Annotated in this window: 86 protein-coding genes (2 of these 86 running past the window's edge); 62 read left to right on the forward strand and 24 right to left on the reverse strand. The window is 59.9% G+C overall.

What is annotated here, in order from left to right:
- From BLQ12_RS04780 to BLQ12_RS04870, 20 genes are all read left to right on the forward strand, one after another.
- On the forward strand, nucleotides 1–787 hold the 3' portion of the coding sequence (locus BLQ12_RS04780) for a polysaccharide biosynthesis tyrosine autokinase (protein ID WP_092208788.1). 83 nt of this gene lie to the left of the window's left edge; the window shows 787 of its 870 coding nt (coding positions 84–870); its start codon lies beyond the left edge, outside the window; the stop codon is at nucleotides 785–787.
- Nucleotides 788–874: 87 nt separating this feature from the next.
- Complete coding sequence (locus tag BLQ12_RS04785; protein ID WP_092208790.1) at nucleotides 875–2,260, forward strand: TIGR03013 family XrtA/PEP-CTERM system glycosyltransferase; 1,386 nt, start codon at nucleotides 875–877, stop codon at nucleotides 2,258–2,260.
- Nucleotides 2,261–2,415: 155 nt separating this feature from the next.
- Entirely contained in the window at nucleotides 2,416–3,018 is a 603-nt protein-coding gene (locus BLQ12_RS04790; protein ID WP_092208792.1) for a polysaccharide biosynthesis/export family protein, read from the forward strand.
- A complete protein-coding gene (locus BLQ12_RS04795; protein ID WP_092208794.1) occupies nucleotides 3,018–4,304 on the forward strand; it encodes an outer membrane beta-barrel protein in 1,287 nt (428 codons plus the stop codon). The genes BLQ12_RS04790 and BLQ12_RS04795 overlap by 1 nt, the downstream gene beginning before the upstream one ends.
- A gap of 58 nt (nucleotides 4,305–4,362) precedes the next feature.
- Nucleotides 4,363–5,304 (forward strand): DUF3473 domain-containing protein, encoded by a 942-nt coding sequence (locus tag BLQ12_RS04800; protein ID WP_092208796.1) that lies wholly within the window; start codon nucleotides 4,363–4,365, stop codon nucleotides 5,302–5,304.
- 251 nt (nucleotides 5,305–5,555) lie between these two features.
- Complete coding sequence (locus tag BLQ12_RS04805; RefSeq protein ID WP_092208798.1) at nucleotides 5,556–6,653, forward strand: FemAB family XrtA/PEP-CTERM system-associated protein; 1,098 nt, start codon at nucleotides 5,556–5,558, stop codon at nucleotides 6,651–6,653.
- A complete protein-coding gene (locus tag BLQ12_RS04810) occupies nucleotides 6,650–7,852 on the forward strand; it encodes a DegT/DnrJ/EryC1/StrS family aminotransferase (protein WP_092208800.1) in 1,203 nt (400 codons plus the stop codon). The genes BLQ12_RS04805 and BLQ12_RS04810 overlap by 4 nt, the downstream gene beginning before the upstream one ends.
- A 237-nt stretch (nucleotides 7,853–8,089) precedes the next feature.
- Nucleotides 8,090–9,226 carry a glycosyltransferase gene (locus BLQ12_RS04815; protein WP_092208802.1) on the forward strand — a complete coding sequence of 379 codons (1,137 nt, stop codon included), beginning with the start codon at nucleotides 8,090–8,092 and terminating at the stop codon, nucleotides 9,224–9,226.
- Entirely contained in the window at nucleotides 9,213–10,709 is a 1,497-nt protein-coding gene (locus BLQ12_RS04820; protein ID WP_092208804.1) for a lipopolysaccharide biosynthesis protein, read from the forward strand. Before BLQ12_RS04815 ends, BLQ12_RS04820 begins: the two co-directional genes overlap by 14 nt.
- A 60-nt stretch (nucleotides 10,710–10,769) precedes the next feature.
- Nucleotides 10,770–11,912 (forward strand): non-hydrolyzing UDP-N-acetylglucosamine 2-epimerase, encoded by a 1,143-nt coding sequence (wecB, locus tag BLQ12_RS04825; protein ID WP_092208806.1) that lies wholly within the window; start codon nucleotides 10,770–10,772, stop codon nucleotides 11,910–11,912.
- Nucleotides 11,902–13,188: a glycosyltransferase gene (locus tag BLQ12_RS04830; protein ID WP_139163844.1), complete on the forward strand. Its 1,287-nt coding sequence runs from the start codon at nucleotides 11,902–11,904 to the stop codon at nucleotides 13,186–13,188. The genes wecB and BLQ12_RS04830 overlap by 11 nt, the downstream gene beginning before the upstream one ends.
- The gene (locus tag BLQ12_RS27305) at nucleotides 13,185–13,334 is read left to right on the forward strand and encodes a hypothetical protein (RefSeq protein WP_175469504.1); all 150 of its coding nucleotides are present in this window, start codon (nucleotides 13,185–13,187) and stop codon (nucleotides 13,332–13,334) included. The genes BLQ12_RS04830 and BLQ12_RS27305 overlap by 4 nt, the downstream gene beginning before the upstream one ends.
- A 308-nt stretch (nucleotides 13,335–13,642) precedes the next feature.
- Nucleotides 13,643–14,776 carry a glycosyltransferase family 4 protein gene (locus BLQ12_RS04835; RefSeq protein WP_175469505.1) on the forward strand — a complete coding sequence of 378 codons (1,134 nt, stop codon included), beginning with the start codon at nucleotides 13,643–13,645 and terminating at the stop codon, nucleotides 14,774–14,776.
- Nucleotides 14,777–14,813: 37 nt separating this feature from the next.
- The gene (locus BLQ12_RS04840) at nucleotides 14,814–15,557 is read left to right on the forward strand and encodes a hypothetical protein (protein WP_092208812.1); all 744 of its coding nucleotides are present in this window, start codon (nucleotides 14,814–14,816) and stop codon (nucleotides 15,555–15,557) included.
- A gap of 74 nt (nucleotides 15,558–15,631) precedes the next feature.
- Nucleotides 15,632–16,909, forward strand: a complete 1,278-nt coding sequence (locus BLQ12_RS04845) for an O-antigen ligase family protein (protein WP_092208814.1) — start codon at nucleotides 15,632–15,634, stop codon at nucleotides 16,907–16,909.
- Nucleotides 16,896–17,936, forward strand: coding sequence for a polysaccharide deacetylase family protein (locus BLQ12_RS04850; RefSeq protein ID WP_092208816.1), 1,041 nt, complete (start codon nucleotides 16,896–16,898; stop codon nucleotides 17,934–17,936). Before BLQ12_RS04845 ends, BLQ12_RS04850 begins: the two co-directional genes overlap by 14 nt.
- A gap of 77 nt (nucleotides 17,937–18,013) precedes the next feature.
- Entirely contained in the window at nucleotides 18,014–20,515 is a 2,502-nt protein-coding gene (locus BLQ12_RS04855; RefSeq protein ID WP_139163845.1) for a right-handed parallel beta-helix repeat-containing protein, read from the forward strand.
- Nucleotides 20,516–20,675: 160 nt separating this feature from the next.
- A complete protein-coding gene (locus tag BLQ12_RS04860) occupies nucleotides 20,676–21,602 on the forward strand; it encodes a glycosyltransferase family 2 protein (RefSeq protein ID WP_092208820.1) in 927 nt (308 codons plus the stop codon).
- A gap of 296 nt (nucleotides 21,603–21,898) precedes the next feature.
- Nucleotides 21,899–23,014, forward strand: a complete 1,116-nt coding sequence (locus tag BLQ12_RS04865; protein ID WP_092208822.1) for a glycosyltransferase family 4 protein — start codon at nucleotides 21,899–21,901, stop codon at nucleotides 23,012–23,014.
- On the forward strand, nucleotides 23,011–24,141 hold the full coding sequence (locus BLQ12_RS04870) for a glycosyltransferase family 2 protein (RefSeq protein ID WP_092208824.1): 1,131 nt from the start codon (nucleotides 23,011–23,013) through the stop codon (nucleotides 24,139–24,141). The genes BLQ12_RS04865 and BLQ12_RS04870 overlap by 4 nt, the downstream gene beginning before the upstream one ends.
- 144 nt (nucleotides 24,142–24,285) lie before the next feature.
- Here BLQ12_RS04870 and BLQ12_RS04875 read toward each other — a convergent pair whose 3' ends face one another.
- Nucleotides 24,286–24,675, reverse strand: coding sequence for a hypothetical protein (locus BLQ12_RS04875; protein WP_139163846.1), 390 nt, complete (start codon nucleotides 24,673–24,675; stop codon nucleotides 24,286–24,288).
- A 502-nt stretch (nucleotides 24,676–25,177) separates the two neighbouring features.
- Between BLQ12_RS04875 and BLQ12_RS04880 the strand changes: the two genes are divergently transcribed.
- From BLQ12_RS04880 to BLQ12_RS04935, 12 genes are all read left to right on the forward strand, one after another.
- Nucleotides 25,178–26,041 (forward strand): ExeA family protein, encoded by an 864-nt coding sequence (locus BLQ12_RS04880; protein ID WP_175469506.1) that lies wholly within the window; start codon nucleotides 25,178–25,180, stop codon nucleotides 26,039–26,041.
- 404 nt (nucleotides 26,042–26,445) lie between these two features.
- Nucleotides 26,446–27,123, forward strand: coding sequence for a YdcF family protein (locus tag BLQ12_RS04885; RefSeq protein WP_139163847.1), 678 nt, complete (start codon nucleotides 26,446–26,448; stop codon nucleotides 27,121–27,123).
- Nucleotides 27,124–27,229: 106 nt separating this feature from the next.
- Nucleotides 27,230–29,203 carry an asparagine synthase (glutamine-hydrolyzing) gene (gene asnB, locus BLQ12_RS04890; RefSeq protein WP_175469507.1) on the forward strand — a complete coding sequence of 658 codons (1,974 nt, stop codon included), beginning with the start codon at nucleotides 27,230–27,232 and terminating at the stop codon, nucleotides 29,201–29,203.
- Nucleotides 29,204–29,299: 96 nt separating this feature from the next.
- Nucleotides 29,300–30,385, forward strand: a complete 1,086-nt coding sequence (locus tag BLQ12_RS04895) for an adenine nucleotide alpha hydrolase family protein (RefSeq protein ID WP_092208834.1) — start codon at nucleotides 29,300–29,302, stop codon at nucleotides 30,383–30,385.
- Nucleotides 30,386–30,387: 2 nt separating this feature from the next.
- Nucleotides 30,388–30,726: an acyl carrier protein gene (locus BLQ12_RS04900; RefSeq protein ID WP_139163848.1), complete on the forward strand. Its 339-nt coding sequence runs from the start codon at nucleotides 30,388–30,390 to the stop codon at nucleotides 30,724–30,726.
- A gap of 14 nt (nucleotides 30,727–30,740) precedes the next feature.
- Nucleotides 30,741–33,950, forward strand: coding sequence for a non-ribosomal peptide synthetase (locus BLQ12_RS04905; protein ID WP_092208836.1), 3,210 nt, complete (start codon nucleotides 30,741–30,743; stop codon nucleotides 33,948–33,950).
- Between the two features lie 41 nt (nucleotides 33,951–33,991).
- Complete coding sequence (locus BLQ12_RS27310; RefSeq protein WP_175469508.1) at nucleotides 33,992–35,266, forward strand: methyltransferase domain-containing protein; 1,275 nt, start codon at nucleotides 33,992–33,994, stop codon at nucleotides 35,264–35,266.
- Nucleotides 35,263–40,572: a non-ribosomal peptide synthetase gene (locus BLQ12_RS04915; RefSeq protein ID WP_092208838.1), complete on the forward strand. Its 5,310-nt coding sequence runs from the start codon at nucleotides 35,263–35,265 to the stop codon at nucleotides 40,570–40,572. Before BLQ12_RS27310 ends, BLQ12_RS04915 begins: the two co-directional genes overlap by 4 nt.
- The gene (locus BLQ12_RS04920) at nucleotides 40,569–46,943 is read left to right on the forward strand and encodes a hybrid non-ribosomal peptide synthetase/type I polyketide synthase (RefSeq protein ID WP_092208840.1); all 6,375 of its coding nucleotides are present in this window, start codon (nucleotides 40,569–40,571) and stop codon (nucleotides 46,941–46,943) included. Before BLQ12_RS04915 ends, BLQ12_RS04920 begins: the two co-directional genes overlap by 4 nt.
- Nucleotides 46,944–46,975: 32 nt before the next feature.
- Entirely contained in the window at nucleotides 46,976–47,725 is a 750-nt protein-coding gene (locus tag BLQ12_RS04925) for an alpha/beta hydrolase family protein (RefSeq protein WP_092208842.1), read from the forward strand.
- 389 nt (nucleotides 47,726–48,114) lie between these two features.
- Complete coding sequence (locus tag BLQ12_RS04930) at nucleotides 48,115–48,981, forward strand: alpha/beta fold hydrolase (RefSeq protein ID WP_092208844.1); 867 nt, start codon at nucleotides 48,115–48,117, stop codon at nucleotides 48,979–48,981.
- Entirely contained in the window at nucleotides 48,978–49,979 is a 1,002-nt protein-coding gene (locus BLQ12_RS04935) for a polysaccharide deacetylase family protein (protein WP_092208846.1), read from the forward strand. The genes BLQ12_RS04930 and BLQ12_RS04935 overlap by 4 nt, the downstream gene beginning before the upstream one ends.
- Nucleotides 49,980–50,175: 196 nt before the next feature.
- Here the strand turns inward: BLQ12_RS04935 and BLQ12_RS04940 are convergent, their stop codons facing one another.
- Genes BLQ12_RS04940 through BLQ12_RS04950 form a run of 3 tightly spaced genes read right to left on the reverse strand, consistent with a single transcriptional unit; the run spans nucleotide 50,176 to nucleotide 57,153 of the window.
- Nucleotides 50,176–55,638 carry a PKD domain-containing protein gene (locus BLQ12_RS04940; RefSeq protein WP_139163849.1) on the reverse strand — a complete coding sequence of 1,821 codons (5,463 nt, stop codon included), beginning with the start codon at nucleotides 55,636–55,638 and terminating at the stop codon, nucleotides 50,176–50,178.
- 11 nt (nucleotides 55,639–55,649) lie between these two features.
- Nucleotides 55,650–56,411 carry a hypothetical protein gene (locus tag BLQ12_RS04945; protein ID WP_092208850.1) on the reverse strand — a complete coding sequence of 254 codons (762 nt, stop codon included), beginning with the start codon at nucleotides 56,409–56,411 and terminating at the stop codon, nucleotides 55,650–55,652.
- A 22-nt stretch (nucleotides 56,412–56,433) separates the two neighbouring features.
- Nucleotides 56,434–57,153 carry a nucleotide-binding protein gene (locus tag BLQ12_RS04950; RefSeq protein ID WP_175469509.1) on the reverse strand — a complete coding sequence of 240 codons (720 nt, stop codon included), beginning with the start codon at nucleotides 57,151–57,153 and terminating at the stop codon, nucleotides 56,434–56,436.
- Between the two features lie 677 nt (nucleotides 57,154–57,830).
- Here BLQ12_RS04950 and BLQ12_RS04955 point away from each other — a divergent pair.
- From BLQ12_RS04955 to BLQ12_RS04970, 4 genes are all read left to right on the forward strand, one after another.
- On the forward strand, nucleotides 57,831–58,952 hold the full coding sequence (locus tag BLQ12_RS04955) for an MlaE family ABC transporter permease (protein ID WP_092208854.1): 1,122 nt from the start codon (nucleotides 57,831–57,833) through the stop codon (nucleotides 58,950–58,952).
- Nucleotide 58,953: 1 nt separating this feature from the next.
- Nucleotides 58,954–59,724: an ABC transporter ATP-binding protein gene (locus BLQ12_RS04960; RefSeq protein WP_092208855.1), complete on the forward strand. Its 771-nt coding sequence runs from the start codon at nucleotides 58,954–58,956 to the stop codon at nucleotides 59,722–59,724.
- Between the two features lie 65 nt (nucleotides 59,725–59,789).
- Nucleotides 59,790–60,788 carry an MlaD family protein gene (locus BLQ12_RS04965; protein ID WP_092208857.1) on the forward strand — a complete coding sequence of 333 codons (999 nt, stop codon included), beginning with the start codon at nucleotides 59,790–59,792 and terminating at the stop codon, nucleotides 60,786–60,788.
- A gap of 121 nt (nucleotides 60,789–60,909) precedes the next feature.
- Nucleotides 60,910–61,500, forward strand: coding sequence for a PqiC family protein (locus BLQ12_RS04970; RefSeq protein ID WP_092208859.1), 591 nt, complete (start codon nucleotides 60,910–60,912; stop codon nucleotides 61,498–61,500).
- An 11-nt stretch (nucleotides 61,501–61,511) separates the two neighbouring features.
- On the opposite strand, the gene BLQ12_RS04975 is transcribed toward BLQ12_RS04970, so the two are convergent.
- Nucleotides 61,512–62,420 (reverse strand): hypothetical protein, encoded by a 909-nt coding sequence (locus tag BLQ12_RS04975; protein WP_092208861.1) that lies wholly within the window; start codon nucleotides 62,418–62,420, stop codon nucleotides 61,512–61,514.
- Nucleotides 62,421–62,790: 370 nt separating this feature from the next.
- Between BLQ12_RS04975 and BLQ12_RS04980 the strand changes: the two genes are divergently transcribed.
- Complete coding sequence (locus BLQ12_RS04980; protein ID WP_092208863.1) at nucleotides 62,791–64,353, forward strand: glycerol-3-phosphate dehydrogenase/oxidase; 1,563 nt, start codon at nucleotides 62,791–62,793, stop codon at nucleotides 64,351–64,353.
- Nucleotides 64,354–64,606: 253 nt separating this feature from the next.
- Here BLQ12_RS04980 and BLQ12_RS04985 read toward each other — a convergent pair whose 3' ends face one another.
- Nucleotides 64,607–64,954, reverse strand: coding sequence for a hypothetical protein (locus tag BLQ12_RS04985; protein WP_092208865.1), 348 nt, complete (start codon nucleotides 64,952–64,954; stop codon nucleotides 64,607–64,609).
- A 244-nt stretch (nucleotides 64,955–65,198) separates the two neighbouring features.
- On the opposite strand from BLQ12_RS04985, the gene BLQ12_RS04990 reads away from it, so the two are divergent.
- Nucleotides 65,199–65,822 carry a TetR/AcrR family transcriptional regulator gene (locus BLQ12_RS04990; protein WP_092208867.1) on the forward strand — a complete coding sequence of 208 codons (624 nt, stop codon included), beginning with the start codon at nucleotides 65,199–65,201 and terminating at the stop codon, nucleotides 65,820–65,822.
- Nucleotides 65,823–65,845: 23 nt separating this feature from the next.
- The gene (locus BLQ12_RS04995) at nucleotides 65,846–66,730 is read left to right on the forward strand and encodes an MBL fold metallo-hydrolase (RefSeq protein ID WP_092208869.1); all 885 of its coding nucleotides are present in this window, start codon (nucleotides 65,846–65,848) and stop codon (nucleotides 66,728–66,730) included.
- A gap of 128 nt (nucleotides 66,731–66,858) precedes the next feature.
- Here the strand turns inward: BLQ12_RS04995 and BLQ12_RS05000 are convergent, their stop codons facing one another.
- From BLQ12_RS05000 to BLQ12_RS05010, 3 genes are all read right to left on the reverse strand, one after another.
- Nucleotides 66,859–67,521, reverse strand: a complete 663-nt coding sequence (locus BLQ12_RS05000) for an Rnf-Nqr domain containing protein (RefSeq protein ID WP_092208871.1) — start codon at nucleotides 67,519–67,521, stop codon at nucleotides 66,859–66,861.
- A gap of 183 nt (nucleotides 67,522–67,704) precedes the next feature.
- A complete protein-coding gene (locus tag BLQ12_RS05005) occupies nucleotides 67,705–67,986 on the reverse strand; it encodes a peptidylprolyl isomerase (RefSeq protein ID WP_092208873.1) in 282 nt (93 codons plus the stop codon).
- A gap of 135 nt (nucleotides 67,987–68,121) precedes the next feature.
- Nucleotides 68,122–68,793 carry an HAD family hydrolase gene (locus BLQ12_RS05010; protein ID WP_175469510.1) on the reverse strand — a complete coding sequence of 224 codons (672 nt, stop codon included), beginning with the start codon at nucleotides 68,791–68,793 and terminating at the stop codon, nucleotides 68,122–68,124.
- 433 nt (nucleotides 68,794–69,226) lie between these two features.
- On the opposite strand from BLQ12_RS05010, the gene BLQ12_RS05015 reads away from it, so the two are divergent.
- The gene (locus tag BLQ12_RS05015; RefSeq protein ID WP_092208877.1) at nucleotides 69,227–69,526 is read left to right on the forward strand and encodes a DUF2845 domain-containing protein; all 300 of its coding nucleotides are present in this window, start codon (nucleotides 69,227–69,229) and stop codon (nucleotides 69,524–69,526) included.
- A gap of 111 nt (nucleotides 69,527–69,637) precedes the next feature.
- Here the strand turns inward: BLQ12_RS05015 and BLQ12_RS05020 are convergent, their stop codons facing one another.
- Both BLQ12_RS05020 and BLQ12_RS05025 read right to left on the reverse strand, forming a co-directional pair.
- On the reverse strand, nucleotides 69,638–70,354 hold the full coding sequence (locus BLQ12_RS05020) for an enoyl-CoA hydratase-related protein (RefSeq protein ID WP_092208879.1): 717 nt from the start codon (nucleotides 70,352–70,354) through the stop codon (nucleotides 69,638–69,640).
- Nucleotides 70,355–70,372: 18 nt separating this feature from the next.
- A complete protein-coding gene (locus BLQ12_RS05025; protein ID WP_092208881.1) occupies nucleotides 70,373–71,122 on the reverse strand; it encodes an enoyl-CoA hydratase/isomerase family protein in 750 nt (249 codons plus the stop codon).
- 720 nt (nucleotides 71,123–71,842) lie between these two features.
- Here BLQ12_RS05025 and BLQ12_RS05030 point away from each other — a divergent pair.
- Nucleotides 71,843–72,322 carry a hypothetical protein gene (locus BLQ12_RS05030; protein WP_139163851.1) on the forward strand — a complete coding sequence of 160 codons (480 nt, stop codon included), beginning with the start codon at nucleotides 71,843–71,845 and terminating at the stop codon, nucleotides 72,320–72,322.
- Between the two features lie 95 nt (nucleotides 72,323–72,417).
- Here BLQ12_RS05030 and BLQ12_RS27315 read toward each other — a convergent pair whose 3' ends face one another.
- Both BLQ12_RS27315 and BLQ12_RS05040 read right to left on the reverse strand, forming a co-directional pair.
- Nucleotides 72,418–73,032 carry a hypothetical protein gene (locus BLQ12_RS27315; protein WP_092208885.1) on the reverse strand — a complete coding sequence of 205 codons (615 nt, stop codon included), beginning with the start codon at nucleotides 73,030–73,032 and terminating at the stop codon, nucleotides 72,418–72,420.
- On the reverse strand, nucleotides 73,029–73,427 hold the full coding sequence (locus BLQ12_RS05040; protein WP_092208887.1) for a (deoxy)nucleoside triphosphate pyrophosphohydrolase: 399 nt from the start codon (nucleotides 73,425–73,427) through the stop codon (nucleotides 73,029–73,031). Before BLQ12_RS05040 ends, BLQ12_RS27315 begins: the two co-directional genes overlap by 4 nt.
- Before the next feature lie 674 nt (nucleotides 73,428–74,101).
- On the opposite strand from BLQ12_RS05040, the gene BLQ12_RS05045 reads away from it, so the two are divergent.
- The gene (locus BLQ12_RS05045; RefSeq protein ID WP_092208889.1) at nucleotides 74,102–74,899 is read left to right on the forward strand and encodes a methyltransferase domain-containing protein; all 798 of its coding nucleotides are present in this window, start codon (nucleotides 74,102–74,104) and stop codon (nucleotides 74,897–74,899) included.
- 242 nt (nucleotides 74,900–75,141) lie between these two features.
- Here BLQ12_RS05045 and BLQ12_RS05050 read toward each other — a convergent pair whose 3' ends face one another.
- The 3 genes from BLQ12_RS05050 to BLQ12_RS05060 all read right to left on the reverse strand — a co-directional run bounded on the left by BLQ12_RS05050 (nucleotide 75,142) and on the right by BLQ12_RS05060 (nucleotide 78,318).
- Nucleotides 75,142–76,134, reverse strand: a complete 993-nt coding sequence (locus BLQ12_RS05050; protein WP_092208891.1) for a sensor domain-containing diguanylate cyclase — start codon at nucleotides 76,132–76,134, stop codon at nucleotides 75,142–75,144.
- 114 nt (nucleotides 76,135–76,248) lie between these two features.
- Nucleotides 76,249–76,482: a MoaD/ThiS family protein gene (locus tag BLQ12_RS05055; RefSeq protein ID WP_139163854.1), complete on the reverse strand. Its 234-nt coding sequence runs from the start codon at nucleotides 76,480–76,482 to the stop codon at nucleotides 76,249–76,251.
- A gap of 105 nt (nucleotides 76,483–76,587) precedes the next feature.
- Nucleotides 76,588–78,318 carry an aldehyde ferredoxin oxidoreductase family protein gene (locus tag BLQ12_RS05060; RefSeq protein ID WP_092208895.1) on the reverse strand — a complete coding sequence of 577 codons (1,731 nt, stop codon included), beginning with the start codon at nucleotides 78,316–78,318 and terminating at the stop codon, nucleotides 76,588–76,590.
- 451 nt (nucleotides 78,319–78,769) lie between these two features.
- Between BLQ12_RS05060 and BLQ12_RS05065 the strand changes: the two genes are divergently transcribed.
- The 7 genes from BLQ12_RS05065 to BLQ12_RS05095 all read left to right on the forward strand — a co-directional run bounded on the left by BLQ12_RS05065 (nucleotide 78,770) and on the right by BLQ12_RS05095 (nucleotide 91,463).
- Nucleotides 78,770–80,134, forward strand: coding sequence for an MFS transporter (locus tag BLQ12_RS05065; protein ID WP_092208897.1), 1,365 nt, complete (start codon nucleotides 78,770–78,772; stop codon nucleotides 80,132–80,134).
- A gap of 359 nt (nucleotides 80,135–80,493) precedes the next feature.
- Nucleotides 80,494–84,162, forward strand: a complete 3,669-nt coding sequence (locus BLQ12_RS05070; RefSeq protein ID WP_175469511.1) for an autotransporter family protein — start codon at nucleotides 80,494–80,496, stop codon at nucleotides 84,160–84,162.
- Between the two features lie 111 nt (nucleotides 84,163–84,273).
- Entirely contained in the window at nucleotides 84,274–85,137 is an 864-nt protein-coding gene (locus BLQ12_RS05075; protein ID WP_139163855.1) for an alpha/beta fold hydrolase, read from the forward strand.
- Nucleotides 85,138–86,049: 912 nt separating this feature from the next.
- The gene (locus BLQ12_RS05080) at nucleotides 86,050–87,033 is read left to right on the forward strand and encodes an ABC transporter permease (protein WP_254781978.1); all 984 of its coding nucleotides are present in this window, start codon (nucleotides 86,050–86,052) and stop codon (nucleotides 87,031–87,033) included.
- A gap of 8 nt (nucleotides 87,034–87,041) precedes the next feature.
- Entirely contained in the window at nucleotides 87,042–87,869 is an 828-nt protein-coding gene (locus tag BLQ12_RS05085) for an ABC transporter permease (protein WP_226860141.1), read from the forward strand.
- Nucleotides 87,870–87,946: 77 nt separating this feature from the next.
- Nucleotides 87,947–89,578, forward strand: a complete 1,632-nt coding sequence (locus tag BLQ12_RS05090; protein WP_092208903.1) for an ABC transporter ATP-binding protein — start codon at nucleotides 87,947–87,949, stop codon at nucleotides 89,576–89,578.
- A 295-nt stretch (nucleotides 89,579–89,873) separates the two neighbouring features.
- On the forward strand, nucleotides 89,874–91,463 hold the full coding sequence (locus BLQ12_RS05095; RefSeq protein WP_092208905.1) for an ABC transporter substrate-binding protein: 1,590 nt from the start codon (nucleotides 89,874–89,876) through the stop codon (nucleotides 91,461–91,463).
- Nucleotides 91,464–91,705: 242 nt separating this feature from the next.
- On the opposite strand, the gene BLQ12_RS05100 is transcribed toward BLQ12_RS05095, so the two are convergent.
- From BLQ12_RS05100 to BLQ12_RS05110, 3 genes are all read right to left on the reverse strand, one after another.
- Entirely contained in the window at nucleotides 91,706–93,337 is a 1,632-nt protein-coding gene (locus BLQ12_RS05100) for a methyl-accepting chemotaxis protein (protein ID WP_092208907.1), read from the reverse strand.
- Between the two features lie 417 nt (nucleotides 93,338–93,754).
- Complete coding sequence (locus BLQ12_RS05105) at nucleotides 93,755–94,384, reverse strand: hypothetical protein (protein WP_092208909.1); 630 nt, start codon at nucleotides 94,382–94,384, stop codon at nucleotides 93,755–93,757.
- Between the two features lie 340 nt (nucleotides 94,385–94,724).
- Nucleotides 94,725–95,114 (reverse strand): hypothetical protein, encoded by a 390-nt coding sequence (locus BLQ12_RS05110; protein WP_092208911.1) that lies wholly within the window; start codon nucleotides 95,112–95,114, stop codon nucleotides 94,725–94,727.
- 553 nt (nucleotides 95,115–95,667) lie between these two features.
- Between BLQ12_RS05110 and BLQ12_RS27665 the strand changes: the two genes are divergently transcribed.
- Both BLQ12_RS27665 and BLQ12_RS05130 read left to right on the forward strand, forming a co-directional pair.
- Nucleotides 95,668–98,562, forward strand: coding sequence for a bifunctional serine/threonine-protein kinase/formylglycine-generating enzyme family protein (locus BLQ12_RS27665; RefSeq protein WP_217640240.1), 2,895 nt, complete (start codon nucleotides 95,668–95,670; stop codon nucleotides 98,560–98,562).
- Between the two features lie 227 nt (nucleotides 98,563–98,789).
- On the forward strand, nucleotides 98,790–99,371 hold the full coding sequence (locus tag BLQ12_RS05130) for an REP-associated tyrosine transposase (protein WP_226860143.1): 582 nt from the start codon (nucleotides 98,790–98,792) through the stop codon (nucleotides 99,369–99,371).
- Nucleotides 99,372–99,495: 124 nt separating this feature from the next.
- Here the strand turns inward: BLQ12_RS05130 and rbsK are convergent, their stop codons facing one another.
- From rbsK to rbsD, 5 genes are all read right to left on the reverse strand, one after another.
- A complete protein-coding gene (rbsK, locus tag BLQ12_RS05135) occupies nucleotides 99,496–100,422 on the reverse strand; it encodes a ribokinase (RefSeq protein WP_092208915.1) in 927 nt (308 codons plus the stop codon).
- A 645-nt stretch (nucleotides 100,423–101,067) separates the two neighbouring features.
- Nucleotides 101,068–101,946 (reverse strand): ribose ABC transporter substrate-binding protein RbsB, encoded by an 879-nt coding sequence (gene rbsB, locus BLQ12_RS05140; RefSeq protein WP_092208917.1) that lies wholly within the window; start codon nucleotides 101,944–101,946, stop codon nucleotides 101,068–101,070.
- Nucleotides 101,947–102,142: 196 nt separating this feature from the next.
- Nucleotides 102,143–103,117: a ribose ABC transporter permease gene (gene rbsC / locus BLQ12_RS05145; protein WP_092208919.1), complete on the reverse strand. Its 975-nt coding sequence runs from the start codon at nucleotides 103,115–103,117 to the stop codon at nucleotides 102,143–102,145.
- Entirely contained in the window at nucleotides 103,114–104,619 is a 1,506-nt protein-coding gene (rbsA, locus tag BLQ12_RS05150; protein WP_092208921.1) for a ribose ABC transporter ATP-binding protein RbsA, read from the reverse strand. Before rbsA ends, rbsC begins: the two co-directional genes overlap by 4 nt.
- Nucleotides 104,620–104,875: 256 nt before the next feature.
- Nucleotides 104,876–105,295, reverse strand: a complete 420-nt coding sequence (gene rbsD, locus BLQ12_RS05155; protein ID WP_092208923.1) for a D-ribose pyranase — start codon at nucleotides 105,293–105,295, stop codon at nucleotides 104,876–104,878.
- A gap of 996 nt (nucleotides 105,296–106,291) precedes the next feature.
- On the opposite strand from rbsD, the gene BLQ12_RS05165 reads away from it, so the two are divergent.
- From BLQ12_RS05165 to can, 11 genes are all read left to right on the forward strand, one after another.
- Nucleotides 106,292–106,690, forward strand: coding sequence for a (2Fe-2S) ferredoxin domain-containing protein (locus tag BLQ12_RS05165; RefSeq protein ID WP_092208927.1), 399 nt, complete (start codon nucleotides 106,292–106,294; stop codon nucleotides 106,688–106,690).
- 79 nt (nucleotides 106,691–106,769) lie between these two features.
- Nucleotides 106,770–108,563, forward strand: coding sequence for an NADH-quinone oxidoreductase subunit NuoF (locus tag BLQ12_RS05170; protein ID WP_092208929.1), 1,794 nt, complete (start codon nucleotides 106,770–106,772; stop codon nucleotides 108,561–108,563).
- 12 nt (nucleotides 108,564–108,575) lie between these two features.
- Nucleotides 108,576–110,345 carry an NADH-dependent [FeFe] hydrogenase, group A6 gene (locus BLQ12_RS05175; protein ID WP_092208931.1) on the forward strand — a complete coding sequence of 590 codons (1,770 nt, stop codon included), beginning with the start codon at nucleotides 108,576–108,578 and terminating at the stop codon, nucleotides 110,343–110,345.
- An 82-nt stretch (nucleotides 110,346–110,427) separates the two neighbouring features.
- The gene (locus BLQ12_RS05180; protein ID WP_092208933.1) at nucleotides 110,428–110,919 is read left to right on the forward strand and encodes an NADH-quinone oxidoreductase subunit NuoE family protein; all 492 of its coding nucleotides are present in this window, start codon (nucleotides 110,428–110,430) and stop codon (nucleotides 110,917–110,919) included.
- Between the two features lie 26 nt (nucleotides 110,920–110,945).
- Nucleotides 110,946–112,418: a [Fe-Fe] hydrogenase large subunit C-terminal domain-containing protein gene (locus BLQ12_RS05185; protein ID WP_139163856.1), complete on the forward strand. Its 1,473-nt coding sequence runs from the start codon at nucleotides 110,946–110,948 to the stop codon at nucleotides 112,416–112,418.
- Complete coding sequence (locus BLQ12_RS05190; RefSeq protein ID WP_217640241.1) at nucleotides 112,415–112,771, forward strand: hypothetical protein; 357 nt, start codon at nucleotides 112,415–112,417, stop codon at nucleotides 112,769–112,771. Before BLQ12_RS05185 ends, BLQ12_RS05190 begins: the two co-directional genes overlap by 4 nt.
- A complete protein-coding gene (locus tag BLQ12_RS05195; protein WP_092208939.1) occupies nucleotides 112,752–113,489 on the forward strand; it encodes a PHP-associated domain-containing protein in 738 nt (245 codons plus the stop codon). Before BLQ12_RS05190 ends, BLQ12_RS05195 begins: the two co-directional genes overlap by 20 nt.
- Nucleotides 113,486–114,067 (forward strand): ATP-binding protein, encoded by a 582-nt coding sequence (locus tag BLQ12_RS05200; protein ID WP_092208941.1) that lies wholly within the window; start codon nucleotides 113,486–113,488, stop codon nucleotides 114,065–114,067. Before BLQ12_RS05195 ends, BLQ12_RS05200 begins: the two co-directional genes overlap by 4 nt.
- Before the next feature lie 10 nt (nucleotides 114,068–114,077).
- A complete protein-coding gene (locus BLQ12_RS05205; protein ID WP_092208943.1) occupies nucleotides 114,078–114,422 on the forward strand; it encodes a hypothetical protein in 345 nt (114 codons plus the stop codon).
- A gap of 28 nt (nucleotides 114,423–114,450) precedes the next feature.
- On the forward strand, nucleotides 114,451–114,864 hold the full coding sequence (locus tag BLQ12_RS05210) for an ATP-binding protein (RefSeq protein ID WP_092208945.1): 414 nt from the start codon (nucleotides 114,451–114,453) through the stop codon (nucleotides 114,862–114,864).
- Nucleotides 114,865–115,025: 161 nt separating this feature from the next.
- Nucleotides 115,026–115,343, forward strand: partial view of a carbonate dehydratase gene (gene can, locus BLQ12_RS05215; protein WP_092208947.1) — the 5' end (the start) only. The gene runs 354 nt beyond the window's last position; 318 of the gene's 672 nt are visible here — the first part of the coding sequence; the start codon lies at nucleotides 115,026–115,028; its stop codon lies off the right edge, out of view.

Here is a 115,343-nt window from a genome sequence, read left to right on the forward strand (position 1 = left end):
AAACGAGGTGCCGGCGGACGGGAGCAGGGCCGACGACCACAGGGCGGCCGAGCAGAAGCCCGGCGCCGCAGGCCATCCCCTGGTGGTCCTTTCTGACCCCTGGAGCTACAGCTCAGAGCAGTTTCGGTCCATCAAGACCACGATCATGTTCCCCGAAGACGGGAAGAAGCGCCGTCTGATCCTTGTGACCAGCTCGGTGCCCGCCGAAGGGAAATCCTTTGTGGCAACCAACGTGGCGGCGGCCATCGCCGGCAGCCTGGACAACCAGGTGATGGTCATCGACAGCGACCTGAGGCGTCCCACCGTGGCGGATATTTTTGCCCTGCCGCCGGATGCCAAGGGCCTGGAGGCCTATCTGAACAACCAGTGTCCCCTTGACGACGTGGTCTACCCCACCCACATGGAAAAACTCTCTGTGATTCCTGCCGGAAAAGCCGTGGAAAACCCGTCTGAGCTCATCTCTTCCTCCACCATGGTCCAGCTTCTGGACGACGTGCGGGACCGGTACTCGGATCGCTATGTCATCATCGACTCCCCGCCCCCTCTGTTCGCCCCGGAAACCATTGCCCTGTCCCGGCACGTGGACGGAATCGTTATTGTTATCCGAAACGACAAAACCTCCAAACGGGTGGTGGCGGACATGCTGGACAAGGTGGACCGCACCAAGGTGATCGGCATCGTCCTCAACAGGTACGACGTCCCCTTTGCCCGGGACCGGGGGTACAAAGAGTACTACGCGTACAGGAAAGGAGCCGGGAACGGGAGCAGGGACCCCGGTAAAAAATGAACCCGCGGTATGCCGTGACGGGGCGCGTCGTCCCCATACGGGACAAGCGGGAATGACCCCCACCAACGGCTCAGGCGTGCCAAGACCATGATCAATTTATTCGAAAAATACTACACGATTCGAAACATCTTTCTGATCCTCCTGGAGAGCCTCCTGCTCTACGTGAGTATTCTGCTCACCTGGTTCATCGTCTCCGGGGGGAGCCGGTGGATCGATTACTCCGGCCTTCACCTGAAGGCGGCCTTCATTATCATCGTCTGTGTGTTCTGCCTGTACTGCAACAATGTGTACAGCATCAAGGACATTACCGGCTACATGGACCTGGCCATCAAGCTGTTTCAATCCCTGGGCATGGCCCTGATCCTTCTTGCCTTGTTTTACATCGGGTTCAGCCAGGCCAGCCTTCGAACCGGGTTCTTTTTTGTCTACGTGCCCGTGGTGGTCGCCGTGCTGTCGACGTGGCGGTTTGTCTATGTCTTTGTCCTTAAAACAGGGCTGTTGAACCAGAGAATCCTGGTGGTGGGGGACGGGGATTTTGCCGTGGACATCTGCCGGGAGATCGAACGGGAGATCGACAGCGGGTACAGCGTGGAAGTCCTGGTCACGGAAAAACACGTGGACGGGCTCGATACCCTCAGTACCCCGCATCACCACTCCTATGAGAGGCTGGCGAAAACCGCCGAGGAGTTCGAGGTGGAGCGCATCGTGGTCGCCCTTAAAGAGAAGCGGGGCAGCCTTCCTGTGGAGGAGCTTCTTTTGTGCCGCATGAACGGCATCGACGTGGTGGACGGGAACACCTTTTACGAGATGCTCACCGGAAAATTCCTGGTCTCCTCCATCAACCCGGCGTGGCTTATTTTTTCCGGCGGGTTCAGAAAAGGCCGGGTGCGCAGCATGCTCAAACGGTTGGAGGACATCGTGGTCTCCACCATCCTGCTTATTCTTTTCTCCCCGGTGATGCTGGTGGCCGCCATTTTCATCAAGCTGGACTCTCGGGGGCCGCTCCTGTTTGCCCAAGAGCGCCTGGGGAAGGGGCATAAGCCCTACAGGCTTTTTAAGCTCAGGTCCATGGTGGAGAACGCGGAGAAGGAGTCCGGTCCTGTCTGGGCCTTGAAAAATGACACACGGGTGACCCGGGTGGGGCTCTTTATCCGCAAGTGGCGCGTGGACGAGCTTCCCCAGCTGTTCAACGTCCTGAAAGGGGACATGAGCCTGGTGGGCCCCCGGCCGGAGAGGGCGCATTTTGTCAAGCAGCTTGAGACAGAGCTTCCCTACTACGCGGAACGCTTCACCGTGCGTCCCGGTGTGACGGGGTGGGCCCAGGTCCGGTACGGGTACGGCGATTCCGTGGAGGATGCCATGGAAAAGCTCAACTACGACCTGTTTTATATCAAGAACATGAGCCTGTTCATGGACATCGTGATCATTTTTCGCACGGTCAGGACGGTTCTGTTCGGGGTGGGGGCGCGATAGGCACCTCCGGGCCCCTGTACGGCAAGGCACAATCTGCATTGCAATTCCCGGGGGGAAATGCCGCGTCAGACGCTGAACGGTTCGGTTTTTTCTCAATTATCTGTCAACCAAAAATCAACGTTTAAAGAGGGTTGTGTAACCCGAGGGGCGGAGCTATGTCTAATCAATCGCGTGTGGCTGGCATTCTGGCGTTGTGTCTGATGGTGACCCTGGGGGCGGGGATCGGCGCTGCCCTGGCTGAAACAAAGAAGTCAACGGTCCAAAAGAGCCCCGAGAGCTACTCGTTGGGGTACGGGGATATCATTGACGTCCTTGTGTGGAAGGAACCCGATTTCTCCCTTGAAAACACCGTGATCCGGCTGGACGGGAAGATCACCCTTCCCCTGGTGAGCGATGTGACGGCTGCGGGCAGGACCACCCGGCAGCTGAAGTCGACCCTTGAGAGCGTGCTGCGCAAGTACATCGACAACCCGGTGGTCACGGTGATCCTGAGGGAGGCGCGAAGCCAGCGGTTTTACATTCTGGGGGAGGTGATCCAGGCTGGCGAGTACCCCTTGTCCAAGGAGCTGACGGTGCTCCAGGCCTTTGCCATCGCAGGCGGGTTTACCGAATGGGCCAACAAGAAAGAGATCTTCGTGCTGAGGCGAAACGACAAAGGGGACTCGATGATCCGCATCAATTACCACGATATCCTGTCGGGCAAGGACCTGAAGGGCAATATTGTGCTCCTGGCCGATGACACCATCATGGTGCCCTGATGATGAGGACGCGCAGGACGGCAACAGACAGCCGCAAATGGGTGGTCCCCGCGCTGGTGTTTCTGGTCGTCGCCCTGGGCGGAGGCGTGCTGACGGAGCCCGTACGGGCCGATGTGCGCCTCGGGCTGGAAACCCAGGTGGAATACAACGACAACCTGTTCCTGGACGAAGGGGACGAGACCGACGATATCATCTACCGCGTCGCGCCCTGGATCGAGGCCACAAAGCAGTGGCAGCGCCTCTTGACGGAACTGAGATACCAGCCTCGCTTTACCTGGTACGACGAAAACACGGACCTGGATTTCACCGGGCACAATGCGGACCTGGTGCTGTCCGGGAACGTCTCCCGCAACGTCAATCTGGCGCTGGACACCCGGTTTGTCCGAAGCGAAGAGGAGAACCGGGACCGGTTCAATTCCCAGCGATCCTCCCGCCTGCCCTACACCAACTTCTTTTCAAGTCTCACCGGTACCTGGCTTACCGGCAGGGATGAGAACCTGGGCTTTGTCGTGAGCGGGGAGGACCTGGACTACGATGAGGAGAGCCTCTCCCAGGACGGAAGGGAGTATGAGGGGCGAATCAATGGCCGGCACCGGATTCAGGACCTGGATTTTGCCACCTTTGACGTGGGCTACGCCACCGGGGAGTACGAAGACGACACCACCTATGACGTCTTCAACGGCGTGGTGGGGGGCGAGCGCGGTATCGACCGGCAACGGCGCCTGTTTGCCCGGCTGGGGTTTTCCACCACCTCCGGGGACGCCAGGGCAAACTACAACACCTTGAACCCCCTGGTGGGCATCGCAGGGGAGAAGAAAAATCTTCAATACGATGTCGGGGCCGGTTTTCTGGTCTACGACCAGGATGATGCCGACACCGAGATCTACCCCTCTCTGGTGGCCAATGTGGTGGCCACTCACGGGTGGCGCCGGGGCGAGGTGGTGCTGACCTTTACCAGCGGGTACGAAGAGGAGTTTCTGGAGTCGGAGAACCCCGGGTTCAACACCTATGCCCTTACAAGGGCCACGGGCATCTACAGCCTCACCCAGGACTGGCGGTGCAGCGCACTGGGCGAGTTGCGGGGGGACGCTTACGAGGACAACCGCCCCAATCAGGATGACCGCAAGGACCTCTCCCTGGTTGTGGGGGGCGGCATCGAATACCAGCTGATGCGTCGGGCCGTCGTGCGCCTGGATTATACCTTCCGGGCACGGGAGTCCGAGGACAATACCTTTGAGTACAAGGAAAACAGGGTGCTGATGACCTTGAACCTCTTCACGCTGTGATGTGTCGGGGAAAAAGGGAATCGGCGTCCGAGCAAATGAGGGCGCGAGGTGACGGACCATGCACAGGGCCGAACCGCTGGCAAGGGCAGATGAGCATCAACATGGCGGTCTGGCACAGGATGCCGTGGGGCAGGAGCCCCCGGTGTTCCTGCTGACCGTGGATGTGGAAGACTGGTTCCAGGTGGAGAACTTCAAGCCCTGGATTCCCTTTGACTCCTGGGGCAGCCGGGAGCTTCGCGTGGTGGACAACACCCTGCGGCTCCTGGACAGCCTGGAGACCCTGGGCGGTGATCGTCCCGTCAGGGCCACCTTTTTTATCCTCGGGTGGGTGGCCGCCAGGTGCCCGGAGCTTGTCCGGGAGATGGACGCCCGGGGCCACGAGGTGGCATCCCACGGGTACAACCACCGGCTGGTGCCCACCTGCTCCGACACGGAGCTGGCCGAGGACCTGGTATCGAGCCGCCACTGCCTTGAGGACATCTTGGGGAAACCCGTGGCGGGATACAGGGCCCCCAGTTTTTCCATCGAGCCGCGCCTGATCCGGCTCCTGGCCGAATGCGAGTATCGCTACGATGCCAGCTACAACTCCTTTTCGGGAAACGCCCGCTACGGCAGCTTCGACGACATGCCCCCGGCGGATCGCGGGGTGGCCCTGCTTTCCAACGGGCTCTACGAGCTCCCGGTGAGCAACCTGACCGTGGCCGGTCGAAAGGTGCCGTGGGGGGGCGGGGGCTTTTTCCGCCTGATTCCCAAACACCTGTACGCGGCAGGGGTCAAGTCCGAGGCCGCCCGAGACGGGGTGTTTCATTTCTATCTCCACCCCTGGGAGATCGACCCGGGCCAGCCGCGGGTTCGTCAGGCCTCGGCCATGTTCAAGTTTCGCCATTACCTCAACCTGGGCCACTGCCTCGCCAAGCTCACCTACCTTCTGGACCACCTCGACGGGTTTGTTTTTTCCACCTGCTCCGAACACCTCTCCCATGTCACAGAAAAAGCGTAAAAGCTGCTTCCGACGGACCTGCCGGGGGCTAATCTTTAAAAAACTCTTTTTGAATGAATGCCGTTTTAAACGCGAATGTGATTTTCCCTGAGGAACGAAGGGGAAAGCGCATTCGCAACGTGCTTTCAAGGTGGCACACCTTGCCGCCGGAGGCATCTTTTTTGTTTTTACCATGAGCCCTCTTGCCCCTGTCGTTCATCCGACTTTAACCATAGAAGGCATCGCTTTATTAAGCGCCTTGGGGACTCCCCATGCACATCATCAGCACGGACACAGACCGGGGCATCGCCCCGGAAGCCTGGAACGCCTACCTGGCCGCCCATGACAACGGCTCGCTCTACGCCATGGCCCAGTGGGGCGATGTGGTCCGGGAGGTCTACGGCCACCGGGGCATCCGCCTTGCGGCCTTTGAGACGCGCCATGGCGCCGAAGAGGTGGTGGGCGTGCTCCCCCTGGTGGACATGCGGTCCCGGATTTTTGGTCACAAGCTCGTCTCCATGCCCTATGTGGATATGGCCGGGGTGGTGGCCGACAGCCCGGAAATCGAGCGGGCCCTTGTGGAACGGGCCCTTGAACTCGGCAAAGAGGCCGGGGCCGATTGTGTGGAGGTGCGTCAGGCCATGGCGCTCTCCTCCCTTGGGGAGGAAGGGGGCCAGGGAATAGGGGAAGGGGATCACACCCTTTCCGTGACCCAGGACAAAGCGCGCATGGTCCTGGCCCTTCCGGATTCATCGGAGGCGCTGTGGAGCTCTTTTAAGTCCAAACTCAGGAACCAGATCTCCCGGGGCACAAAGGAAGGCCTCACGGTCCGGGTGGGGGGCGATGAGCTGGTTTCTGCCTTTTACACGGTGTTTGCCGAAAATATGCGGGACCTGGGCTCGCCGGTTCACGCCAAAAAGTTGTTTTACCGCGTCATGGAAACCTTTACGGGCAAGGCTCGGATCGTCCTTGTTGAAAAAGAGGGAGAGCCCGTGTCCGCGGCCATGGTCTGTGCCTTTGAAAAGGCCCTGCAGAACCCCTGGGCCTCCACCCGGAGGCGCTTCAACAAGTTGAGCCCCAACATGCTCCTGTACTGGAGCATGCTCGAATATGCCTGCAACCAGGGGTACGCCACCTTTGATTTTGGGCGCTCCACTCCCGGTGAAGGGACCTACCGGTTTAAAAAACAGTGGGGGCCGGAGCCTTACCCCCTCTACTGGTATCGGTTTACCCCCGGAGAGGAACTCTCGGTGCCGAACCCAGCCGGCGAGCGGGATCGGTTCGGCAAGGTGATGGCCTGCTGGAAAAGACTGCCGGTTCCCGTCACCCGGATCATCGGGCCTATGGTGAGGGGGCAGATCAGCCTGTGAGACTGGGACGCACACTGCCCCCGGCCGCGGCCCCGGTATCCCTGTGGGCCGTTGCGAACGGGCTCAAGGGCCTGATGCGCGGGGCCTCGGAGGTCAGGCGTTTTGAAGGGGAGCTCAAGGCGTATCACGGTTCGGATCACGTGTTCCTCGTCTCCTCGGGCAAGGCCTGCCTCTATCTGATCTTAAAGGCCTTGCAACGCATTCACCCGGATCGCCGGGAGGTGGTGATCCCGGCCTACACCTGCTACTCCGTCCCCTCGGCCATTCGCCGGGCGGGGCTTCGCGTGTGCCTCTGCGATATCGACCCCGGCACCCTTGATTTTGATCACACCTGCCTGGAAAGGATCTTTGAAGAGAGGGGGCACGGACTCCTTGCCGTTATGCCCACCCACCTTTTCGGAGTGCCCGCCGATGTCCCCGCCATCAGAAAACTGACAGACGGCACCTCCGTAACGGCCATCGAAGACGCCGCCCAGGCCCTGGGGGGGAGTGTTCGGGGTCAGCCCCTGGGGACCTTGGGTGATGTGGGGTTTTTCAGCCTGGGGCGCGGCAAGGCCTTTACCACCGTGGAAGGGGGCGTGGTCCTGACGTCCGAAGGGGACCTGGCCGCGGCCATCACCGAAGAGCTGGCCCTCTTTGACGGGTACACGGCCCCGGAGTTTGTCGGGCTGTGTGTGCAGGCCGTTGCCCTGGCCCTTCTCATGGACCCCCGCCTCTTCTGGCTCCCCAAGGCGCTCCCCTTTTTGAAACTGGGGGAGACCCATTTTGACACCGATTTTTCCCTCAAGGGCATGTCCGGTTTTCAGGCGGGCCTGGCGCGGGGATGGCAAAAACGGCTGGCACGGGCCGCTTCCGCCCGGCGGCGGCACTCCGGTGCCTGGGCCGAGGCGTTGAACGGCACTGATGACCTGAGGCAACCCGAAATCCCGGGCCCTGCCGGGGCCCTGCTCAGGTACCCCCTTCTGGTGGCGGATTCCCATTGCAGGCAGGCCATCCTGTTGGAGAGTGAACGCCTCGGCCTGGGGGTGATGACCGCCTACCCGGAACCCTTGGACCGCCTGCCCGTCTTGAAGCCCCATACCCACAGCCCCGATTGCCCCGGGGCCTTGCAGGTGGCGCGGCAGCTGGTGACCCTGCCGGTGCATCCGTACGTGACGGGCAGGGACCGTCAAAGGATCCTGAACGTGCTCCTTGAATAAGCCACAGAGTCACAGAAGGCCCAAAAAAAACCAAAAAGGTGCCTCCGGCGGCAAGGTGAGCCACCTTGAAAGCTGGTTGCAAATGCGCTTTCCCCTTCGTTCCTCAGGGAAAATCACATTTGCCTTTGATCTAGATTAAACTAAATCCGTTTATTAAACTTTTTGAACGTTTAGCCCCCGGCAGGGCCGCCGCAGGCATTGCTTTTGTCTGCTTTTTCAAAGAGAAGAATACACAACATGGCAAAAATACGGCTCATGCAGATTACCCATGACCTGGCCATCGGAGGGCTTCAGCAGGTTGTGGTGAACCTGTGCCGCCACATCGACCGGGAGCGCTTTGAGGTCTCGGTGCTGTGCCTGAGGAGCCGGGGGGAGTTTGCCGCAGGCATTGAGGCCATGGGAATTCCCGTGTTTCTTCTGCCCCAGAAAAAGGGCACGGACTATTTCTCCTTTTTCAAGGTGGCGCGTCTGTTGAGGCGCGAAAAGATCGAGGTGATCCATACCCACAACACCCAACCCTTTGTGGACGGCACCATAGGCGCGCTCATGGCCGGGGTCGGGACCCGGGTCCACACGGACCATGCCCGGGCCTTTCCCGACAAGAGGCGGTACATGGCGGCCGAGTGGGTGATGTCCCGGTTCGCCCACAAGGTGGTGGGGGTCTCGGACCATACGGTGGCCAATTTAAGGGCCTACGAGCGGATCGAATCCGCCAAGCTGGTGACCATTGTCAACGGGATTTCAGGGGAGAGATACGCCGTGTCCGTGGACCGGGAGGCCAAGGCCCGTGAGCTGGGGATAACCCATACGGGACCTTTTCTGGGGTTTGTGGCCCGCCTTGAAGAGGAGAAAGGGGGCATCTACCTTGTGCAGGCCATGTCGGAGATTGCGGCCCGTTTTCCGGGGGCAGCCCTTGTGATTGCGGGAAAAGGCGAGCTGGAGGGGGCGCTTAAAGAGGAGGCCCGGCGTCTTGGCGTGGCCCATCGGGTCTATTTTATCGGTCCCCGCATGGATGTGCCCGAGCTGTTGAATCTTTTTGACCTGTGCGTGCTTCCGTCGCTGCGGGAAGGGCTGCCCATGGTGATCCCCGAGGCCATGGCCGCCGGGTGCCCCCTGCTTGCCACCCGGGTGGGGGGCATCCCCTCGGTGATCACCCATGGGGAGAACGGCTCCCTGGTGCCCCCGGCAGATCCGGGTGCCCTTGCCGCCGAGGCCGTAAGGCTCCTTGAGGATGAGGCCGGGATGGCCGCGTACCGGGAAAAGGGCAGGCAGGTCTTTGAAGAGCGGTTCAGCGCTGAAACCATGGCTGCCCGGTATGAGACCCTTTATCTCGGGCGGTGCCCGACGGGGACGGGTGTAAATGACAGTCGCTGAAAAAGCGTTTAAAGGGGTCTCCTGGCTGGCTTTGTTCCGGTTGTTCAGCCAGCTCTTTTCCTGGGCGGTGACGATTTTCATCGCCCGGGTCCTGGTTCCCGATGATTACGGGTTGATGGTCATGGCAACCATTGTGACGGGCTACGCCGAGATCTTTAATGAGCTGGGACTCGGGGCCGCCATCATCCAGAAGCAGGATATCGTCGCGGAACATCTCTCCAGTGTGTTCTGGTTTTCCTTAGGGTTTAGCTGCCTTGTGGCCCTGAGTTGTGTGCCGTTGTCGTATTTGACGGCGTACCTCCTCCACGAGCCCAGGGTCGTGCCCCTGACCCAGGCCGTCTCGGTGATTTTTATCCTGTCGGGCCTTCAGATTATTCCCTTGAACCTCATCAAGAAAGAGTTGGGGTTTAAGTTTCTGGGGTTCATGATGATGGTCAGTACCGTGATCTCATGCGTGGGGATGATGATCATCGCCACCCAGGGCGGGGGGGCATGGACCCTTTTGGGGGGGCGGATTATCGCGTTTTTAGTCATCACCTGCTTTGTCTTTGCCAAGACCCGGTATTGTCCCCGTCTTCATTTCAGCTATCGGGAGCTTAAGCCCTATGTGAGCTTCGGGCTGACCAAGGCCTTCAGCGGCTCCATTTTTTATTTCTGGGGGAAATCGGATCAGTTCTTTGCAGGTCGCGCCTGGCAGAGCGGGACCCTGGGGTATTACTCCCTGGCCCTGCAATTGTCTAAAATTCCCACGGAAAAAATTGTGGCCCTCATCAACCAGGTGGCCTTCTCCGCCTTTGCCAAGCTTCAGGGAAACAAAGAGGAGTTCAACCGGTTTTATCTAAGCATCACCAAGGTCTCCATGCTCCTTGTGATTCCCTTTTTCTTAGGGGGCTTTCTCACCGGGGACGTCATTGTCACCCTGCTGCTCACGGAGAAGTGGAGCCCCATCATCGACCTGTTCCGGTATCTCTGCATTGCCCAGATTTTCATCGCCCTCAACGCCAACAACAGCTTTGTGCATTTCGCCCAGGGGCGGCCCAAATGGGGGCTCTATTACCAGCTGGCCTGCGCGGTGTTCATGCCGGTCTCCTTTTACCTGGTCATTCCCTACGGGCTCAACGCCATCGTCATCCCCTGGCTCACCGTGAACCCCATCCTCTGCCTTGTCTGGGTGGTCATCACCATCCGAAAGATCGGGATCACGCTGCCGGCTTACTGCGCCAACATCATGGGGTCCCTGGTGGCGTCTGCCGCCATGGTGTGCGCGGTGACGGCCCTGAGGGCCGGGGTGGACAGGGCTTCCTTCGACCTTGCCCTGGCGGCTCAGCTGGCGATTTACGTCATCGGCGGGGGCGTGGCCTATCTTATGGTGCTTTTTAAATTGGAACGGGCGATTTTCGACAAGGTGGCGGAGTCTGTCTCCGGGGTGGTGAGCGTGGGCATGAAGCGCCTGCGGATAAGCCACGGTGCCACCAAGCCCTAACTTTTGCAGGAAGGGCCCGGGGCCTTTTCCAGACCCTTTCATCCCATGGGGTGTGATTCGATGAAGAAAAAAAAGATATTTGTCGTGGCGGGGGCCCGGCCCAATTTCATGAAGATCGCCCCCATCGTCAGGGCCCTGGACGCATCCAGGGCCTTTGAGACCTCCATCGTCCATACCGGACAGCATTACGATCACAACATGTCCGGCTCTTTTTTCGCAGAGCTGGGCATCCGACGGCCCGATTACAACCTGGAGGTGGGCTCCGGGTCCCATGCCTTTCAAACGGCTGCGGTGATGATGAAGTTTGAAGAAATTTGCCTTAAGGGGCAGCCCGATTACGTGATGGTGGTGGGGGACGTCAACTCCACCATTGCCGCGGGTCTTGTGGCAAAAAAACTCAGCGCCACCCTGATTCATGTGGAAGCGGGCCTGCGCTCCGGGGATCGCCTGATGCCCGAAGAGATCAACCGGCTTGCAACCGATGCCATCACCGACATCTTTTTCACCACGGAAAAAGGGGCCACCGGCAACCTGGTTTCTGCAGGGTGCAGCCCCGGCCAGGTTCATTTTGTGGGCAATGTGATGATCGACAACCTGTTTTACCAACTGGGCCGGCTGGAAGAGGCCGCCGTCTCCGATGAGGTGGCGGCGTTGAAGGAGCGTCTTTGCGGGCGGTACATCTGCCTGACCATGCATCGGCCCTCAAACGTGGACAACCCGGAGGTGCTGGAAACCATCCTGGCCTCGGTGGGAGAGCTCGCCCGGGAGGTGCCGGTGCTGTTTCCCTGCCACCCCCGGACGCGGAAAAACATCACGCGTTTCGGACTGGACGGGTATTTGAGCGAGGCCGGGATCAACGGCGGGGCCGTGGAGCAGGGTTTTTTGTGCATGCCCCCCTTGGGATACAACGATTTTTTGTACCTCTGGAAAGACGCCGCTCTGGTCATCACGGACAGCGGGGGGCTCCAGGAAGAGACCACGGCCCTTGAGATCCCCTGCCTCACCATCCGGGAAAACACCGAACGGCCCGTCACCGTGGAGGTGGGGTCCAACCTCATCGTGGGGTCGGACAGCGACAGGCTCAAGGCGGAAAGCAGAAAGGCGCTTTCCGGCCGATGGAAACCATGCGCCGTGCCGGAATTGTGGGACGGTCGCTCCGGGGAACGGATAAAAATCGTCTTAGAGGGGTCCTGTGGCATCTAAGAATCTCTTGATGGTGTGTTACTACTTTCCGCCCCTGACCGATGTGGGGTGCAAACGGAGTGTTGCCTTTGCCAGGTACCTGAAAAAGGACGGCTGGAACCCGTACGTGGTAAGCGTCAAGAACCCCGACAGGCACTACTGCTCCCTGGGCACGGATTCTCCACCGGACGGGGTGCCTGTGGCCTATACGTATTCCCTTGTGAACCCCATCCGGTTTTTCGGGCGGGCCAACGGCCTTTTGGATCGGTTTTTAGGTCTGTTCAACAGGAGGGTGGAGCGGAACTATTTTTACGAACTTCTCTGCATCCCCGATTTTTTTGTGGGCTGGGTGCCCTTGACGATTTTAAAGGCCGTCAAGCTCATCCGCGCCCACAAGATCGAGACCATCTATGTCTCCTGTTCGCCCTTCAGCGCCTCCCTTATCGGTGTGGCCTGCCGCCTTATCACCGGCAAGCGGCTGGTCCTTGATTTCCGGGACCCCTTTGGTCTTACGGTGGAGGGCTTTAAAATCAGTCGCCTGAAAGAGAAGATCGACGCCTTTTTCATGAAACTGTTTTTCAGGCACACCGACCTGCTCATCGTGACCACCGATGAGGTGCGGCGCGAATACGCAGCCCAGTTCCCTGAGTTTTCCGAGAAAGTCGTCACCGTTCACAACGGGTTTGACGCGACCCACCTGGCCACGCACCGCCCGGAAAAATTCCCCCGGTTCACCGTCATTTATACCGGGCAGTTTTATTACAAGTTCAACGCCTCCCTGAACATGTATGCGGATAATTTCTTTGCGGCCCTGGCCCGGTTGAAACAGGAAGAGGCGATCAGCAGCGAGACTTTTCAGTTCTTGTTTTACGGCTCCGAGAAGGAGGCGATCCAGGGGTATGCCGTCCAGTACGGGGTGGAGGACCTGGTGGTGGTCAGCGACCGGGTGAGTTACGAAGAGGTGCTTCAAGTGATGCGCCGGTCTCACCTCCAGCTGCTGAGAATCATGAAACTGATGCTCAGCACCAAGCTGTTTGAAGGGATTCCCCTGAACATTCCGTTTCTTGCCACCATTCCGAAAGGGGAAGCCGAGGAAATCATCAGGCGGTACAGCCCGGCGTCCTATCTCATCACCGAGGACTCGCCGGAGCAGATCAAAGGAGCCATCGAAGACGCCATGGCCCGGTATGCCGAGGGACCTCTGCCCGACAACCATGTGGCAGAGTTCATGGAGTGCTTTTCACGGGAGAACCTGACCCGCAAACTCATGCAGTACCTTGTCCCGGATGGTTCATGAAAAACGGTCAAGCTGCAGAAAAAAATATTTCAAAAACAGTCACTATTCAGCTCAACATTGCCTCCGGCGGCCCTGCCGGGGGCCAAACTTTTAAAAAGTTTGACAAACAGGTCTTAAGCGAGCCTTTCCAGGCTCTGCCGAAATAATGTCGACTTATTCTATGAACGCTTGTTGCGGAGATTTTTTTCAAAAAAAGCGACCTGCCGAGGCAAGCTGAACACTTATCCTTTTTGAATCAATTTTACCTTAAAGGCGAATGTGATTTTCCCCGAGGAACGAGGGGGAAAGTGCATTCGCAACCTGCTTTCAAGGTGGCACACCTTGCCGCCGGAGGCATCACTTTTGGCTTTTGAATAGTTGCACGTATCTCAAGGCTTTCTGCTCTATTTTCTTACCCTTGGTGACATATCCGGGGTGAGGGGCAGAGGCTCCCATGGACCAAGGAGAGTGTGGCATGGAAGGCAGAAACGACAGGAAAAAACTGGTTTTTATTGTACCTCGCCCCTTCAGCAAGGTTTCGGAACTGTCAAAGTATGAGGACTTGTCGGTTCACTATCAGGGAGTGATCCTGTCGTCATGCTACGGGCACATGCTGAAGGTGAACAAGGTGGGCAACTTCCGGGTGATTTTTACGAAAATCCGTTACGACCATTACCTGATGTACAACATGCTGTTTTTCATGCGCTGTGTGGCATTTGCCCTTGCCGCACGGGTGAAACGGGACCGATACGATCTGGTCGTCACCTACGACCCGTTGAAAACAGGGGTGTGGGGGGCCATCACCGCAGGCATCCTCAACGCGAAATTTGCCCCGGAGGTCAACGGCGTCTATACCTCCCCGGCCGAGTACATGGACGACGCCGAGACCCTCTCTGTGAAGCTTAAAAAATTCTTCTATCCCAGGATCGAAGCCTGGGTGCTGAAGCGGGCCGACGGGGTGAAGCTCCTTTTCCCCACCCAGGTGGACCCCTTCAAGCCGGTGATGAAGACAAGCGTCATCCACAGCTTTTCCAATTACGTGCCCATTGACCGGTTTGCAGGGGGAAACGGGGCTGAGAACCATGAGATCCTGTTTGTGGGGTATCCCTTCAAGCGCAAAGGGGTGGACATCCTCATCCATGCCTTCAAACAAGTTGCCCCTGATTTTCCCCAGTGGCGGTTGAAGATCCTCGGCTGGTACCCGGACCGCCGCGAGCTTGAGGCCTGTATGGGCAATCATCCTCAGATCTCCCATCACCCGCCGGTGGAGACCTCGGAGGTCCCCGAACATATCAAGCAGTGCTCCATTTTTGTTTTGCCCTCGCGCTCGGAAGCCATGGGACGGGTGCTCGTGGAGTCCATGGCCGCGGGAAAACCGAGGATCGGCGCCCATGTGGACGGGATCCCCACGGTGATCCGGGACGGGGTGGACGGGGTTCTTTTTGAACCTGAGAATACCTCGGAATTGTCAGAAAAATTATCGCAACTGATGGCCGACAAGGCCTTGCGGGAGTCCCTGGGGGATGCGGCTCGGAAAAGGGCGTTTTCCGAGCACGTCAAAGAGATCTACCTTAACAATGTCGTCACGTTTTATAACGCGACAATGTAATCACGGCGTTTTAACGACGCCATGGGAAGGAGGGGCCATGAACAGAGCCGGGGCCGGAACGGCAGAGAAAAAAAACATGGACCTGTCAAATCAACCGGGGACGCTTTTTGTCTGGAGCCTTCTGTTTTTGTGCCTGGCGGCGGCCTTTTTTGTCGTCATGGTCACGGACATGGATCTTTATGTGCTCCTGGTGAAGGAGAGCGCCTATACCGAGTTGTTGACCGCTATTTTGTACCTGGCCTCCGGGGTGATCTTTTTCGTCAAGGGGTATCAGGTGTACCGTGACGAAAGGTCCCTGGCGGGCATCGTCTTCTACCTGCTCTTCGGGCTGATGTTCGTGTTTATCGCCGGGGAAGAGGAGAGTTGGGGACAATGGATGTTTTCCTATGAGGTTCCCGATCGCATCACGCGGATCAACGTCCAGAACGAGCTCAATGTCCACAACATGGCCTTTTTTTCAAAGTACTCCCATATCTTCAATACACACAGGCTGCTGGTGGCCCTGGCAGGCACCCTGTTTCTCGTCATCCCCCTGCTTAATGCCTGGATCCCCAAGGTGCGCTCCCTTCTTACCGCCCTGCGGTTTCCCGTGGCCCCGCTTCTTTGCGCCCCGCTGTTCGTGGTGGCCGTGTCCTACGAAAAAGTGGCCATGCTGGTCCTGGCGCACTGGTCCCATGCGGAGATTGCCGAATTTTTCTACTCCATCGGCTTCTTTTTGTATGCCCTTTCGGTTTACACCGAGGCCGCCCGGAAGTCGCCGGAACCTGCCGCCAAAGAGTGATCCCCATCCTTCGCACCTTTTCCTTGAGGGGCGTGGCCGCGAGGCCATGACCCCGAAACCATGTCAGGAGCATCATGTCGCACGTGACGCAACCCGGGCTGGCATTGAGCCGCGGGACCCAACACGCCTCCTGGTTTTTTTTCACGGTGATGTACCTCATCGTCGATTACGGCAGGCCCCAGGAGATTCTGCCCATCGGGGCCATGAGGCCCGCGCTGATCCTGACCCTTGTCCTTGCCTTTTACCTTTTGATCAACGGGTACAGGGACTACCTCAGGTACCGGCAGGTGCGTGTCATGTGCCTGTTCATCGTACTTCTGGCCGCTTACGTTCCCTTTGTCCGCAATCAGCATTTTGCGTTTCTCGCCTTTAAGACCCAGCTTCTCTACATGCCCTTTGTGCTCTCCCTTATTGTGTGTGTGGACTCGGTCCGTCGCCTGCGGGCCCTCATGATCGTGGGGGTGATCCTTGAAATATACATCGCCCTGTATGCCATGACCCACGGGTGGCTGGGGCCGGGGCACTATTTCCATGATCAGAACGACCTCTCCCTGTACATGAATATGTGGTTTCCCATCAGTTATTACCTTTATTTCACTGAGAAAAAGCGGTCCGTAAAGCTCTTGTACCTGGCCGGTGTGGTGTTCGGGCTGCTGACGGTTGTGGCTTCGATGTCCCGGGGCGGCTTTGTGGGGCTGCTGGCGGTGTGCCTTACCATGTGCTTTTTTTCGAACAGGCGGGCCCTTGCTTTTACCGCGGTGGCCTTTGCCTGCGTGGCCATGGCCCTGTGGGTGGACACGGGATACCTTGATGAGATGGCAACCATTACGGATTTGTCGGAGAGCACCGCCGATACCCGATTGAAGTCATGGGCAGCGGGCTGGCGGATGTTCCTGGACAACCCCCTGGGGGTGGGGGGACAGAATTTTCCCATTCGATTTCCCGAATACCAGGGCGATGATTTTCAGAGGAGCATGTGGGGGCGTGCCGCCCACTCCCTGTGGTTTACCCTGATCCCGGAAACCGGTGTGGTGGGGACGGTGCTGTACCTGATCCTGGTGCATGCCAATTTCAAGGATGCCTTTTTGCTGATCCGGGTCTCTGCATCGGACGACGATGGGGACGATGACGGGGAGGATGAGGTCGCTTCGGATAAACGGTTTATTCATGCCCTGGGCCTGGGCTTTGTTGTCGCCATGCTGGGCTTTTTTGCCTCGGGAACTTTTATTTCGGTCCTTTACTATGCCCATTTCTGGTACCTCACGGGCTTTATCATCGTGGCGGTGAACATCGCAGAGCCCATGACGGAAGACTCCGGCATCGGGGAGGGGCGGGGCCATGGGGCCGTTTAAGCTCAGGCGCGCCAAGGGCGCCGTGAAACAGGCCATGGCCTGGGGGTATTTCAGGTCGGGGGTCGTGGGACGGAAGCTGGCTGCCCTCTCCCGGGGGGCGTATCCCGTACTCATGTACCACCGGGTGATTCCCGAAGCCGAGGCGGCAACGGGCACCCAGCCCGGGATGTACGTGACCCCCGAGACCTTTGAAGCCCATGTGGCATACCTCAAGCAGTATTTTTCCATTGTCTCGCTCCGGGAGGCCCTCTCGTATTCGCTTACGGGGGAGAGGCCGGACGGGGGGCGTCCGTTTTGCGTGCTGACCTTTGATGACGGGTGGATCGATTTTTATGAGAACGTCTACCCTTTTTTGGCGCGCAGCGGGGTTCCGGCCACGGTGTTCCTGCCCACCGCATTTATCGGGGAGCATCGGTTTTTCTGGACGGACAGGCTGGTGGCTCTTTTTTACGGGCGGCAAGGGGGACAGGGCCTGAAGAGCCCGTGCCCGGATGCCAGGGTGCAGGCCCTGGAAGAGCTTAAGGGGTCCGTGGATGAGCAGATCGAAGCCGCCGTCTCTTTGTTGAAAAAAGAGCCCACCGAGGAGATCCATGGGGTGCTGACCCTTTTGTCCGAGAGGTGGGGGGTGGGCTTCAATCCTTTGAAACGGGCCTTTATAAACTGGCAGGAAGTCGATGAGATGCGCGCCTCGGGCCTTGTGACCTTCGGGTCCCATACCCATTGTCACCACATACTCACCTTGCTCAGTGACAAAAAGGTCGCAGAGGAGCTGTCGACTTCCAAAGAACGGTTGTGTGCCATGGGGGCGGCAGACCCTGGGTTCATGCCGTTTTGTTATCCCAACGGGAACTGGAACCCGTCTGTTGCGCACATGGTCGAAGCATGTGGGTTTGCCGCTGCTGTGACCACCGAAAGGGGGTGGAACAGCGGGGCGTCGGATGTGTACCGGCTCAACCGGGTCCCGGTGCACCAGGACATGACGTCTTCGGATAAGATGTTCGGCTGTCGGTTGGTGGGCCTTATGTGAAGGCGGCACCGCCGGTTGCTTTTATTGCATTGTTTGTCCATGGGAGGGGCGATGCAAGCCGAAAAATGTGGAGGAAAATGATGGACGCAAGGACAAAGACAAGGGGCGCGGCGATCAGGTGCCGCATGGTCATGTGGGCGATGCTGTTTTTCTGGGGCGTGGGAGCCGCAGACAGTGGGGCCAAATCTCTTTATGTGGCCCCCGGGGGAAGCGATTCCGTCTCCTATGACGGCAACACCATCGACAAGCCATGGGCCTCGCCCCGGCAGGCCTGGTTCAACGCCCGGGCCGGAGACACCGTCTATTTCCGGGGGGGAACCTACACCATCTCCTCGGAGATCGATACCAAAAGCAGCGGATACGACGGCACCGCCGGCAGTCCCATTACCTTTCGGAATTACGAGACCGAAGACGTCACCTTTGTCAGCACCCTGGGGTCGGCCAAGGTCTTTGATATCGAACGGAACTACAACGTTGTCAAGGGCATCAATTTCAGGGGAGGCGGCATCTTTTTCCATGTGGGGTACAACACCACGGCGACCCATTTCACCATCTCCCACTGCACGGCCGAGATGACCGACGGCGGGGACAATGTGGCCTTTGTCAAGTTGTCGGTGCGGGCCGAGAATGCCCTTATGCAGCACTGCACCGTGAGGGGCCCCGGTTTTGACGTTCACCAGAACACCGCCGGGGTGATCCTGTTTCGGACCCCCGGGGCCCGGATTCTCCACTGCGAGTTTTCCAATGCCCCCATCGGCATTTTTTACAAGCATGCCAACCTGGTGAACACCCCCCAGGTCGAGATTGCCTACAACTACATCCACGACACGGCCAACCGCTATTCAATTTTGACCAACACCAACTATGCCTACATCCACGACAACGTCATCGGTGTGACCAATGCCAACTTTCGGGTGAACAGCGAAAACGGCGGTGACGGCGGGGACAACAACAAGATCTGGTACAACACGGTGTTCGGGGCTCAGCTGCTGCTCAGCGACGATGCGGACGGAGCCCGGAACAACGACATCAGGGGCAACGTCTTCGTAAAGGATATCCCCATCCACCGGTATGAGAGCATGGCCCACAACTCCGTGATGGACGAGAACCTGCATCCCACTGGGACCATCGTTATTGAAAACAGGGTGAATTACACCCTGGATGCCTGGCGCAGCCACACCGGGGGCAGCGCCAACTCCAAGCTCATCGGTTCCACCTCCTCTGATTTTGTGGGGGGCAGTTCGCCAAGCTCCCTTGATGGGTTCGCCCTGAGCGATTCCAGCGCGGGCTACATGGCCATCAGGCGGGATGTGGACGGGGACGGCACGGCGGAATCGGCAAGCATGGGGGCGTACATCCCCATGGTGGGCCCCCAGGATGATGGCGATGATCCCACGGACCCCACGGATCCGGATCCTCCCACCACGGATGTGCCCGTCCCCCGGGTGGATTCCCTGGAAGTGGCACAGGAAGTGGCCGGGGATGACACCATTTTCATGGACGATTTTGAGTCCTCGTCTCTGTCGAGTGACTACTCAGACTACAACGCCGGGGACAACACCGCCCTTTCCATCACTTCGGATCAGGGCTTCGGCGGATCCTCCAAGTCCCTGGTGGCCAAATGGTTCTCGGCTGGCCAGGTGAGCGCCGGGTCGGTCTCCTACTTTTTCGGACGAAATCCGGCGGGTTCCAAGAGCCGCAGCTCAGAGGATTTCAACGAAATCTACTGGCGGTTTTACATCAAGCTCTCCAAGGGGTGGCAGGGCAATGCGAAAAAGCTGACCCGGGCCTCGGTGTTTTCCGCCTCGGACTGGCGTCAGGCCATGATCGCCCACGTGTGGCACGGCAATGAGCTGGCCCTGGGAACGGACCCCAAGACCTTTGTCTCAGGCAGCACCGTCACCTCCACCACCTACAACGACCAGAACAACGGGACCTGGCTGGGGGCGGTGTCGGGGACCACGCAGCTCTATGAAACGGACAACGCCGATCACTGGATTTGCATTGAGTCCCGGGTCAAGCTCAACTCATCGGGCAACAGCGACGGGGAACAGGACCTGTGGATCGACGGCGAGCTGGAGATCCACCAGACGGGCCTGAACTGGATCGGCTCATGGCGGGAGTACGGCATCAACATGATCTCCCTGGGCAACTACTGGAACGGCGGATCCCCCCGGCCCCAGCAGCGGTATCTGGACAACCTGGTCATCGCCACCTCGCGTATCGGCATGGCTGGCTCGCCGGTGAACCCCGCCATTTACAAAACCGCCTTTGACTATGCGGGTCACACCCAGAGCGGCTTCGAAGGGCAGGTGAGCACCACCGCCTCCGAGACGGGCATCGTGTGGGCCGGGGGGGTAACCGGCACGGGCAACACCCTGGTGGTGAACAGCAGCGCAGGAGATTTCAGTGGAACCCTTGCGGGCCAGTCTTCCCTTGCCCAGTGTACCACCTATTATGCGCGGGTCAGGCAGGCGGATGAAGGCGGCAACCTGTCCGGCTGGTCCCCCTGGAAGATGTTTGTGACCCTTGAGGCCCCCTGGGGCGGCGGCGAGGTCGGCCCCCTTGAGGTCAACTGACCCGGTCTGTGCGTAACGTGTAAAAGAACATGGCCCAAAGATGCCTCCGGCGGCCAAACCTTTGGCAACCAGCTTTCGAGGTGGCTCACCTCGCCGCCGGAGGCATCGTTTTTTTAGCGACCACCCTAATATCTGACCGTTTATAAACGAAAAGCATACCATGGATCAACATCCCCCATCTCTGTCTGTCATCATCCCTGCTTACAACGAAGAGGCCTTCATCGGCGCCACCCTGCGGCGTGTGTCCGATGTGCTGGACGGCGGCCTCTTAAGGGAAGTGGTGGTGGTGGACAACGGCTCCACCGACGGCACCGAAGCCATCGTCAAGGGCTTTGACGGGGTGACCCTCGTCACCCTTGACGAACGGGTCACCATTTCGCGGGCGCGGAACCTGGGGGTCTTGTCGTCCTCCGCACCGGTTCTTGTTTTTCTTGATGCCGATGTGTTGATCACCTGCGAGTGGGCAAAGCAGTTGCGGCAGGATCTGTCCCTGCTGGAGGCAGGGCCATTGCTGGTGACGGGCGCCCGGTATGACCTCTCCGAAGAACCCAGTGCCCTGGAGGAGGTGTGGTTCGACCGCCTGGTTCGTCGGACACACCGGGCGGCAACCTACCTGAACGGGGGAAACATCATCACAACCCGGGCCGTGTTCGATGCCGTGGGCGGGTTTCGCGAGGACCTGATCACGGGAGAAGACGTGGACTTTTGCGACAGGGCCCGGTCCGGGGGGGCGGAGCTCCGCATCAACCCGGGGTACAAGACCCACCACGAAGGGTACCCGAAAACGGTAAAAGCCTTTTTTTTAAGGGAGCTCTGGCACGGCACCGGGGACATGCAGACCCCGGCTGCGTTCATGAAATCAAAGGTGGCCATGGCGGCTGTGGTTCACAGCGCGTTGTGGTTCCTCAGCCTCCTTTTGCTGGCCACGGGACACGTGTTTGCTGCCATGGCTGCGGGGGGGGACGGCCATGGCCTTGAACGCGGTGCTGACCGTGAACAAATTCGGCCTCATTTCCCCCAAAGCCCTGGTGCCGAATTTTTTCTACCACTCGGTGTATCTGGTGGCGAGGAGCTTTTCTTTTCTTAAACGGTAACTATTCAGCTCAACCAAGCCTCCGGCGGCCCTGCCGGGGGCCAAACTTTTAAAAAGTTTGACAAACAGGTCTTAAGCAAGCCTTTCCAGGCTCTGCCGAAATAATTTTCACTTTTTCGCGTGCATTAGAAACGTTTTTTGCGGAGCTTTTTTTCAAAAAAGCGACCCGCCGGAGGCAGGCTGAATAGTTGCCTTGGTTTTTACTCTGATGCCCCTGTCGTTCACCCGACTTTAACCATAGAAGGCTGATTTTTGGAGCTGAATAGTTACAATTCTTTGGCGGACAGGCCATGATGCGCGTCTGTTATATCGTGTCCGACGATCTCTGGGCCGGTGCCGAGGTCATGGCCTGGAACCTGATCCGCACCCTGCACGCCTCGGGGAAGGTGGCGGTGCAGGTCATCGCCCTGAACCCGGGCAGGCTGTCCCGAAGCCTTGAGCAGGAAGGGGTCCGGGTGTTTGTGGTATCAGAAGCCAGGCTCTCCTTTGCCACCCTTCTTGTGAGGGTGCGGGGGATCCTCAAGGCCACGGCACCGGACATTGTCCACGCCCACAGGTACAAGGAGAATATCCTCGCTTTTCTGGCCGGAGGGGTCTTTCGAAGGCCGAGGCTGGTGTCTACCCAGCACGGGATGCCGGAGACCTCCCCCCGGGATGCGGGATTGGCAAAGCGATGTACATCAAAATTGAACACCCTTTTACTCACGTACGGTTTTCAACGGTATGTCTGTGTCTCCGACGATCTCCGGAAAACCATGGCGCGGAGCTTCGGCCTGACGGGTGGAAAGGCCTGTGTGGTTTACAATGGGGTCGCGTTTTCCGGGACCCTTCCTCCCCGAACCGAGGGGCAGACCGTCACCATCGGCTCCGCAGGCCGGTTTTATCCGGTGAAGGATTTTGCCTTGATGATCGATGTGGCACGGGTGGTGAGGCAAATGCTCCCATTCGTGCGGTTCAGGCTGGCAGGTGACGGCCCCTTGAGGGCAGAACTCCAGGCACAAGCCGAGGCCTGCGGGCTGCAGGGCTGTTTTCTCTTTTCCGGGCACGTTTCGGACATGCCCACTTTTTATCGGTCCATCGATATTTACCTCAACACCTCGGTCCACGAGGGCATTCCCATGAGCATCCTGGAGGCCATGGCCGCCGGGGTGCCTGTGGTGGCCCCCGACGTCGGGGGGATCGGTGAGATCATCACCCACGGCACGGACGGGTACCTGATGCCCACACGACATCCCGAGGATTTTGCCCGGTGCCTTGCGCCGTTGTGCGAGAGCAGCCAGCTGCGCAGGCAGGTGGCCGAACAGGCCGCCGTCACTGTGCGGGACCGGTTTTCCGCAGCGGCAATGGCGGATCGTTACTACCAATTGTATGAGGGGCTGCTGGCATCGCCCGAGGGGGAACGATGAGTGCATGGTTGTTCGTGGGGTCCGTGTTCATGATTTTCTTCGCCTATTTCGGCTACCCCCTTTCCCTGAAGCTGATGCGGCCGCGGCATGCTTCGGTCCGCAAAATGTCCATTCTTCCTTCGGTGACCTTTATCATCGCGGCCTACAACGAAGAGAAGAGGATACGGCAAAAGCTTGAGGATACCCTTGCTCTTGATTACCCCGGGGAAAAATTTCAGGTCATCGTGGCCTCGGACGGCTCCACGGACGGTACCGCCGATATTGTGGGGGAATTTGAAGGGCGGGGGGTCGATTTTATCCAGATGGCGGGGCGCAGCGGCAAGGAAAAGGCCCAGAAGGCGGCCCTGGGGCATGCCCGGGGCGATATCGTGATCTTTTCGGATGTGGCCACCGCCCTGGACCCCCATGGGGTGCGAGTCATTGTGGCCAACTTTGCCGACCCTTCGGTGGGGTGTGTGTCCAGCGAAGACAGGCTCCTGACACGGGACGGCAAGCCGTGCGGGGAAGGGGTGTATGTCCGGTATGAGATGTGGGTGCGCAGGGTGGAGTCGGAGGTTCACTCGGTGGTGGGGCTCAGCGGCTCTTTTTTTGCCGCCAGAAAAGAGGTGTGCCGTGATTTCTCCGGTGAGATGCAAAGCGACTTCCGGATGCTGCTGTCCGCCGTGGAAATGGGCTACCGGGGGGTGAGCGATCCCAAGGTGCTGGGGTATTACAAGGACATCGCAGACCCGGACAAGGAGTTGGAACGGAAGGTCAGGACCGTTGTCCGGGGTCTCACCGTGTTCTTTGAGAGCAGACGGTTTTTAAACCCCTTCAGGTTCGGTCTTTTTGCCTACCAGCTGCTGGGACACAAGCTCTGCCGGTGGCTGGTGCCGTTTTTTCTCGTGATCGTCTTTGGGGCAAACCTTGTGCTGGCGCTCTCATCGTTTTTTTTCTGCCTGTTGTTTGTCTGCCAGGCGGTTTTTTACGGCATCGCCGCTGCCGAGTACGTTCGCAAGGTGCCCTTTGCCCATTCCGTGCTGCGCATTCCCGGCTATTTTGTCACCGTAAACATTGCCATTGCCCTTGCCTGGAAACTTTACTGGAGCGGCCACCGCATCGTGATGTGGACTTCCTCGGAGCGGTAGGGGCCCCGTAAAAGGGTGGGGTGCTTCATTTTAAGGAGGACATGGGGACGCGGGGCGGGGAGCCTGTGCCGGTTTGCATGAAAAAAGGAGAATGGGTTGCCATTCTCCTTTTTTCATGTGCAGGCCCCTTGCAGGGCGCCCTTGTCAATGGGTTCTTTTTGCTTCAAGCCTTCGCCGGCAGATGCCTGCAAGGCCCAAAAGACTTATGCCCAGCAAAAAGAGGGAGGCGGGGTCATACACCGGCGTCACATCGACCTTGGCAGCGGCCGGGACGCTCAGACCCGCATTGACCGGTTGCACATCCTGGCTCAGGGCCATGTGCGTGCCCTGCCCGTCCAGGGCGGTGGCGACGCGCGTGGGGTTGGAAGAAGTGAGGCCTGTGGCGGTGGAAGCAACCAGGGTGTGATGGGCTGCGTAACCGGCCTTAGAGGCCTCCATGGATTTGATCATTATGTGCGGTGCGGCAAAGACAGTTTCGCTTGCCAAAAACATGGCAAAAAACGCCAATAGCCAGGGACTCAAACGGTATTTCATTATTTCTCCAGGATAGAGGTGTGAATGATGAGGCGATATGGAGAAGAAATATGGAATATGTTGGATTCGCAGCCCGGAAGGGGCGAGTGCGATCCAGTCATGGGGTGGATGAGAGAGAGGTTGCAGCTTAGTGTGAACTAATGCATGAATGATGCCAGGGTCCGAGGGTGAATCGCCGACAATGGATGGTTTGTAAATACAGTGTGTTCACCTTTGGTGCTGTCTGGTGCCGCTTCTCCGGGGGGGAGGGGTGAGAGTTTTATTACACAATTTGGTGTGTCGGTGTGTAACACATTACACAATTTGCCCGGGTAACAGGGGGAGGCGGCCGCCGGAAAAAAACGGACGGACCGGGCTTTTCCCCATGGTGATTGGCCCGTGGCCACGTGTCGGTACGGGGGGCTGCGCAGACCGGGCCCTGCACCTGAACGTTGCGTTGCTTGTCGGCCCCTCCCCGGGGCTGTGTCCATGACGTATGGTCTCCAGGCCAAGGAGTGCAGCCATGTACGTGAAGCATTACAACCTGAAAACCAGGCCCTTTGAAATCACGGCGGACCCGGAATTTCTCTGGCTCGGTGAGAAGCACCAAGAAGCCTATGCCATGCTGCGGTACGGGGTACTTGAGAACAAGGGGATCCTTTTGCTGACCGGTGATGTGGGCGCGGGGAAAACCACCCTCATCAAGGCCCTTGTCAAAGATCTCTCCGGCGATATCATCCACACGACCATCCCCGATCCCGGGGTGGGCGTCATGGACTTTTACAGGTTCATGGCCCGTGGGTTCAAGATGGATGCGTCTTTCTCGTCCAAAGGCCAGTTTATCACCGCCTTCGGAGCCTTTCTTCATGAGAGCTTCAACAGGCGAAAGATTGTCCTGCTTATCATTGATGAAGCCCAGAGGATGAGCGAAAAACTGCTGGACGACGTGCGCATGCTCTCCAACATGGAGCGCAACGGCGTCAAGCTCCTCAATATTTTCTTTGTGGGCCAGGCGGAGTTCCTTGACGCCATCGGCAAGCAGAAGTTCCGGGCCCTTCGCCAGCGCATTACCCTGAGTTACAGCATCGAGCCCCTGGGGCTGGAGGAGACATACCGGTACATCGCCTCGCGGCTGAAGAAGGCCGGGGCCGAGGTCAATTGCTTTACCAAGGCCGCCATCAAGGAGATCCACGAGTATTCGGGGGGATCGCCAAGGATGATCAACCTGCTTTGCGACATGACCATGGTGGTGGGCTTTTCCAAAGGGGTGACGCGCCTGGAAAAACAAACGGTCAGGGATGCGGGCCGAAAGCTCCCCGGAATCACGATTCCCAGGAAAAAAGCCGCCAAGGCAACCCGGGACGACCCCCGGGAACCGGCGGGTTGAATTGTCTTGATGTATTGAGTTCTTGTGCTATAATATACTTAATTTTTAACCTGTTATAAATCGAATGTGACACACGTCTACCTGCTTTTTCATCATGGGTTTGTGCCAACCCGAAAGGGATGAATCCTGGCTGAAAACGGGTAGCGAATCGGCTTTCGACGACTCCGTCCACCGATGTTGCCGTTGGCCCGTTTTACTTAAAAAAGGCCACACACGGCCGTTGAAATGAGGCCCCGACCCTCCCCGTCCCCTCGATATCCTGACTGTCTTTGCTGAGCCCCTTGCCCGCATCCCACATTGTCCCTCAGTTTCATGCTGAAATCGTTGGTTTTCTCATTGTATACACCACATCATCCTTCCAAGGCAGTCCACCGGCGTCGTCGCCGGGTGGCGGATCGCTTATCGTGCGCAGGCCAAAAGCAACAACAGGGGGGCAGGCTCCCGCAGGAACCACCGCCAGGACCTGGGTCCTCGGTCTTCTCCTCGTTGCCTTCGGTGCGGCTGTTCTGGCCTGGGGGGCTTCCCCACTTAAAGCGGGGTTGAGGGACGCCCTCAGGCGGGAGCTCGTTGACATGGATTCCCCCATTCGTGGAACGGCGGACGTTATCTATGTCCTTGGCGGGGGGGTGAGAAGCACCCGGTCCCATCTGAAGCGGGCCGCCGCGTTGTACCACCAGGGTGTCTCGAAAAAAATTCTCTACTTTCATCGAGACGGCGACACGGTGAGGGACTGGGGGCTGGGTCGCGTGATCAGCCGCGACGCCTGGGTGGTGAGGCAGCTTGTCGACCTGGGCGTTCCTGTCTCCGACACGGAGGCCGTCCCTGTCATGGAGGGGTTCTGGGGGACCTACTCCGAAGCCGAGGCGGTGGCGTTGCTCCTTGCGAAGCGGAACCAAAAGAGCCTGGTGCTGGTCACCTCACCACACCACACAAAGCGCGTGCGGCAGTCCTTTGCCTACTTTTTCCAAGGGCAGGGGGTCTCCATCCTTGTGGGGGGCTCCGATGACAAGGCCTACCTCCGGGAACTCCTGATGGAACACGTAAAGCTTCGGGTTTACAGCCTGTTCCTGCTGCGCGGGTAGGCCGCGGGGGCACGGATGTGATCCACAACCAAAACACGACACCGTACCGGTGCCCGATCCGGCAGGGGAAGGGCGGGTACGGCCGACAATGCAAGGAACCATGCCTATGTGCGGCGTTGCAGGAATATTGGCCGGTGGCCTGGACGGGTCGTCACGGGAGAGGGCCATCTGCTCGATGGTCTCCACCTTGAACCACCGGGGGCCTGACGGGTGGGGCATCTATTGCGGCGTGGAGATGGCCCTGGGCCACACCCGCCTCTCCATTGTGGACCTTCAGGGCGGCCACCAGCCCATGATGAGTGATCGGTACGTGATCTCTTACAACGGGGAGATCTACAACCACATCGAACTTCGCGGGGACCTCGAAAAAAAAGGGGTTGTTTTTTCCACCACAAGCGACACGGAGGTGGCCCTGAAGGCCTTTGAGGTATACGGCGCCGAGGCCTTTTCCCTTTTTAACGGCCAGTTTGCCATGCTGATCTGGGATCGGCGGGAAAAGGAGCTGGTGGTGGCGCGGGATCGCTACGGGATTCGGCCCCTGTATGTCCTGGAGCACGAGGGGGGGTGGTATTTCTCATCGGAGATCAAGGCCTTTGATACCCTTTCAGGGTACCGGCGGACCATGGACATGCAGGCGCTTTTCGAGCATGCCCTGCTGTGGAACACCATGGGCGACAGCACCGTCTACAATAAGATCCGGAGTGTTTCGGCCGGGACCTATGAACGGTTCACCACACAGGGGCGTGCGTCGGTCCATCGCTACTATGAGATCGGCGAGTCCTGCGGGGTGTCCCCGGCAACCCTTGAGGAGGCCGGGGAGGCTTTGGAGGAATTGCTCCTGGACTCGGTGCGGCTGAGGCTCAGGAGCGATGTCCCGGTGGGGGCCTACCTGAGCGGGGGCATCGACTCCTCCGTCATAACCCACCTGACCTCCCTGTGGAATCGCGACCGGTTCAAGACCTTTTCCGTGGCCTTTGAAGACGCCGAATTTGACGAGTCCTTTTTTCAAAAGGAGATGGTCTCCCGCATCAATTCCGATCACCTGGCCCTTGAGGTGGGCTACAGGCATATCGACGAGCATTTCCTCGATGCCGTGTACCATTTTGAACGCCCCGTGTTCCGAACGGCCGGGGTACCCCTGTTCATGCTCTCCGAAAAGGTCCGGGAGAACGGGATCAAGGTGGTGCTCACCGGGGAGGGGGCCGATGAGATCCTCTGCGGGTACGACTCCTTCAAAGAGCTGAAACTCCTGGAATTCTGGGGCCGGGATCCCGCCTCCAAGATGCGGCCCCTGTTGATCAAAAAGCTCTACCCCCACCTTCGGCACTACAGCAATCCCAGGCAGTACGGGTTGATGAAGATGTACTACGAAGGGTTTTTAAAGGAGTACGACAACGAATTGTCCGGTCTCAACATTCGGGCCGGCAACAACCGGATCCTCTCCAACTACTTTCACAAGGACTACCCGCTGACCTTTGAAAAGGACCGCCTCATCGAGACGGCAAGGCAGGTGGTCCCCGATAACTTTTCCACCTGGACCCTTCTTCAGAAGAACCAGTTCATGGAGATGAAGACCCTGCTCTCAGGGTACCTGCTCTCGTCCCAGGGAGATCGGATGTCCCTGGCCCATGGGGTGGAGGGGCGTTATCCCTTCCTGGACCACCGGGTGGTGGAGGCCCTCTTCTATTTCAAGGACAGGTTCAAACTCCGGGGATTTTCCCAGAAGTACCTTTTGGGAAAAACCTACGGGCACCATCTGCCGGATGCCATCATCAACCGTCCCAAAAAGCCCTACACGGCCCCGGATCTGAAATCGTTTTTCCATGGGGGCGGCCTGTCCGAGCAGGCGGCCCATTTTCTCTCGGAGGATGTGGTCAGGGAGTACGGAGTCTTTGACGAGACCATGGTGGGGAGGCTGGTGGCAAAATTCAACCGGGGGATGCCCGCCGAGGTTGGCTACCGGGACAACATGCTCATCACCTTTATCCTGTCGTGCCAGATGACCCATCACTGGGCCAGGAACCCCAAAAAAGACCCACTGGATCCTGCGGCGATGACCGTGAGGATCGACGACCGGTAAGGAAGGTGACCTCCTTGACCGGGGCCCGTGATCGGGGAGTGTCCCCGGCCCATGGCACGTGATTGCCAACCGTAAGTAAAAAAAGAGGGCTGCCATATGACGGATCATGAATCGGGACGCTGCGTGAGCTGCGTGCTTTCGGCCGCTTTTCCCGGGATCAAGTTCAACGAAGAGGGGGTCTGCAATTTTTGCAGGGACAAGTTGCAGGTGACCTCGGACGCGGAGGCCATTGCCCGCGCAAAGGAGAAGATCGAGGCAATGATCAGCCGCAACCGGGGTCAAGGCCGGTACGATGCGCTGATGTGCTACAGCGGGGGCAAGGACAGCACCTATACCCTGATGCTGGCAGTGAAAAAATACGGGTTGAGGGTGCTCTCCTTCACCCTGGACAACGGGTTTTTGTCCTCGGGGGCCCTGGACAACATCAACCGGGTGGTGGACGGCCTGGGCGTGGACCAGATTACGGTGAGGCCGTCGGCGCCCTTTTTCCGGTCCGTCATCAAGGCCAGCGCCCTCAATGATATCTTCGGCGACCGGGCTCTTTTGCGCATCTCTTCCGGATGCCACGCCTGCATCTCCCTTGTGAACATCACCGCCCAGACCATGGCCCTTGAACGTGGGATTCCCTTTATCCTGGCGGGGTTTACCCTCGGTCAGATTCCCGCCAACGGGGTGATGTACAAGACCAACTACCGGTTTCTCCAACAGAGCCGGGAAACCGCCATGGCCAACCTCAGGAGTCACGTCGGGGATGAGGCGGATGCCTATTACGGGATCCGGGAGTCCCTTATTGAGACGGTGACCTCCTACCCGCACACCATGAACCTTCTCTGCCTGGAGGACATCACCGAGGCGGAGATCGTCCGCGCCATCGAGCCCCTGGGCTGGGAACGGCCCGGGGATGTGGACGGCTGCTCTTCCAATTGCCGTCTGAACACATTTAACAACCACATCCATCAGGTGAAATACGGATACAGCCCCTATGAGCTGGAACTCAGTCATCTTATTCGAAAAGGGCTGATGACAAGGGACGAGGCCCTTGAAAAGATTTTCGACCAGCCGGTTGATCAGTATCAATCGGTGATGAGCCAACTCGGCATGACAGCCAACGACATCGATTCCCTTGAGCCCCGGAGGCAGGAGGCCTGTTCCGGGGGCCTGGAAGCGATGGGGGGGACATGACCATGGAACCAGTGAACACAGGGGATCAGCCCGGCAAGGGCTTTGACGGGGACAACACGATCGCGTTTCGAAAAAAGGAGATCCAGGAGGCGCTGCTGGAGTTCATCACACGGAACTTCATGGTGGAACGCAGCGACATCAAGCTGGACCTGTCCATGATCGACGAGGGGATCATCGACTCCTTCGGCCTGGTCGAGATCGTCACTTTCATGGAGTCCGCCTTTGACATGGAGGTGGCCGACGACGACATGAACCGAGACAACTTCGGCTCGGTCCTGAAGATCGTGGATTACATCCACAGGCAGACCGACACCGACATCCCAATCCGTGCCGTAACATAACCCCGGGAGGAATCATGACGACCTTCAGCAGCGAGGCCGCGAGCTATCCGGCTTCGGCCATTCAGGAACAGTTCTGGCTCTTGAACCAGCTTCATCCGGAGAGCCCTGCGTACAACATCCCCCTTCTTTTTCGCATCAGGGGATCCTTGGATCGCGACAGCCTTGAAAAAAGCCTCAACGACATGCTGGGGCGTCATCAGATTCTGCGGACCCGCTTTGCCATGGACCGGGGGGACCTGGTGCAGCGTGTGGCGCCCAGCCTGACCCTTCCCCTGGCCTGCGATGTGCCCGAAGGGGAGGAGGAGGTGAACCGGTGTGTCCGGGAAGAGTTGCGGCGGCCCTTTTCCCTGTCTGAACTTCCCCTGATCCGTTTCCGTCTTTTTCGAACAGGGGAGAGCGAGCACCTGTTTCTCATTGTCATGCACCATATCATTACCGATCTTCGGACAAAGGAGTTGTTCACCGAGGAACTCTCCGCCCTTTACGGGGCGGCGGTGAGTCAGCGCCCGGCCCTTCAGCCGCCTTCCACGGTTCCCTACGCCGAGTTTTCAAGGTGGCAGAGGGACTGGCTGGCCGGGGACGAGTGCCGGTCCATGCTCCTGTACTGGAAGGAGCATCTCAAGGGCCGCACCGATTTCCTTGACCTGCCCATGGAAAAAAAACGGCCGGAGCTTGTCTCCCTTGAAGGCGAGGCCGTGTTTTTTCACCTGGAACCCTCCTTTGTGGGCGAGTTGAAGCAGCTCAGCCGTGATCGCAGCGTCACGATTTTTCTGACCCTTCTCGCCGCTTACGCCGCCTTGCTTTTCCGCTACGGGGGCAACCCCCAGCTCACCATCGGCGTGCCCCTGACCAATCGCCGCAAGGCCCGGTACAAAGATACCCTGGGGTGTTTTGTCAACATCCTTCCCCTGGCTGTGACCGTGTCCGGAGAGACCAGTTTTCCCGAACTCCTCGGGGAGGTTCGGCAGGCCATGCTGGGCGCACACAGGCACCAGGAGGCACCCTATCGCCTTTTGGCTCACACCGTGGAACCCCGGAAGGAGGTCAACCACAACCCCTTGTTCCAGGCCGGGTTCACACTTGACCCGCCGGTGGGGATGCGCCTTGAGGGCCTTGACGTGGAACCCCTGGCCGTGCACAGCGGAGGGGCTCAGCTCGACCTTTTTTTCACCTTCTGGGAAGGGGACGATGGCATCAGGGGGTACTTTGAATACAACTCGGAGCTCTTTGATGAGGCCATGGTACGGCAGGTTTCGGAGAACTACCGGACGCTTCTTCGGGAGATCCTCCGGGACGGGGACCGACCCATCTCCAGCATCCCCGTGGTGTCCGAACGGGAAAAAGAGACCCTGTGCGTGGAGTGGAACCAAACCGAGGCGCCGGCGTCCCGGGGTACGGTGATCCACAGGCTCATCGAGGCCCAGGTGGATGCCGGTCCCCATGCGGTGGCCGCCGTTTATGAAGGGGCGTCCCTCACGTACGGTGAGCTGAACCGCCAGGCCAACCAGCTGGCCCGATACCTTGGGGCCCGGGGCGTGAAGCCCGGGGACCTTGTGGGGGTTCACCTGGAACGCTCCCTGGACATGCTCGTGGCCCTTGTGGGGGTGATGAAGAGCGGTGCGGCCTATGTCCCCCTGGATCCGGCCTTTCCCAGGGAGAGGCTGCAATACATGCTCTCCCACACCGAGGCGCCCGTGGTGCTGACCCAGGAGAGCCTCAAGGACGATCTTTCCTCGTGCACGGCCCGTCAGGTATTCATGGACACGGACCGGGGGGCCATGGCCGGGCAATCCGCAGAGAACCCGGATATCGCGGTTTCGCCCGAGGATCTGGCCTATGTGATCTACACCTCGGGGTCCACGGGGCGCCCCAAGGGCGTGGCGGTCCATCACGACGCCGTGGTCAATTTTCTGTCCAGCATGGCCAAGCGGCCCGGCCTGACCGCAGAGGACGTGGTGCTGGCCGTGACGACCCTCTCCTTTGACATTACCGTGTTGGAACTCTACCTGCCGCTGATTGTGGGGGCACGGGTGGTTATCGCCCCCAGGGAGGCCGTGGCCGACGGCCGGTTGCTCCTGGAAGCCCTTGCCCGGCATGGGGTGACCCTGCTCCAGGCCACCCCCGTGACCTGGCGACTTCTTATCGCCGCCGGGTGGCAGGGGGGCGACGACCTGAACGTCCTCTGCGGCGGAGAGGCCATGTCCTCGGATCTGGCCACTGCCCTTACGGACCGGTCTTCACGGGTATGGAACATGTACGGCCCCACCGAGACAACGGTCTGGTCCACCTGCTCCCGGGTCACGGCAGGGGAGGCCAAGGTGTCTGTGGGGCGTCCCATCGACAACACCCGGATCTACATTCTGGATTCCGGGATGCAACCGGTCCCCACGGGGGTCTCCGGGACCCTTTTTATCGGTGGGGCCGGGGTGGCCAGGGGGTACCTGCACCAGCCCGAGCTGACCGGGGAGATGTTTGTTCCCGATCCCTTTGCCAAAGACCCCGAGGCCCGAATGTACAACACGGGGGACCTTGCCCGCTACCGTGCCGACGGCACCATCGAGGTGTTGGGCCGGGCGGATTTCCAGTTGAAGATAAACGGGTTCAGGATTGAGGCCGAAGAGGTGGAGACGGCGCTTGCCACCCACCCTGTCGTCTCCCAGGCCATTGTGTCGGTGTATGAGTTCGAGCCCGGGGATGCGCGGCTCGTGGCGTATCTTACCCACACCAACGGGGGCCAAACCCTTGCCTCCGACCTGCGAAAGCATCTTGCCCGGAACCTTCCCGACTACATGATTCCTTCCATTTTCATGCCCATTGCCTCCCTGCCCCTGACCCCCAACGGCAAGGTGGACCGCAAAGGACTTCCGGTGCCGGAGACCCGTCGGCCCCAGACAACTCAGGCGTTTACGGCCCCGCAAAACGACCTTGAAAAGCTCCTTTCCGAGATCTGGGGCCAGGTGCTGAAGGTGGACACCATCGGCACCGGGGACAGCTTTTTCGAGTTGGGGGGCAACTCCCTTCTGGGGGTGCGGGTGGTGGGACGGGTGGGGGAGGCGTTGAAGCGCAAGGTGCCCGTCGTGGCGCTGTTTCAGTACCCCACCATTGCCGCCTTTGCCCAGTACCTCTCCGGGGACTCGGCACAACCGGCTGTGGCGCAGACCAAGATCACGGACCGCGCCTCACAGAAGAAGCGGGCCATTGCCCGTCGCAGGCGGTCGCCCTGACAAAGGCGACGGCGAATGAAAGACTATGGATGGAGACAAGGATGCATTGCTCAAGGTCATACAGAATCAAAGAGTTTTCGACCAATGTGGAAGGCGAGGTAAACCGCCTTCGTTCCCAGGTGGACCTCTTCTGGCAAAAGGAGGTGGAGGCGTACCGTCGGTTCGGCCTGAAGGACGGTATGCGGGTGCTGGAATGCGGGAGCGGTCCCGGCCATGTCATTGAAAACCTTTTGACGGCGTATCCGGGGTGTCGGGCTACGGCCATTGAGGTAGACCCTTACCTTGTGGCCATCCTCAAGGAGAGGCTGGAGGGGCGGTGCGATATCTCGGAGCAGTCCATCATGGACCTGGGCTTTACCTCGGGGAGTTTTGATTTTGTCATTACCCGGCTGGTGCTGGAGCACCTGCCCGACCCCCTCGGCGCTGTCCGGGAGGTCCATCGGGTCCTGAAGCCGGGGGGCAGGGCCGTGTTCGTGGACAATGATTTTGCCATGCACCTGCGGACCCAGCCCGAAATCCCGGAGTTGGGCGAACTCTATGAGGCGTATTGCCGCCTGAGGGTGGACGAGGGGGGCAACCCCCTCATCGGCCGCGAGCTGCCTCCCCTTCTCAGGAAAGGCGGGTTCACCGATGTGGACCTGGAGGTGGTGTGCGCCCACAGCGCCGTAACCGGCGACGACATGTTCCTTAAGTCCGAGGGGGTGGGCATCCCCTCCCAGCTTGTGAAGGACGGGTATCTGCCCTCGGGGCTCCTGGACCGGCTCGCCGTGAAGTGGCATCGGGTGCTGCGCCATGAGCATCACTCCATTTTCAGGCAGCTTTTTGTCTCCGGCGGAGAGAAACGGGCGTCGGGCTCCCGCGGGATCCCCAAACTGCACGTGGCCCCGGGGACCCCGCGTGCTGTTGAGCGGGGGGGGCATGGGGACGGCTGCGTCACGGGGCTGGGGCCCGGGCAGGTCCTGGCTGCCCAGCCCCATGACCGCCTTGATCTCTTGACATCCTATGTCGTGGCGCGTGTGGCTGATGCCCTGGGGATTTCTCCGGAATCCCTGGAAGGGGGCATGCGGATCAATGACCTTGGGTTTGATTCCCTTATGGCCGTGGAGGTGATGGACGAGGTGGAATCCCAGTGGGGGGTGAGCCTTTCTCTCATGGACTTTTTTGAGGGGCAGAGCCTGGACGACATCGCGGCCACCCTGTACGGGCAGCTGTTTGAGGAGGCTCCGAAGGGACCGGCCGAGGAGTCACAGGCCATGTCCGGTGACGCAACGGGCTCGGACGAGGACGTCGTGGAATGGGAAGAGGGTGACCTATGAGCATCGCGTACATCATGGAAAAACTGGGCCGGCTGGATATCTCCCTGTGGGTCGAAGGCGGAGGCCTCAAGTTCCGAGCCCCCAAAGGGCGCATGACCCCCGAGCTGAGGCGGCTGATCAAGCTGAACAAGCCCGGCCTGCTGGCACACCTGGGGGCACCCCCCGTGGAGGATCACAGGACCTGCCCCCTGTCGTACAACCAGCAGTCCCTCTGGATCCTCAACCGCATGGACCCGGATTCGGCCTGTTACAACGTCTCCCTGTCAGCCCGCATCGTGACGGAGATCCGTCCCGAGGTGGTACCGGGCGTGTGCCGGCAGCTGAGCGCCCGCCACGAGATCCTCAGGACCACCTACGGCTTTGACGGCTCAGGGGGGCAGACCTGCCAGACTGTCCACGACGCCATGGAGCCGGAGTTTCACCTGGTGGACGCCCAGGAGCTCTCCAAAGAAGCGCTCAAGGAGCTGGTCCAGGGGTACCACGCCCGGCCCTTTGACCTGGAACGGGGACCGCTTTTGAGGGTCTGCCTTTTCGAGCTTTCAGGGGGCGAACACATTTTTGTGATGACGATTCATCACATCGCCAGCGACGGGAGCTCCTTTAACCTTCTCATCGATGAGTTCGGCAGGCTCTACCGGGCGGCGGTCTCCGGGGGGGAGGCGGGGCTTTCCCCGGTGGAACGTCAGTACCGTGATTTTGTCGATTACCAGCAGGAGATGCTGGCCGGTGAGGAGGGCACGCGGCTGGAGCACTTCTGGCGGGATCGGCTGTCGGCTCCCCTGCCGGTGATGAATCTTCCCCTGGACGGCACCCCCCCCGTCTCTCCGCGTTTTACCGGGGACTGCTACCCGTTCCACCTGACCGGGGAGACCTATGACGCCCTTCGGGGGTTTGTGGGAAACGAAAACGTCACGGTCTACGTCATGCTGCTGGCGGTTTTCCAGGTGACCCTGATGCGTTTCTGCAACCAGGGGGACCTGATCATCGGCACACCGGCGGTGGGACGCGTCCGGCCTGAATACAAAGGCGCCTGCGGGCATTTTATCAACATGGTGGCCATGCGCGGGGAGTTGTCGCCGAGCATGAGCTTTCGGGAACACCTGAGGCGGAGCAGGCGGGTTGTCCTGCAGGCCCTGGATCATCAGACCTACCCCTTTCCCCTGCTTGTGGAGAGGCTTGGCCTGGACCGGGATCCCAGCCGGTCGCCTCTCTTCCAGGTGATGTTCAACATGCTCAACCGCAAGATCCTGGGGCCGGCAGCGGATTTTTTCATGGGGGCGGCCCATGAGGTGCCGGTGGATTTCGGCGGCATGGGCATCATGCCTTACCCCCTGGAGCAGGAAGAGGGCCAGTACGAGCTGGTTCTGGAAGTTGTTGATACCGATGAGGGCCTGGCCTGTGTTTTCAAGTACCGGGCGGGCCTGTTTACCGAGGAGACCATCGTCTCCCTTGCCTCGGCCTTCGAGGGGTGTTTGAGGCATGTCATGGCGACACCGGACATGCGCCTCGGGGACGTGCCGATGCCCCTGGGAAGGGACGGGGACCTTCCGGGCGGTCCGGGTCAGAGACCGGCCCCTCCCGTTCCGTGGGAACGGGAACAGGGTGCCAGGTCGTCTGCGGGGCCCCCGGTTACGTTCATGTTTACCGGGCAGGGGGCCCAGCATGTGCGCATGGCAGAGGGGTTGTACCGGGGGGAACCGGAGTTCAGGGACTGGGTGAACTATTGCGCAGATCGGCTGGTGCCCCTTATGGGCTGTGATATCCGCCGAATCATGTACCCTTCACCCGATGAGGACACCGAGGTGTCCGAGAGGCTGAAACAGACCGCCATCACCCAGCCGGTTCTCTTTACGCTGGAATATGCCCTGGCCCGGCTCTGGATGAGCTGGGGCGTTCAGCCCCGGGCCATGATCGGGCACAGCATCGGCGAATACACCGCCGCCTGCCTGGCCGGGGTCTTCTCCCTGGACGACGCCCTGTCGCTGGTGGCCGCACGCGGACGCCTCATGCAGGGGCAACCCGGAGGGGCCATGCTGGCCGTGGGGCTGCCCGAAGAGAAGATCATCCCGTTTTTGAGTGACGGGCTCTCTGTTGCTGTGATCAACGCCCCGTCCCGGTGTGTGGTGTCCGGGCCCCGGGCGTCGATCGAGGCCCTTGAAGAGAGGCTGGGCAAGGCCATGAAAATGGAAGGCAAAAAGGCCCGATGGACGCAGCTGCGTACCTCCCATGCCTTTCATTCGGAGATGATGGAACCGGCCCTTGCCCCTTTTGAGGCCTGTGTGAGCAAGGTCTGTCCCGCAGCCCCTCGGATTCCCATTGTCTCCAACGTGACGGGGACCTGGCTCACCGCATCCCAGGCCATGGACCCCACCTATTGGGCGTCCCACCTGCGGGAGCCTGTGCGTTTTTCCAAGGGCGTGTCCACGTTGCTGGCGCAGCCCGCAGGGGTCCTGCTTGAGGTGGGGCCGGGAAGCACCCTGGCCCTTCTGGCCCGCCAGCAGGTTTCCGAGTCCGGCCAGCCGGTGATTCTCACCTCCCTTCGGCGCCCCGGCCAGGGAGGCACCGACGACGCCTTCATCCGGGAGACGGCGGTCTCTCTCCGGGAGGCCGGGGTCTCCGTGGATTGCTCCGGAGAGGCCTTCCGATCGGGGACGGCCCCCGGTGGCTCAGCGGAGGCGGCAGAGCTCGCTTACTGGTCAGAGACCCTGGGCACGGATCTGCCCGTGCTTCAACTGCCGGTGGATCAGCCGCGTCCCGCCAAACTGGTCTTTCGGGGCGGTACCCATAGGTTTCGCCTTTCGCAGGAGTGCCTGAAAGCCTTCAAAGGGCGGGTCCTCTCGGAAGGGGGGACCGTTTCCTCCCTGTTGTTGTCCGCTTACGTTACCCTGCTGGCGCGGTATTCCGGCCAGACGGATTTGATGGTGGGGGTCTCGGGGACAAACGGGGACCGCCCCGAAAACGGCGGGGCCTCACCCCATGTGTTCCCCTTGCGTGCGGATGTGTCGGAACCCTGCACCTTTGATGCCCTCCATGGCCGCATCTGTGAGGCCGCCCGCACGGCACGGACCCGTGCGGGGATCTCCCTGGCCCGCCTTGCTGAACTCCTGGACCCGGACCACGCCCCGGATGCCCACCCTCTTTTTCAGGCGATGTTTACCTTCCAGGACGGGCCCCTTCCCGGAGGGGCCGAACGGGGGCCCGCATGCGACCTCTCCCTTTTTGTCCGGGACGAGGGCGAGCGCTGGCACGGCGCTTTCGTCTACAACGCAGAGCTTTTTTCCGCCGCCACCGTGGCCCGCATGTGCGAAAGTTTCGAGGTGCTGCTGGAGGCCGTGGCCGGATCCGGGGAGAGCCCCCTGGATCGTCTGCCCCTGCTGAGCTGCTCCGAGCGGGACAAGCTGCTGGTGGCCTGGAACGACACGGCAAGGACCTACCCTGAGCCCGTGTGCCTCCACGATATGTTTGAGGTTCAGGTGGCAAAGACCCCCGATGCCGTGGCCGTCGGGTGGGGGGACGAGGCCCTGACCTACCGGGAACTGTCCCGGCGCGCCAACCGCCTTGCCCATGCCCTGCAGAAGCTCGGGGTGGGGCCTGAAAAACGTGTGGGGGTGTTCATGGAACGTTCCGTGGAGATGATCGTGGCCCTCTACGGAACCTTGAAGGCCGGAGGGGCCTATGTCCCCCTGGACCCGGATTATCCTGCGGAGCGCCTGGCTTTTATGCTGGAGGACACCGAGGTGCCCGTGCTTCTCACCCAGGAGCGATTTCAGGGGGTGCTACCGGCCCATTCGGCGGTGGTGATCTGCCTGGATACCCAGTGGGAGACGGTGGCCCGGGAATCTGATGAGCCCCCTGTTTCGGGGGTGACCGAGGACAACCTGGCCTACGTGATTTACACCTCGGGGTCCACGGGCAGGCCCAAGGGGGTCATGAATTCCCACCGGGGCATCAGCAACCGCCTGTACTGGATGCAGGAGGCCTACAACCTCACCGCAGAGGACCGTGTCCTTCAGAAAACCCCATACAGCTTTGATGTGTCCGTCTGGGAATTTTTCTGGCCCCTGCTCTTCGGGGCCCGCCTGGTGGTGGCGCCGCCGGGGGTTCACAAAGACCCCGGAGCCCTGGGGCACCTCATCGAGGACGAGGCCATAACCGTTCTCCACTTTGTCCCCTCCATGCTGCAGCTTTTTCTCCGGGAAGATCACGGGGAGCGCTGCCGAAGCCTGACCAAGGTGATCTGCAGCGGCGAGGCCCTGGCCTGCGAACTCAGGGACCGGTTCTTCGACACCCTGAACGCGGAACTCCACAACCTGTATGGGCCCACGGAAGCGGCGGTGGACGTCACCTTCTGGGAATGCAGGCGGGAAGACCGCGGCCTTGTGGTGCCCATCGGCAGGCCCGTTGCCAACACCCGCATCCATGTCCTGGACCGGCACATGGAGCCTGTGCCGGTGGGGGTGGCCGGGGAGCTTCATATCGGCGGGGTTCAGGTGGCCAGGGGCTACCTGAACCGGCCGAAGCTGACCCGGGAGCGCTTCATCCCCGACCCCTTCGTGGAGGAGCCCGACGCCCGCCTGTACAAAACCGGCGACCTGGCCCGTTACCTGCCCGACGGCCAGATTGAGTACCTGGGGCGAAACGATTTCCAGGTCAAGGTCCGGGGATTGCGCATCGAGCTGGGGGAGATCGAGGCGGTGGTCTGCGGGCACCCCGATGTCCTGGAAGCCGTGGTGGCCGCCCGGGAGGACGGGGTGGGCAACAAGAAGGTGGTGGCCTATGTGGTGGTCACCGAGGGGGTCACGGGCATGGCCGCGGCCCTGCGGGGCTTTCTGGTGGGAAAACTTCCCGAGTTTATGATCCCCTCGTATTTTATCCAGCTTGAGGCCCTGCCCCTCATGGGAAACGGCAAGGTGGATCGCAAGGCCCTGCCGGCACCCACCACGGACAGACCCGATGTGGCAACCCTCTACGCCGCCCCCGGCAACGAGGTTGAAAGCGCCATCGCAGAGGTCTGGCAAGCCCATCTGGGGGTGGATGATGTGGGCGTCGACGACAACTTTTTTGAGGTGGGAGGAGACTCCTTTCTCCTTGTGGAGGTGGCCAACAAGCTGGCCGGTACGCTGAAGGCCGACCTGAAAGTCCACCATCTCTTCGAGTATCCCACCATCCGTGCGGTGGCCGACTTCCTTAAACCCCAGGCGGGGTCGGAGCCGGCCCCGGCACGCGACGACATGCAGGCGAGGCTGAAAAAGAGAAAAGAGACATTGTCCAGGAGAAAAAAAAATAGAACGGGAGATCGCACATGAGCCAGGTGGATCAGTATGCAAATGCCATTGCCGTTGTGGGCATGTCGGGCCGTTTCCCCGGGGCTTCGAGTTGTGAGGCCTTTTGGGAGAACCTCGTGAACGGCGTGGAGTCCATTACCGTGGTGTCCGACGAGGCCCTTAAAAAGCATGAGCTGGATTACGATGCCGTCAAGGACGACCCCAGCTACGTGGCCGCCCGGGGCATCATCGACGGTGCCGATCTTTTTGATGCCGGTTTCTTCGGCTTTAACCCCCGGGAGGCCTCCCTGCTGGATCCCCAGCACCGCCTCTGGCTGGAGTGTGTGTGGGAGACCCTTGAGCGGGCCGGGTATGATCCGGAAACCTACGAGGGGGTCATCGGCCTGTTCGGCGGGGGGAGCTTCATCGACAGCTATTTCCTGCACAACATCACCCGGAACCACGACCACCTGGAGCGGATGATTCGCCAGCGAACCCCGGACGGGTTTGCCGCCATCTTGAGCAACCGCATGGAGTTTCTGACCACCCGGACCTCCCACCGACTGAACTTGAAAGGGCCCAGCGTCAACATCCAGACCGGGTGCTCCACCTCCCTTGTGTCGGTGTACTATGCCTGCCAGAGCCTTTTGAACTATGACTCCGATCTTTGCCTGGCCGGCGGGGTGTCGGTGATTTTTCCCCAGGAGTCCGGGTACCTCTACCAGGAAGGGGCCATTAACTCCCCGGACGGACACTGCCGTCCCTTTGACGCCAAGGCCCAGGGGACGGTCTTCAGCGGCGGGGTGGGGGTCGTGGCCTTGAAGCGCATGGAAGATGCCCTGGCCGACGGGGATCAGGTCATCGCCGTGATCAAGGGGGTTGCCGTGAACAACGACGGCTCCCAGAAGATCGGGTACGCCGCGCCGAGCGTCCAGGGACAGGCCGAGGTCATCGCCATGGCCCACGCCGCCGCCGAGGTGGAGCCCGAGACCATCTCCTACGTGGAGGCCCACGGAACGGCAACGCCCCTGGGGGACCCCATCGAGGTCGCGGCCCTCACCAAGGCCTTTCGCATGAAGACCGATGCTCGCCGTTTTTGCGGCATCGGCTCGGTGAAGAGCAATATCGGCCACTCCGATGCCGCCGCAGGGGTGGTGGGCTTGATCAAGGCCTCCCTGTGCCTGCAGCACGGAAAAATTCCTGCGAGCCTTCATTTTCAGAGCCCCAACCCGGAGATCGATTTTGAAAACAGCCCCTTTTATGTGGTGGACCGGCCCATGGACTGGGCCCCGGAGCACCTCCCGAGGCGGGCCGGTGTGAGTTCCTTCGGCATCGGAGGGACCAACGCCCACGCCGTGCTGGAAGAGGGGCCGGAGCCTCCTCCTTCCGGGGAGGAGCGCCCCTGGAAGCTGATGCTGCTCTCGGCAAAGACGGAGACGGCCCTTGAAGCCCAGGCCGAGCGCCTTGCCGATTGCCTGGCATCCCGGGGGGAGGTGCCCTTAGGGGACGTGGCCTACACCCTTCAGGTGGGGCGTCAGGACATGGCCGTGCGGCGGGCCTTTATCTGCCGCGACGCACAGGAGGCCATTGCCGCGGCCCGGCAGGAAGAGGGACCGTGGGCCATGACTCGCACCCCGGGCAGGCGGGATCCCTCGGTGGTGTTCATGTTTTCCGGCCAGGGGTCCCAGTACGTCCGGATGGGGCATCAGGTTTACGAATGCGAGCCGGTATTCCAGGAGACCCTGGACCGGTGCGCCGAAGGCCTTGTGCCGCACCTCGGCCTGGACATCCGGGAGATCCTTTTTCCCGCCGAAGGGCAGGAGGAGGAGGCAACCCGGCGGCTGGCCCGCACCGAGCTGACCCAGCCTTGCCTGTTTGCGGTGGAGTATGCCCTGGCCGAGCTCTGGCAGAGCTGGGGTGTTCGTCCGGATGCCATGATCGGCCACAGCATCGGTGAGTATGTGGCCGCCACCCTGGCCGGGGTCTTTTCCCTGGAGGACGCCCTGGCCGTGGTGGCCACCCGGGGACGCCTGATGCAGCAGATGCCCGAAGGGAGCATGCGTGCCCTGCGGCTTTCCGTGGAGGAGCTCACCCCCTTGCTGACGCCGGGAATCGCCCTGGCTGCGGTCAACGCCCCGTCCCTTTGCGTGGTCTCCGGGGCCCACGAGCACATGGAGGCCTTTGAACAGGCCCTGGCCGCCCGGGAGATCGACACCACCCGGCTTCATACCTCCCATGCGTTTCATTCGGAGATGATGGAACCGGCCCTGGCTTCCTTTGCCGAGGCCTTGGAGGGCGTGTCCTTCCATCCCCCGGAGCTTCCTTTTATCTCCAACGTGACGGGCACCTGGATCACCGAGGAAATGGCCACGGACCCGGGGTACTGGGTGAGCCAGCTCCGTCGACCCGTGCTGTTCAGCGACGGGATCCGGGAGCTGCAGAAGGTCTCCGGCCGGGTGCTCATTGAGGTGGGGCCCGGAACGGCCCTGAGCACCTCGGCCAGGCAGCATCCGAACCGGGAGGCGGCCCAGACCGTTATCTCCTCCCTGGGCCATGCCAAAGAGCGTCTCCCGGCCCTGGCCTGCCTGCTGAAAGCCCTGGGCGAGTACTGGCTCTCCGGGGGGCAGGTGGACTGGGAGGGTTTTTCTGCTGCCGAGCGCAGGCAGCGCATCCTGCTGCCCACCTACCCCTTTGAGCGGACACGTCACTGGATTGAACCGGCGGACAGGGCCCCTGCGGGCGACGTGACCGAGGTGCCCGTCTCGGAGGAGGCCGTCCATGCCGCTGAGGTTCCCGAGGCGTCCCTTGCCCCTCGGCAGGAGACCGGCACCGATGCCATTGTGGCGCGCCTGAAAGAGATCATGCACGAGCTGTCGGGGATTGATTTCAATGCCTTTTCCCCCTCGGTTACCTTCCTTGAGATGGGCATGGATTCTTTGTTTCTCACCCAGGTGAGCAATCGACTGAAGAGCGTCTTCGGCGTTACCCTGGGCTTTCGGCACCTGGTGGGGGAGTATGCCACCTTCCCGAAACTGGCCGCGTTCATCGAATCGGCACTGGCCGAGAGCGTGCCGGCTCGCCCGGCGGCTGAGGCACCCGAGCAGGCCCGGGAACCGGCGGACGGGGCAGAGACCCACGGAATCACCCGCTTTGTCGAGGACACCCCATGGGACGGCAACGCCCCGCTCTCGTCCATGCAGAAGCGCCTCTGGTATGTTGATCAGATCAACCCCCTCTCCCCTGTGTACAGCCTTCCCTTTGCCATCCGGTTTTCAGGGGCCGTTGACGGGGAGGTGATGAGGCGGAGCCTCCAGGCGTTCATGGATCGCCATGATGCCCTGCGAACGACCTTTGCCATGGACGGAGACGTGCCGGTGCAGGTGGTGGCCCCTTCCCAGGAGATCGATTTTGCCGAGGTGGATTACAGCACGCTGCCCGCGGAGTCGCGGGAGCAGACGCTGGCGGGCTATCTGGAAACCGAGGCGGCCAGGCCCCTTGATTTGGCAAAAGGTCCCTTGGTGCGCGCGGGCCTGGTGACCCTTTCCGACACGGAGCACGTGCTCTTTTTCATGCCCCACCACAGCATCTTTGACGGCATCTCCTTTGTCATCTTCCAGCGGGAACTGTTCGTCTTTTACGAGGCCTTTGCAACGGGGAGCACCCCTGATCTTCCGACCCTTCCCATTACCTACCCGGAGTACTCCCGCTGGCAGCAGGAGGCGTGGCTTTCGAGCGAGGCGTATCAACGGCAGCTGGCTTACTGGAAACATCAGCTGGCAGGGGACTTGCCCGTTCTGCAGCTTCCTGCGGACTTTCCGCGTCCCGCCGAGTTCTCCGGCCGGGGGGCCACCGAGACCCTGGTGATCCCCGAGGCCCTGGCCGCCCCTCTGGAGGCGTTGGCTCGCAGGGAAGGGGCCACCCTGTTCATGATCTTTCTGGCCGCGTTCAAGGCCCTTTTGTATCGCTACACGAGCCAGGAGGAGCTCTGTGTGGGTTCTCCCTTTGCCAACCGCGTCCATGGGGAGACCGAAGAGATCGTCGGTTTTTTTACCAACACCCTGGTGCTGCGCACGGCCTGTGGGGGGACCTTGACCTTTACGGAGCTTCTGGGGCGCGTCAAAGAGGTGTGTCTCGACGCGTACAACCATCAGGAGATGCCCTTTGAACGCCTGGTCCAGGAGCTCAACCCCCACCGGGACCTGAGCATGACCGCCCTCTACCAGGTGCTCTTTGTCTTCCTGGGGGACATGGAGCAGGACCGCACCATGGGCGGCGTGTCGTGGCGGGAAGAACCCGTGGAGACCCATGTGGCCCAGACCGACCTGATGTGCACCATCGGCAGGGAGGGCACCGGCATGAAGGTGGCCTTCGAGTACGCCACGGACCTGTTTTCCGTGGAGACCATCAAGCGGTTGCTCGAAAGCTATGCGGTGCTCTTGGAAGGCATCGTGGCTGAGCCTTCCGCAGAGCTGGCAAAGCTTCCGGTTCTCTCGGCCTCGGAACAGGCATTGCTGGGGCAGTGGAACGAAACAGCGACCTCCTACCCCCGGGAGGCCTGTATCCATGGCCTCTTTGAGGCCCAGGTTGAACGCCACCCCGACGCCCCGGCCGTGTCATGCGACGGGGTATCGCTTACCTACGGGGAGTTGAATGAGCGGGCCGAGGCCATTGCCGCCCACCTTCGCATCTCGGGGGTGGGGCCGGATGTCCTGGTGGGGATTTGTGTGGAGCGGTCCGCGGACATGCTTGCCGGCCTGTTGGGGATTCTCAAGGCGGGTGGGGCCTACGTGCCCCTGGACCCGGAGTACCCGGCCGAGCGCCTTGCCTACATGGTGGAGAGCGCCAAGGTCTCGGTGCTCCTCACCGAGGGGGCGCTGCTTGCGAATCTGCCCGAGAACAGCGCCCTGGTCATCTGCCTGGACAGGGATATCCTTCCCGGACAGGCAGAAGGCATGGAGAGCGCCTGGGAGCAACCCGAGCCGGGGCACCTTGCCTACGTGATCTTTACCTCCGGTTCCACGGGCAAACCCAAAGGGGTCCAGGTGCCCCACGGCACCGTGGTGAATTTTCTCACGAGCATGGCCCGGACCCCGGGGCTTGGGCCCCGGGACATCCTTATGGCCGTGACGACCCTCTCCTTTGATATTGCCGTGCTGGAGCTTTTCCTTCCCTTGAGCGTGGGAGCCCAGGTGGTCATCGCGGGCCGCGAAACCGCCCGGGACGGCCTGGAGCTGGTTTCAGCCCTTAAACGTTCGGGGACGACGGTGATGCAGGCCACTCCGGGGACGTGGCGGCTGCTGCTGGCCGCGGGATGGGAAGGCTCGGACACCATGAAAATCCTCTGCGGTGGGGAGGCCTTTCCGCCGGACCTCGCCGAAGAGCTCACCGGACGGGTGGCCGAGGTGTGGAACATGTACGGCCCCACGGAAACGACGGTGTGGTCCACATGCTGCCTGCTGGACAGGGACGGCGGCCCCATCCACGTGGGACGGCCCATCGCCAACACGCAGATCCATATCCTGGACCGCCAGATGCAGCCCCTGCCCGTGGGGGTGCCCGGAGAACTCTTCATCGGGGGGGACGGGGTGACCCGGGGCTATCTGGATCGCCCGGAGCTCACCGCAGAACGATTCATCCCGGATCCCTTTGCAGAGGATCCCGGGGCAAGGCTCTACAGGACGGGGGACCTGGCACGGTTCCATCCCGACGGGAGCATCGAGTACCTGAGCCGGATGGACAACCAGGTGAAGGTGCGGGGTTTTCGCATCGAGCCCGGGGAGATCGAGGCCAGCCTTACCGACCACGAGGCCGTCCGCCAGGGCATCGTCACCGTCCGGGAAGAGAGCGCAGGGGACGTACGCCTCGTGGCGCACCTCCTCTACGAACAAGGGGCTTCGGCCACCGGCTCCCAGTTGCGAAAGCACCTGCGAAAGACCCTGCCGGACTACATGATTCCCCAGCACTTTATCGAGATCGACCAGCTGCCCCTCACCCCTGCCGGCAAGATCGACCGGAAAAAAATCCAAGAATCCTTCAGCCTGGGCACGGTCCAGACCCAGGAGTTTGTGGCCCCGGAAACCGAGAGCGAAAAAATCCTGGCCGGGATCTGGCAGGAAGAGCTGGGCATCGCACGGGTGGGGGTTCACGACAACTTTTTTGATGCCGGTGGCCACTCCCTTTTGGCCATCCGTGTCATCGCCCGGGTGCTCAAAGAGACCGGGGTGCGGCTTAGCCCCCGGGATATCTTTTTAAACACCCTCGGACAGATTGCGGCCCGGTATCCCTTTGCAGAGTCCGGCGACGGGAATGGCCCCGGGAACAAACTCCGGCAGCTCTGGGAGAAGGTCGCAGGGGCCTTAAAACCCAAGGAAGATCCCGTGGAGGTGCCCGCCAATGAGAACCGACCGGCCTGACCGTCGCCAGAGATGAAAGGTGAGATGCGCCCATGGTCCCATTTTATTTCGGAGCTCCCGATACCCAGCTCTTCGGAGTCTATTACCCCCCGGCCGGAGCAGGCCTGCACCAGGACGGGGTCCTGATATCAGCCCCTGTGGCCCATGAGCATATCAGGACCCACATGGCGATCCGGCAGCTGGCCCTTGCCCTTTCCGCTGCCGGGCGCCACGTGCTCAAGTTCGACTACTACGGCGTGGGGGACTCCGCCGGAAAGAGCGCTGAGGGAAGCATGGCCCAATGGCACCGGGACCTTGTGACGGCCAGCCATGAGTTGACGGATATCTCCGGTGCCCGCAGGCTCTCCGTGGTGGGGATCCGTCTCGGGGCTTCCCTTGCCGTTGGCGCTGCGGGCGACCTCCTGGGACTCCGTGAGCTGGTGCTCTGGGATCCGGTGGTGGACGGAGACACATACCTCGACGATCTGAGGCGCGCCGGCGGGGTGGCCTCGCCGGACCACGGGGACGAAGAGATCCTAGGGTTTCCCTTTTCACAGGAGATGATCGCCTCCATCGGGGCCGTGAACCTTCTGGTCCATGAGCGTCCGCTGCCCGGTTCCGTTCACCTGGCCCTGTCCGAAGAAAGACCCGAGTACGATCGCTTCAAAGAGGCCCTGGTGGCGGCCGGGAACACCGTGGACACCACCTTCGTACCGGAACCCGCAGGGTGGGACAAGTATGACGGCCACGACGAGGTCCTGGTGGCCAACGCCATGGTTCAGGCCATCGGAGAGCAGCTTTAAATGCGGATGTGATTTGTCCCCGAGGAACGAGGGGTAAAAGGAATCCGCAACCTGCTTTCAATGTGTTTTTTGCCTAACGTGGTTTCGTCACCCTTGCCGCCGGAGGCAGCCAAGTTAAAATTGCCTCCGGCGGCCCTGCAGGGAGCTAAGCTTTTGTCTGATCTTATAACGACGGGTTTAACAAACAGGTTTTAAAAACAGATTCAGGCCAATCAAAATCAAAGGCGAATGTGATTTTCCCTGAGGAACGAAGGGGAAAGCGCATTCGCAACCTGCTTTCGAGGTGGCACACCTCGCCGCCGGAGGCATCGCTTTTGTTTTTTTCTTGGCCCTCTGTGACGAAGGCGAGTTTTTCCTCTCATTTTGATATCCCCATAAGGAGGCTTGTTATGGAAAAAGTACTGGTATTCGGAGAACACCAGAACCTTGTGGGGATTCTTTCCGAGCCTGAGGCCGGGCCTGGGGGGCTGCCCGGTGTCCTGTTGCTCAACGCGGGGCTCCTTCATCGTGTGGGGCCGTATCGTCTTTATGTGGAACTGGCCCGGGGGTTTGAGGCTTCGGGGTTCCATGTGCTCCGGTTTGACGGCTCCGGCCTGGGTGACAGCCCCATGCCCCGGGATTCCCGGGATTATGCGGAACGCTCCAGGGACGACATCATCGATGCCATGGACCTTCTGGCGGAAAAAAAGGGGATCGAGACCTTTGTGCTGGTGGGTCTCTGTTCCGGGGCGGACAACGCCCATGCCGTTGCCAGCGTGGACGAGCGGGTCTGCGGGGTGGTGATGTTGGATGGGTTTACCTACCCCACCTTGCGGTTTTACTTAAAGGACTACGCCCCGTACATGATCAACCCCGTGCGGCTGGCCTGGTTCGTGGCCAAATGCTTAGGCAGGGCCGTGGCCCGGATTATCCCCGCATTCGGGAGGGGGGCAGGGGACGGGGGGGATGTCTACGATCGTGATTTCCCGCCTAAGGCGCGGGTGGCCGGAGAGCTGGGGGAGATGGCGGGCCGAGGGGTCCGGATGCTCTATATCTATTCGGGGGGCATCGCCGGGTACTACAACTACGCGGAGCAGTTCACGGACATGTTCAAGACCACGGACTTCAAGGGGAAGCTCCAGCTCGAATATCTTGAAGAGGCCAACCACACCTACACGGCAATGTCCGTACGGCGGCATCTGATGGGCATCATTTTTACCTGGGTGACTGAGTATTTTTCCAGTGAGGCGCCGATGTATCTGGAGGGAACCAAATGACCGTTCACGTGTATATCACCATCGACACCGAAGAGGACTCCTGGGATGTGTACAACGCCACGGACAATCCCGTGGAAAACCTGAAGAGGATCCCTGAGCTTCAGCGGCTGTTTGACCGGTACGGCGCTGTTCCCACCTACCTGATCAACTGGCCCGTGGCAACGGACGACAGGGCTCGGGAGATTTTAAAAGGTATCTGCGATGACGGGCGATGCGAGATCGGGACCCATTGCCATCCCTGGAACACCCCACCGTATGAGGAAGAAATTTCGGTGGAAAATTCCATGATGTGCAACCTGCCCGAGGCCTTGGTGAAAAAAAAGATGACGCGCCTTCATGCCGCCATCGAAGACCGCTTCAACCTCACCCCCGCCTGTTTCAGGGCCGGACGGTGGGGATTTGACGAAAAGGTGGCGCGGACCATCGACTCGCTGGGGTACCGCATCGACACCTCCATCAGCCCCTTTGTGGATTGGGCCCCTTATGGTGGTCCCGATTTCAGCCGGGGCCACACCGCAGCCTACCGGTTTCATCCCGACCACCCGATGGCGTCCGATCCAAAGGGTACCCTCCTTGAGGTTCCCCCCACCGTGGGGTTTTACCAGAAAAACGGTCGCTCCTGTTATTCCCTCATGGAAAAACTCCGCAAAAAACCGCTCTCCCGGCTTCGCCTGCTGGGTATCCTGGATCGCCTGGGGCTGCTCAATTTCAGGTGGCTTTCACCGGAGCTGAGCAGCGGCCCGGAGATGGTTCGCCTGGCGAGGCAATGCATTCGCTTCGGGCACCGGTATCTCAACCTCTCGTTTCATTCCACCTCCATGCTGCCTGGCAAGAGCCCCTTTGTGGGCAGCGAAAAAGACCTGGCGCGGTTTCTGGCAGACATCGAGATGTTTCTGGATTATGCCGCCGGTGAGGGGTTCGTTTTTTCCCCGCTATCAGCAGCCCTGAATGGTCATTCCACACACGACATCCCGGGACGCCTGGGCCACGGGCAGTGACAAAGGGCTCATAGTAAAAACCAAAAAGATGCCTCCGGCGGCAAGGTGTGCCACCTTGAAAGCACGTGGCCAATTCTCTTTTAATTTTGATTGGCCTGAATCTGTTTTTAAAGCCTGTTTGTTAAACCCGTCGTTATAAGATCAGGCAAACGTTTAGCCCCCGGCAGGGCCGCCGGGGGCTTTTTGGATTGAGTTGTTACTGCCCGCCACGTAAGGCATCGATGAAACAGGCCGATGAGCCGGAACCGGACGCGGGGGGTTCGTCTTCGTCGGGATCGGTGTCGGGTTCCTCGGGGATGTAGGGTCCCATGCCGATGGCCACGAAGTGTTCGCCGTTGGAGACAAAGGGCGTGGGCCTGCTCTCACCGTTGGCTTTGTTGTAGGGTGAGAGCCCCAGTTGCCCCCACTGCACCACGGACTGATCCGCGGTCATGGCGGGGAAACGTCCTTCGGGCAGGTGCTCGTCGTCGGGGACGGGGCCGAGGCCGATGATGATCTCGTCGGTGCCGTCGTTATTGATGTCCGTGGTGGCCGGGCGCGTCTCTCCCTGCATGCTGTTGTAGTCGTTCCAGTCCACGGTGAGCCAGCTGTGGTGGACCGGGGCGCCGTTGACATAGGTGGCGATCTCGGTGCGTCCTTCCCCGCCGGCCCCCAGGCCCAGGAGGATTTCATCCCGTCCGTCGCCGTCGATATCCCCACAGGTCGGCCAGGTGGCCCCGTTGGAAGCGTTGTATTCGGTCCACTGGCTCTGTCCCCAGGCCTTGAGCTCAAAGGGGCCGTTCAGGTTGTTGTTGCAATCCTTGTCCAGGATGGCGTAGCGGCCGTTGGGCGTAAAGCTGGTGCTTTCGTCCGATCCCAGTCCCACCACGATCTCCATGCAGGGGTCGTCGTCGATGTTGCCGAAGGCGGGCCGGGTTTCCCCGATGGCCTCGTTGTAGGCATCCCAGGGGATCGAGGTCCACTGGCGGAGCGCGACGTTGCCGAGGCTGTATGAGAAGACAGCCAGTTTTCCCTGCCCCCCTTTGCCCAATCCCACCACAATTTCATCGACACCGTCTCCGTCGATGTCCCCGCATGCAGGCCATGTCTCTCCGTTTTCAGCGTTGTACTCTTCCCAGGGAATCTGCCCCCAGGCCAGGTGCTTGAAGTCATGGGAGATGATCTGGAAGTACCCGCCGGGAATGGAGGGATCCGAATCCACAGGCCCCAGACCAATCACCAATTCATTGTAGCCGTCTCCGTCCAGGTCGCCGCTGGCCACCCGGGCTTCGTTGTTGTTTTTCCTGTAGGCATCCCAGCCGATGCTGAGCCAGTCTCGGTGCTGCATGCGGCTGTCCAGGATCTCGATGGAGGCGTTGCCCGTATCGTCCGTAGGGTTGGTCTGCACGAGGGTATCGGTGACCTTGGTGGCGTCCGAATGCGACAGGCCGCCGTTGTCCGTTACCGTCAGCGTGAACTCAAGCTCCACGCCGCCCGGTGTGGATTTGGGCGCCACAAAGTGGACGACGGATGCCCCCGGGGGCGTCAGGGTCACGGTGGGCCCGGCCGTCTGTTCCCAGGTCCAGGTGGAGATGCCGTCATCCGGATCCTGGGAGGAGGTTCCGTTTAAGGTGACCGTCTCTCCCTCCAGCACGAACTGGTCTTCACCGGCATGGGCCACGGGGGCCTGGTTGACAAAGAGGATCTGAACGGCGGCGGTGTCCGTGGCCGTGAGCCCCTGGCTGTCCGTGACGGTAACACGGAAGAGGAGCCTTGCCCCTCCGGCACCCACAATGGGGGCCGTGAAGGTGGGGCTGACGGTTTCAGCGTCGGACAGGAAAGCCGTAGGCCCTTCGATCTGTTCCCAGAGATAGCCGGCCAGGTTGTTGTCCGGGTCATGGCTTCCGGCCGCAGAGAGGGTGACGATGGCCCCTTCGTCCACCACCTGGTCGGGCCCAGCAGAGGCCACGGGGGGCTGGTTGACAAAGGCGATGGTAACGGTCACCTCGTCGGTGGCGAAAAGCCCGCCGTTGTCCGTGACCTTGAGACGGAATGTCAGGGTGGCTTCGTCCATGGTGACATCCGGCGCGGTAAAGGTTGTGACGGCCTCATCGGGTGTTGCAAGGGCCACGTAGGGGCCGGAGACCTGCTCCCATCTGTAGGCTGCGATGCCGTCATCAGGATCCGAAGATTTCTCACCCGAGAGGGTTGCCGTGCTTTTTTCATCGGCGGAAAAATCTTCACCCGCCCTTGCCACCGGGGGCTGGTTGGTATCGGTGACGTTGATGATGACCTGGTCCGTAGCGGAGAGTCCGTCGTTGTCCGTGACCGTCAGTTCAAAGGTCAGGGTCGATCCATCGGGACCATCGGCACGGGCGGTGAAGACCGGTGCCTCGGCCGAGGCATCGGACAGGGTCACCACCGGCCCGGTTTTCTGTGCCCAGCGGTAGGATGCAATGGTGCCGTCGGGGTCGCTGGACCCTGCCGCGGAGAGGGTCACTTCCGTGCCGTTACGCACGGTCTGGCCGGGCCCGGCCTCGGCCACGGGGGGCTGGTTGAGGTTGGAGATGTTGACCAGCACGGTGTCGGTGCCGGTGAGGCCTCCTGTATCGGTCACGGTCACCATGAAGGTGAGCTGGGTACCGTCTGGGATGTCGTCAGGAATCGTGACGGTGGGGGCCACAGCCGTTGTATCCGAAATGCCCGCCGGGGGGCCCAGGGTCTGGGTCCATGCATAGGAGGCGATGCCGTTGTCCGGGTCCGTGGAGCCCGCCGCCGAAAGGGTTACGGTCCCGCCTGCGGCCAGGGTCTGGTCGGCCCCGGCGTCGGCCACCGGGGGCTGGTTGACGAAGATCACGTTGATGACGGTCTGTGCCGTGGCCGAAAGCCCGCGGCTGTCCGTCACGGTCAGTTTAAAGGTCAGGCTGCCCCCGGAGGGGCCCACGTCCGGAGCCGTGAAGCCGGCAACGGCGGTATCGGCGTCCATGAGGTCAACAGACGGTCCTTCCAGCTGTTCCCAGCGGTACGCGGCAATGGGGTCGTTGTCGGGGTCCGAGGAGTTGACCGCCGAGAGGGTGACGGGTTCCCCTTCCCGTGCGGTGCGGTCCGGCCCGGCATCAGCCACGGGGGGCTGGTTTTCATAGGTGACGTTCACAAGGCTCGTGGCCGAATGGGTGGCTCCCTCATTGTCGGTGACCGTCAGCTGGAAGGTCAGGGCGGTGCCGTCGGCGTCCACATCGGGGGACGTAAAGGTTGCCGTTTCCGTGTCGGCACCGGAGAGGGCGACCACCGGCTCGTCGGCGGTGGGGACCTGTTCCCATGCAAAGGCGGTGATGGTGCCGTCCGGGTCGCTGGAGTTGGCACCGGACAGGGTCACCTCAGCCTGCTGGTCGACGGTCTGGTCCGGCCCGGCGTTGGCTTTTGGATTTCGGTTGACCTTGGTCAGGATCACCTGGGTGGTGTCCTGATCCGTGGCACCGTCCGCATCGGTGACCGTCAGGGTGAATTCAAGGGCGGTGTGGGACCCGACGTCGGGAGAGACAAAGCTGGGGGTGGCCGTGTCGGCGTTATCAAGGGTGACGGTCACCTTTGTGTTTGAGTCCGTGCGAGCCCAGGCGTAGCCGGTGATGGTGCCGTCCGGGTCGCTGGAGCCCGTACCGTTCAACACGACGGTGGTGGGGGTGCCGTCGGAGGTGATCTCCGGGTGGGTCTGGTCCGGGCCTGCGTTGGCCACGGGCGGCCTGTTGAGGCGCGTGATGGTGACAAGGACCCGATCCGAAGCGGTGGCGCCGTTGTCATCGGTGACGGTGAGCTCGAACTCCAGGGGGGTGTCCGCGGATACGGTGGGGGCCGTAAACCGTGGCGTGGGCGTGTCCGCATCCTGGAGCGAGACCGAAACCCCGCTGTTGGTATCGGTGCGGGCCCAGGCGTAGCGGGTGAGGGTACCGTCCGCATCGCTGGAGCCGTTGCCGTTCAAGGTGACGACGGTGGGCACCCCACCGGTGGTTTCAGGATGGATTTGATCCGGGCCTGCGTTGGCCACGGGCGCCTGGTTCACGTGGGTGATGGTGGTGCGGACGCGGTCCGAGGCGGTGGCACCGCTGGTGTCTGTGACGGTGAGTTCAAACTCAAAGGTGGTGTTGGCCGAGACATCCGGGGCCACAAAGCTCGGGGTGGCCGTGTCGCTGTTCTGCAGCGAGATGGCGATGCCCGTCTGAGAGTCGATACGGGTCCAGGCGTACCCGGTGATGGACCCGTCCGGGTCGCTGGAGGCGGAGCCGTCCAGGGTGACGGTCGTGGGGACCCCATCGGTGGTTTCGGGCCGGGTCTGGTCCGGTCCGGCGTTGGCCATGGGGGCCTGGTTGACGTTGGTGATGGTTATTGTTACGCGGTCGGCATCGGTGGCCCCGTTGTCGTCGGTCACCGTGAGCTCGAAGACAAGGTCGGTGTTGGTGGAGACGCTGGGCGCATTAAACGAGGGCCGCACGGCCGTGGGACTTGAGAGAATGGTGGACACGTCGGAGTGGGAGTCCACACGCCGCCAGTGGTAGGCGATGATCGTGCCGTCTGAATCCGTGGAGCCCGAGGCATCCAGGGTGATGCGCGTGGGGATGCCGCCGATGGTTTCCGGGTGGGATTGATCAGAGCCGGCATCGGCCGCAGGGGAGACGTTTCCACCGGGAAGGGGAATGGTCTTGGTGACTTCGTTTGTGAAGTCGGACGGCTGATTGCAGGCGTTGAAGGCCTTGACGGCAAAGTAGTAGGTGGTGTCCTGGGCCAGGCCGGGCACGGAGTAGACCATCTGGGGCGGAAGGGCCGCGGGTTGCGGGATGCTGGTGCTGTGGTCGGTGTAGGCCCCCGATTCCGTTCCCCAGTAGACGATATAGTACGAGGCCTCGGCCGAGGAGGGCCAGGTCAGGGTGGCGTCCCCTGTCTGCTCCACACGTTCGGTGACGGTGACCGTCACCCGGTCGGTGTCTGTGGCCCCTTTGTCGTCGGTGACGGTGAGCTCGAACTCAAAGGCGACGTCCCCGGTTACTTCCGGTGCCGAAAAGGAGGCAGAGGCCGAACCGGCGTTCTGGAGCACCACGGTGTAGGCCGTGTTCGTGTCCACACGGCTCCAGGCATAGCTGGCAATGGAGCCATCCGGATCACTGGATGCGGTGCCGCTCAGGGTCACGGAGGTAGGAGACCCGTCGGTGGTGTCCGGGTGCCGCTGATCTGAACCGGCATTGGCCACAGGGGGCGTGTTTGCACCCGGCAGGGCAATGGTCTTGGACACTTCGTTGGAAAAGTCCGAGGCCCCGTTGCAGGCGTTAAACCCTTTGACGGCAAAAAAATAGGTGGTGCCTTCGGACAGGCCGGGCACCACATGGGTGATCTGGGAGGTCAGGGGCGAGGGCTGCGGAATGTTGGCGCTCTGCTGGCCGTATTCACCGGAGCTGGTGCCCCAATAGACGACGTAATGAGCGGCTTCGGCGGCAGGGGGCCAGGAGAGGGTGGCCTCCCCTGCGTGGGCCCCCATGGGGGCGAGAAGCCAGAAAACAAAAGCCCACAGGACGAAAAGGGAGCGAAACCCCATCCGAAGGAGGGGCCGCGTTCGCTCCGAGCCATGGGAGGTGCTGACGGGAACATTCCAGGTGCGTGTGCGTAAATCTCGTGTTGCGGGCGTGTATCTCATTACGTTTCTGCTTATAAGTCATGGTGTTGGGGGGTGTCTTTCCCAACGGGTATTGCATTTAAGTTCGGGAGCCGGCCCAAAATCGGAAGCCGGGTGTCTTCGGCAATCTGTTTTTCGGATTTGTAGGAGCTGTCCATGGTGTCCAACAGGATGTGCACAAAGACAAAGGCCGCGAGCCCAGCAAAGAGCCACAGGAGCGTGGGCAGGGCCCGGTCGCTGCTCCAGGCAAGGCGTGTGGCCGGTGCCAGGGGGTCCATGCGGGGAACGTCGATGACCGGTGCCTTGATGTGGGCGCCCTGTCGCTTGTACCCCTCCTGGATTCTCTGGTGGAGGGTGGTGCTGTAGTAAAAGACCAGGTGGCTTCCCAGTTCCTTGTCACTCCCCGTGTAAATGGTTCGCAGGTTGTTGTCCTCGACCCTGAGCGTCAGGTTGGTCAGTGCCTCATTGTAGATCGTGTTGGTTTTTTTCGGAGAGATGGGCAGCCCGTAGCCCCGGGGGTATCCCATGATGCGCTGGGAGTTGAAATTGCTTTTGACGAACGACTCCCAGCGAGAGGGGCTTGAGAGAAGGGGGGCCAAAGGGGCCACCCCGGTGGGGGAGCCTGTCTGGGCCACCGGGGCGTCCTGGGGAACGGCAAAACTGGATGAAAGGGTGTATACGCTTGGCGTCAAGGCCATATAGCCGACATACACCAGGGGCGGGATCAGGACCATCCAGAAAAAGATCCAATGTGCGGTAAGGCGATAGGCCAATCGCTCAAGGTAAAAAATCATGGTCAACCTCACGATATCGCGGTTAGCGGTTAGAGGGTAATAAACGCGTGCCGGCTTTCCCCGTCCCGTGGCGACGTGCGGGGCCGTGGCTCAAGGGCGACAAGGGGTTTCGCCACTGGTTGGCGACAATGCCGAGCACGAGGGCACCGCTGGACTGGAGGGCGCAGCAGGCACGCTTGGTTTTTGACTTGGGGGTGACATGGGTCAGGGCCACGAGGATCACCCCGTCGGCGGCTTTGCCTAACAGCATGGGGTCGTTCATGTTGCGGTTCGTGGGGTAGACGGCCGAGGCGTCGATGAAGATCAGGTCGTACCTGTTTTTGGCCTCGTTGATCAGGGCGGCCTGGCTGGGAATGGAGCTGGCGTCGTTCCAGCTCTCCGATCCGGTGAAGGCGGCGGCCGTGAGGATGGACAGGTCCCCCATGCCCGGCACGGCGATGACTTTGTCCAGGACATCGCGGGACGAACTCGGCGGGGGCTCTGCGGGGATGCCGAATTGTGTGTGCACCTCCGGAGAAAACCAGTTGTAATCGATAAGCAGCACCTTTTTCCCTTTTTCCCCGGCGGCCAGGGCGGCCAGGTTGCAGGCCAGGGTGGTCTTTCCCTCACCCCACCAGCCGCTGGTGATGAGAACGCTCCGGGGCGGAGAGGCCCCTTTCTGTTCAAACACGACGGAGTAGATGCGTCGTGTCTCAGCACTGTTCCTGAGGGTGGATGACGTGTTGCTGTGTTTCCTGTCCATGGTGTATCCTTGACTATGGTGTTGATAAGATACGTATAACGGGTCCGTACACATGGCCACCGGCGTCCTCCGGGCGCAGGCCTTGCTCGGCAAGGCGTGTTGTGTCTCCGGAAAAGGGCTCGTGGGGCCACGCGGCGCATTGCAGATGAACACAAAAGCACCTGCCACCAGAACAATGGGTCCGGTCGCTTGATGCGTGGGTATGTACGAACATCGGTATGTTAAAACAGAATCATTTCAGGAAGGAATTACAGCGGGTTGGGGCGTCTGTTTCGTCAGGTTGTGAGGCTGCGGGACGTCTTGTCTGGTGAGGCTCAAGGGGAGATGATGAATCCTGTGTATGTATTCCAAATATAGTTGAATGTGTTCTTGTTTTCAATGCAAATTAAGGTGACACCCCTTGTTTTTTTTAATGAGTATTGTTCCGGGAAAGGGAGCTCAAGGGGGCGCTGTGGAGCGGACGGAACAGGGCCACGGCGGCATCTGGCCGCCTGCCTGTCGGCGTTCACAACGCCAACCGTTTTTTTGCTCTAAGCCCCTTCTGACGGGCTATCCTGCTTGTATTATCGGTGCAATGCACGTATATCTGTCTTGCATTGAGGGGGCACCCACGACAGACCATGGGCAACGACCGGAGTCGGGTTGACTGGACGGATTGGAACAGGGAGCGGTAAGGCATGCAGGAGCAGGGCGGTATCACCATCACAACGGAGCAGGGGCAAGGCGTGATTCGCCTGTACGGCCCCTGGCGCCAGGCCGGTCCGAAGCTCCGGCTTTCGGAGTCCGTCCATGCCCTGGAAGCGGCCCGGCAGGTGCGCTTTGACACCACAGGCCTTGTCAGCTGGGATTCCCGGCTGGCCGTTTTTGTGAGCGGGCTGGTTGCCGACCTCAAATCCCGGGACGTGGCCGTGGATGAGGAGGGGATTCCCAAGGGGATGCTCCGGCTCATGGCCCTGGCCGCCCAGGGGGCCGGGGGCGATGCCGTTCCGGTTGAGGCGCCCCGGGAATCCCTGCTGCTGCGTGCGGGCCTTAAAACCACCGCTGCGTGGATGGTGCTCGTGGATACCCTCTCCTTTGTGGGGGAGGTGGCCCTGGGCCTGGGCCGGGTTCTCACCGGCAGGGGCCGCTTCAGGCGCGACGATTTTTTTCTTCTCCTCCAGGACTGCGGGGCGTCGGCCCTTCCCATCGTTTCCCTTATCAGCCTTGTCATCGGTGTGATTTTTGCCTTTGTGGGCTCGGTGCAGCTCAAGCTGTTCGGGGCCCAGATTTATGTGGCCGACATTGTCGGCCTTGCCATGGCCCGTGAGCTCGGGGCCATGATGACGGGCATCATCATGGCCGGGCGCACCGGCGCCGCCTTTGCCGCTCAACTCGGTACCATGCAGGTCAATGAAGAGGTGGACGCCCTCACCACCATGGGGTTGAACCCGGCGGAGTACCTGGTGATACCGAGGATGGTGGCCCTGGTGCTGATGATGCCCCTGCTTTGTCTGTATGCGGATTTCCTGGGCATCGGGGGCGGCATGGCCATCGGGGTGGGGATGCTGGACATCCCCTGGGTTCAGTACTGGAACCAGACCCGGGCAGCCCTTGACATCACCCAGTTCATGCACGGCATCCTCAAGAGCATCCTGTACGGCGTCATCATTGCCATGGCCGGCTGCTATCACGGCATGCGATGCGGGCGCAGCGCCTCGGATGTGGGGGATGCGGCCACACGGGCCGTGGTCGCCTCCATTGTGGGCATTATCATCGCCGACGGCCTCATCGCCGTGGTCACCAGCATCATCGGAATCTAACATGACCAGGACACGAACCGGGGAGCCCCCCTTAAAAGTGACGGACCTCACCATGGCCTACGGCCCGAGGGTGATACAACGGAATCTCACCTTTGAGGTGGGCCAAGGGGAGATTTTTATCATCATGGGGGGCAGCGGCTGCGGAAAGAGCACCTTGCTCCGCCACCTTGTGGGGTTGAAGGAACCCGCCCGGGGAAAGGTGTTCCATGGCCCGACCTCCCTGTACGATGTACCCTCCCGGGAGCAGAGCGCCCTGATGCAGCGCATCGGGATCCTCTACCAGAGCGGGGCGCTTTTCAGCTCCATGACCCTGTTTGAAAACGTGGCCCTTCCCCTGTATCAGTACAGCGACTACACCCCGTCGGAGATCCGGGAGCTGGTGATGTTCAAGCTCTCCCTTGTGGGGCTGGGCGGATTTGAAGAGCACCTTCCGGCAGAGATCAGCGGCGGCATGAAGAAACGGGCGGGGCTGGCCCGGGCCATGGCCCTTGACCCCGAGGTCCTCTTTTTTGACGAACCCTCGGCAGGCCTCGACCCGGTGAGTGCCCGCCGCCTGGATGATCTGATCCTGGAACTCAAGGAGTCCCTGGGGGCAACCATCGTGGTGGTGACCCACGAGCTGGCCAGTATCTTTGCCATCGGCACCGATTCGGTTTTTCTGGACGCGGAGACGAAAACCATGATCGCCTCCGGCAACCCCAGGGAGCTTCTCGACCGGTCCGAGGATGCCCGGGTGATTCGATTTTTAACGCGTGGTGCAGACGACCAGTAGCCATGGTGTGACGTTGGGGAAGGGTTCCTTCCCTGCAGAAGGGAACCAAACCAATTGGAGCGGGCATGAAACAGAAAGCAAAACTAAGCATCATCGGCGCCTTTGTGGTGGGGGGCTGCCTCCTGGCCTCGGCCATGGTGGTCACCTTCGGGGCGGGAGAGTTTTTTAAAGACAAGGACCGTTTTGTCCTCTATTTCGAAGATTCCCTGAAAGGACTTGATGTGGGAGCCCCCGTGCGATTCATGGGGGTGAAGGTCGGCAATGTGACGGGCATCGACCTGGTGTTTGACATGAAGAACCTCTCCTTTTGTACGCCGGTCCATATCGAGGTGGACAGCGACCGGATCAAGCTCATGGACTACGGGGCGGATACCGAGCTGATCCTGGGGTCCATGGATGAAGATGATTTCAGGACAGAGCTGGTGAAACGAGGCCTTCGGGCACAGCTCAAGATCGACAGCCTGCTGACGGGAAAGCTCTATGTGGCCATCGGGTTCCACCCGGACAAGGCCTACACCCTCACGGGCAAATCCAAGGACATTGATGAGCTGCCCACGGTTTTGTCCGACATCTCGGAGCTGTCCCGGACCGTGGAAAACATTCCCGTGGAGGCCATCGCCGACCGGTTTCTCTCCACGGTGGACGCCATCGATCGCCTGATCGTTTCGGTGGAAGAGAACGATACCTTCGGAAACCTGAACGAGGCCATGGGTGAGTTCACGGGCCTCATGCAGGAGGCCCGAAAATCCATTGCCCCCATCACCACGTCCATCGAAGGGGCGGCCGTGGAGACAAGGACCCTGGCGGTGAACTCCGGCGAGGGGATCCAGCGAACCCTGAAGGTCCTGGAAGAGGTGGCTGTTTCGTCACAGTCCATGGTGGAGACGGCGGAAAAGACCCTTGAGAGCCTGGACGCAGGTCTGGGTGCCGACTCGGCCGTTACCTACCGGTTGAACCGCATGCTCGGCGACGTGTCCGAGGCAGCCCGCGCCCTGCGGGCCCTGGCCGACTATCTGGAGCGTCACCCTGAAGCGCTGGTGTTCGGAAAGGACAAGGGGAAGTAGGGACGGGGACCTGTCCTTGATTCACCCGCCATGGATTCGCCACAACAACGAGATGCGGGATTTTTGGGATGCAACACGGTGATTGCATCCGGTCCCGCTTTGATGCCACTGGAGAAAAAACATGCCGAAGATTGTGAACCTGATTGTTGCGGGAGCACTGCTGCTCATGGCCGGATGCACCTCCTCTTCCACCGCGGTAACCTATCACCTGCTCCATCCCGTGGCGGCATCCGCGGAGGCCGGAAGCTGGGATCCGTCGACCTACGTGGTGGTGGGACCCGTTGACCTGCCGTCCTACCTGGACCGCCCACAGATGGTGGCCCGCAAAAGCGACCACACCCTTTCGGTGAACGAGTACCAACGGTGGGCAGAACCGTTGGATGAGGGCATTGCCCGTACCGTGGCGGAAAATCTGTCTCGCCTCACCGGGGGGGACAAGGTGTTTCTCTACCCCTTTGATACCCCGAAGGCCTCTGTTTCCATGCAGGTTTTTATGGACGTGGTGCGATTTGATACCGATGAGGCGGGAAAGGCTGTGCTGGATGTGCGCTGGGGGGTGAAAAACGGAGAGAAGGAGATGCTTTTTATGCGTCATACCTCCCTGTCCGGCGATGTGGAAGGGGCCGACCAACCGGCCCGGGCCAAAGCCCTGAGCCGGTTGGTTGCCGAGTTCAGCAGGGATGTTGCCGAAACCCTGATGAACGGGAAGTAACACTGTGGGGGTCAGGTCATGGCTTTGAACATGCCTGTTACCCCGTCGCCTCCGGAGAAGTCCCCCAGGTCCACCCGCACCGGTTCCAGCAAGGTGGGGTCGACCCCGAAGCCTTCCATGATCAGGGTATCGAGGACGCGTATTTTGTGGCGCATCTCTTTTTCCGTGTGGGAGGGCCCGATCATGCCCTGCATCATCATGGTCTCCATGGTCAGGGTCTTTAATCCCTCTTCAAATTGATGGGCTTTTTCCGCTGCGGCTTCCATGTCCTGGCGGATGGCCATGAAGTGGTCCTGCAGGCTGTGGCCGCCGTTAAAGGAGCTCATGGTGATGATGGCGGTCACCAGGTGGGTCTCCAGGTCGGCGCCGCGGTTAGACAGGCCCTTGAGGAGCCGGTTGAGAAATCCCGTGGTTTCGTCGGTCCATCGCATCTTTTCACCCCGAAGCAGCACAAGGAAGAGATCGTCCCGTCCCCCGGCCAGATGGGCCCGTGCGGCATCCACCACGCTTTGCGGCGGGTTCGCCTTGACGTTGAGCCGTTTGACGAACAGCTCCATGCACTCCCTGGGCAGGGTGACGCTGACGGGCTCGGTGGCATCCTCCAGGGTGATGTCGACGATGACCGTCTCCCCGCAGACAGCATCAAGGAGGGCCTTTTCGTCTTCGGACGTGCATCGGCACTCGGTGAAGAGGGGTTCTAATTTCAGCTTGGTCTGGCGGTCGGGGAAGAAGAGCAGCTCAAAGAGCATGTCCCGGTCGGGGTGTTCCTCATTGTCAAAAACGAGGCGCAGCTCCTCGGGCATGGTGATGGAAAAGGTGGACTCAAGAAAATGGGACATCTCTTTTTCAGGGGTGATACCCCTTCTGAGTTCTTCGAGAAGTGTGCGGGTCAGCTCCTCGTGTTGGCTTTTTTTGTTCATGGTCTTTCCTTGTATTGAATGATCCATGGTTGAACATCTGGTAACAGGCCATACGCCTTCGGTATGGTCCAGAGTTTTGACGGGGCTTGTTTTTCGACATAGAATGGTCTTGGGCATGTCAACGCGCCGGGAAACGCATGGGGTGAGAATGTGCGGGCCGGTGTTGACCGGGCGGAATGAATGGGGCATGAGAAATGGAGTGAATGGCGCTACTTATTCATAATATAACGGCTTTACGGCGCAGTGCAAATTAAATTTCGGCGGCAGGCCGTTTTGCGGGCCATGCCTCGGCATCGCCGGGACAAACGGGGTGGTTTCGGGCATGGATCTTTGGATTGAACCGATGTAACGCAGCGGGTAAGGAGGACTCATGAACAGAACCGGGATGCTTTCTCAGGCAGCAGAGCGTGGACGCGTATGGGACATGATCGTGGTGGGCGGCGGGGCCACCGGCCTTGGGGTGGCCGTGGAGGCTGCCTCCCGGGGATACACCACCCTGCTCCTGGAGCAGGCGGATTTTTCTCAAGGCACCTCCAGCCGAAGCACCAAACTTATCCACGGCGGTGTCCGGTACCTCCAGCAGGGCAACATTACCCTGGTCCTGGAGGCGTTGCATGAGCGGGGGCTGCTTTTTCACAATGCCCCGCACCTGGCCCGTCACCAGTCCTTTATTGTGCCCAATTACAGCTGGTGGGAGGGCCCGTTTTACGGCATTGGCATGAAGTTTTACGACATGCTGGCCGGAAAGCTCGGAATCAAGCCGTCCAAGCACTTGAGCCGCGAGCGGACCCTTGAGCTCATCCCCACCCTGGAGCCGGAAGACTTGAAGGGCGGCGTGATGTACTACGACGGCCAGTTCGATGACGCCCGGCTGGCCATCACCCTGGCCTTAACCGCAGAGGATCACGGAGCCTGTCTTTTAAACGCCATGCGGGTGGAAGGGCTTATCAAGAACAAGGGGCTGGTGTCAGGGGTTCGGGCCGTGGACGCAGAAAGCGGTGACAGCCTGGAGATCATGGGGCGCAGCGTGGTCAACGCCACGGGGATGTTCGTGGATGAGCTCTGCCTGCTCGATGATGCCTCCCGGGAGCCCATGATCGCCCCGAGTCAGGGGGTGCACATTGTCCTGGATAAATCTTTTCTGCCCGGGGACAGCGCGGTGATGGTTCCCCAGACCGACGACGGCCGCGTCCTTTTTGCCGTGCCCTGGCACGACCGGGTCATTGTGGGCACCACGGATACCCCCATTGAAAAACCGGTCATGGAGCCCGGTCCCAAGGAGGAGGAGATCGAGTTTCTCCTTACCCATGCCGCCCGCTACCTCACGAAAAATCCCGAGCGGCGGGATGTCCTGAGCGTGTTTGCCGGCGTTCGTCCCCTCATCGGCTCAACCAGCGCTAAAAAGACCGCGGCCCTCTCCCGGGATCACCACCTGGAGATCTCCAATTCAGGGCTGGTCACCATCGCCGGGGGCAAGTGGACCACCTACCGGAAGATGGGCGAGGACGTGGTGGACCATGCCATGAAGGTGGCCGGCCTTCCGGAACGCCCCTCACGAACGGCGTACCTCAACCTCCACGGCTGGTCCGCCGACGAAGCAGGAAACGCCCCTTACCCACTTTACGGCAGCGACGCCCGCCTCATCAAGCGTATCGAAAAAGAGAACCCGGACCTGGCCGGCCTTCTCCACGAGAAGCTGCCCTATCGAAAGGCCGAGGTGGTCTGGGCCACCCGAAATGAAATGGCCCGCACCGTGGAGGATGTCCTGGCCAGACGGACCCGCTCCCTGATTCTGGATGCCCGGGCCGCAATGGCCGCCGCCCCGGAGGTGGCACAGCTCATGGCCGACGAACTCGGCAAAGACCAGGCCTGGGCCGACGCCCAGGTGCGGGCCTTTACGGAGTTGGCAACGGGGTACATTCTGGAAGGATAGGCCTGGCACTCCTGGCGTTCAGTCACTTCGCCCGCCTTCTATGGTTAAAGTGCATGGAAGAAGGCCTCCGGCGGTGAGGTGTGCCACCTCGAAAGCAGGTTGCGAATGCGCTTTCCCCTTCGTTCCTCAGGGAAAATCATATTCGCTTTTGATTTTGATTTTGATTGGCCTGAATTTGCTTTTTAAGGCCTGTTTGTTAAACTTTTTAAAAGTTTAGCCCCCGGCAGGGCCGCCGGAGGCCTCTTTGGCCGGGTTACTTTATCCCCTTGGCCAGGGCCTGGAGGCCTTTGCCCATGAGCCAGCACACAAGGGCGATGCAGGGAAAGACGATGAGGGCCGGTGTGTTGGCGAGTTTGGCCGCCCCCAGGATCAGCTGGCGCCTCACGGCGGAGAGCCGGTCGTCCAGGATGAGCTGGAGGAACCCCAGGTCTGCGGCCTGGTGCATTTTCAGCCAGGCCCAGCCCCCTTTGTTCACCACGAGCATGATCTGAAGGACCAGGGCTTTGAGGGTGACGAAGACGGAGAGAGTGACCCCTGCCAGGGGAAGGTAGGACAGGTAGTGGAGGACAACCGAAGTTGCCTTGGATGCCGGATGACTCATGGGGACCTCATGGGGGGTGTCTTGATGCTGTGTAAACTGAAATCGGGCACGCAACGTGGGCGTTGGTTTATTGGCTCGCATCACCGGTTGTGCGTGTGACCGCCAATCTATAATACGCTGAAGGGATTTGGCAACAGGGTTTTCATGGACGGAAAGGGCAATCGGGTTGATTCCCTCCACGGGGTGGGATACACTCGTTGTTTTTTTATGACCGGTCGGTCAGTCATAACCTAAGGGGGCTGGAATGCCGAAGATTGTGGACAAAGAGGCAAGGCGGGAAGAGATCGCGGAGCAGGCGGCCCATCTTTTTTTCCTTGAGGGGTACGAGAACACGCCGGTCCGAGCCATCACCGAGGCGGCAGGGATCTCCAAGGGCTCTTTTTACGACTACTTTTCGTCCAAGGAAGAGATCCTCGGGTTCATCGCCGGAATGCGTTTCCGCATGTGGCGGGACTTGTTTGAAGGAGCCGTTTTTTCGGCCGCAGGGCGGGGCGCTTCAGCAGAGCTGTCGGCGGTGGTGACAGAGGCCATCCGGTCGGTGGCCTCCCTGACGCCCCATACGGTCAACATGCTGGACCTCTGGCGCATCGCCATGCGGGGCAGGGGAAACGCGGGCCTGACCGAGTCCATGGACCGGGCCATGACGGAGCTTCGAACCATCCTGGAAACGGTTGTGGACCAGGGAAAAGCCAGGGGCGAGTTTCGCAGCGACACCGACTCCCGGGCCACATCTGTGGGGATTCTGGGCCTGGTCTCCGGGCTCACCATGCATGTGAACATGATGAACACCGCCTCCATGGATCCGTCGCACATGGCTGAGAAGACCTGTAAACTGATTTTGTCGGGGATAGAAACAAAGCCGCTGTAACGCGGAGATGGGGTATGTGAAGAATGGTTGTTTCATTGGGGGACGATGTCTCCCTGATCGTGAATGCGGGATATGGCGGGTCAAACTGCCTGTATGTGGATGGAGAGTGCCGGGTTCTTGTGGAAACCGGCGGGGGAGAGGGGCTGTCGGATATTGACCCCGACGGCGTGGATCTGATCATCAACACCCATCGCCACATTGACCATGTCAAGGGCAACGGGTTGTTCCCCCGGGCCAGGGTGTGTGTGCACTCAAAAGAGAGATCGGCCATGGGGGATGTGGACCTCGTGGCGGCCAGCGGAGGGTGGCATCGCCTCATGGGCGGGGGATTTCAGGATTACATGGATGAGTTTCCGGTGGCACCGGACCTGCTGTATCAAGAGCGTCCGGTCCACGGCACCCTGACGGACGGTGAGGTGATCGACTGCGGGCGGACCCGCATGGAGGTCCTTCACACCCCCGGTCACACCGCAGGCCACTGCGCCCTGTTTTTTCCCGAGGAGGAGATCCTCTTTGCCGGTGACATCTGCCTGACGGCGGTGGGGCCCAATTACGCAGACCCCGACGCGGATATCGATGAGCTCATGGGCTCCATTGACCGGCTCATGGCCTTGAAACCAAAGGCCCTGGTCTCTTCCCACAGCAAACAGGTGTTCAACGGCTCCTCAGCAGAGGTGCTGGCCGAGTTCCGGGGGCGTATCCTGCAGCGGGAAGAGAGGGTCCTTGCCGCCATTGGCGAGCAGCCCGCCGATATCCATGCCCTTGCAGCCAGGAGGCTGATTTACCCCCGTCACCCTACCTGTTTTGTGGTCTTCTGGGAAAAGAGCATGATTGAAAAGCACCTTCTCCGTTTGGAAAAGGCCGGGCTTGCGGAGGTCTCCGAGGAGGGATTGTGGCATGCGGTGTAGAGATGCCTTCGGCAGACCGAGTATGAAAGGCGAATGTGATTTTCCCCGAGGAACGAGGGGGAAAGCGCATTCGCAATTTGCTTTCAAGGTGGCACACCTTGCCGCCGGAGGCATTTTTTTAAGCTATTTCAAGGCTCATCCCGTTTTTTTTTGTTTTCCCGCACCGCATAGGCAATAAGCCCCAGGAGGCCCCCCCCCAGCACAGCGCCGTAAAAGGGGCTTTTGCCATGGTCTGAAAGGAACTGGGTGACCAGGCCGATGAAGAGGAGGTAGACGGTGAAGCCCATGCCAGTGAGGGCGCCGTCCGCAAGGGACGTTTTTACGGCGTGATGGCGAGGGAACCCGCCGAACCGGCTGAGGATCAGGCAGCCTATGGGGATGTAGGGGGAGAGGGCCTGGAGGTACGGATAGGCCTGGGGGGCCAGGAGCCGCAGGAAGAGTTCCAGAAAGGGGACGAGCATGGAGGCGCAGAGAAGGTAGAGGATCCCCCGAAGCACGGGAAGGACGTACCGAAGGGAAGGCGGGGCCTCTTTTTGGAAATACGAGGAGGCGGACGCCCAGGAGAAAAAAGCGTTGGCCGCAAGCAGAATCAGGGTTGTGCCGCCCCCCAGGAAGAGGGCCGGGACCACGCCGGTACTCACGGAAAAGACACTCACCAGCCAGAAGATACTGAAGAAAACCACCCACCCCGGCGGATCGATCCACAAATCATAAAAAAAATGGCGGAAAAGATGCCCCATGACGTTCATGCGATGCTCCCTGTGGCTCAGGTTGAGACAGCGGGCCCCCACGGGCGACCCCTTCGGGGACGTGCTATCTGATATATCACAAGTTCATAGCACAGTTTGGGCAGAAGGAGCAGATTATTCAGGGGGTGGCAGCGGGGCATTTTGGGGGTACGCCCCGACGCCCGGGCCCCGGTGCGTGTCCGGGGGCCGGGAATGCGGCTGATGCATGGGCTGAGCCCTCAGCCATCAGTCTTTGCGGCTGATGACCTCCACGAGGTGGTAGCCGAAGTCGGTTTTGACGGGGCCGCTGACCACGCCGGGTTCTGCGGAAAAGACCACCTTGTCGAATTCGGGAACCATCTCCCCGGGCTTGAATTCGCCCAGGAAACCGCCCTGCTCACCGGAGGGGCAGGTGGAGAATTTTTTGGCGAGTTTGGCAAAATCGCCGCCGTTTTCTATTTTCTTCTTCAGGTCGTTGCACTCTTTTTCAGTTGCCACAAGGATGTGGCGGGCTTTTGCACTGGCCATGGTGTTGTCCTTTGTCGATGACGATGTGGTTTCAGGTCATTGCCGGTGTCCCGGCGGAGCATGGGCATCATGTCTCCCGGGTGATCACCGGCGTACCGTTTCTCTATACCATGGCCGGGGCCGGCGTGCAGAGGATTATGTGGTGACGGTGCCCATGGTGCGGGTTACCCAGGCCGTGATCTCATCCGGGGATCCGGCCGACGGGTGGCCCGTGGTCCCTTGGGCGAGCCCCCAGCCGTAGGTGACGCCCAGAAAGAGCGCCCCTGCTTGTTCTGCGGCGCTGCGATCCGACGGCTGGTCCCCTACGAAGAGAAGGGAGGACGGATGGATGCCCAGGGTGCGTGCACCGCGGACGATGGCATCGGCTTTGGAAAGGCCCCCTGTGGTGTCGCGTGTAAAGATGCAGTCGGGGTGAAAAAGGGCGAAGGAGGGCCCCAGAGGGGTTTTTATGTTTTCCAGGGTGTTTGCCGTGACAATGCCCAGGGGAAGGCCTGCGTCCGAGAGCCGTCGCAGCATCTCTGCAACCCCGTCAAATAAGGGGACGTCGTAGCTCGTCGCAAACCTGTTCCGGTACTCTTGGTCTCCCTTTTCGGCCGCTGATTTGGGAAACCCCACGGCGCGAAAAAAGGCCGTCATGGGGCTGATGGGGACCCCGCTTCCGGCGATTTCCTTGAACCCTTCCACCGTGGGAATGGTCAGCCCCAGGTTATACCGGGTGTTCAGCTCTGTGCAGATGGCAAGGTGGGGGGGAAGAGAGTCCAGGAGGACCCCGTCCACATCAAAAAACACGGCGTTGAGTTCGGGCATGGTGCGATGTGCCTCCTTTGAGGTAGAGAGTTGCAGGGGGATTGCTCCACCCCGCCCACCATACCAGAAAAAGTCCCTCAACAGCTCACGCTTTCTTTCGCCTTGCAGCGGCATGACCGGGAGCTTGATATCAACGGGGGCATTGCCTGCGCATCCGTTCGTAAATGGAAGTGTTGACAGTGCTTTTGCGGTGCTGGTATCATGATGAGTGATTGGATAAGCCTTAGGTCCCTTCCGAACCACCTTTTTTTGCTTTCGGTTTTTAGTGTCTGCTTTTTCTCGCGTTATTCTGATGTGTGCCGGTTGATTTGACTATCTGAGTTTCAGGTAGGAAAGTTATGGCTTTTTTTGAGTTGTGCCTTCGTATGGGGAAGCCCTCGAAGACACCGGTGGTTTTGGAGCGCTATCCCATAAATCAGTTAAAGGAGCAAACATGATACGAGTAAAAAGTCTGGCTTTTGCCATCGTTGCTGTTTTTTTGCTGGCGTCGGCAGTTCCAGCCGTTGCCGCCACCTCATTCCGGTGCGGGTCGACCATTGTCAAGCAGGGGATGCTTGATATCGATATCCTGAAAAACTGCGGCGAGCCGTCAAGCAGGGAGATCGTCGGCAAGACCACCGGGAATATGGAGCTGAACATCGAACGGTGGGTTTACGGCCCCATCAGCGGGTACATGTACATCCTCTATTTCAAAGCCGGAAAGCTGGAGAAGATCGAATCGTACAGACCCTGATCCATGGTTTAGCGGCCACCCGGAGTTGTTATGGCCGAGGTTGAACGATCGAAGCGATACTGCCCGTGAACCCAATGGTTCACGGGTTTTTTATGTCCTGGGCGCAGCCTGTCAACACATGAGCGCCTTGGCTGCAAAGGTTTTGAAGGCGGCTTTTTCCCGGGCGAGCCCCTCGTCCACATGGGCCCCGCTCTGCACCTCGATGTAGGACTTGACGGTGTGCATCATCTCCCGGTTCACCGAGGCGATAAGGCTTGCCAGCTCCAGGGCCCGGGGGAGCAGGGCCTCCCGGCTCACCACTTCGTTGACGAGGCCCCAGCAAAATGCCTTGTCGGCGGGGATCTTCTCGCAGGTCAGGGAGATCTGAAGGGCCCGCCTCCGGCCCACGGCCTGCTGAAGGAGCTGGGTCATGCCCCATCCCGGGTGGATGCCGATTTTGGCGTGGGTATCCATGAAGCAGGCGGAATCGTCGGCGATGAGAAAATCGCAGTTCAGTGCCAGCTCAAATCCCCCTGTGATGGCGTATCCGCTCACCGCCCCGATGATCGGGGTGGCGCATTTCTGGAACACATCCACCATGTCCCTGCCGTCCCCCCGGGGATTGACCAGATTGTCTGTGGCCAGGCAGTCCAGGTCGATGCCCGAGCAGAAGCTGTTTCCCTGCCCGCAAAGAACCAGGGCTCCCACCTCGCCGTCGGCGTCGGCCTCTTCCACACAGTCAAACAATTCCGTGAGCAGCTGCTGGGTGATGGCGTTTTTGCGCTCGGGACGGTTGAGGGTGATGAGGCCCACGGCCCCCTTTTTTTCATACAAAACAACCGATGTCATGGTGCGGGTCTCCTGTTGCTATTGGTTCGGGTTGTGCATGGCAAAGGCCATGAGCATCTGGTTTCGGTCTTCCATCTGGAGGCAGGTTTCCAGGCCCCCGGCATCGATGTTGGCGTTGATGGCCTCCTTGGTCATGCGGATTCCCAGGGGGTTTTTGGAGAGCATGATGGTGGCCAGCTCCGTGGCCGCAGGGAGCATGGCCTCTTTGGGGACCAGGCGACTGGCAAACCCTAAGGCCATGGCCTCTTCAGCGCTCATCCAGTTGCCGGTGAGGAGGTACTCGTTGGCCCGTCCGGAACCGATGAGGCGGGGGAGGAAGTAGCTGGAGGCCATGTCGGCACCGCCCAGGCCGATGTTGATGTAGGCGGCGGAGAAGCGGGCATTGTCCGCAAGGATCCGGATGTCTGAGGCCATGACCAGGGAGAACCCGATGCCGGCGGCGGCGCCGTGGACACAGCAGATTACCGGCTGGGGAATGCGGCGCATGGCGAGCATCAGGCGGCTCATGCGAGCCTGGGCGTTGTAGGCGTCCACCGGGCGCATGGCAAAGATGTCCGGCCCGTAACCCTGCATGTCGAGGCCTGCGCAGAAGCCCTTGGCCCGGCCTCCGTCAAGGATGAGAACCCCCACCTCCTCATTGTACATGAGGCTGGCAAAAAGGGTTTCCAGCTCGTCTACCATCGTTTCGTCAAAGGCGTTGTATTTGTCCGGTCGGTTGAGGGTGAGTCGGCCGATGCGTCCTTCGCAGCTAAACGTAAGTCGTTCCATGGCGGTCTCCGTATCCGTCGGTCCTTGGGTGGGGTGTGTTTAAAGTGATGAGACATGTGTGCGCGCTGACAGGGGGCCACACGGCACGAAGCCGCGAGTTTCCAATGCGCGGTGAGTCGGGGGTCAGGTAAAAAACAAAGGCACACGTCATCCCGTTTTCAAGGTGGTTCACCTTGTCGCCGGAGGCATCGCGCTCGTACGTTTTAGTTTCGTACCGTTCCATCTCACCGGAATGCTAATGGGATTGCTTGGTCTTCGTCAAATAAATTGTGGCGATTACGGCAAAAAAGCGTCGCCCCCATGACGGATGCCCGGCGGGACCATGGGGCGCGAAAGCCGTGGCACGGCTTGTTTTTCGCGATGCACGAGGTGGATGACTTTTTTATTAACTGATTGATTTCAATCGCCTTGATCACCCCTTGGGCCTATGGTATATTTAGTGAGAAATCAATCAGGGAGTCCCTTCGATGATGCCCTGTTGACACGTCACTCTCATTTTCACACACTTCCGTATCTTATTCCCCCGGTGTTCATAACATTCAGGCTTTCCCCGATTGAGCTGTTCTTGAAACAGTGTTCATTCGTCATGGTGTGGGCTGCGCTGTCTTCCTTCTCAATCCGAGGTCGGCAATCCCATCGACCCGTGGCAGGCTGCATGGGTCGTTCAATGATCCCGCCGGCAGAACGCCGGCACAGGTGAGTCAAGCGGAGGCAACAATCATGAATAGTATGAAACGATGTGTGGTGCGTTTTCTGCCCGCAGCCATGGTGATTCTGGCTGTTACCCTGGCGGCCGGACCGGCCGCGGCAGGGCTGTTTGATTTTACGCACGGTCGGATCGCTGCTCCCGGCAGCGACCTGTATGCCCTGGGCACCGAGGCCATTGAGCAGGGGCTTGGGGGGACCAGTTATTTTACCAACGGCGAGGGCCGCGTGGTGGAGGTGAGGGCCAAGGAGATGGCGAGCGGGGATTTGCGTGTGACCGTTCGCAGGGTCCACATCCCGAAAAACTACGTGGCGGATACCCACGACGGAACCCTTGAGGCAGAGCGCACCTACACCCGCCTCGAAGAGCTGGCCGAGGAGAGCCCCTGGGTCGGCGGGTACGCCGTGCTTCCCCATAACGAAGGCTACGAAGCGTACAAGTTCGGTGTGATGGTGGAGACCGAGTTCAACAGGAATCATGTTTCGGACAAGTGAGGTCAGGAGCGTCTTTGCCTACCATTAAGATTTTGAAATAGTGGTGGTCTAGAACGAAGCAGGAAAAAGGGTGCATGAAATCATGCACCCTTTTTTTATGCGGATTGACGGCACCGTTGGTCTGAAGGAAGGGGCTCGGCCAGGATGCGGCGGCAGGCCCGCTTGTGATGGGGATCCCTGAATTGACCGCGAAAGGCACCGTTGCCCTCGGCGTCGCACCAGAGGACCGGCCTGTTGTCTTCTACGGGCCGAAGCATCCGGCTCCAGAATCGGTTGCGCAGGGCCACCTGGTTCATCATCAGGGGCCCCTGGCTGCCCATCATGGGCCGGCCTTCGGTATCGGTACGGGGGACAACGGCATCAGTGGACGAAAGGGACCCCGTCAGGATCAACCGGTCCTGTACCTCGGCGGGGAGGTGCCCATGGAGCCTCGACCAGATCCAGGAGCCGATGCCGCGTCGCTTCAAGGAATCCGGAAGGGAAAACCGCCCGACACACATGAGCAGCTCCTGGCGGCTGTTTGTAAACCAGCTCTGGGATTGGGCATGACGCCTGACGGCACCGCCTGCCGATGGCTCCGGGTAGGTGAGGGTGATGGTGACGCGCCCGTGGTGGGCAGAGGGCTCGGAAAAGGAGAAGGCGATCTCACACAGCAGGGTGTTTCGGCTTGCGCAGAACAGGCGATACGGGATACGGCGGCATGCTTTCAACTGGCTTGGGGCTCCTCACGGTCCATGTATTGACGGGCGATGGGCTGATCGGGCTCAAGGAGGTCGTAGCTGAGAAGGTCTTCGGGGCGTACCCAGTCGATGCGGTCGTGGTCTGTGGGGGCAAGGTCCCCGGAGTCCCAGGCCAGCTCAAAGACCAGCAGCCGGATGTCGGAGGTTTCGGTGTGGGCGATGCTCTCCCCAAAGAAAGCAGAGACCGTGGTCAGGATGCCCAGCTCTTCTTGGATTTCACGGACGATGGCCTCCTCGGGCGTTTCCCCTGCCTCTACCTTTCCACCGGGAAACTCCCAGCGTCCGGCATGGCGGGTTCCCGGCCGGTGACGTGCCACAAGGATTTTATCTTCTTTGCGGATAAGGGCCGCAGCGACGGTGAGCATGGGATGTTCCTTGCCAGTTCAAGTAAAAAAAAGAAATGTACCCTACCAGCTCAACCTGTGGGGCGCAAGTCCTTGACGTTTCAGGGGCAGGGTTAATGCATTTGTTTTTTTGCCTTTGGCGGCCCAGCGGGGGTAACCTTTTGTCTGATCTTATACAAAAGGGTCCAACAAACAGGTCTTAATGGTTTGTTTTAAATGACGTTTGGGTCTTGGTCATCGTTTAGGCCGAGACCGTCAAAAAAACGAGAAAGATCCACCGAAACGGAACGCCGCATTCCTGTGGGGCTTTTTAGTCCGTCGTTGCCCGTGCCGCAGAGGAGTGCGGCGCTCCAGGGGACAAGGGTGTTCGGGGGGGGGATGTAAATACGCCAATGGCTTAAACGGTGATCACGGCCGACGTTTGTTTGAAAGGCGGATGTGTTTTGACCCGAGGAACGAGGGGCAAAGCGCACTCGCAATCTGCTTTCGAGGTGGTACACCTCGCCGCCGGAGGCATTGCTTTTGTTTTTCCTGAGCCCTCTTGCCTCTGTCATTCATCCGACTTTAACCATAGAAGGCATCGCTTCTGGACCGTGTATATTTTTTGGCGGGGTTGCCTCGACTTTGGGGGGCAATGGGTGTATCTGGAACAGAGCACACGATAACCACACCTTAAACGCCACAGGACAGGACCCATGGACGACAGCCATCCCAGAGAAGACCGGAATTTTGACGATCTGGCCGATCGCTTTGCAAAGAGTATCTACGGCACCACCAAGGGGCGCATTCGCCTGGCCCTGCTCACCGAAGATCTGCAGGAGAACCTGCCCGGTCTGTACGGCGGAGACCGGCCCATGGAGATTCTGGATGCGGGTTGCGGCATGGCCCAGATGGGCTGCGAGCTGGCCGGAAAGGGCCACCGGGTTCATTTCTGCGATTTGTCGGAGCGGATGCTGGAGCTTGCGGGTTCCATGGCTTCGGAAGCAGGGGTGACGGAGCGATGCGCCTTTTACCACGGGCCGTTCCAGGGATTCATCACGGGAAAGGAGGGCGCCTTTGATGTGATCCTTTTTCATGCCGTTCTGGAATGGTTGGTGGAGCCCAAAGCCTCCCTTGAAGCCCTGGTGGGGTCACTGGCGCCGGGGGGCTCCCTTTCCCTGATGTTTTATAACGTCAACTGCCTTATCCATCGCAACGCCATCCTCGGCAATTTTCGCAAGGTGATGTCCGGGGAGTTCGGCGGGTTTTCCCGGAGCTTTACCCCCCTTCACCCCCTGGACCCTGCAGAGGTGGAGGCGTGGGTGGCCGATATGGGCCTGACCGTCACCCGGAAAACCGGGGTGCGGGTCTTCACGGAATACATGCGAAAAGACGTGCTGAACGACCGGAGCTACGAAGACACCCTGGAAGTGGAACGGGCCCACTGCCGCAAAGAGCCCTTTGCCTCCATGGGGCGCTATGTGCACCTGCTTTGCCGGAAGGGAGAGGACTAACCCGGATATTTCATGAAGAAACGATCAAATCAAAATAATGCAATTTTATTACAGTTGGTTACTGGGGCATGTTTAGGCATTTCAAAAATGCAAAATGTAATTCAGAGGGGAGCCCCCCATCAAAGATGGGGGTTTATCCTCTGAATAAAAAAACCGGCCCATCGGGTCGGTTTTTCTGGCACACACCTGGTTTTCGACTAAAATTCCCTATTCCCTATTCCCTATTCCCTATTCCCTATTCCCTATTCCCCATTCCCTTCTTTAAACCGTTTCTTGTCTTCATACATGAGGGCGTCGGACTCCAGAAGCAGGGAGTCGATGGTGTAGGGCTCCGAGGGGCCACAGGTCCGGGTCCCGAAGCAGAAGGAGGGGTTCGTGATCTGCGGGTCGTCTGCAAGGATGGCTTCAAAGGTTTGCCGTACTCGGTTGACCAGCATGTCGGTCTCCGGCAGGGTTTTTTGAAGGGCGAGGAGCACGAACTCATCGCCCCCCATGCGCGCGGCGCAGTCTTCGATGCGGGTGGCCTCAATGAGAGCCCGGGCAAAGGCCTGGATCAGGCGGTCACCCGTCTGGTGGCCGGAGGTGTCGTTGATCTCTTTCAGGCCGTTGAGGTCAAAAAAGGTCATGGAGATGGAAAAATCGTTGCGGCGCGCCAGTTGGATCATTTTGCGGGCCAGGTCCATGAAGCCGCGTCGGTTGTTGAGCTGGGTCAGCTCATCTTTAAGGCTCAGTTCCTTTAATTTGCGTGCGGTGACGAGCTGGCTGAGGTCGCCGTCGATGGCATACTTGAGCTGATGCATGAGCTCGACATATTCGCCCGGGTAGTCTGTTTCCACGGTATCCATGGTGCAGAGGGTCCCGAAGACCGTGCCGTCGGGCCATTGGATGGGAACCCCCAGGTAGGATTTGAACCCGTGATCCTTGTATTCCGGGTTGTCCTCCCAGCAATCTTCAAGGTCTGCGTTGCGGACGTAAAGGGGTTTGTTTCCGGTGATGACATGGCGGCAATAGATGTTGACATCCTGCGCCACGGCGTCTCCGGGTTTAAAGGGATTGCGGGGGCCGTTGTCCACCACCAGGGTTTCGATGCCTGTTCTATTGGCCTGCATCAACCATGCACCGGGCGATTTGTAAATGACGGCGATGAGATTCACGAGGCGCTGCCACTTGTCCAGGGGGAGTTCCGGGGGCATGTGTTGATGAAAGGAGGGCTGGTCAAACGGGGTCTTGGGCATATCTAAATCTCCAGGTGACGTGTGGATGTTCAAATGGCCGATGCACGAAGGACTTACCGATATTCAGGAAGTATAGCTGATTTTTAACCCGGCGTATAGAAGGGGCCTTGACGTTCAACCACCGCCCACCGGGGGAAAGATTCCCACCCGGTCGCCGGAGCGTAGCACCTGGTCCCGCCCCGCGTGCCTGCCGTTGACAAAGACCAGTCGGACCTGCTCCTCCGGGAGCTTCAGGTGGTCAATGACATCGGCCACCGTGGATTCGTCAGGCATCTCCAGGGCGCCGTCTTCACAGGTGCCTTTCAGGTAGGGACGTAGTGTTGCAAAGAGTTTGAGTTCAAGTTTCATGGGACTCCCGTTGCGTGTGTCGTGTGGAACCTCTGCTTCTTGCACAAAGAGCCGTGCCTTAAGGGTCAAGGTCACGGCTCTTTGTTTGTCCGGAATCGTCGTCAGTTACCCGAAGGAGAGGGTGCTGTCGAGTTCATCGTCGGAGAAGTCCCAGGTGACGTTGTGGGGCTCCAGGTTCTCTTTGAACATGGCGGGCAGGCGATCGTCGTGCTTGGTGAAACCTGCGGCACGGTTGAAGGCCTTTTCCGTCTCCAGGGTGTTGATGCCGATGGCCAGGACGTCGTCGGCGGTCAGGTTGATGCCGTAGCGGGCGTTGATCATGTCCACGATCATGCCGAAGCCCTCTTCGCTGTCCAGGACAGGGAAGGCCACAAAGATGCAGAGGCCTGCGGCGTCCAGGACGGCGGTGGCCACCTGGAGGTTTTTGGACACGTCGATGTTGCCCTCTTTTTTCAGGGCGTCCACGTCTCCGCCCACCTTGAGGATGTTCTGGCAGACACCGTAGCCTGCGGTGTGGTCGGCCCCCATGGGGGTGGTGGCGTAGGTGACGCCCACGCCTTTGACGGCTCGGGGGTCGTAGGCGGGCAGGGCCTGTTTTTTGACCACGGGGATGCGGTCCACGCCCAGGGCCTGGCCGGTAAAGGCCGCGCCGTTGCCGATGATTTTGCCCACGGGGTCGCCTGTTCTTACCTTGTTGAGAAGATCGATGGCACCGGCCTTGTCTCCCCACTCGATGAGGCCGCCCTCCATGGCCATGCCGATGGCCACGCCCGCGTCGATGGTGTCCAGGCCGATGTCGTCGCAGAGACGGTCCATCTCGGCGATGGCGTCCAGGTCGTCGATGAGGCAGTGGGCGCCGAAGGCCCAGACGGTTTCGTACTCAAACCCGGAGGTGAGGTAGTCCCCGTTTTTGTCGTGGTAGGCCTGGGAGCACTTGATGACGCATCCCGGGTGGCAGCCCTCTTTGATGATGCCGCCGCGTTTTTCGATGAGCTCGGCCATCATCTCGCCGCTGATCTTTTCCGCCCGGTCGAACCGGCCGGTTCGGAAGTTCTTGGTGGGCATGGCGCCCGCCTCGTTGACCACGTTGACCAGAATGGCTGTGCCGAAGGCGGGAAGGCCTTCGCCGGAAACGGGGTGGCTGGTGAGGAGCTTGGCCCATTTTTTGGCCACCTCGGAGAAGGCCTCCTTGTTGGCGGGCTTCACACGCTCGCAGCCGGCATCGTCGATGACCATGGCCTTGATTTTTTTCGAGCCCATCACCGCACCCAGGCCCCCGCGCCCTGCGGCCCGTCCGGGGTTGCCCTTGGGGTCGGCCAGCTGGATGGAGGCACCGGTTAAGCGCTGCTCTCCGGCCGGGCCGATGCAGGCCACGCCTACCTTTTCGCCGAATCGCTTCCAGAGGGTGTTGATCACCTCGGAGTTGGTCATGCCCACCAGATCATCGGCGGGAAGGAAGGCAACGCCGTCTTTGGTGATATGGATCAGGCTGTAGTCTTCTTCTTCGGGCTTGTCTTCGATGATAATGGCCTGGATGCCCATGCGGGCCAGCTTCTGGGACACCAGCCCACCGGCATTGCTCTCTTTGATCCCACCGGTGAGGGGGGACTTGGAGCCCACGGAGAGCCTGCCGGAGTTGGCGGCGGTGGTACCGGAAAGCAGGCCCGGGGCGATGACGAGCTTGTTGTCGGCGCTCAAGGGGTGACATGTCGGCGGGACCTCGTCCATGACAATGCGGGATGTCAGGGCACGTCCCCCAAGGATGGCATGGCGGTCGTCCGGGTCAGAATAAGAAAATTCTTTCCTCTTGGTGTCGATTCTGAGAATCTTGTTCATGATGCGTTCCTCTCCTAAGTAAAACATAATGAAATAATGATAAAATTATCATGTATTCATGAATACCACAGCCGGAACACGGGATAAATAAGAAAAACCTAATCTCCTTGATTTTATACGGTATTTGTGGGTATTGTCTGGAATGACAGCGGCTTGACATCCCGGCTTTGATGCGGTTCCCGTAAAGGAAAAAAAAGGCTGTGCTCACCCTGGTGTGAGCATGCTCTCGGTGAGTCCTGATATTCCTGAATTTCGGGGCCCGTTGCAACCGTTCGGGACAAAAGGGAATTTTGCCGGCCCCGGCAGAGCATGTCGATGCGCATCCGGTTTGCGGGCTCCATTGGGCAAGGGCGATTCGATCCTGTCAGGCCGTGGGAATCGCCCCGTGGCCTTTGTGTTTTGTCTTTATCAACCGGGCATTGCAGGTCGGGTGTCCCATGGGAGATATGCCATGCATGCTGCACCGACCAGGTCCCCTTTTTCCCTCAGGAACGTCCGTCTCTTTATCGCCTTCCGCCTTTTTTTTACCGCCCGGTTTTACTACCCCGTGTTTTCGATCCTTTTTCTTGACTTCGGCCTCACCGTCTCACAGTTTGCTCTTCTCAACGCGGTCTGGGCCGCCGTGATCGTGGTGGCGGAGGTGCCGTCCGGGGCCCTTGCCGACACCCTCGGCCGCAAGCGCCTGCTGGTGGCCACCGGGGCCATGATGGTGGTGGAGCTTTCTCTCCTGTGCGTGGCTCCCATCCGGGGCGGCGGGCTCCTTTTTACCCTGTTTCTGGTGAACCGGGTCCTCAGCGGCCTGGCCGAGGCGTCTGCCAGCGGGGCGGACGAAGCCCTGGCCTATGACGCCCTGAAGCGGGAGGGCATGGAAGGGGCCTGGGGCCGGGTACTTGAGGTCCAGATGCGGGTGCAGTCCGTGGCTTTTGTGGTGGCCATGGTTTTGGGCGGTGTGGTGTACGACCCGGAGGTCATGGGGCGATTTTTTTCCTTTCTGGGCCTTGGGATCTCCGTGACCCAGGACCTGACCCTGCGTATTCCCCTGGTGCTGACCTTTGTGTTCGGGCTGTTTACCCTGGGGTGCGCCCTGGCCATGTCCGAACCCGCCGACCCGGCCCATGCCGAGCAGCCATCCACGGCGGAAGCCTTTGCAAAGACCCTTGAAGCCGGCCGCTGGATCCTCACCACCTCCTTTGCCCTTACGGTGATCCTGGCGGGCCTTATTTTTGACGGGGTCATGCGCATGGTGATTACCCTGGCAAGCCAGTACTACCGGGTCATCGGCATCCCCGAGGCGAGTTTCGGCCTCATCGGCGCTCTGGTGGCGGCCCTGGGCATCGTGGTGCCCAAAGTCTCCCGGCACCTGGCCGAGACCCGATCTCCCCGGTTTAACCTGATGGTCCTGGGGTCCCTTACCCTTGTCAGCCTTGTCTGGATGGCCTTTTTTCCACCCTACCTTGGCCTTGTCCCCGCCCTGGTCCTCTTCGGAGCCATGAGCATGGTGGCCTTTTTCGTCAGCCATTACCTGAACCGCCTGGCCGCGTCTGAAACCCGGGCCACGGTCCTCAGCTTCAAGGGCCTGGCGTACAACATCTCCTATGGCCTCCTGGGCATGCTCTACGCCGTCATCCTCGCCATGGAGCGGCGCCCGCTCCTGGCCGAAACCCCTCTGCTCTCCGGGCAGGGCCTTGAAGACCGCCTCTTTATGGACACCTTTTTCGTGTTTCCCCTCTCCTTTGCCCTCCTCATGGCCTTTTTTCTTCTTTTCGTTCTTGGAAAAAGAGACAAAAACGAGCCCCGTAATCCTTCGCCTTCCTGAAGTTGTTTCTGAATGGGCCTCTTGCGGCAGGGTGTCATGGGAGATAATGGCTTCTTTCATGTCTTCCTATTAGCCAAATATTTTAACCTTCTTTTAACTATGTTTCTTCTTTTGGAGATTTTATAACCACCAAAAAATCAAAGGCGCCGCGCGGGGGGCCTTGTTTCGTTTGGTGAGCTGCCTTTTTTTCCAGATTTCAGCCGTTTTGCTGTCTTTCAGCCCACACAATGTGGGCTTTTTTTGTGGCGAAGATACGGTTGCAGGTCAGGTTTCAAGGCATGGGCATACGGGAATGGACGGCACGTGTGCCCGTGAAGGCATGTTGGTTCGTTATGGATACGATGAAAGGTGTGTTTCTCGTGAAAAAGATTCGATTGGATTGGACGTGTGCGGGGCTTCTGGTCCTGATGGTGTGCGGGGCGGGGGGACTTCCTCGCGTGGCCGTGGCAGGGGAGGCGGCTCCGATGTCCCCCGTGGTGCTGACAGGAACGGGCAATACGGAGGCAAAGAATTATGCGGGTACCCGAGACCTGACCCTGCAAGTGGCAGAAGGGGCGGCGCTGAATGTCAGGGGTGGTCGCGGGGCGGCCATCTTGGGGGCCGGGTCTTCCGTTTGCCTGAAAGAGGGGGCCACGGTGACCCTTACAACCGATTCCGAAGGCAGCGATCCTGTGTCTGCCATCGGTATCGATGGAGATGAGAAAGAGAGCGAAAACAGCGTTACTCTGGCCAAGGGGGCGGCAGTGACGGTGGCCTCCACCAAGGCCACGGACACCTCGGCCATCTTGATCACCGATGCCGATAACGCCCATGTCTCCCTGGATGCCGCACGGGTCAAGGCCTCGGCCGCGGACGGGAAGGTGTACGGGGTCAAGCTGGAAAAGGTCAAGTTGCCGGACACTGCCTCCCTGACCATGGCCCATGGGGCCAGGTTGGAGGTGGCGGGAAAGGCCGCTGCTGTGACAGGGGCCGATGGTGATCCCGAAGGCGAAGCCAGGGGCGTGGGCATCATTGATGTCAAGCACGGGGTGGTCCGCTTGTCCGGTGGCTCCGCGATGACGGTTACGGCGTCGTCTTCCCTTGAGGACGCGGACATGGATGCCGATGGGGTGGAGATTAAAGGTACGGACAAAGGTGAGGTGTTTCTGGATGGCACGTCGTCTATCCGTGCGTCGGCGGTTTCTTCCGGCACGGATGGCAGCGCGTATGCCAGTGGGGTGGAAGTCCATAACGTGAAGGATCTCACGGTGAGGGTGGATGGTCAGTCGACCATCCAGGCATCGGGGACTGCATTGGGTGTCAATGGTTATGCAGGTGTCTCTGGGATGGAAATAGGTGGTGTCACGCGTGCCGATGTGACTCTGGACGGTGAGTCGCTTCTGCATGCATCGGCCACCGGAGCTGAGGCCGTGGCCACGGCGTTTCACCTGGGCGCGGGAGATCTTGACCTTGAGCGGGCTCAATTCACCCTGATTGGCCATTCCGGTGTTGAAAGCAACGCCTCTGGAGACACGGCATTGTCCGGGGGTGTTACCATGGTGGATACCGATCACGGCATCCTCAAGGTGGCGGAAGGAGGCCATATCACCGCCACGGCTTCGGCTACCACCGGTGACCTGAAAAAAGGCTCCTCGAGCAAGGTGTTTGCCGCCGCTACGGTGGTGGGCATGCTGAATGTCGATACGGTGGACGTCGACTTAAACCAGGCCGTCCTGAGCGGTACCATGAGCGCCACTGCCCATCTCACCGAGAAGGGGCATGCCGCGGCAGGGATTGGGCGGGATTCCGTGGGCCTCCTTCCTGTGGGTATCGGTGCCTTAGGTTACAATCAAGCGAACATTCGGTTGACGGACTCCCATGTGACACTGACGGCAACGGCCTCGGCCAGTGTTGTAGACGGCAGGAACATGGCCCTGGTCGGGGAACCTGACATGCCTGTGTGCGGGATACTGGTCATGCCCCGGGGAATGGAAGGGGATGAGTTTCGTGTCGGCGATGTGGCTGCATTAAAGATGCCTGATGACCACACGTCCATCCGGCTGACGCGCTCCACCATTGATGTCACCGGCAAAGCTTCAGCCGAAAATTGCCTCGCCTTTGTCTCCGGCATTACCCTGAACGGGCTGAGTGGAGAGACGGATTCGGACCCCGCTACCCTTGCGATGACTGACTCCACGGTTCGCGCTTCGGCTGTGGCCGAAGGGCCTCGGACAAAGGATTTTTCCATTGAGAAACCCACAGCCATGGCCGTTGGTATTTCCACATTTTCCCTGGGTGGCAAGACCACCATTTCCCTGGACAACACCAGGGTTTTGGCTGAAGCCAAGGGGGTACTGGCTGGAGCCGTGGGCATTGGCGCCAGTGACGGCGATGGGAGCAACCTTGAGATTGCCTTGACCCGTGGGAGTGTGGTGAAGGCCGTGGCGTCACGTTCCGGGGCATCGGAAGAAGAGGGCGAGGGCGGCCCTGAATGCGTAGCCATTGCTCTGGGCAGCGGAAGCGTCACCCTGGATGCGACCTCGTCCCTTGAAGGGGAGTGGGCCGTGGTTCGGACCGAGATCAAGGCCCGAACCCCAATGATCACGATGCCAGATCTGACCGTGACCAACAAAGGGCTTATCGCCGGTCGACTGAAGGGCGTCGCCCTGGACAATGCCTCAACAGGCATCCTGCAGGTGGATTTCAAGGGGACAGACGATTGTTCCTACGTTTCATCCGCTGCGAAGAACACCTTCTACTTCCAGACAGACTCCGCCAAGCTCGCCGATGGCTCCACCTTCCGCATTCTTCCCAACGAAGGCCTCGGCCTTACCAGGCCCGGGCAGAGCCAGACCTTTGCCTTGCTTGAGTCAGGTGCCGACGTGCAGGGAACCAGAGCCAAGGTGACCCTTGAGGTCAAAGGCAACTCCCCGCTGCTGGGCCTGAGCTGGGTGGATACGTCATCCGATACCGAATTGGTGGCCCGGGTTCGTTTCTTGAACCCCGCCGAGGCTGGTGTGTCCCGTAACGGAGGTGCTGCCTTTACCGCCGCCCTGGCCGATATGCCAACGTCCTTTGTCCTGGGTACCGACCCCGAAGCCTGGTCTCCCAGCGTCAACGGGGCCTTCCTTACCGGCATGACCCAGACCGTGGGGGCTTCCCACACCAACATCGGCAACCGTCTGGGCGGGCTCATGGGCCTGAACAGCGGGGACGAAATCGTGGCTTCAGGGGGGCTGTGGTACAACGCCAGCTTTACCGATGCCGACCAGGACGAGCGTGACGGCGTGGTGGGCTTTGACGCGGATACCACCGGCCTCAGCCTGGGCCTTGACCGCCAGGTAGGGGCTCTTACCGTGGGCGTTGCCGTGACCCAGGGCAAATCCGAGGCCGAGGCCGACGACAACAGCTCCGAAATGGACATGGACGACCACCTTTTGAGTCTCTACGGAAGTTATGACGGAGGGATATGGTTCGGCGAAGCGGTCCTCTCCGCGGGCATGGGCAATGTGGACAGCGTCCGGCGCCTGGGCGATGCAACCTTTACCGCCGACTACGACAGCACCAGCTACAATGCCATGGCCAAGGCGGGCATGAAGCTGAGCGCGGCCGGATGGCAGGTAAACCCCCTGCTGGCCGTTGAGTACTCCTTCAAGGACTACGACGGGTACACCGAGTCCGGGGGCAAGGACAGCGGGGCCCTTGAGGTGGAATCCCAGGATTACTCGGTTTTCAATGTCGGCGGCGGTGCCACCCTGCAGCGCAGCTGGGTAAAGTCCTGGGGCGTTCTTACCCCTGAGGTCTCCGCCCTGGTGCGTTACGACCTTAAAGGCGACGGCATCCTTACCACCGCAAAATTTGTGGGGGGCAGTACCGCCTTCATCGCCAGCGGTGCAGATCCTGCCGAGACCAGCTGGGATCTCTCCACGGCCCTGACCCTGGCCAGCCTGGAGGAGAGCGCCGTGAGCCTTCGCCTCGGTTACGACTACGCAGGCCGCGAAGATTTTGTGGCACACAGCGTCAGCGGCAAGCTGCGGTTTGAGTTTTAATCAGCGCAGGGCATTTGGATATCCCGCGAGTTAAAAAAATCTGGAAAAGCAGCCATGCCTCGTTTATACGGGGCATGGCTGTTTTTTAGGGACACACCACGGGAGGTCCGAATGGGACTGGCAGGAAAAATCCGGCGCCGGGCGCTATGTGCGGTAGCGGCGATGTGGGTGGCAAGCGGGTGCGCCACGGCACCGCGTCAGCTGACCTTTGTCGATCTTGGGCAGCGCGGCGGACTGGCCGGGTTGGAGACGTGCCGAATCGAGGGCCAGCTGTTTACCCTGGCGGCCCTGGCGCCGGCCCTCTCCCGTTCCGACGTGCTGCGCGTCTATATCGAAGGGGACGGCCTGGCCTGGCGCACCCGCCATGTGCCGTCGGCCCATCCTTCCCCTGTGAATCCCACCGCCCTGAACCTGATGCTCGCCGATCCCATTCTTGACAAGGCCTATCTGGCGAGGCCCTGCCAGTACCTGCAGACAGATGCCTGTCGCCCTCGGTACTGGTCGACCCACCCCTTTTCTCCTGAGGTTATCTCAGAGATGGGCCGCGCCCTGGACGTCTTGAAGGCGCAGGGCGGCTACGGTCGCCTGGAACTGGTGGGATTTTCCGGCGGTGCGGCCGTGGCGGCCCTTCTGAGCGCCCGGCGGGGTGACGTGGACAGCCTGACCACGGTGGCGGGAAACCTGGATACCGAGGCTTTTTGTAAACTCCACGGACTGACGCCCCTTTCCGCCTCCCTGAACCCGGCCGATGTCGCAGGGGCGCTGGCGTCCATTCCCCAGCGGCATTTTGTGGGCAAAGACGATGCGGTGATTCCCCCTGCAATCTACGCATCCTTTGCCTCCCGCATGGCGCCTTGCAGGGCCCCCGCCCCGGTGCTGGTGGATGACGCCGCACACCAGCGGGGATGGCTGGCCCTGTGGCCCGCCCTGCTGCGATCCCATGGGCCGGAGCCGTGCCGCTTAACAGCCCCTTGAGGGGCCTGTCTCATCCGGGGTCGTCATTATCGTCCCATTCAATTCCTTCCTGCTTTGCTTGAAAATGACTCCGGTGTGTCCTTGTCAGAAAGCCGGGAGTAACATTTCGTATGATCGTTCTCTCATGAAATATCCGGGTTATCGCATGCCGGGTCTCGTTTCGTGGGGGCTGGTGCCTCCGTCTGCAGGGTACGAGAGCCCCTCCCCCCAGGGCCAACGCATTTGGATTTTGCCTCCGGCGGCCCTGCCGGGGGGCAAGCTTTTGAAACGTTGGACAAACAGGTATTGAGTGCGATGCATGGTTCATGCGAATGTGCTCGTATTTCGATTGCTTTCGCCTGATGTGCAGGCAACCGAAACGTTTTTGTGGAGCTTTTTTCAAAAAGCGACCCGCCGGAGGCAACTTGCAGTTAAATGCGTTTGTCCTGCCCCTCCCCCCTCTCTTTTTAAATGTTTTTCTTTTGTATGTTATAATGAAGCGTTACCTGCACTGACCGAGACCGTGCGTATGGCGTTGCGTCGCTGCGGGGGGGGGTACGATGCTCGTATTTTATCTGTTACCGGGTTGTGAAGGGATAATCTTTTATGTATGCTAAGTAGATTTGTAAAATCAATGTTTATAGTTTGAAGGCGACAGAATCTCTACGAAAGCCTGGGATCCATTGCTGCGGCGTGTAGTCCCTCCGGTCTTTCTGCGCCCTGTCTCAATGGGCGGCTTTCGTAGAAGGGTTTTCGGCCTTTGAGGTGTCTGTTCCGGGATCCAGGCGACAGATGAGCGAGAAGGTGAAGCCACCTGGCTTCCCTTTGGAAACCATAAAAGAAAGGAGCGAGGAGATCCGGTGGATTCCGGGTCTTTTGTCATGCATCGTCCACTTTATTTTGGAAAAACGGGTGATGGATCGTGGTGGCCGCATGGCGCGTGTTATGAATGGTTTTATCTTCAACCCAATGGTAAAGATGGTGGCCCAGAGACTGGCCATCGGCATCGGGACCCTGCTGGTGATCTCGGTTCTTATTTTTGTCGGTGTGGAGGCCCTTCCCGGGGATCTCGCCGAGTCGGTACTGGGCCAGAATGCCCTGCCGGAAACTGTTGCAGCCTTTCGTGCTGAACTTAACCTCGACCTTCCGGCCCATGTCCGCTACGGGACCTGGCTGGCCGAGGTGGTCAGGGGAGATTTTGGAAACTCCCTTGCCAGCGGAAAACCCATCGCCGAGCTTATCGGGTGGCGGTTTAAGAACACCCTGTTCCTTGCGGGGACCACGGCCCTGGTGGCTGTCCCCCTGGCGCTTTGTCTCGGCATGTTTGCCGCCCTGTACCGGGACACCTGGATGGACCGGTTTCTCTCCATCTCCACGCTGAGCGCCATCTCCTTTCCTGAGTTTTTCGTGGCCTATATCCTCATCACGCTTTTTTCCGTCAAGCTGGCTCTTTTTCCCAGCATCTCCACCCTGACCCGCGACATGTCCCTTGCGGTGAAGCTGCACACCATCACCCTTCCCTGTATCACGCTTACCCTGGTGGTCCTGGCACACATGATGCGCATGACCCGAGCTGCCATCATCAACGTGATGGACCTTCCCTTCATCGAGATGGCCCGCCTCAAGGGGATCTCCCGACGGCGGATCGTCTTCGCCCACGCCCTTCCCAACGCCCTGGCTCCCATTATCAATGTCATCGCCATCAACCTGGCCTACCTGGTTGTGGGTGTGGTGGTGGTGGAGGTGGTCTTTGTCTACCCGGGGCTTGGACAGCTTCTGGTGGACTCCGTATCCAAGCGGGACCTGCCCGTGGTGCAGGCCAGCGGCCTTATTTTTGCCGTGACCTACGTGGGGCTGAACCTGACGGCGGACGTGTTGTCCATGGTGAGCAACCCGCGCCTTCGGCATCCGAAATAGGGGGGGATATGAAACAGATAATGCACACATTAAAGCGTATGTCGCCCAGTGCCCTGTTCGGGGTGACGGTGATTGTTCTGAATTTACTTGTTTTTCTGGTGGGCCCGGCTTTGGCCCCCTACGGTGAGACCGAAGTGGTGGGGGATGTGTGGCTGCCCATGGGGGCCGGTCATCTCCTGGGAACGGACCATATCGGGCGGGACATGCTGACGCGCCTGATCTACGGTGCGCGCAACACCATAGGCATTGCCCTGTTGATTACCTTTATCGCCTTTGTCTCCGGGACCTTTCTGGGCTTGGCCGCGGCCACCTTGAAAGGGTGGGTGGATCAGGTCCTGGGACGCCTTGTAGACATTGTCATGGCTTTTCCTCCCCTGATTTTCGCCCTTATGGTGCTGTCGGTGATGGGAACCTCGGTGACGGTGCTTGTGGTGGTCCTCTCCCTTCTGGACTCCACCCGGGTGTTTCGCCTGGCCCGGGCCGTTGCCATGGATGTGGAGGTGATGCCCTATGTGGAGGCTGCCCGCCTCAGGGGTGAAGGGCTCTGGTGGGTCATGCGCCGGGAGATTTTGCCCAACACCCTGCCGCCCCTTATTGCTGAGTTCGGCATGCGGTTTTGCTTTGTGTTCCTTTTTATCAGCGCCTTGAGCTTTCTGGGCCTTGGCTTTCAGCCCCCGGCAGCGGACTGGGGGAGCATGGTCCGGGAAAACGCCGGGGCCATCACCTTCGGGATTCCCGCCGCCCTCTGGCCCGCCTCTGTGATTGCTGTGTTGACCATCGGGGTGAACCTGGTGGTGGACTGGTTTCTCAATATCCAGGGAAAGTCAACACATTAAGCAGTTGAAAAAGTAACCTGGGGGCAAGGGGCTCAGCCCCTGGCCGCCGGAGGCATCGGTTTATAAGGAGATTTCTTATGTCCAAGAATAAAAAGGAAAAAAGCAGCGGTCTGTTGACCCTGACCGATATCCATATCGCAGGGGGCCAGGGGGATCACCGCGAGGAGATTATCCACGGCATCGACCTGTCCCTTGCGCGGGGCGAGGTCCTGGGGCTCATCGGCGAGTCCGGGGCGGGAAAATCCACCCTGGGCCTGGCCGCCATGGGGTACATTCGCTCCGGGTGCGAAGTGACGAAAGGGTCCATCGTCTTTGACGGCATGGACCTTATGGCCAAGTCTCCATCCCGGCGGCGAAAACTCTGGGGGACCCGCATCGCCTACGTGGCCCAGAGTTCGGCCGCTTCTTTCAATCCGGCACATACCCTGATCCGGCAGTTTACCGAGGTCCCGGTGCAGCACGGCATCGCCGGAAAAGCCCGTGCCGAGGAGAAGGCGGTCAGCCTTTACGATCGCCTGAATCTTCCCCAGCCGGACCAGATCGGGTACCGGTATCCCCACCAGGTCTCCGGTGGCCAGCTCCAGCGGGCCATGGTGGCCATGGCCATGGCCGCAGACCCGGATATCATCATCTTTGACGAGCCCACCACCGCCCTTGATGTCACCACCCAGATCGAGGTGCTGGCCGCCATTCGGGACGTGATCCGCGACAAGAACACCGCGGCCATCTACATCAGTCACGACCTGGCCGTGGTGGCCCAGATGGCGGATCGGATCATGGTGCTAAAGGACGGGAACCTCGTGGAGGAGGGGGCGGCCGAGGCCCTCCTGGACGAACCCCAAGAGAGCTACACCAAAGAGTTGATCTCCGTGCGCCTCGGCAAAGGGAAAAAGCGAAAAGGGGAGACGCCCGGGGAGACGATTTTAAAGGTCGACGGCATCACCGCCGGATACAAAAAAGGGGAACGGGTTCTGAAAGATATCTCCCTGCATGTGGGGAAGAAGAGGACCGTGGCGGTGGTGGGGGAGTCCGGAAGCGGCAAGAGCACCCTGGCCCGGGTGATCACCGGCCTGTTGCCCCCGTCCAAAGGGCGGATTCGCTTCGGGGACGACCTGCTCAAGCCGAAAACCGCCCAGCGTGACCGGGAGACCTTAAGGCGCCTGCAGATGATTTACCAGATGCCGGATGTGGCCGTGAACCCGCGCCAGACCCTCCTTGAGATCATCGGTCGCCCCCTTGCCTTCTATTTCGGCATGGACAAGGAGGCCATCCGGGGTCGGGTTGCCGAACTGCTTGCCATGGTGGAGCTTCCCGAGGCCTACATCTCCCGCTACCCGTCGGAACTCTCCGGGGGTGAAAAGCAGCGGGTCTGCATCGCCCGGGCCCTGGCGGCCAAGCCCGATCTCATCATCTGCGATGAGGTGACCTCGGCCCTGGACCAGCTCGTGGCCGAATCGGTGCTGAATCTTCTTCGGCGCCTGCAAAAGGAGCTTGGGGTCTCCTACCTGTTTATCACCCACGACCTGAACACCGTGAAAGCCATCGCCGACGAAGTGGTGGTCATGCTCAAAGGGCGCATCGTGGAGCAGGGCCCGAGGGCCGAGGTCCTCAGCCCTCCGCACCACGCCTACACCGAAAAGCTTCTCGCTTCCGTGCCGGAGATGGACACCGACTGGCTCGACAACTACCTCGAAGGGAGCGTGGCGTAAGGGCCACACAATACATCGCTGCGGCAACCCGCTTAAAGATGCCTCCGGCGGCCCTGCCGGGGGCCAAACTTTTGAAAAGTTTGACAAACAGCTATTTAACACGATGCCCTCACCATGCCTTGAATGAAAGGCGAATGTGATTTTCCCTGAGGAACGAAGGGGAAAGCGCATTTGCAACCCGCTTTCAAGGTGGCACACCTTGCCGCCGGAGGCTTTCTTCCATGAACTTTCACCATAGAAGGCACCGCAGACGTGTTACGAAATCCGTACCGGAGAAAGGAATCAGCAAAGACGTATGCATTCATTACATGAGTTGGAATCCCTTGTTGAGACAGGGCGCATCTCGCGCCGAGAGTTCATGCGGCGTGCCGCGACCTTAGGGCTTGCCCTGGCCGTTGCCCCGTCGCTGTTTCCCATGGGGGCCCAGGCTGCGGAAGGCCCGAAACGGGGCGGCCGCCTGCGCATGGGCATGGGGGGTGCCTCCACCACGGACACCCTCTCCCCTGCGGTGATGACGGACATGATGATCCAGACCCTCGTTTACGGGCAGCTGGGCAACAGCCTCATGGAGATCGACAATGAGGGCCGGGCCGTTCCGGAGCTTGCCGAGAGCTATGAATCATCGGCCGATGCCTCAACCTGGGTGTTCAAGTTGCGAAAAGGGGTGACCTTCCACAACGGCAAGACCATGACCGCCGACGATGTGATCCACTCCATCAACCTCCACCGGGGGGAGAAGAGCACCTCGGCCGCCAAGGCCATAGTGAAGTCCATCAAAGAGATCGTCAAAGAGGACGCGTACACCGTGCGCATGGAGCTTGCCTCTCCCAACGCCGATTTCCCCTACATCCTCACGGATTACCACCTGGTCATCGTACCCGAGGGCCACGACGGCACGGACGGGATTTTCACCGGGGCTTACCGTCTCAAGTCCTTTGAGCCCGGGGTTCGCAGCCTCACCGAGCGGAACTCCGGTTACTTCAGGGATGACAGGGGATGGTTCGATGAGGTGGAGACCCTGGCCATCAACGACATCAACGCACGCACCAACGCCTTGAAAACCGGGCAGGTGGACCTGATCAACCGGTGTGAGTTAAAGACCCTGCGTTTTCTTGAGCGCATGCCCGGGATTCAGCTCGTCAAGCAACGCGGCTACAGGCATTACACCTTTGCCATGCATACGGACGCGGCCCCGTACAGCGACAACAACGTGCGCATGGCCTTAAAGCACGCCGTGGACCGGGAGCAGCTTGTGAAGACCGTGTTCCGGGGGTATGCCGTGGTGGGCAACGATCATCCCATCAGCTCCGGGAACAGGTACCACGCAGGGGACCTGCCCCAGCGGGTGTATGACCCGGACAAGGCAAAGCACTACCTGAAAAAAGCGGGGCTGGACCACCTGAAGGTGGATCTTCACGTGGCCGACGCCGCCTTTCCCGGTGCCGTGGATGCCGGCGTCCTCTTTCGGGAGAGTTCGGCAAAGGCCGGGATCGATGTCAACGTGGTGCGAGAGCCCAATGACGGCTACTGGAGCAATGTCTGGCTCAAAAAAACCTTTTGCGCGGTCTTCTGGGGCGGCCGCGTCACCGAAGACATGATGTTCTCCACCGCCTACGCCGATAACGCCGCCTGGAACGACACCAACTGGAAGCACAAGCGGTTCAACGAGCTGCTGGTGGCGGCACGGGGAGAGCTCGATGAGGCCACCCGGAGAAAACAGTACGAAGAGATGCAGCGGCTCGTCAGCGATGAAGGCGGGGTCATCATCCCGGCCTTCGGCATGGACATCGCCGCCGCAAGCAAAAAGATCGGCCTTCATAAGCCCGCCGTGAACTGGGAACTCGATGGGTTCCGGTGCGCCCAGCGTTGGTGGTTCAAGGCGTAATGACGTGTCTTCTATGGTTAAAGCCGGGTGCAGAGGTCTCAAAAAAAACAAAAACATGCCTCCGGCGGCGAGGTGTGCCACCTCGAAAGCAGGTTGCGAATGCGCTTTCCCCCTCGTTCCTCGGGGAAAATCACATTCACCTTTCATTCAGGGGATGTTGAGGAATCTTGTTATATAGCTGTTTGTCAAACTTTTCAAAAGTTTGGCCCCCGGCAGGGCCGCCGGAGGCATCATTCCCTTTTCTATAAGCTGAATTGGGCGATTCGTTTTTTGAGGCGGGAGCCGATGTCCGCCAGGGCGTCGGCGTCCCGTCCCACGGAGACGGCGGTTTTCAGGATGTCCTGTGAGGCCCCGTCAATTTCAGCGATATCCCCGGCGATCTCTTTGGCGGCAACGGTGCCTTCGGCCAGGTTGCCGTTGACGTCGCCGATGCGTCCGGATGTCCGGGCCAGGCGTCCCGACACCTCGCGGGTGGTTGCGGACTGCTGGTCCACAGCGGCGGCGATGTCGGAGATGATGGTGTCGATGTCGTGGATGACCCCGGCGATGTCTTCAATCCCCTCTGCCGTGACCTGGGTGGTCTTCTGCATGCCGGCAAGGTGGGTGTGGATATCCAAGGTTGCGTCGGCGGTCTGTTTGGACAGGGCTTTGATCTCATTGGCGACCACGGAAAATCCCTTGCCTGCGGCCCCGGCCCTGGACGCTTCGATGGTTGCGTTTAAGGCGAGGAGGTTGGTCTGGTTGGAGATTTCGGTGATGGTCTCGGCGACGTTGCTGATGTCCCTGGCTGATGTTGTCAGTTCCCGGATCCTCAGGGATGAGGACCCGGCGGTTGAGACGGCGCGTTCCGATATGGAGCGCGCTTTTTTTGCTTTCACGGCAATGTGGTCCATGGAGGCCTGCATCTCCTCGGTTGCCGTGGCCACCTTGGTGAGGTTGGCCGTGGCCTCTTCGGAGGCCGTGAAGATGGCGCTGAGGGAAGCGCTCATCTGAGAGCCCGCCGCGGCAACGGTCCCGGAACGGTCCGCGGTGCTTTCGGCGTTGCGGGTCATGGTGCCGGAGATGGCGTCCAGGTTGCCCGAGGCACAGACCAGGGCGTCCGTCTCCCGGGAGACGTCGCCGATGATGGCGTGGATGTTGCCCACAAAAACGTTGAACCAGTGGGCCAGCCTGCCGATCTCGTCCCTGTTCTTCACGGGGAGGCGAACGGTGAGGTTGCCGTCCCTTGAGGCGATGTCTTCCAGGGCCCCGGAGAGCATCCGAACCGGTTGCACCAGTTTTTTGATGAGGACAAAGCCCAGGAGCACCAGGCTGGAGATGACCACGACCCCCACGGCCAGGTTCAATCGCCTGGACCGGGTGATGAGGCTGTGCTTTCTTTCGTTTTCCAGAGCAGCAATCTCTCTGGTGAGCTTCTGGCAGGAGCGGGCATGGGAGACCATGATGGATTCCAGTTCCGCCTTTCGGGTTTTGTATTCCGGGGTGCCGTAAAGGGTCGTCAAATGGCGAAAATCCCTGCTGTAGGCTAGAATCTCCTGTGTGGCCCGGTCCACGGATTCCCGGTAAACATCCGGGACCGCCTGCCCTGCACGATCCAGCAGTTTCAGGATGGCCTTGCAGTGTCCCTCCCATTTTTCAAGGGAGTTTTTCGTGTCCGTTCCATGGGCCTTGAAACCGCGAAGTTGAAAGTTTTTTTCCTGGCGCCTGCACTCCAGGATTTTTAAGTTCATCTCCCCCATGAGTCCAAGGGTTCGATCAATGGTGACGATTCCTTTCATGGCAAGGTTGGAGTGGACGCAGATGATGGAAACCCCGGCCGTGATTCCGATGAGCAGAAACACTGCTTTTTGCCTGATCGTAAGCTGTTTTGGCATGTTTGTCTCTCCCGTGGTCAGTCATGAATTCAGTCATACCGTATGACCAGTGAGCAAGTAGCATACCAAACGTTGATTTGCTTTGATGGAGGGTAAGTTATTTGAAATCAGGGAATAACCGATGGGCGTTTCGGGTGTTTGTTTAGGGGGCGGGCATTGGGTGTCAGGACGGTTGGCAGGGTGTAAAGCAGGCTGGTGCAACCGGAATATTTTTGCGGCGGTTTCTCCACAAATCGCCTTGGCGAAGGCGAACCGAGGTAGATCCCAGCTTTTGGTAAGGCCTCGCGCAAGAAATAAAGCCACACCCCTTACGAAACATGCCGCTGTGATTTGACCCGAAAAGGAGGGGCAAATCACAGCGGCAAACGGCTTTCAAGGTGGCTCACCTTATCGTTGGGGGCCTCGTTTTAAGCTTTCCTAAATCCAGTCCAGGCCGCCGAAGACTGCCGCGCAGGCAAAATCAAAGGCAAGGATGGAGGAGACCACCTTGACGCGCTGCCGGTCGGTCTCCATGTCGTGGACCCAGAAGGAGACGACGAAAAAGGGCAGGTACCCGATGAGGAAGATAAAAATGGGGAACTTGATGCTCCACCAGGCCCAGTCCCAGGTCAGGGCCCCGATGGCGTTTAGAACGCACTCCACCACCACGCAGGCCGTGGTAAACAGGATAATGTAAAAGGAGCGGTTGGGGACCCCCAGGATTTTCTTGTTCTTGTCGGCGGGAAGGCTCTTTACCGCGGCCACGCCCATGACCATGAACATAAAGAGAATCTCGATGTTCCAGCCGATGAGGATGATGTAGCTGGAGTCGGCCGGGGCTCCCCAGACCGGGGCGTGCCCGGTGAAGTGAAAGACCAGTCCGTTCCAGAGTTCGTTGAAAAAATCCATCCCGATGAAGGCGAGCCCCGCCAGAACCACCTTCCAGTTTTCCTTGCCCATCTCCACAGAGTAGACATAGATCACAAGAAGCAGGATCGGAATAAGAGTCCATTGAAAGTGAGATGTGTCCCTCAGGGCAGCGAGTCCTTGCTGGGCGGCCGGTGTCATAGGCTGGTCCTCCTTTGGTTTTCTGCGTTGTGTGGAAAAGGATGTGAGATATCCCATGGTTACTGAGACTGTACATGGGTGTCAATGAAAAAATGAACAAAACCTATATTTGTTCATTTGATAGGGCCGGTACTTTGTCACTATTCAGCTTATGCCTCCGGCGGTCCTGCCGGGGGCTAAACTTTTAAAAATTTGAATAAACAGGTTTTAAACTCAGATTGAGTTTAATCTGAACCAATGGCGAATGAGATTTTCCCTGAGGAACGAAGGGGAAAGCGCATTCGCAACCTGCTTTCAAGGTGGCACACCTTGCCGCCGGAGGCTGCTTTTTTAGCCCCGTTTAGCCTTTTGTCATGCGAAGCAGGGTCCACTCCACGTGGTGGGCATCCTTGATGTCGGCCGGGACCTTGCCTTTGGGGGTGGCTTTGAAGGCTCTTTTTTTCATGGGGGGGATGGTGCAGCGGATTTTGACGGTGCCCAGGGGTTCCCCAAAGACATTGCAGAAGGAGAGCTCGGCGGTGAGGGATATTTTGCTTCGGGTGGTATTTTCAAGGACACCCGATGCCTTGGGCTTGTACGTTTTTGCCCCGGAAGGGGGCGGGGTGAGGGCCAGGCAGTCGTAGGACAGGTCCCGGTTGATGGTGCCCCGGGTAAAAAACGCCGCGGCAGGGGACGCATGGGAGAGGCCGATGACAAGGCAGAGAGCCAGAACGGACAGGGCGCGTTTCATGATGTCTCCTTTGATGTGAGGAAAGGGCAGGGGGGGCTTTGTGGGGGGGATAGGCTGTGATGAAAGAGGTAACATGATGCGTGGCGTTGGGCAAGGGGAGATAGGAGGTAGGTGATAGGTAGGGTGCGCTTGCGCACCGCCGAAGCGCCGAAGCGGCCATGGGAGCCGATGAGCTCGGAGGCCCCTTGCCCCGCATAGACATGGCGAAGCGTGTCGGCTTACCGGGCAATGGTGCGCAAGCACACCCTACGGGATGCTGGGTGGTGGATGATGTTTGGGCTCAGGTGAGGATATGAGAATACCTCCATGAACGATGCAGGAAATCCAGGGGGCCGGGTTTTATATGGCATGTGTTCCTTGTGCGGTGGGTAGGTGTTAGTCATGTGAATTAGATCATTGTTAAGTTTTTTTGTTTTGTAGTAATAAAAACGGTTGCGCTTGGTTTTGGATGGGCGGGGCCATATCGGACCGGTTGCCGAAAATCATAGGGTGAGCCATGCGCACCGAATCATTATAAGAAATACAAGAAATCTTGATACAGACAGGGGGGAGCATGGCGACATGCACAAAATGCGGGGAGGAGCTGGATGCCAAGGCAAGGTTCTGCCTGGCCTGCGGCACGCCGGTGGGTGAAGGCCCTGGTAATTCAGGGGCACCGGACCCCTTCAAAACCGTTGTGAAAGATTGCCCGGCCTACGGGGTGGTGAACCTGGAGCAATTGCCTGAAGGGCATCTCATTGATGACCGCTACGAGGTAAAGGAAAAGTTGGGCCAAGGCGGTTTTGGGGCTGTCTACCGGGTTTTTGACCGGAAGATGAAGTGTGAAAAAGCCCTGAAAGTGCTGCCCGAGGCGGTGGCCTCGGACCGGGAGGCCATGGAGAGCATCGGCAATGAAGCGGCGACCATGGCCCGCCTCAATCACTCCAATATTGTCAGGATCTTCGAGTTCCAGGATGAAGGGCCCATCAAGTATATCGACATGGAGTGTGTCGAGGGGCTGAGCCTTACCGAGGTGAAGCTGAACACGCCGGAGATAAAACTCCGGGAAGAGGACGCGGTTCGTTTTGCAAAGGCGATTGCCGAAGGCCTGGCCTACGCCCACGCCCAGGGGGTGATCCACAAAGACATCAAGCCCCAGAACATTCTTATTGCCAAAGACGGCACGCCCAAGATCACGGATTTCGGAATCTCCGAGACGGTGAAGAGCTCCATGAGCCGCATCGCCAACTCCAGTTCCTCCGGCACCTTGGTCTATATGTCGCCCGAGCAGATCAATGGCCGGTCCGTGGGGCGTGAGGCCGATATTTATTCTTTTGGGGCGCTTCTCTATGAACTCCTTTCCGGGCATCCCCCCTTCTACAAAGGGTCCATCGAATACCAGATTTTAAACAATCCACCGGAATCCCTGGACGGCGTCTCCAACGCATTAAACTTCCTTGTGCTCCGGTGCCTGGAAAAAGAGTATGCGGACCGGTTTCGCAGCTTTGACGAGGTGAAGGACGCCCTCGACGGGAAGGACGTGCCCAGGGCCGGGCAAGCCAAAGTGCCGGCGAAGGTGGATGAGCCGAAGAGAAAAAAAACGGTGTGGCTGGCGGTAGCGGTTGTGATTGTTTTGGCGGTGGTCGCCGGGGTCTACGGGCTGGTGGGGCCAGATAACCCGCAGCCCGGTGTGCAGGCAACTGCAGAACCCGCGTTTGCCGAAACTACGGTGCCCGTGGCGCATCCGTCGCGGCCGCCAAAGGATCTTCTTGCGGGAATGCCTTCCCTGAAGCGAATGGACAGGCAGATTGAGGAGACCAGAGAAACCCTCACCCGGCTTGAATCGTCCATTGGAGGCATGAAAGAGCGCCTGGACACAGGGGCCGTAAAAAAAGGCGACAGTCTGGAGGCGATGCTGGGGCTGATACAGGAGAAAAAAGAGGTGAGCGAAGCCCTGGTGCAGCTGGAGCTGAGGAAACGCGATGAGGTCGCGCACCGAAAAGAAGAGCAAAGGCTACGCAAATACACCCTGTTGAAAAAAGATGTGGAGGTCTACCAGGGGCTCATCGCCACGGAAGAGGGCCGGGATTTAAAAGAAACAGCCTGGCGACGGCTCGTGGGCAATCACCCGGAAGACGCCGAAGGGGTGGGGCTTTATGACACCGAAGCGCTTTTGAACGGTGGGCGTCTGACAGTGAGCACCAAGCCCGAAGGGGCAACGGTTCGCATATTGAATATTGAACCCGCGTATGCCCCCGGGATGAAACTTGCGCCCGGGAGGTATGAGGTTGAGGTGGCCCATGAGGGGTATGTGGAAGCACGGAAAACCGTTGCCCTTGCCCGGGGTGAGGCGAAAGAGGTGGCCATGGCTTTAAAGCGTATGCCGACCGTGACCATTAAAACCATCCCTGCCGATGCTCGGGTTGTGATCAAGGGAATCCCGGAGACATACAGTCCCGGTATGGTGCTTCCTCCGGGGGCGTATGACGTGGTGGCTTCAGCCAGGCATCATGTGTCTCGGAAGCTGGTGATTCGATTGGCTGCCGGGGAGACGAAATACGAGAAGGTGGCGCTGGTTCCCTCTGGGAGGCTGACCATCGACACCTCGCCCGCTGGGGCATCGGTGGTGTTGATTGGAATTAAGGAAGCTTATCGTCCGGGGCTTCAGCTTGCACCGGGAGAATACAGACTTTTGGTCAAGGCAAAGGGTTATTATTCCAAAGAGGCCTTGGTCAAGGTGGTAGCGGGTAAAACAACGTCGGTTGCAATGTCGCTTCAAAATAAAAAAATGACGAATAGCCTCGGGATGGAGTTTGTCTACATCAAGCCTGGGACGTTTCTGATGGGGAGTCCTTTGGGTGAGTCGGGGCGCTCTAATGACGAGACGCAGCACCGTGTGACGCTGTCCACGGGGTATTATCTCCAAGCGACGGAGGTAACCCAGGGGCAGTGGAAGGCGGTCATGGGGAGCAACCCGTCCCGTTTTAAAAACTGCGGTGATGAGTGCCCAGTGGAGAAGGTGTCGTGGGAGGATGCTCAGGAATTTATCCGGAAGTTGAACGCGCGTGAAGGGGGGAATCGTTACCGGCTTCCGACGGAGGCGGAGTGGGAGTATGGGTGCCGTGGGGGGAGCGACGCGCCATATGCCAACGGCATGAGGCTTTTGTCGCCTGGCTGGTATGATGATAATTCGGGGAGCAAGACCCATCCTGTGGCTCAGAAAGATCCAAATGCTTGGGGATTGTATGACATGCCTGGGAACGTCTATGAATGGTGCCAGGATTGGTATGGCAGTTATCCAACAGGTCATGTTACCGATCCAGTGGGGCCGTCATCAGGCTCCAACCGGGTGATACGTGGCGGCAGCTGGGGCGACTACGCCCGCAACTGCCGGAGCGCCAATCGTCGCAGCTGCAGCCCCAGCTACCGTAGCCATGGCCTCGGCTTCCGTGTCGCGAGGACATCGTAAGCGAAGCTTACGGGTTTTTTTACCTTTTGAGGTCGTAGGACAGAAAGGCAGGAAACAGGTCCTATGCGATAGGTGGTAGGGTGCGCTTGCGCACCGCCGAAGCTCATAGACATGGCGAAGGGTGTTGGTTTAACGGGTAATGGTGCGCAAGCACACCCTACGTGTACCGGGCGGCTGACGGCGGGCCGAATCGGTCATGGAAACTGTGGGGTTTGGATGCACCTTGTGTGGATGTTGAAAAAAGGAGGTGGAACATGCCAAATTATCGACGCGAGAAGATCGCTGGCGCCACACTTTTTTTTACCGTGGTCACCCACATGCGTCGGCCGATTTTGTGTGAAGAGCCTGTCCGGAAGGCTTTGAGGGAAGGGATCGAGAGGGTGAGGGCTGTTTCTCCGTTTACCATCGACGCGTGGGTGCTTCTTCCCGACCATTTGCATTGCATCTGGACCTTGCCTGCGGGAGACGGGGATTTCAGCCTTAGGTGGGCAAAGATCAAGCAGCATGTGACGGCTGCTTGCGAAACGTGTTTTTTCCGGGATGAGATGATGTCCGAATCGCGGTCGCGCCGGGGGGAAGGAACGATCTGGCAACGGCGGTTTTGGGAGCACCGGATCCGCGACGACCGTGATTTTGAAACGCACATGGATTATATCCATTACAACCCGGTGAAGCATGGCGTGGTTGAGGTGGTTTCGACGTGGCCGTGGTCTACCTATCATCGGTACGTTGCACAAGGGGTGTATCCCAATGATTGGGGTGGGGCCGATATGCCATGTCATGCGGGAGATTTCGGGGAATCAGGGTAGGGTGCGCTTGCGCACCGCCGAAGAACCAAACCGGTCATGGAAGGCGAGGTGCTTGGATGACCCACACACCGTATAAAAATGGCGAAGGTTTTTGGTTTACCGGGCAATGGTGCGCAAGCGCACCCTACCTCTGCGCTCTCAGAAAATCCTCGGCCTCCTTGCGCGTGGGGATGGAGGTCTGGGCGCCCATGCGCATGACGGAAAGGGCGGCTGCGGCGTGGGAAAAAGCAATGGCTTCGGGGAGCTGGTCGCCCCGTTGCAGGGCAGCCATGAGGGCCCCGTTGAAGGTGTCTCCGGCGGCGGTGGTGTCCACGGGGGTGACGTGGAATCCGGGAACCACCGCCCCCCTGCCTTTGGCGCTCACAAAGGCCCCCTTGGCCCCCAGGGTGATGATCACCGTCGCCACCCCCATGCCGTGGAGGCAGGCGGCGGCCTCCATGGCACTGGCCGCATCCTGGATGGCGATGCCGGTGAGGGCCGCGGCCTCGGTTTCATTGGGGGTGATGATGGCAAGATTTTTAAGGAGCTCTTCGGGCAGGGATCGCGCCGGAGCCGGGTTCAATGCCACGGGAACCCCCGCTTTTTTTGCTTCTTCCGCAGCCATGATCACCGTCTCCATGGGTGTTTCCATCTGCATGAGAAGGGCCGATGCCCCCCGGATGAGCCCCAGGTGCGGGGCGAGGCGCTCCGGCGTCAGGCAGGCGTTGGCCTCCGGCGAGATGCCGATGCAGTTCTCTCCGTTTTCCGCCACAAAGATCATGGCCATGCCCGTGGGCATGCCCTCTTCGACCATGATCCCTCGGGTGTCCATGCCCTTGGCCTGAAAGGCATCCTTCATGCGGCGACCAAAGTCGTCTTCCCCCACACAGGCGATAAACGCAGTCCTCGCCCCGAGCCGTACGGCCGCCACCGCCTGGTTGGCCCCCTTGCCCCCGGGCACCACCCGGTACCCGTGGCCCGTCACCGTCTCCCCGGGCCGGGGAAGCTCCTTTACCTGCAGAATGTGGTCGGCGTTGACACTGCCCAATACAACCAACGGCTTTCCTATCATCCCGTGTTTCTCCCAAATTATTGAATTTAAAAGCGTGCCTTCTAAATGGTTAAAGTCGGAAGAACAACAGAGTCACAGAGCACTCAGGAAAAAATAAAAGCGATGTCTCCGGCGGCGAGGTGTGCCACCTCGAAAGCAGCTTGCGAATGCGCTTTTCCCGTCGTTCCTCGGGGAAAATCACATTCGCCTTTGATTTTAATTCAGAGGGTAAACCCCCACCTATGGTGAAGGACTCTCCACGTTTGACAGCTCTACCAGTAGGAGTAGATAGCTTTTTGTGAATATTAACGGTTTATTACATAAGTGAAGCGCATCGAAACGGAGCGCCGCACTCCGGTGCGGCTTTTTAGTCCGTCGTTACCCATGCCGCACCGGAGTGCGGCGCTCCAGGGTTCAAGGGTGACCGGGTGATGTTGTAACACGCCGATGGCCGAAACGATTATCAAGAACAAAAAAGAAACCTAACCGGTAGTGGTGCATAGGTGCCTTAAGGCACAGAAACAGATCGCTTTGAGTGGTTAACAATAAAGCCTCCCGTTCGATGGGAGGTTGTGACTGGCCTGAATCAGTTCTTTCTAACCTGTTTATTAAACTTTTTAAAAGTTTAGCCCCCGGCAGGGCCGCCGGAGGCATGCGTTTGGCTTTTTACTCCGTAATCACCTTCAACGGCACGGGGATGTACGGATCCACGGCGTTGCCTTTGAGGACGCCGACAGCGGTTTCCACGCCCAGGGTGCCGATGAGGGCGGGTTGCTGGGCGATGGTGGCGGCCATGTCGCCGCGCTGGACGGCTTTGATGCCGTCGTCGGTGCCGTCAAAGCCCACGACCAGGGCTTTTTTATTGGCCGCCTGCAGGGCGCGGATGGCGCCCAGGGCCATTTCATCGTTCTGGGCGAAGACAGCCTGGACATCGCCGTGGGCGGCCAGGAGGTTCTCCATGACGTTGAGGCCTTTGGTGCGGTCGAAGTCTGCTGGCTGGCTGGCGATGATGGTGAGTCCGTTGGCCTTGGCGGATTTGAGGAATCCTTTGCCCCGGTCCCGGGCGGCAGAGGTGCCTGCCAGGCCTTCGAGCTGGATCACCTTGGCCCCTTTGCCCAGCTTCGCTGCGATGAAGTCACCTGCCATGGCGCCCCCTTCCACGTTGTCCGAGGCGATGTGGCTGGCCACCTTGCCCCGGCTGGCGCCCCGGTCAAGGGTGAGGACGGGGATTTTCGTTCTGTTGATCATGCGGATGGCGTTGGAGACCGCATCGGAGTCCGTGGGGTTGATGAGGATGGCCTTGACACCCCGGACCGAGAGGTCCTCCACGTTGGCCAGCTCTTTGCTGGGGTCGTTCTGGGAATCCAGCACGATGAGGGAGACGCCCAGCTCGGCGGCTTTTTTCTCTGCCCCGTCTTTCATGGTGACGAAAAACGGGTTGTTGAGGGTGGAGACAACCAGGGCCAGGGTGTCTTTGGCCAGGGCCGGGGCAGAGATCCCCAGTACCACGATAAGCGCTGTGATCAAACCGGTTGTTTTTTTCATGATCGAACTCCTTGGTCATGATGTTTTTCTCGGTCCCAGGCATTGCCCCTTGCGCTTCGCATTTAACACGGGCGAAGCCCGTCAGGGAATGTGATGAGCCTGAGGAACGAAGGCGAAAGAGCATTCCCGAACCTGGGGTCCAGGGGTGGCGAAGCCACTTAGGCTAAAAATCCCCTGGCCGCCGGAGGCGTTTTTTCTATGTCTTGCTGCGGGTATCCACCAGGACTGCCAGGAGGATCACCACGGCTTTGGCGATCATCTGGTAGTAGGAGGAGACGTCCAGCAGGTTGAGGGCGTTGTTTAAAAATCCGATGATCAGGGCGCCGATGAGGGTGCCCATGATGGTGCCTTTGCCTCCCATGAGGCTGGTGCCGCCCAGGACCACGGCGGCGATGGCGTCCAGTTCGTAGCCTGCCCCTGCGGTGGGTTGTGCCGAGGAGAGGCGGGAGGTGATGATGAGCCCTGCCAGGGCGGCCAGGAAGCCGCAGATGGCGTAGACCGTTATCTTGACGCGGTCTGTGTTGATACCGGACAGGCGCGTGGCTTCTTCGTTGCCGCCCAGGGCGTAGATGTAGCGGCCCAGGCGGGTGTGGTTGAGGAGGTACCAGGCCAGGCCGAAGGTGACGACCATGATCCAGACGGGAACCGGGATGCCCAGGAGGTAGCCGGTGCCGATGACGGCAAAGGCGTCGGCGGTGTCTGTGAAGCCTGTGGAGATGGGGCGTCCCTCGGTGTAGACGAGGGTGAGGCCCCTGACCAGGGTCATGGCCACCAGGGTGGCGATGAAGGCCTGGACCCTGCCCTTGGCGATGATGATGCCGCTGACGGCCCCCACGGCGGTGCCTGTGGCAAGGGCGGCTGCAATGCAGAGGCCCACGGGGAGCTCCAGGGCGATGAGGCTGGCCCCCACGGCGCCTGCCAGGGCCAGGATGGAGCCCACGGAAAGGTCGATGCCTGCGGTGAGGATGACCAGGGTCATGCCCACGGCCATGATGGCGTTCACGGCGGTTTGCCTGAGGATGTTCAGGAGATTGGCCAGGGTGAAGAAGTGGGGGTTTAAAAGGGAGACGATGACGATCATCACGAGAAGGGCGATGAGGGATTTTTGTTCGATGAGCCGGTCTTTGAGGGACGGGCGTCCGTGGGCCAGGGGCGTTTTGCTGGGGGTCATGGGGCATCTGTCTCCATGTTGCCCACGGCGCAGGCCATGAGTTTTTCCTGGGTGGCGTCCTCGGCCGGGAATTCGCCGGTGACGCGGCCTTCGTGCATCACGATGATGCGATCGCTCATGCCGAGGATCTCGGGCATCTCCGAGGAGACGAGGATGATGCTCATCCCCTCCTCTTTAAAGGTGTTGATAAGCTGGTAGATCTCTTTTTTCGCCCCCACGTCCACGCCCCGTGTCGGTTCGTCCAGGATGAGTACCTTGGGTCGGGTCATGAGGCCCTTGGCGATGGCTACCTTCTGCTGGTTTCCCCCGGAGAGGTTGCCGATGGCCTGGCCTTGGCCCGGGGTTTTGATGGCGAATCTGGCGATGAACCCATCCACGGCCCGGCGCTCTGCGGTGTGCCGGAGGCGACCTGTTGTGGAGCAGAAGGTCTGGAGGGCGGCCAGGGTCATGTTCTCCTTGACGCTGAGCATGGCCACCAGGCCGTCGGCTTTGCGGTCTTCGCTGATGTAGGCGATACCGGCGTCGATGGCGTCTTTGGGGCTTTTGACGGCAAGGGGCGCGCCAAAGAGGCGGAGAGTGCCCCGGGTGATGGGGTTGGCCCCGATGATGGCCCGCATGAGCTCGGTGCGGCCCGAGCCCATGAGCCCTGAAACCCCCAGGATCTCTCCCCTCTGAACCGAAAACGAGGCCCCGTTGACCCCGTTTGCCCGGAGGTCGCTCACCTTGAGGCTGGTTTCCCGGGGAACCGAACGCACCCGGGGATACTGCTCGTCCAGGCGCCGGCCCACCATCATTTCGATCAAGGTCTCTTCATCGAGTTCCGCGACGGGGCGCTCTGCGATGAAGGTGCCGTCCCGGAGCACGGTCACGTCGTCACAGATTGCGAAAATCTCGGCCAGGCGGTGGGAGATGTAGACGATGCCGCGGCCTCCCGCCTTGAGCTCTTCGATGACGGCAAAGAGGGCCTCGGTCTCCGTGTCGGTGAGGGCGTCGGTGGGTTCGTCCATGATGATGACCCTGGACTCGAAGGAGAGGGCCTTGGCGATCTCCACCATCTGCTGCGCCCCGATGCCCAGGGTTCCCAGCCTGGTTTTGGCGTTGTGGGGGACCTTCAGTCTCGCCAGGAGGCGATCCGCCTCGGCGTACATCTCGCCCCAGAGAATCCGGCCGAAGCGGGATGTTTTTTCCCTTCCCAGAAAGATGTTTTCGGCGATGGTGAGCTCCGGCAGGAGGTTGAGCTCCTGGTGGATGATGCCGATGCCCGCCTCCTGGGAGTGCCGGGGGCCTGGAAAGGAGACCTCCTGGCCGTCGTAGACGATGTGTCCGGCATCGGCCCGGTAGATGCCGGTGAGCACCTTCATGAGGGTTGATTTTCCTGCGCCGTTTTCCCCCACCAGGGCCATGACGCGTCCGGGGGTGACGGACAGGTGGACGGCGTCCAGGGCCTTGACGCCGGGAAAGCTCTTTTCGATTCCCGAAAGGTGCAGGATGGGTTGGGGCATGGGATCGCTCCAAACATGTCATCGGGTTGAACACATGGGATACACCTGGCCTTCGTGTGGGAACACCGGGATCAGGGTATGGGAGCAAGAGGAGGGGGGAGGCGTATCGGGTCAGGCGCCAATTACTGTATGATTTGAGCATACCACATTTCGGCTTGTTTTAAAGGAACGCAAGCCCCGGGTACCGTCCGCTGTTGCGGATCCGAGACAAGGTCACCGGGGCTTGCGTCAAGGGCTGTGGCGTGTTCCGTTGCTTTTAAAATCGGACCCCCGCCTTGAGGATCACGTTGGCGTACGGGGTAAACTCCCCGGTGCGCACCACGGCCCGGCACCGTTTGGTGGCAAGCTTGAAGGCCTCGTGGCGAACGGCGAGGATGGGGATCTCTTTGCCCATGGCCTCCTCCTCCTGTTTGAGAAGGGCCATGAAGGCCTCGTGGAGTTCCGGGCTTTTTTCCGGGAACTCTTCGGCCATTTCCACGGAATCCAGGGTCATCTCCGAAAGCACGGCTTTGACGGTGTCGATGAAGGACGGGATGCCGCGGCTTAAGGCCAGGTCGATGCGTCGGGGCTCGGCGGGGATGGGCAGCCCCGCGTCGCAGACGCAGAGTCCGTCCAGGTGTCCGAGCCGTGCCACGGCGTGGCTGATTTCTGAGTTGATGAGTGTGCCTTTTTTCATGAAAAACCCCAGTATGGTCTGTTCTGATGTATGCGTTGGTGCCTTCAGGGGAACCTCACCCGCAGAAGGGGTCAGGGCGTTTTCTCCGCGGCAGGCTTCGGCCTGGATGCAAAGAGGCCCTGATGACTGTTTTTTGTTTAATGTATCAGACAGGGAACCTTTTGCGCAAACGGTTCCCCGTACCCCGGTATAGGGGTGGCCCGATTCGGGGAAAGGCCGTGAAGGAAAAGAGTAAAAAGGGGGCCTTCGGGATGCGGGGGGAACAGGTTCCGCTGCGTGCCGCTTTTGGAATGATTCCAACGCGGGCCGATCCTCTGAGGCGGGTTTCTATTGATCCCCAGGCCGTCACATAGCGATGTGTCCGGCACACTCGTAAACAATTTTCACGTCCCGGATTGGATTCGCAGGGCGTCCCGTGCAGGGACGCAATTTTCGTGCCCAAGGCGTTTTGGTCCCTTCTGATGGATCTGGGCAGGTTCCCTGTCAACCCTCAAAGATCAGAAGAGAAAATTGCAAGGGGTCTTTGTGGGGAAAGTGTTCATATTCGAAAATTAAGCCAATGTAAAGTGTTTTCCATTTATCTATGGCATCAGCAGAATTTATCAGGTTTGCCCTTGACTAATGGCTTGAATTTTACATTTATGGTTTTTCGTCGGAATCTATGGTGGTGATAACATATCGCTTTTTAGTAAGTAATCGTGATTGCTTTTTCTGTCGGGTGAGGTGAGTAACTAAGGAAATCGTCGTATCGGGTTTTTGTCAGGCACATTCTCATCCCGCAGTATGATCTCAACGCCTGCCCTCTTCAGGGGATGACCTCCCGGTTGGTCCCCGTTTCGTCGACGTACGCCCTTTCCATGGACGCAGATGCGCTCCCCTGCTCAGTTTTCCCCTCGACACTCCGTCTTTTCCGACCTGTTCGCATTCCCCTTATCCAAAAACTCTATATTGATTTGCACCGGCTGTTCGGCCTGAAGCAATGACCGGAGGGTAATCATGACAAAGATCAAGTCCCTGGATGATTTACGGAAAATGAAAGAGAAACTCCAGTCCAGTGTCCATTTAAGGGAAAACGGAGAACGCTGCGACCAACTGGTTCAGATTCGGGTAGCCATGGCCACCTGCGGCATTGCGGCCGGCGGCAAGGAGGTGCTCAGCGCCCTGGTGGATCAGCTGGATCGCCGAAACATCGAGGCGGTGGTCACCCAGACGGGGTGCATGGGGTACTGCTATGCCGAGCCCACCATCGAGGTGACGCTTCCCGGAAGCGATCCCGTGGTGTTCGGCGAGGTGACCACGGACAAAGCGGCGGAGATTGTGGATCGTTACGTGGCCCGGGGTGAACTCCTGCCCGGCATCATTCCTGTGAATTACGAAGTGGTGGACAAAGACTAACGCCCCGGGGCTTTTTCGGGTACCGGCCCTGCGGCCCGGTTTCCCTTGAGCCCGACAGACACGAAGGAGCACACACGAGATGGGACGATACAAAACGCATATTCTGGTCTGCGCCGGTACCGGGTGCCGGGCGTCGGAAAGCGATCTGATATTTCAAAAACTGGACCAGGGCATCAAAAAGCGCAACCTTCAACGGGAGGTCCAGGTGGTGAAGACGGGGTGTTTCGGCTTCTGCGAGAAGGGCCCCATTGTCAAGTTCATGCCGGACAACACCTTTTATGTGGAGGTCAGCCCCTCCGACGCCGACACCCTCATCGAAGAGCACGTGGTCAAGGGACGGCGGGTGGAGCGGCTTCTCTACACCGACCCGAAAAGCGGCGACAGGATCTCCGACTCCAAGCACATGGGGTTCTACCGCAAGCAGATCCGCATCGCCCTTCGGAACAGCGGGTTCATCGACCCGGAGAACATCGACGAGTACATCGCCCGGGACGGGTACCAGGCTTTGGGCAAGGCCCTGCTTGAGATGAGCCCTGAAAAGGTCATCGAGGAGGTGAAGTGTTCCGGCCTGCGCGGCAGGGGGGGCGGAGGTTTCCCCACGGGGCTGAAGTGGCAGTACGCCCGGGCCGCTGCAGGGGACGAAAAGTATGTGGTCTGCAACGCCGACGAAGGTGACCCCGGGGCCTTCATGGACCGATCCATCCTGGAGGGCGATCCCCATTCGGTGCTGGAAGCCATGGCCATCTGCGGCTACGCCATGGGCGCCGAGACGGGCCTTATCTATATCCGTGCCGAATACCCCCTGGCCATCCAGCGGCTCCTTATTGCCATTGAGCAGGCCCGCGGGTTCGGCCTTTTGGGCAAGGACATCATGGGCAGCGGGTTCAACTTCGATATTGAACTCAAGTACGGTGCAGGCGCCTTTGTCTGCGGCGAGGAGACGGCCCTGATCCACTCCATGGAGGGACACCGCGGCGAGCCCACGATGAAGCCTCCCTTCCCTGCGGAGTCCGGCTACTACGACAAGCCCACCAACGTGAACAACGTGGAGACCCTGGCCAACATCCCCGTCATCATCACCCGCGGGGCCGACTGGTTTTCTTCCATCGGCACGGAGAACTCCAAAGGCACCAAAGTCTTTGCCCTGGCTGGAAAGATCCGCAACGTGGGCCTCATCGAGGTGCCCATGGGCACCACCCTGCGGGAGGTGATCTACGACATCGGCGGCGGCATCTCCAGCGGCAAGAAATTCAAGGCCGTGCAGACCGGGGGACCCTCCGGGGGCTGCCTCACCGAAGAGCACCTGGACGTGCCCATCGACTACGACAACCTCGTGGCCAACGGCTCCATGATGGGCTCCGGCGGGATGATCATCATGGACGAGGACGACTGCATGGTCTCCATCGCCAAGTTTTACCTCGACTTTACCGTGGAGGAGTCCTGCGGCAAGTGCACCCCCTGCCGTATCGGCAACAAGCGCCTCTACGAGACCCTGGAGAAGATCACCGAGGGCAAGGGCACCCTGGATGATCTCCTCAAGCTCCGGGAGCTGGGGGAAGCCATCAAGGACACGGCCCTCTGCGGCCTGGGCCAGACCTCGCCCAACCCGGTCCTCTCCACCCTGGACAACTTTTACGATGAGTACCTGGCCCACGTCACCGACCACACCTGCCCGGCAGGTCAGTGCAAGGCCCTGGTGACCTACGCCATCGACCACGACAAGTGCGTGGGCTGTACCCTGTGCGCCAGGAAGTGCCCGGTGAATGCCGTGGAAGGGGTGAGAAAGCAGCCCCATACCATCGACAGCTTCCACTGCATCAAGTGCGGGGTCTGCTATGACAACTGTAAATTCGATGCCATCACCAAAAGCTAAGGACGAAGAACCATGGAATCCATCAAACTGACCATAGACGATCAACCCGTTGAGGTGCCCGAAGGGACCACCGTCCTCGAGGCGGCCAGGGAGCAGGGCATCACCGTACCGGCCCTGTGCCATATGGATCTTTCCGGCATTGGTTTTCACAGCAGCAACGCCTCCTGCAGGCTTTGCGTGGTGGAGGTGGAAGGGCGCCGCAACCTGGCCCCTGCCTGCACCACCCTTGCCGCCCCCGGCATGGTGGTAAAGACCCGGACCCAGAGGGTGCTCAGCGCCCGGCGCATTAACCTGGAGCTGCTTCTCTCCGATCACCCCAAGGATTGCCTGAGCTGTGCCAAGGCGGGCTGCTGCGAGCTCCAGGACCTGGCCCATACCTTCGGCATCCGCAACATTTCCTATGAAGGGGAGATGTCCCACCACGTGAAGGACACCTCCTCCCCTGCCATCGTGCGGGACCCGGACAAGTGCGTCATGTGCCGCAGGTGCGAGAACATCTGCCGCGAAGTCCAGGGCGTGGGGGTTTTAACGGCCGTAAACCGAGGCTTCGAGTCCGTGGTTGTCACGGCCTTCGACCGGGACCTGGACACCACGAAGTGCACCTATTGCGGCCAGTGCGTGGCCGTCTGCCCCACCGGGGCCCTTTCGGAAAAAGATGAGACCGGCGCCGTGCTCCGCGCCATCGCCGACCCGGCCAAGACCGTTGTGGTCCAGGTGGCCCCGGCGGTGCGTACCGCCCTGGGGGAAGAGTTCGGCATGGCCCCGGGCACCCTGGTGACGGGCAAGCTGGCAGCGGCCCTGAGGCGCCTTGATTTCGACTACGTCTTTGACACGGACTTTGCCGCCGACCTCACCATCATGGAGGAGGCCTCCGAGCTTCTGGATCGCCTCACCCGTCACCTCGGCGGGGACACCTCGGTGAAGCTTCCCATCATCACCTCCTGCTGTCCGGCCTGGGTAAACCACCTGGAGAAAAGGTTCCCCGACCTGTTGGACTACCCCTCCACGGCCCGTTCCCCCATGCAGATGTTCGGCTCCATCGCCAAGAGCTACCTGGCCGAGAAGATCGGGGTGAAACGCCAGGAGATGGTGGTTGTGTCGGTGATGCCCTGTGTGGCCAAGAAGGCCGAATGCGCCCGGGAGGAGTTCGCCGTGGACGGCAACCGGGACGTGGACATTACCCTCACCACCCGTGAGCTGGCCTCTCTGATCAAGCGTGCCAACATCGATTTTCACCGCCTGGAAGACGACGACTTCGACTCACCCCTGGGGGAGTCCACCGGGGCCGCCGTGATCTTCGGCACCACCGGCGGGGTCATCGAGGCCGCTGCCCGTAGCGCCTACGAGTTCCACACGGGGGAGACCCTTGAAGAGGTGGATTTCAAAGCCCTGCGCGGGTTTGACGGCATCCGCTCGGCCACCGTGGATTTTGCAGGGATCGATATCAAGATCGGCATCGCCCATGGCCTTGCCAACGCCCGGGTCCTCATGGAGGAGATCCGAAAAGGGACCTCTCCTTACCACGCCATCGAGGTGATGGCCTGTCCGGGGGGATGCATCGGCGGCGGCGGCCAGCCCTTTCACCAGGGGGACGAGTCCGTGATTAAGGCTCGCCAGCAGGCCCTGTACAGCGAAGACGCGGGCAAGGTGATCCGAAAATCCCACGAGAATCCCCATATCAAGAAGCTCTATGAAGAGTACCTGGGCGAACCCCTGGGAGAGAAGCCCCACGCGCTGCTCCACACCCATTACATGGACCGCAGCGGCAGGAAAACCAAATAGGATCCGTTTGAACAGGTCGGGTGTGCCGGACACGTGCTCCGGCGCCGACCCCAACGATCTCATGATACAGGAATGAATCGCTATGACCTCAGTACAAGCCAAGTTGTCTCCCAACGCGGTAAAGGAGATTCAGTCCATCTGTCAAAGCTTCGGCAACGACAAGGGCGAACTCATCAACATACTTCACAAAAGCCAGGATTTCTGCGGCTACCTGCCCCCGGACGTGCAGGAGGTAATTGCCGAAGAACTCGACATTCCCGTCTCCACCGTTTACGGTGTGGTGACCTTTTACTCCCTGTTTGTCATGGAACCCCGGGGCAAGCATCACATCTCCATCTGTACAGGAACCGCCTGTTTTGTTAAGGGTGCCATGGACGTGATGGATGAATTCAAGCTCCTTCTGGGCATCGACCTGGGGGAGACCACCCCGGATGGGAAGTTCTCCATGGACAGCCTGCGCTGTATCGGCGCCTGCGGCCTGGCCCCTGTGGTCATGGTCGGGGAGAAAATTTACGGCCGGGTCACCCCGGATGATGTCATCAACATCCTGGACGACTACAAAGACGACAAATAGGCTCGCAGAAGGCCCTGTGTTCCGGCATGCCGGGACACGGGGTCGCTGCTTCGGCCCTGGCTTCGGGTTCCGGGCGACGTCGGAGGCAGGGCGCTACAAACCAGAATAACGTGGAAGATGCCATGAGCAACAACGCCATACATCATGCACTGCGGGTGGATGAGGAGAAGTGCCGGGGATGTTGCCGGTGCATGTCCGTGTGTCCCACCGACGCCATCCGGATCCGCAACGGCAAGCCGCTGATCTTCCAGAACCGGTGCATCGACTGCGGAAAGTGCTACCGGGCATGCCCGGAATCGGCCATCCGGGTGGAGCAGGACGACTTCAACGAGATCTTCAAGTACACGCGCCGGGTGGCCCTTTTGCCCTCGATTCTCAAGGGGCAGTTCCCCGAGACCATCCCCAAGCAGCGGATCTATTCCGAGCTTTTGGAGATGGGCTTTACCGACGTGTTTGAGGTGGGGATGATGTGGCGGGTGTTCCACCTGGCCACGGCCCGATTCATCAAGAACAACCAGGTGAAAAAACCCTTTATCTCCTCCTTCTGCCCGGCGGTCCTTCGCCTGATCCAGACGCGCTTTCCCTCCCTTCTCGACCACGTGATCCCCATGAAGGCCCCCGTGGACATCGCCGCCCTGTTTTACCGCCGCCAGCTCCTGGCCCAGGGGGTGCCCGACGACGAGATCGGTACCTTTTACGTGACCCCCTGCGCCGCCAAGATCTCGGCGGTGAAGACCCCCAACCCCCATGAACGCAAGATTTTAAACGGGGTGATCAACATGGACTATATCTACAACCGGGTGTGGAAGCGCATCCGGGGCGAAGAGAAGTCCATGCCCCCTGAACCCCTGGCAGAGACCCTGTGCGAGAAGGGGGTGCTCTGGTTCCTCACGGCAGGGGAGTCCGAATACGCCCGGGGGCGCAGCCTTGCCATCGACGGCATTGCCAACGTTTTTGAATTTCTGGAAAACATGGAAAACGAGGAGATCTCCGATATCGATTTTCTGGAGCTCCGGTCCTGCGACCAGAGCTGCGCCGGGGGCGTGCTCACCAGCTGCAACCGGTTCCTCACCGTGGAGCGTCTCCGGAACCGGGCGGAGCGATCGAAAAACGCCGCCCCCTTAAAGGACCCGGACCGGTGGGACGACATCGATGACGACACGGAGTACCTCGTGGATCACATCATGCTGGGCAAGATCAAGCCCAAGCCCGCCATGAAGCTTGATGAGGACATGGGACGGGCCATGGTGAAGATGGAACGACTCCGAAAGATCCTCGCCTTTTTGCCGGGCGTGGACTGCGGGCTCTGCGGTTCTCCCAACTGTCAGGCCCTTGCTGAGGATGTGGTCAACGGCGACGCCGTCCTTCGGCAGTGTGTGTTCCTGCAGAAAAAGCAGGTGGAAAGGGGACAGATGACCCTCACCGACGCCGGAACGATCCTGGCTGATGTGTGGGGGCAAAATAGACTCGATGGCGCGTCCATTGATCTGGAGGAATGATGAAGGTTAAAGAGCTTGTTGAAAAAATGAACCTCACCGTGTTCGGCGGGGAGTCGGGTCTGGATCGCGAGATTAAAGGGGGCTATGTGTCCGACCTTCTCTCGGACGTCATGGGATGCTCGGACGAGGGCGATCTCTGGGTGACCCTGCAGTCCCACAGGAACGTGGTGGGAATTGCCGCCCTCAAGGATCTGGCCGGGGTCATCGTCGTCAAGGGGTTTACCCCGGACGCCGATACCATAGAGGACAGCAACCGCGAGGGCATGCCCCTTCTGGGCGCCACGGCCGAGACCTTTGAGGTAGCGGGTCGCCTCCACCGGATGCTGGCAGGCGATGCAGACCTTCCGGGCTGATCTTCACCTCCACACCGTGCTCTCTCCCTGCGGGGACGTCTCCATGAGTCCTGCGGGCATTGTGTCGGCGTGTGCGGGCCTGGGCATCTCCATTTTGGGGATCACGGACCACAACACCACCCGGCAGTGCCGCATCGTCACGGAGCTGGCAGAAGAACAAGGGCTTTTTGTCCTGCCCGGCGTGGAGCTTACCACCCGGGAAGAGGTGCACCTTTTGGCCTATTTCGGCAGCCTGGGTGAGGCCGAGGCTTTCCAGGGATGGATTGACGACCACCTGACGGTGATCCGAAACCGGCCGGAGCTTTTCGGCTATCAGGTGGTGGTGGATCGCACCGAGCGCGTGGTCTACCAGGAGGAGCGTCTTCTTATTGCCTCCCTTACCACCGATATCCACGAGACGGCTTCAGCCGTCAGAAAGGCGGGGGGCCTTTTGGTCTGCGCCCATGTGGCCAAGGGGAAGAACAGCCTCTTCAGCCAGCTCGGCATCATGCCCAGAGGGTTTCGGGCGGACGCATTGGAAGTGGCCAGGAAGGAGCACAGGGACCAGGTGTGCAGGCGTTTTCCCGTGGTGTCGGGGCTTCCCTTTGTCTGCGGTTCGGATGCCCATTACGTGGAAGATATCGGTTCGGTGACCACGGAGTTTACCTTGGAAACACCCGGTTTGGATGAGATTCGCCTGGCCCTGGCCGGTGGCGGGGGACGGAAGGTGGCGTTGTGAACGAGCTGTCCCTTTATGTCCTTGATATCCTCGGCAACTCGGTGAGGGCCGGGGCGCGAAAGGTGAGCCTTACCATCACGGAGAGCCGCAGGGAAAATGTCTACAGGATGGTGTTTGAAGACGACGGCAAGGGGATGAGCCCGGAGCTGCTGGAAGAGGTCTTCAGCCCCTGGGTGACCACCCGCAAGGAGCGCCGCATCGGCCTCGGACTATCCCTTTTAAAGCAGGGGGCCCAGCAGTGCGGCGGGGACCTTGTCATTGATTCCGCCCCGGGGGAGGGCACCACGGTGACCGTGGCGTTCGAGTACGCCCACCTGGATCGCCCCGTGGCAGGGGATATAGCCGGAAGTATAGTGATGACGGCGGCATCGGCCCCTGAGATTGACTTTTTTTATACCCACACCACCGATGTGGGTGTCTACCGGTTCAACACCGTTGAGGTGAATGAAGCCCTTGGCGGTGTCTCCATGACCAACCCGTCCATCATGCGGGCTGTTCAGGAAATGATTCGGGAAAACTTGGATGAGATCAGCGCAGGAATGGACGAGCGCCTCGTGTTCCATAATGATATGATATAAAATGAAGCCAATGAAAATAACCAATATTACAACCCTTCTGGGGGGGAACATCGTCACCGGAAAAGAGAGGGTCGAGACCCCTGTCTCCTTCGGTTTTGCCGCCGACCTCCTGAGCGACGTCCTGACCCTGGAAGTGGAAAGTGTTCTTCTTATCACCGGGCTGTGTACGCTTCAGACCATTCGTACCGCAGAGATGGCGGAGATCGATTGTGTGGTCATCGCCCGGGGAAAGAAGGTGAGCCCGGCCATGAAGGACCTGGCGGAACGCACCGGTCTGATCCTCATTGAAGTGGATTGCTCGGTGTACAAGGCAAGCGGGATTCTCTTTGACGCCGGCCTCGAACCCGTTTTTTGACGAGGGCCTCCCAACATGAAGGGGTGTTATGAAGTTCGAATTTGAAATTGAGGACGGGGACTTTGCAAAAGCCGGAACCGCGTCCAGTCAGGTAAAACACATTCTCAAGCAGCTCAACGTGGACACCAAAATCATCAAAAAGACCACCGTGGCCATCTACGAAGCTGAGGTCAATGTCGTGGCCCATGCCGTGGGGGGCGGCACGCTTACGGCCGACATCAACCTGGAGAGGATTGTGGTGGAGGTGGTGGATGAAGGTCCCGGCATCGAGGACATCCCCCAGGCCATGACCGAGGGGTTTTCCACGGCCTCGGCCGCGGTCATCTCCATGGGATTCGGTGCGGGCATGGGCCTTCCGAACATGCGGAGAAACGCCGACAAGCTGGAGATTACCAGTGGGGTGGGCGAGGGGACCCGGGTGGTCATCACCAATTACATCTGATGTGTGTGATGAACGTTTAAGTGGTTTGCTGACAGGGACGGCCAGGGCACGGCCCATGCTTCCATACGCGCGAAAGCCGGGAAGCTTTCGGGAAGCGGGTCGAGCTGGCAGGCCCCGTGCAGGCTGAAACGAGACCTATAGATCAGGATCAGGGACGACGTATGGGAGAGCTCAAGAAGCTGTTTAAAAACAACCGGGAGTGGTCTGCTCAGGTGACCCGCGAGCAGGGGGATTTTTTCAAGAAACTCGCCAACCAGCAAAGCCCGGATTACCTCTGGATCGGCTGCTCGGACAGCCGGGTGCCCGCCAACGAGCTGGTGGGGCTCCTGCCCGGAGAGGTGTTTGTGCACCGCAACGTGGCCAACATGGTCATTCACACGGATTTTAACGGCCTGTCCGTGATTCAGTACGCCGTGGAGGTGCTGAACATCAAGGACATCATCGTCTGCGGCCACTATGATTGCGGGGGTGTAAAAGAG

This window comes from Desulfoluna spongiiphila (genome assembly GCF_900101345.1).
GTDB lineage: Bacteria > Desulfobacterota > Desulfobacteria > Desulfobacterales > Desulfolunaceae > Desulfoluna > Desulfoluna spongiiphila.

Coding starts and splice junctions, on each gene's coding strand:
- BLQ12_RS05005 (WP_092208873.1), bottom strand. CDS start 67,986: ATGGCCAGTGCAAAAGCCCGCCACATCCTTGTGGCAACTGAAAAAGAG.
- BLQ12_RS04880 (WP_175469506.1), top strand. CDS start 25,178: ATGTACGTGAAGCATTACAACCTGAAAACCAGGCCCTTTGAAATCACG.
- BLQ12_RS05090 (WP_092208903.1), top strand. CDS start 87,947: ATGTCCAAGAATAAAAAGGAAAAAAGCAGCGGTCTGTTGACCCTGACC.
- BLQ12_RS04915 (WP_092208838.1), top strand. CDS start 35,263: ATGAGCATCGCGTACATCATGGAAAAACTGGGCCGGCTGGATATCTCC.
- BLQ12_RS04975 (WP_092208861.1), bottom strand. CDS start 62,420: ATGAACAAAAAAAGCCAACACGAGGAGCTGACCCGCACACTTCTCGAA.
- BLQ12_RS04945 (WP_092208850.1), bottom strand. CDS start 56,411: ATGATTTTTTACCTTGAGCGATTGGCCTATCGCCTTACCGCACATTGG.
- BLQ12_RS05105 (WP_092208909.1), bottom strand. CDS start 94,384: ATGACACCGGCCGCCCAGCAAGGACTCGCTGCCCTGAGGGACACATCT.
- BLQ12_RS04795 (WP_092208794.1), top strand. CDS start 3,018: ATGATGAGGACGCGCAGGACGGCAACAGACAGCCGCAAATGGGTGGTC.
- BLQ12_RS27665 (WP_217640240.1), top strand. CDS start 95,668: ATGGCGACATGCACAAAATGCGGGGAGGAGCTGGATGCCAAGGCAAGG.
- BLQ12_RS04925 (WP_092208842.1), top strand. CDS start 46,976: ATGGTCCCATTTTATTTCGGAGCTCCCGATACCCAGCTCTTCGGAGTC.
- BLQ12_RS04815 (WP_092208802.1), top strand. CDS start 8,090: ATGGCAAAAATACGGCTCATGCAGATTACCCATGACCTGGCCATCGGA.
- BLQ12_RS05030 (WP_139163851.1), top strand. CDS start 71,843: ATGAATAGTATGAAACGATGTGTGGTGCGTTTTCTGCCCGCAGCCATG.
- BLQ12_RS04845 (WP_092208814.1), top strand. CDS start 15,632: ATGTCGCACGTGACGCAACCCGGGCTGGCATTGAGCCGCGGGACCCAA.
- BLQ12_RS05015 (WP_092208877.1), top strand. CDS start 69,227: ATGATACGAGTAAAAAGTCTGGCTTTTGCCATCGTTGCTGTTTTTTTG.
- BLQ12_RS05210 (WP_092208945.1), top strand. CDS start 114,451: ATGAAGTTCGAATTTGAAATTGAGGACGGGGACTTTGCAAAAGCCGGA.
- asnB (WP_175469507.1), top strand. CDS start 27,230: ATGTGCGGCGTTGCAGGAATATTGGCCGGTGGCCTGGACGGGTCGTCA.
- BLQ12_RS04995 (WP_092208869.1), top strand. CDS start 65,846: ATGGTTGTTTCATTGGGGGACGATGTCTCCCTGATCGTGAATGCGGGA.
- BLQ12_RS04965 (WP_092208857.1), top strand. CDS start 59,790: ATGAAACAGAAAGCAAAACTAAGCATCATCGGCGCCTTTGTGGTGGGG.
- rbsA (WP_092208921.1), bottom strand. CDS start 104,619: ATGCCCCAACCCATCCTGCACCTTTCGGGAATCGAAAAGAGCTTTCCC.
- BLQ12_RS04805 (WP_092208798.1), top strand. CDS start 5,556: ATGCACATCATCAGCACGGACACAGACCGGGGCATCGCCCCGGAAGCC.
- BLQ12_RS27310 (WP_175469508.1), top strand. CDS start 33,992: ATGCATTGCTCAAGGTCATACAGAATCAAAGAGTTTTCGACCAATGTG.
- BLQ12_RS05040 (WP_092208887.1), bottom strand. CDS start 73,427: ATGCTCACCGTCGCTGCGGCCCTTATCCGCAAAGAAGATAAAATCCTT.
- BLQ12_RS05020 (WP_092208879.1), bottom strand. CDS start 70,354: ATGACATCGGTTGTTTTGTATGAAAAAAAGGGGGCCGTGGGCCTCATC.
- wecB (WP_092208806.1), top strand. CDS start 10,770: ATGAAGAAAAAAAAGATATTTGTCGTGGCGGGGGCCCGGCCCAATTTC.
- BLQ12_RS05100 (WP_092208907.1), bottom strand. CDS start 93,337: ATGCCAAAACAGCTTACGATCAGGCAAAAAGCAGTGTTTCTGCTCATC.
- BLQ12_RS04820 (WP_092208804.1), top strand. CDS start 9,213: ATGACAGTCGCTGAAAAAGCGTTTAAAGGGGTCTCCTGGCTGGCTTTG.
- BLQ12_RS05045 (WP_092208889.1), top strand. CDS start 74,102: ATGGACGACAGCCATCCCAGAGAAGACCGGAATTTTGACGATCTGGCC.
- BLQ12_RS05110 (WP_092208911.1), bottom strand. CDS start 95,114: ATGAAACGCGCCCTGTCCGTTCTGGCTCTCTGCCTTGTCATCGGCCTC.
- BLQ12_RS05190 (WP_217640241.1), top strand. CDS start 112,415: ATGATGAAGGTTAAAGAGCTTGTTGAAAAAATGAACCTCACCGTGTTC.
- BLQ12_RS04920 (WP_092208840.1), top strand. CDS start 40,569: ATGAGCCAGGTGGATCAGTATGCAAATGCCATTGCCGTTGTGGGCATG.
- BLQ12_RS05195 (WP_092208939.1), top strand. CDS start 112,752: ATGCAGACCTTCCGGGCTGATCTTCACCTCCACACCGTGCTCTCTCCC.
- BLQ12_RS04860 (WP_092208820.1), top strand. CDS start 20,676: ATGGATCAACATCCCCCATCTCTGTCTGTCATCATCCCTGCTTACAAC.
- BLQ12_RS05180 (WP_092208933.1), top strand. CDS start 110,428: ATGACCTCAGTACAAGCCAAGTTGTCTCCCAACGCGGTAAAGGAGATT.
- BLQ12_RS04875 (WP_139163846.1), bottom strand. CDS start 24,675: ATGAAATACCGTTTGAGTCCCTGGCTATTGGCGTTTTTTGCCATGTTT.
- BLQ12_RS05010 (WP_175469510.1), bottom strand. CDS start 68,793: ATGCCCGAACTCAACGCCGTGTTTTTTGATGTGGACGGGGTCCTCCTG.
- BLQ12_RS05205 (WP_092208943.1), top strand. CDS start 114,078: ATGAAAATAACCAATATTACAACCCTTCTGGGGGGGAACATCGTCACC.
- BLQ12_RS05025 (WP_092208881.1), bottom strand. CDS start 71,122: ATGGAACGACTTACGTTTAGCTGCGAAGGACGCATCGGCCGACTCACC.
- BLQ12_RS05080 (WP_254781978.1), top strand. CDS start 86,050: ATGGCGCGTGTTATGAATGGTTTTATCTTCAACCCAATGGTAAAGATG.
- BLQ12_RS04790 (WP_092208792.1), top strand. CDS start 2,416: ATGTCTAATCAATCGCGTGTGGCTGGCATTCTGGCGTTGTGTCTGATG.
- BLQ12_RS05170 (WP_092208929.1), top strand. CDS start 106,770: ATGGGACGATACAAAACGCATATTCTGGTCTGCGCCGGTACCGGGTGC.
- BLQ12_RS05065 (WP_092208897.1), top strand. CDS start 78,770: ATGCATGCTGCACCGACCAGGTCCCCTTTTTCCCTCAGGAACGTCCGT.
- BLQ12_RS27305 (WP_175469504.1), top strand. CDS start 13,185: ATGAAAAACGGTCAAGCTGCAGAAAAAAATATTTCAAAAACAGTCACT.
- BLQ12_RS04850 (WP_092208816.1), top strand. CDS start 16,896: ATGGGGCCGTTTAAGCTCAGGCGCGCCAAGGGCGCCGTGAAACAGGCC.
- BLQ12_RS05085 (WP_226860141.1), top strand. CDS start 87,042: ATGAAACAGATAATGCACACATTAAAGCGTATGTCGCCCAGTGCCCTG.
- BLQ12_RS04970 (WP_092208859.1), top strand. CDS start 60,910: ATGCCGAAGATTGTGAACCTGATTGTTGCGGGAGCACTGCTGCTCATG.
- BLQ12_RS05050 (WP_092208891.1), bottom strand. CDS start 76,134: ATGCCCAAGACCCCGTTTGACCAGCCCTCCTTTCATCAACACATGCCC.
- BLQ12_RS04855 (WP_139163845.1), top strand. CDS start 18,014: ATGATGGACGCAAGGACAAAGACAAGGGGCGCGGCGATCAGGTGCCGC.
- BLQ12_RS05055 (WP_139163854.1), bottom strand. CDS start 76,482: ATGAAACTTGAACTCAAACTCTTTGCAACACTACGTCCCTACCTGAAA.
- BLQ12_RS05075 (WP_139163855.1), top strand. CDS start 84,274: ATGGGACTGGCAGGAAAAATCCGGCGCCGGGCGCTATGTGCGGTAGCG.
- BLQ12_RS05175 (WP_092208931.1), top strand. CDS start 108,576: ATGGAATCCATCAAACTGACCATAGACGATCAACCCGTTGAGGTGCCC.
- BLQ12_RS04985 (WP_092208865.1), bottom strand. CDS start 64,954: ATGAGTCATCCGGCATCCAAGGCAACTTCGGTTGTCCTCCACTACCTG.
- BLQ12_RS04930 (WP_092208844.1), top strand. CDS start 48,115: ATGGAAAAAGTACTGGTATTCGGAGAACACCAGAACCTTGTGGGGATT.
- BLQ12_RS04835 (WP_175469505.1), top strand. CDS start 13,643: ATGGAAGGCAGAAACGACAGGAAAAAACTGGTTTTTATTGTACCTCGC.
- rbsD (WP_092208923.1), bottom strand. CDS start 105,295: ATGAAAAAAGGCACACTCATCAACTCAGAAATCAGCCACGCCGTGGCA.
- BLQ12_RS04940 (WP_139163849.1), bottom strand. CDS start 55,638: ATGAGATACACGCCCGCAACACGAGATTTACGCACACGCACCTGGAAT.
- BLQ12_RS04990 (WP_092208867.1), top strand. CDS start 65,199: ATGCCGAAGATTGTGGACAAAGAGGCAAGGCGGGAAGAGATCGCGGAG.
- rbsB (WP_092208917.1), bottom strand. CDS start 101,946: ATGAAAAAAACAACCGGTTTGATCACAGCGCTTATCGTGGTACTGGGG.
- BLQ12_RS04865 (WP_092208822.1), top strand. CDS start 21,899: ATGATGCGCGTCTGTTATATCGTGTCCGACGATCTCTGGGCCGGTGCC.
- BLQ12_RS04935 (WP_092208846.1), top strand. CDS start 48,978: ATGACCGTTCACGTGTATATCACCATCGACACCGAAGAGGACTCCTGG.
- rbsC (WP_092208919.1), bottom strand. CDS start 103,117: ATGACCCCCAGCAAAACGCCCCTGGCCCACGGACGCCCGTCCCTCAAA.
- BLQ12_RS04980 (WP_092208863.1), top strand. CDS start 62,791: ATGAACAGAACCGGGATGCTTTCTCAGGCAGCAGAGCGTGGACGCGTA.
- BLQ12_RS05060 (WP_092208895.1), bottom strand. CDS start 78,318: ATGAACAAGATTCTCAGAATCGACACCAAGAGGAAAGAATTTTCTTAT.
- BLQ12_RS05165 (WP_092208927.1), top strand. CDS start 106,292: ATGACAAAGATCAAGTCCCTGGATGATTTACGGAAAATGAAAGAGAAA.
- BLQ12_RS04840 (WP_092208812.1), top strand. CDS start 14,814: ATGAACAGAGCCGGGGCCGGAACGGCAGAGAAAAAAAACATGGACCTG.
- BLQ12_RS05185 (WP_139163856.1), top strand. CDS start 110,946: ATGCCGGGACACGGGGTCGCTGCTTCGGCCCTGGCTTCGGGTTCCGGG.
- BLQ12_RS04900 (WP_139163848.1), top strand. CDS start 30,388: ATGGAACCAGTGAACACAGGGGATCAGCCCGGCAAGGGCTTTGACGGG.
- BLQ12_RS04960 (WP_092208855.1), top strand. CDS start 58,954: ATGACCAGGACACGAACCGGGGAGCCCCCCTTAAAAGTGACGGACCTC.
- BLQ12_RS04800 (WP_092208796.1), top strand. CDS start 4,363: ATGCACAGGGCCGAACCGCTGGCAAGGGCAGATGAGCATCAACATGGC.
- rbsK (WP_092208915.1), bottom strand. CDS start 100,422: ATGATAGGAAAGCCGTTGGTTGTATTGGGCAGTGTCAACGCCGACCAC.
- BLQ12_RS04785 (WP_092208790.1), top strand. CDS start 875: ATGATCAATTTATTCGAAAAATACTACACGATTCGAAACATCTTTCTG.
- BLQ12_RS04895 (WP_092208834.1), top strand. CDS start 29,300: ATGACGGATCATGAATCGGGACGCTGCGTGAGCTGCGTGCTTTCGGCC.
- BLQ12_RS04870 (WP_092208824.1), top strand. CDS start 23,011: ATGAGTGCATGGTTGTTCGTGGGGTCCGTGTTCATGATTTTCTTCGCC.
- BLQ12_RS04905 (WP_092208836.1), top strand. CDS start 30,741: ATGACGACCTTCAGCAGCGAGGCCGCGAGCTATCCGGCTTCGGCCATT.
- BLQ12_RS04950 (WP_175469509.1), bottom strand. CDS start 57,153: ATGGACAGGAAACACAGCAACACGTCATCCACCCTCAGGAACAGTGCT.
- BLQ12_RS04955 (WP_092208854.1), top strand. CDS start 57,831: ATGCAGGAGCAGGGCGGTATCACCATCACAACGGAGCAGGGGCAAGGC.
- BLQ12_RS05095 (WP_092208905.1), top strand. CDS start 89,874: ATGCATTCATTACATGAGTTGGAATCCCTTGTTGAGACAGGGCGCATC.